Annotated in this window: 105 protein-coding genes and 1 tRNA gene (1 of these 106 cut by a window edge); 52 read left to right on the top strand and 54 right to left on the bottom strand. The window is 64.0% G+C overall.

What is annotated here, in order from left to right; genetic code table 11:
• Together KF719_RS08280 and KF719_RS08275 are read right to left on the bottom strand one after the other, a co-directional pair.
• Positions 1-106, bottom strand: partial view of a GNAT family N-acetyltransferase gene (locus KF719_RS08280; RefSeq protein ID WP_293510611.1) — the start only. 386 nt of this gene lie to the left of the window's left edge; only the first 106 of its 492 coding nucleotides appear in the window; the start codon lies at positions 104-106; its stop codon lies beyond the left edge, outside the window.
• A gap of 14 nt (positions 107-120) precedes the next feature.
• Positions 121-780, bottom strand: a complete 660-nt coding sequence (locus KF719_RS08275) for a TetR/AcrR family transcriptional regulator (RefSeq protein ID WP_293508244.1) — start codon at positions 778-780, stop codon at positions 121-123.
• A 106-nt stretch (positions 781-886) separates the two neighbouring features.
• Between KF719_RS08275 and KF719_RS08270 the strand changes: the two genes are divergently transcribed.
• The 3 genes from KF719_RS08270 (at position 887) to KF719_RS08260 (ending at position 2725) form a co-directional block, all read left to right on the top strand.
• Positions 887-1681: a Coq4 family protein gene (locus tag KF719_RS08270; protein ID WP_293508243.1), complete on the top strand. Its 795-nt coding sequence runs from the start codon at positions 887-889 to the stop codon at positions 1679-1681.
• A 94-nt stretch (positions 1682-1775) separates the two neighbouring features.
• Positions 1776-2144 (top strand): arsenate reductase, encoded by a 369-nt coding sequence (locus KF719_RS08265; RefSeq protein ID WP_293508242.1) that lies wholly within the window; start codon positions 1776-1778, stop codon positions 2142-2144.
• Positions 2141-2725 carry a GNAT family protein gene (locus tag KF719_RS08260; protein WP_293508241.1) on the top strand — a complete coding sequence of 195 codons (585 nt, stop codon included), beginning with the start codon at positions 2141-2143 and terminating at the stop codon, positions 2723-2725. Before KF719_RS08265 ends, KF719_RS08260 begins: the two co-directional genes overlap by 4 nt.
• On the opposite strand, the gene KF719_RS08255 is transcribed toward KF719_RS08260, so the two are convergent.
• Positions 2722-3021 (bottom strand): sulfurtransferase TusA family protein, encoded by a 300-nt coding sequence (locus KF719_RS08255; protein ID WP_293508240.1) that lies wholly within the window; start codon positions 3019-3021, stop codon positions 2722-2724. The genes KF719_RS08260 and KF719_RS08255 overlap by 4 nt on opposite strands.
• Positions 3022-3229: 208 nt before the next feature.
• Between KF719_RS08255 and KF719_RS08250 the strand changes: the two genes are divergently transcribed.
• Positions 3230-5032, top strand: a complete 1803-nt coding sequence (locus KF719_RS08250; protein WP_293508239.1) for a long-chain-acyl-CoA synthetase — start codon at positions 3230-3232, stop codon at positions 5030-5032.
• Positions 5033-5100: 68 nt separating this feature from the next.
• On the opposite strand, the gene KF719_RS08245 is transcribed toward KF719_RS08250, so the two are convergent.
• Both KF719_RS08245 and KF719_RS08240 read right to left on the bottom strand, forming a co-directional pair.
• Complete coding sequence (locus KF719_RS08245) at positions 5101-6318, bottom strand: LLM class flavin-dependent oxidoreductase (RefSeq protein ID WP_293508238.1); 1218 nt, start codon at positions 6316-6318, stop codon at positions 5101-5103.
• Positions 6319-6356: 38 nt separating this feature from the next.
• Positions 6357-6992 (bottom strand): TetR/AcrR family transcriptional regulator, encoded by a 636-nt coding sequence (locus tag KF719_RS08240; protein WP_293508237.1) that lies wholly within the window; start codon positions 6990-6992, stop codon positions 6357-6359.
• Positions 6993-7159: 167 nt separating this feature from the next.
• On the opposite strand from KF719_RS08240, the gene KF719_RS08235 reads away from it, so the two are divergent.
• A complete protein-coding gene (locus tag KF719_RS08235; RefSeq protein WP_293508236.1) occupies positions 7160-7969 on the top strand; it encodes a glucose 1-dehydrogenase in 810 nt (269 codons plus the stop codon).
• Between the two features lie 3 nt (positions 7970-7972).
• Here the strand turns inward: KF719_RS08235 and KF719_RS08230 are convergent, their stop codons facing one another.
• The 7 genes from KF719_RS08230 to KF719_RS08200 form a co-directional block, all read right to left on the bottom strand.
• On the bottom strand, positions 7973-9037 hold the full coding sequence (locus tag KF719_RS08230; RefSeq protein WP_293508235.1) for a beta-N-acetylglucosaminidase domain-containing protein: 1065 nt from the start codon (positions 9035-9037) through the stop codon (positions 7973-7975).
• A gap of 1 nt (position 9038) precedes the next feature.
• Complete coding sequence (locus tag KF719_RS08225) at positions 9039-9971, bottom strand: glutathione S-transferase family protein (RefSeq protein ID WP_293508234.1); 933 nt, start codon at positions 9969-9971, stop codon at positions 9039-9041.
• Between the two features lie 8 nt (positions 9972-9979).
• A complete protein-coding gene (locus KF719_RS08220) occupies positions 9980-10765 on the bottom strand; it encodes a glutathione S-transferase family protein (protein ID WP_293508233.1) in 786 nt (261 codons plus the stop codon).
• A gap of 110 nt (positions 10766-10875) precedes the next feature.
• Positions 10876-11856 (bottom strand): MBL fold metallo-hydrolase, encoded by a 981-nt coding sequence (locus KF719_RS08215; protein WP_293508232.1) that lies wholly within the window; start codon positions 11854-11856, stop codon positions 10876-10878.
• 11 nt (positions 11857-11867) lie between these two features.
• The gene (locus tag KF719_RS08210) at positions 11868-12704 is read right to left on the bottom strand and encodes an SDR family oxidoreductase (protein WP_293508231.1); all 837 of its coding nucleotides are present in this window, start codon (positions 12702-12704) and stop codon (positions 11868-11870) included.
• Complete coding sequence (locus KF719_RS08205; RefSeq protein WP_293508230.1) at positions 12697-13263, bottom strand: carboxymuconolactone decarboxylase family protein; 567 nt, start codon at positions 13261-13263, stop codon at positions 12697-12699. Before KF719_RS08205 ends, KF719_RS08210 begins: the two co-directional genes overlap by 8 nt.
• Before the next feature lie 2 nt (positions 13264-13265).
• Positions 13266-13817, bottom strand: a complete 552-nt coding sequence (locus KF719_RS08200; protein ID WP_293508229.1) for a carboxymuconolactone decarboxylase family protein — start codon at positions 13815-13817, stop codon at positions 13266-13268.
• A gap of 213 nt (positions 13818-14030) precedes the next feature.
• On the opposite strand from KF719_RS08200, the gene KF719_RS08195 reads away from it, so the two are divergent.
• From KF719_RS08195 to KF719_RS08165, 7 genes are all read left to right on the top strand, one after another.
• Positions 14031-15602 carry a fatty acid--CoA ligase gene (locus KF719_RS08195; RefSeq protein WP_293508228.1) on the top strand — a complete coding sequence of 524 codons (1572 nt, stop codon included), beginning with the start codon at positions 14031-14033 and terminating at the stop codon, positions 15600-15602.
• A gap of 47 nt (positions 15603-15649) precedes the next feature.
• Positions 15650-17503, top strand: a complete 1854-nt coding sequence (locus KF719_RS08190) for an AMP-binding protein (RefSeq protein WP_293508227.1) — start codon at positions 15650-15652, stop codon at positions 17501-17503.
• Positions 17503-18054, top strand: coding sequence for a DUF924 family protein (locus KF719_RS08185; RefSeq protein WP_293508226.1), 552 nt, complete (start codon positions 17503-17505; stop codon positions 18052-18054). Before KF719_RS08190 ends, KF719_RS08185 begins: the two co-directional genes overlap by 1 nt.
• Positions 18055-18222: 168 nt before the next feature.
• Entirely contained in the window at positions 18223-18429 is a 207-nt protein-coding gene (locus KF719_RS08180; RefSeq protein WP_293508225.1) for a hypothetical protein, read from the top strand.
• 75 nt (positions 18430-18504) lie between these two features.
• Positions 18505-19446, top strand: a complete 942-nt coding sequence (locus KF719_RS08175) for an alpha/beta hydrolase (protein ID WP_293508224.1) — start codon at positions 18505-18507, stop codon at positions 19444-19446.
• An 18-nt stretch (positions 19447-19464) separates the two neighbouring features.
• A complete protein-coding gene (locus KF719_RS08170; protein WP_293508223.1) occupies positions 19465-21054 on the top strand; it encodes an AMP-binding protein in 1590 nt (529 codons plus the stop codon).
• A gap of 55 nt (positions 21055-21109) precedes the next feature.
• The gene (locus tag KF719_RS08165) at positions 21110-22813 is read left to right on the top strand and encodes a SulP family inorganic anion transporter (protein WP_293508222.1); all 1704 of its coding nucleotides are present in this window, start codon (positions 21110-21112) and stop codon (positions 22811-22813) included.
• On the opposite strand, the gene KF719_RS08160 is transcribed toward KF719_RS08165, so the two are convergent.
• From KF719_RS08160 to KF719_RS08145, 4 genes are all read right to left on the bottom strand, one after another.
• Entirely contained in the window at positions 22810-24480 is a 1671-nt protein-coding gene (locus tag KF719_RS08160; protein ID WP_293508221.1) for an FAD-binding oxidoreductase, read from the bottom strand. The genes KF719_RS08165 and KF719_RS08160 overlap by 4 nt on opposite strands.
• A gap of 22 nt (positions 24481-24502) precedes the next feature.
• Positions 24503-25453 carry a diacylglycerol kinase family protein gene (locus tag KF719_RS08155; protein WP_293508220.1) on the bottom strand — a complete coding sequence of 317 codons (951 nt, stop codon included), beginning with the start codon at positions 25451-25453 and terminating at the stop codon, positions 24503-24505.
• Positions 25450-27147, bottom strand: a complete 1698-nt coding sequence (locus KF719_RS08150; protein ID WP_293508219.1) for a glycerol-3-phosphate dehydrogenase/oxidase — start codon at positions 27145-27147, stop codon at positions 25450-25452. The genes KF719_RS08155 and KF719_RS08150 overlap by 4 nt, the downstream gene beginning before the upstream one ends.
• A 94-nt stretch (positions 27148-27241) precedes the next feature.
• The gene (locus tag KF719_RS08145; protein ID WP_293508218.1) at positions 27242-27892 is read right to left on the bottom strand and encodes a DsbA family protein; all 651 of its coding nucleotides are present in this window, start codon (positions 27890-27892) and stop codon (positions 27242-27244) included.
• Between the two features lie 138 nt (positions 27893-28030).
• Between KF719_RS08145 and KF719_RS08140 the strand changes: the two genes are divergently transcribed.
• Together KF719_RS08140 and KF719_RS08135 are read left to right on the top strand one after the other, a co-directional pair.
• On the top strand, positions 28031-28942 hold the full coding sequence (locus KF719_RS08140) for an alpha/beta hydrolase (RefSeq protein ID WP_293508217.1): 912 nt from the start codon (positions 28031-28033) through the stop codon (positions 28940-28942).
• 4 nt (positions 28943-28946) lie between these two features.
• Complete coding sequence (locus KF719_RS08135) at positions 28947-29852, top strand: alpha/beta hydrolase (protein ID WP_293508216.1); 906 nt, start codon at positions 28947-28949, stop codon at positions 29850-29852.
• A 10-nt stretch (positions 29853-29862) separates the two neighbouring features.
• On the opposite strand, the gene KF719_RS08130 is transcribed toward KF719_RS08135, so the two are convergent.
• The 5 genes from KF719_RS08130 to KF719_RS08110 form a co-directional block, all read right to left on the bottom strand.
• The gene (locus KF719_RS08130; RefSeq protein WP_293508215.1) at positions 29863-30630 is read right to left on the bottom strand and encodes an SDR family oxidoreductase; all 768 of its coding nucleotides are present in this window, start codon (positions 30628-30630) and stop codon (positions 29863-29865) included.
• 70 nt (positions 30631-30700) lie between these two features.
• The gene (locus KF719_RS08125) at positions 30701-31159 is read right to left on the bottom strand and encodes a GNAT family N-acetyltransferase (protein ID WP_293508214.1); all 459 of its coding nucleotides are present in this window, start codon (positions 31157-31159) and stop codon (positions 30701-30703) included.
• Between the two features lie 463 nt (positions 31160-31622).
• A complete protein-coding gene (locus KF719_RS08120) occupies positions 31623-33473 on the bottom strand; it encodes an acyl-CoA dehydrogenase C-terminal domain-containing protein (protein WP_293508213.1) in 1851 nt (616 codons plus the stop codon).
• A 347-nt stretch (positions 33474-33820) separates the two neighbouring features.
• Positions 33821-35290, bottom strand: coding sequence for a serine/threonine-protein kinase (locus KF719_RS08115; RefSeq protein ID WP_293508212.1), 1470 nt, complete (start codon positions 35288-35290; stop codon positions 33821-33823).
• A gap of 334 nt (positions 35291-35624) precedes the next feature.
• Positions 35625-35999, bottom strand: a complete 375-nt coding sequence (locus KF719_RS08110; RefSeq protein WP_293508211.1) for a hypothetical protein — start codon at positions 35997-35999, stop codon at positions 35625-35627.
• A 373-nt stretch (positions 36000-36372) separates the two neighbouring features.
• On the opposite strand from KF719_RS08110, the gene KF719_RS08105 reads away from it, so the two are divergent.
• Together KF719_RS08105 and KF719_RS08100 are read left to right on the top strand one after the other, a co-directional pair.
• Positions 36373-36798 carry a PaaI family thioesterase gene (locus tag KF719_RS08105; protein WP_293508210.1) on the top strand — a complete coding sequence of 142 codons (426 nt, stop codon included), beginning with the start codon at positions 36373-36375 and terminating at the stop codon, positions 36796-36798.
• A gap of 248 nt (positions 36799-37046) precedes the next feature.
• Positions 37047-37607 carry a porin family protein gene (locus KF719_RS08100; protein WP_293508209.1) on the top strand — a complete coding sequence of 187 codons (561 nt, stop codon included), beginning with the start codon at positions 37047-37049 and terminating at the stop codon, positions 37605-37607.
• Between the two features lie 60 nt (positions 37608-37667).
• On the opposite strand, the gene KF719_RS08095 is transcribed toward KF719_RS08100, so the two are convergent.
• The 5 genes from KF719_RS08095 to KF719_RS08075 form a co-directional block, all read right to left on the bottom strand.
• Positions 37668-38495 carry an enoyl-CoA hydratase/isomerase family protein gene (locus tag KF719_RS08095; protein WP_293508208.1) on the bottom strand — a complete coding sequence of 276 codons (828 nt, stop codon included), beginning with the start codon at positions 38493-38495 and terminating at the stop codon, positions 37668-37670.
• Positions 38496-38589: 94 nt separating this feature from the next.
• Positions 38590-38931, bottom strand: a complete 342-nt coding sequence (locus KF719_RS08090; RefSeq protein WP_293508207.1) for a PilZ domain-containing protein — start codon at positions 38929-38931, stop codon at positions 38590-38592.
• 95 nt (positions 38932-39026) lie between these two features.
• The gene (locus KF719_RS08085) at positions 39027-39986 is read right to left on the bottom strand and encodes a glycosyltransferase family 9 protein (RefSeq protein ID WP_293508206.1); all 960 of its coding nucleotides are present in this window, start codon (positions 39984-39986) and stop codon (positions 39027-39029) included.
• A gap of 39 nt (positions 39987-40025) precedes the next feature.
• A complete protein-coding gene (locus KF719_RS08080) occupies positions 40026-40748 on the bottom strand; it encodes a S24 family peptidase (protein ID WP_293508205.1) in 723 nt (240 codons plus the stop codon).
• Positions 40749-40966: 218 nt separating this feature from the next.
• Positions 40967-41043: transfer RNA gene (locus KF719_RS08075), tRNA-Arg, on the bottom strand.
• A gap of 368 nt (positions 41044-41411) precedes the next feature.
• On the opposite strand from KF719_RS08075, the gene KF719_RS08070 reads away from it, so the two are divergent.
• Genes KF719_RS08070 through KF719_RS08060 form a run of 3 tightly spaced genes read left to right on the top strand, consistent with a single transcriptional unit; the run spans position 41412 to position 44418 of the window.
• On the top strand, positions 41412-42059 hold the full coding sequence (locus KF719_RS08070) for a response regulator transcription factor (RefSeq protein WP_293508204.1): 648 nt from the start codon (positions 41412-41414) through the stop codon (positions 42057-42059).
• A gap of 23 nt (positions 42060-42082) precedes the next feature.
• Entirely contained in the window at positions 42083-42937 is an 855-nt protein-coding gene (locus KF719_RS08065; RefSeq protein ID WP_293508203.1) for a thermonuclease family protein, read from the top strand.
• Between the two features lie 32 nt (positions 42938-42969).
• The gene (locus KF719_RS08060; protein ID WP_293508202.1) at positions 42970-44418 is read left to right on the top strand and encodes a M48 family metalloprotease; all 1449 of its coding nucleotides are present in this window, start codon (positions 42970-42972) and stop codon (positions 44416-44418) included.
• A gap of 8 nt (positions 44419-44426) precedes the next feature.
• Here KF719_RS08060 and KF719_RS08055 read toward each other — a convergent pair whose 3' ends face one another.
• Both KF719_RS08055 and KF719_RS08050 read right to left on the bottom strand, forming a co-directional pair.
• On the bottom strand, positions 44427-45323 hold the full coding sequence (locus tag KF719_RS08055; RefSeq protein ID WP_293508201.1) for an RNA polymerase factor sigma-32: 897 nt from the start codon (positions 45321-45323) through the stop codon (positions 44427-44429).
• Between the two features lie 230 nt (positions 45324-45553).
• Positions 45554-46267, bottom strand: a complete 714-nt coding sequence (locus KF719_RS08050) for a CarD family transcriptional regulator (protein ID WP_293508200.1) — start codon at positions 46265-46267, stop codon at positions 45554-45556.
• On the opposite strand from KF719_RS08050, the gene KF719_RS08045 reads away from it, so the two are divergent.
• A complete protein-coding gene (locus KF719_RS08045; protein WP_293508199.1) occupies positions 46230-46661 on the top strand; it encodes a hypothetical protein in 432 nt (143 codons plus the stop codon). The two genes, KF719_RS08050 and KF719_RS08045, sit on opposite strands and share 38 nt — an antisense overlap.
• A 587-nt stretch (positions 46662-47248) precedes the next feature.
• Here KF719_RS08045 and fdxA read toward each other — a convergent pair.
• Genes fdxA through KF719_RS08025 form a run of 4 tightly spaced genes read right to left on the bottom strand, consistent with a single transcriptional unit; the run spans position 47249 to position 51547 of the window.
• On the bottom strand, positions 47249-47587 hold the full coding sequence (gene fdxA, locus KF719_RS08040; RefSeq protein ID WP_293508198.1) for a ferredoxin FdxA: 339 nt from the start codon (positions 47585-47587) through the stop codon (positions 47249-47251).
• 50 nt (positions 47588-47637) lie between these two features.
• Positions 47638-48117, bottom strand: coding sequence for a TerB family tellurite resistance protein (locus KF719_RS08035; RefSeq protein WP_293508197.1), 480 nt, complete (start codon positions 48115-48117; stop codon positions 47638-47640).
• Positions 48118-48173: 56 nt separating this feature from the next.
• On the bottom strand, positions 48174-48569 hold the full coding sequence (locus KF719_RS08030; RefSeq protein ID WP_293508196.1) for an RNA-binding S4 domain-containing protein: 396 nt from the start codon (positions 48567-48569) through the stop codon (positions 48174-48176).
• Positions 48570-48577: 8 nt separating this feature from the next.
• Positions 48578-51547: a helicase-related protein gene (locus tag KF719_RS08025; RefSeq protein ID WP_293508195.1), complete on the bottom strand. Its 2970-nt coding sequence runs from the start codon at positions 51545-51547 to the stop codon at positions 48578-48580.
• Between the two features lie 347 nt (positions 51548-51894).
• Between KF719_RS08025 and KF719_RS08020 the strand changes: the two genes are divergently transcribed.
• On the top strand, positions 51895-53187 hold the full coding sequence (locus KF719_RS08020; protein ID WP_293508194.1) for an acyl-CoA dehydrogenase family protein: 1293 nt from the start codon (positions 51895-51897) through the stop codon (positions 53185-53187).
• 33 nt (positions 53188-53220) lie between these two features.
• Here KF719_RS08020 and KF719_RS08015 read toward each other — a convergent pair whose 3' ends face one another.
• Together KF719_RS08015 and KF719_RS08010 are read right to left on the bottom strand one after the other, a co-directional pair.
• Positions 53221-55524 (bottom strand): ATP-binding protein, encoded by a 2304-nt coding sequence (locus KF719_RS08015; protein ID WP_293508193.1) that lies wholly within the window; start codon positions 55522-55524, stop codon positions 53221-53223.
• A 297-nt stretch (positions 55525-55821) separates the two neighbouring features.
• Positions 55822-56391 carry a hypothetical protein gene (locus KF719_RS08010; RefSeq protein ID WP_293508192.1) on the bottom strand — a complete coding sequence of 190 codons (570 nt, stop codon included), beginning with the start codon at positions 56389-56391 and terminating at the stop codon, positions 55822-55824.
• 407 nt (positions 56392-56798) lie between these two features.
• Between KF719_RS08010 and scpA the strand changes: the two genes are divergently transcribed.
• On the top strand, positions 56799-58955 hold the full coding sequence (gene scpA / locus KF719_RS08005) for a methylmalonyl-CoA mutase (protein ID WP_293508191.1): 2157 nt from the start codon (positions 56799-56801) through the stop codon (positions 58953-58955).
• Between the two features lie 288 nt (positions 58956-59243).
• Positions 59244-59492: a hypothetical protein gene (locus KF719_RS08000; protein ID WP_293508190.1), complete on the top strand. Its 249-nt coding sequence runs from the start codon at positions 59244-59246 to the stop codon at positions 59490-59492.
• Between the two features lie 7 nt (positions 59493-59499).
• On the opposite strand, the gene KF719_RS07995 is transcribed toward KF719_RS08000, so the two are convergent.
• A complete protein-coding gene (locus KF719_RS07995) occupies positions 59500-60342 on the bottom strand; it encodes a DUF3108 domain-containing protein (protein ID WP_293508189.1) in 843 nt (280 codons plus the stop codon).
• 191 nt (positions 60343-60533) lie between these two features.
• On the opposite strand from KF719_RS07995, the gene meaB reads away from it, so the two are divergent.
• The 3 genes from meaB to KF719_RS07980 all read left to right on the top strand — a co-directional run bounded on the left by meaB (position 60534) and on the right by KF719_RS07980 (position 62808).
• The gene (gene meaB, locus KF719_RS07990; RefSeq protein WP_293508188.1) at positions 60534-61577 is read left to right on the top strand and encodes a methylmalonyl Co-A mutase-associated GTPase MeaB; all 1044 of its coding nucleotides are present in this window, start codon (positions 60534-60536) and stop codon (positions 61575-61577) included.
• Positions 61578-61677: 100 nt separating this feature from the next.
• Positions 61678-61968: a 50S ribosomal protein L28 gene (gene rpmB, locus KF719_RS07985; RefSeq protein ID WP_293508187.1), complete on the top strand. Its 291-nt coding sequence runs from the start codon at positions 61678-61680 to the stop codon at positions 61966-61968.
• A gap of 159 nt (positions 61969-62127) precedes the next feature.
• On the top strand, positions 62128-62808 hold the full coding sequence (locus tag KF719_RS07980) for a hypothetical protein (RefSeq protein ID WP_293508186.1): 681 nt from the start codon (positions 62128-62130) through the stop codon (positions 62806-62808).
• Here KF719_RS07980 and KF719_RS07975 read toward each other — a convergent pair.
• From KF719_RS07975 to KF719_RS07965, 3 genes are all read right to left on the bottom strand, one after another.
• A complete protein-coding gene (locus tag KF719_RS07975) occupies positions 62726-63868 on the bottom strand; it encodes an esterase-like activity of phytase family protein (RefSeq protein WP_293508185.1) in 1143 nt (380 codons plus the stop codon). The two genes, KF719_RS07980 and KF719_RS07975, sit on opposite strands and share 83 nt — an antisense overlap.
• Positions 63869-63960: 92 nt before the next feature.
• Positions 63961-65373, bottom strand: coding sequence for an MATE family efflux transporter (locus tag KF719_RS07970; RefSeq protein ID WP_293508184.1), 1413 nt, complete (start codon positions 65371-65373; stop codon positions 63961-63963).
• 71 nt (positions 65374-65444) lie between these two features.
• The gene (locus KF719_RS07965; RefSeq protein ID WP_293508183.1) at positions 65445-66617 is read right to left on the bottom strand and encodes an MFS transporter; all 1173 of its coding nucleotides are present in this window, start codon (positions 66615-66617) and stop codon (positions 65445-65447) included.
• Between the two features lie 150 nt (positions 66618-66767).
• On the opposite strand from KF719_RS07965, the gene KF719_RS07960 reads away from it, so the two are divergent.
• Entirely contained in the window at positions 66768-67391 is a 624-nt protein-coding gene (locus KF719_RS07960; RefSeq protein WP_293508182.1) for a transcriptional regulator, read from the top strand.
• A gap of 4 nt (positions 67392-67395) precedes the next feature.
• Here KF719_RS07960 and cobT read toward each other — a convergent pair whose 3' ends face one another.
• From cobT to KF719_RS07945, 3 genes are all read right to left on the bottom strand, one after another.
• Positions 67396-69315, bottom strand: a complete 1920-nt coding sequence (gene cobT / locus KF719_RS07955) for a cobaltochelatase subunit CobT (RefSeq protein ID WP_293508181.1) — start codon at positions 69313-69315, stop codon at positions 67396-67398.
• Between the two features lie 23 nt (positions 69316-69338).
• Positions 69339-70310, bottom strand: coding sequence for a cobaltochelatase subunit CobS (gene cobS / locus KF719_RS07950; RefSeq protein WP_293508180.1), 972 nt, complete (start codon positions 70308-70310; stop codon positions 69339-69341).
• A 111-nt stretch (positions 70311-70421) separates the two neighbouring features.
• Entirely contained in the window at positions 70422-71087 is a 666-nt protein-coding gene (locus tag KF719_RS07945) for a J domain-containing protein (protein ID WP_293508179.1), read from the bottom strand.
• Between the two features lie 120 nt (positions 71088-71207).
• Here KF719_RS07945 and KF719_RS07940 point away from each other — a divergent pair, with 120 nt between their 5' ends.
• Positions 71208-71486, top strand: coding sequence for a BolA family protein (locus KF719_RS07940; protein ID WP_293508178.1), 279 nt, complete (start codon positions 71208-71210; stop codon positions 71484-71486).
• Here KF719_RS07940 and KF719_RS07935 read toward each other — a convergent pair.
• From KF719_RS07935 to KF719_RS07925, 3 genes are read right to left on the bottom strand one after another with little or no spacing between them, the layout of a single operon-like run.
• Entirely contained in the window at positions 71483-72775 is a 1293-nt protein-coding gene (locus KF719_RS07935; RefSeq protein WP_293508177.1) for an HlyC/CorC family transporter, read from the bottom strand. The genes KF719_RS07940 and KF719_RS07935 overlap by 4 nt on opposite strands.
• Before the next feature lies 1 nt (position 72776).
• Positions 72777-73895 (bottom strand): 3-dehydroquinate synthase, encoded by a 1119-nt coding sequence (aroB, locus tag KF719_RS07930; protein ID WP_293508176.1) that lies wholly within the window; start codon positions 73893-73895, stop codon positions 72777-72779.
• On the bottom strand, positions 73888-74457 hold the full coding sequence (locus tag KF719_RS07925; protein ID WP_293508175.1) for a shikimate kinase: 570 nt from the start codon (positions 74455-74457) through the stop codon (positions 73888-73890). The genes aroB and KF719_RS07925 overlap by 8 nt, the downstream gene beginning before the upstream one ends.
• Positions 74458-74815: 358 nt before the next feature.
• Between KF719_RS07925 and KF719_RS07920 the strand changes: the two genes are divergently transcribed.
• The 3 genes from KF719_RS07920 to xerD are packed head-to-tail and all read left to right on the top strand — an operon-like array spanning position 74816 to position 77871.
• Positions 74816-74959 (top strand): hypothetical protein, encoded by a 144-nt coding sequence (locus KF719_RS07920; RefSeq protein ID WP_293508174.1) that lies wholly within the window; start codon positions 74816-74818, stop codon positions 74957-74959.
• The gene (locus KF719_RS07915) at positions 74940-76892 is read left to right on the top strand and encodes a hypothetical protein (protein WP_293508173.1); all 1953 of its coding nucleotides are present in this window, start codon (positions 74940-74942) and stop codon (positions 76890-76892) included. Before KF719_RS07920 ends, KF719_RS07915 begins: the two co-directional genes overlap by 20 nt.
• Before the next feature lie 19 nt (positions 76893-76911).
• Positions 76912-77871 (top strand): site-specific tyrosine recombinase XerD, encoded by a 960-nt coding sequence (xerD, locus tag KF719_RS07910; protein ID WP_293508172.1) that lies wholly within the window; start codon positions 76912-76914, stop codon positions 77869-77871.
• A gap of 9 nt (positions 77872-77880) precedes the next feature.
• On the opposite strand, the gene sigJ is transcribed toward xerD, so the two are convergent.
• From sigJ to KF719_RS07895, 3 genes are read right to left on the bottom strand one after another with little or no spacing between them, the layout of a single operon-like run.
• Positions 77881-78768: an RNA polymerase sigma factor SigJ gene (gene sigJ, locus KF719_RS07905; RefSeq protein ID WP_293508171.1), complete on the bottom strand. Its 888-nt coding sequence runs from the start codon at positions 78766-78768 to the stop codon at positions 77881-77883.
• Entirely contained in the window at positions 78765-79316 is a 552-nt protein-coding gene (locus tag KF719_RS07900; protein WP_293508170.1) for a hypothetical protein, read from the bottom strand. Before KF719_RS07900 ends, sigJ begins: the two co-directional genes overlap by 4 nt.
• Positions 79317-79338: 22 nt before the next feature.
• Positions 79339-79761, bottom strand: coding sequence for a hypothetical protein (locus KF719_RS07895; RefSeq protein ID WP_293508169.1), 423 nt, complete (start codon positions 79759-79761; stop codon positions 79339-79341).
• Positions 79762-80007: 246 nt separating this feature from the next.
• Here KF719_RS07895 and KF719_RS07890 point away from each other — a divergent pair, with 246 nt between their 5' ends.
• Positions 80008-80967: an acetyl-CoA carboxylase carboxyltransferase subunit alpha gene (locus tag KF719_RS07890; protein WP_293508168.1), complete on the top strand. Its 960-nt coding sequence runs from the start codon at positions 80008-80010 to the stop codon at positions 80965-80967.
• 106 nt (positions 80968-81073) lie between these two features.
• Complete coding sequence (locus KF719_RS07885) at positions 81074-81604, top strand: PAS domain-containing protein (RefSeq protein WP_293508167.1); 531 nt, start codon at positions 81074-81076, stop codon at positions 81602-81604.
• Here KF719_RS07885 and KF719_RS07880 read toward each other — a convergent pair whose 3' ends face one another.
• Complete coding sequence (locus KF719_RS07880) at positions 81605-82807, bottom strand: epoxide hydrolase family protein (protein ID WP_293508166.1); 1203 nt, start codon at positions 82805-82807, stop codon at positions 81605-81607.
• Between the two features lie 7 nt (positions 82808-82814).
• Positions 82815-83996 carry an epoxide hydrolase family protein gene (locus tag KF719_RS07875; RefSeq protein ID WP_293508165.1) on the bottom strand — a complete coding sequence of 394 codons (1182 nt, stop codon included), beginning with the start codon at positions 83994-83996 and terminating at the stop codon, positions 82815-82817.
• Between the two features lie 138 nt (positions 83997-84134).
• On the opposite strand from KF719_RS07875, the gene KF719_RS07870 reads away from it, so the two are divergent.
• The 3 genes from KF719_RS07870 (at position 84135) to KF719_RS07860 (ending at position 86980) form a co-directional block, all read left to right on the top strand.
• On the top strand, positions 84135-85496 hold the full coding sequence (locus KF719_RS07870) for an MFS transporter (protein ID WP_293508164.1): 1362 nt from the start codon (positions 84135-84137) through the stop codon (positions 85494-85496).
• A 660-nt stretch (positions 85497-86156) separates the two neighbouring features.
• Complete coding sequence (locus KF719_RS07865) at positions 86157-86540, top strand: hypothetical protein (RefSeq protein WP_293508163.1); 384 nt, start codon at positions 86157-86159, stop codon at positions 86538-86540.
• Positions 86537-86980, top strand: a complete 444-nt coding sequence (locus KF719_RS07860) for a hypothetical protein (RefSeq protein WP_293508162.1) — start codon at positions 86537-86539, stop codon at positions 86978-86980. The genes KF719_RS07865 and KF719_RS07860 overlap by 4 nt, the downstream gene beginning before the upstream one ends.
• A gap of 58 nt (positions 86981-87038) precedes the next feature.
• Here the strand turns inward: KF719_RS07860 and secA are convergent, their stop codons facing one another.
• On the bottom strand, positions 87039-89765 hold the full coding sequence (secA, locus tag KF719_RS07855; protein ID WP_293508161.1) for a preprotein translocase subunit SecA: 2727 nt from the start codon (positions 89763-89765) through the stop codon (positions 87039-87041).
• Between the two features lie 259 nt (positions 89766-90024).
• On the opposite strand from secA, the gene KF719_RS07850 reads away from it, so the two are divergent.
• From KF719_RS07850 to KF719_RS07835, 4 genes are all read left to right on the top strand, one after another.
• On the top strand, positions 90025-90906 hold the full coding sequence (locus KF719_RS07850; protein WP_293508160.1) for a peptidyl-prolyl cis-trans isomerase: 882 nt from the start codon (positions 90025-90027) through the stop codon (positions 90904-90906).
• Positions 90907-90943: 37 nt separating this feature from the next.
• On the top strand, positions 90944-92377 hold the full coding sequence (gene argJ, locus KF719_RS07845) for a bifunctional glutamate N-acetyltransferase/amino-acid acetyltransferase ArgJ (protein WP_293508159.1): 1434 nt from the start codon (positions 90944-90946) through the stop codon (positions 92375-92377).
• A 93-nt stretch (positions 92378-92470) separates the two neighbouring features.
• Positions 92471-92905 carry a (deoxy)nucleoside triphosphate pyrophosphohydrolase gene (locus KF719_RS07840; protein WP_293508158.1) on the top strand — a complete coding sequence of 145 codons (435 nt, stop codon included), beginning with the start codon at positions 92471-92473 and terminating at the stop codon, positions 92903-92905.
• A 48-nt stretch (positions 92906-92953) separates the two neighbouring features.
• Positions 92954-93133 (top strand): Flp family type IVb pilin, encoded by a 180-nt coding sequence (locus KF719_RS07835; protein WP_293508157.1) that lies wholly within the window; start codon positions 92954-92956, stop codon positions 93131-93133.
• A 19-nt stretch (positions 93134-93152) separates the two neighbouring features.
• Here the strand turns inward: KF719_RS07835 and KF719_RS07830 are convergent, their stop codons facing one another.
• Entirely contained in the window at positions 93153-94058 is a 906-nt protein-coding gene (locus KF719_RS07830) for a methyltransferase domain-containing protein (RefSeq protein WP_293510609.1), read from the bottom strand.
• Positions 94059-94174: 116 nt separating this feature from the next.
• Here KF719_RS07830 and KF719_RS07825 point away from each other — a divergent pair, with 116 nt between their 5' ends.
• The 4 genes from KF719_RS07825 to KF719_RS07810 are packed head-to-tail and all read left to right on the top strand — an operon-like array spanning position 94175 to position 96563.
• Entirely contained in the window at positions 94175-94951 is a 777-nt protein-coding gene (locus KF719_RS07825; protein ID WP_293508156.1) for a ComF family protein, read from the top strand.
• 55 nt (positions 94952-95006) lie between these two features.
• A complete protein-coding gene (gene grxC, locus KF719_RS07820) occupies positions 95007-95264 on the top strand; it encodes a glutaredoxin 3 (RefSeq protein ID WP_293508155.1) in 258 nt (85 codons plus the stop codon).
• 4 nt (positions 95265-95268) lie between these two features.
• Positions 95269-96129, top strand: a complete 861-nt coding sequence (locus KF719_RS07815) for a carbon-nitrogen hydrolase family protein (protein ID WP_293508154.1) — start codon at positions 95269-95271, stop codon at positions 96127-96129.
• The gene (locus KF719_RS07810; RefSeq protein WP_293508153.1) at positions 96126-96563 is read left to right on the top strand and encodes a DUF1178 family protein; all 438 of its coding nucleotides are present in this window, start codon (positions 96126-96128) and stop codon (positions 96561-96563) included. Before KF719_RS07815 ends, KF719_RS07810 begins: the two co-directional genes overlap by 4 nt.
• On the opposite strand, the gene ubiG is transcribed toward KF719_RS07810, so the two are convergent.
• The gene (ubiG, locus tag KF719_RS07805; protein WP_293508152.1) at positions 96560-97333 is read right to left on the bottom strand and encodes a bifunctional 2-polyprenyl-6-hydroxyphenol methylase/3-demethylubiquinol 3-O-methyltransferase UbiG; all 774 of its coding nucleotides are present in this window, start codon (positions 97331-97333) and stop codon (positions 96560-96562) included. The genes KF719_RS07810 and ubiG overlap by 4 nt on opposite strands.
• Positions 97334-97558: 225 nt before the next feature.
• On the opposite strand from ubiG, the gene KF719_RS07800 reads away from it, so the two are divergent.
• From KF719_RS07800 to KF719_RS07770, 7 genes are all read left to right on the top strand, one after another.
• A complete protein-coding gene (locus tag KF719_RS07800; protein ID WP_293508151.1) occupies positions 97559-98815 on the top strand; it encodes an aspartate kinase in 1257 nt (418 codons plus the stop codon).
• A gap of 58 nt (positions 98816-98873) precedes the next feature.
• A complete protein-coding gene (gene ptsP / locus KF719_RS07795; protein ID WP_293508150.1) occupies positions 98874-101144 on the top strand; it encodes a phosphoenolpyruvate--protein phosphotransferase in 2271 nt (756 codons plus the stop codon).
• 238 nt (positions 101145-101382) lie between these two features.
• Positions 101383-102552: a helix-turn-helix domain-containing protein gene (locus tag KF719_RS07790; RefSeq protein WP_293508149.1), complete on the top strand. Its 1170-nt coding sequence runs from the start codon at positions 101383-101385 to the stop codon at positions 102550-102552.
• 122 nt (positions 102553-102674) lie between these two features.
• Complete coding sequence (gene ispG, locus KF719_RS07785) at positions 102675-103823, top strand: flavodoxin-dependent (E)-4-hydroxy-3-methylbut-2-enyl-diphosphate synthase (protein ID WP_293508148.1); 1149 nt, start codon at positions 102675-102677, stop codon at positions 103821-103823.
• Positions 103824-103882: 59 nt separating this feature from the next.
• Positions 103883-104950, top strand: coding sequence for a peptide chain release factor 1 (prfA, locus tag KF719_RS07780; protein WP_293508147.1), 1068 nt, complete (start codon positions 103883-103885; stop codon positions 104948-104950).
• Positions 104947-105813 carry a peptide chain release factor N(5)-glutamine methyltransferase gene (gene prmC, locus KF719_RS07775; RefSeq protein WP_293508146.1) on the top strand — a complete coding sequence of 289 codons (867 nt, stop codon included), beginning with the start codon at positions 104947-104949 and terminating at the stop codon, positions 105811-105813. The genes prfA and prmC overlap by 4 nt, the downstream gene beginning before the upstream one ends.
• Before the next feature lie 468 nt (positions 105814-106281).
• Positions 106282-107013 carry a DUF4167 domain-containing protein gene (locus KF719_RS07770; protein ID WP_293508145.1) on the top strand — a complete coding sequence of 244 codons (732 nt, stop codon included), beginning with the start codon at positions 106282-106284 and terminating at the stop codon, positions 107011-107013.
• Positions 107014-107019: 6 nt separating this feature from the next.
• Here the strand turns inward: KF719_RS07770 and KF719_RS07765 are convergent, their stop codons facing one another.
• The gene (locus KF719_RS07765; RefSeq protein ID WP_293508144.1) at positions 107020-107787 is read right to left on the bottom strand and encodes an MOSC domain-containing protein; all 768 of its coding nucleotides are present in this window, start codon (positions 107785-107787) and stop codon (positions 107020-107022) included.
• A gap of 197 nt (positions 107788-107984) precedes the next feature.
• On the opposite strand from KF719_RS07765, the gene clpB reads away from it, so the two are divergent.
• A complete protein-coding gene (gene clpB, locus KF719_RS07760) occupies positions 107985-110612 on the top strand; it encodes an ATP-dependent chaperone ClpB (RefSeq protein ID WP_293508143.1) in 2628 nt (875 codons plus the stop codon).
• 312 nt (positions 110613-110924) lie between these two features.
• On the opposite strand, the gene KF719_RS07755 is transcribed toward clpB, so the two are convergent.
• The gene (locus KF719_RS07755) at positions 110925-112529 is read right to left on the bottom strand and encodes a M23 family metallopeptidase (RefSeq protein WP_293508142.1); all 1605 of its coding nucleotides are present in this window, start codon (positions 112527-112529) and stop codon (positions 110925-110927) included.
• Positions 112530-112643: the final 114 nt, after the last annotated feature.

Raw genomic sequence — 112643 nt, 5'->3', positions numbered from 1 at the left:
GCGTACTTTCGGTTTCGTTCCAGATCGCGGTGGTGTTGGTCACTGCGTCGTTGTAGATCGCCAGGATGCCGGGAAGATCGGCCTCCGTTGCCGCTCTCACCGCGATTTGCGGCACAGCGCTCAATTCCTGCCGTCCCAATGTTCGTTCAGGAGCTTCGCGAACCAGTTGCGGAAGCGCTTGATGCCGTCGGCGTCGAGGCCGACGGCTTCGGCGAGTTGTCGTCCGACGATCGCTTCGCCGAAGGCGGCGTTTGCGGTCAGCATCGCCATGAACAATGTGTCTTCCTTGTCGGGCGCCGGAAGACCTTTCTCCGCCGCATATTCCGCGCGGCGCGCCTGCAGCGCCTCGACAATCTCGCCCATGATGTTGTGGGTCGGCGAATTCTCGCTCGCGCGCCCGGTCAGCAACAGCCACGACAGGAGACGCGCCGTGCCGCGGTCGCTCAGCGCTTCGAAGACATGGCCGATATGGTCGGAGGCGTCCGCGCTCGTGTGGCCGCCGCCAAGTGCCGCCAGCATGGTGTCGCGGAGCTGGTTGTTCGCGCGCGCGATCAGTGCCCGCACCAGCCCTTCGCGGCTTTCGAAGTGATGCAGGATCGCGGGATGGGAAATACCGATGTCGCGGGCGATGTCCTGCAGCCGAAGGCCTTCGGGCCCCTGTTGCGCCAGGCGCTTCTCGGCGGCATCCAGAATGAGCCGCCTTGCCTCCTCGGCGGTGCGGCGGATGCGTTTTCCCGCCGGTTTGGCGGGGATTGCGGCGGTTTTGGCGGCGGTCGGCAAACCGGACTCCCTCAGACAAATTATATTGACAACAATGTCAGTACTTGATACACAAAGCAGCAAGGGGCGTAGATGTATACCTCATCCTAGCAACGGGATTAGAGCGATGACGACAGCCAGTCCAGCCGAATTCAACGGTTCCGCCCCTGCCAGGCGGACGCGCAAGCGTATCGAACCGCTGAAAGCCATTCGGGCAATTCGCGCCCTGATCGCCGACAAGGAAGATACGGGCCAGGTTTTCAAGATCATCGACGCCCTGTCCGGCAATGTCCGCGACCGCCAGTTCAAGCGCTTCATCGCCACCGAGATGGGGCAGCGGATCGTTGCCGAGAAACGCGACCTCATCGCGACGCTCAACGATCGTGAGCGTCTGTCGCGGCTGCCGGAAGGCACGCTGGGGCGCACCTATTACGAATTCATGGCCGAAGAAAACCTGACGGCCGACGGACTTGTCGAGGCGAGCCGCGAGGTGCCGCTGCGCGACGAGCGCACTGAAGCCGAGCGCATTTTCGGCGACCGCCTGCGCGACGCCCACGATCTCTGGCATGTCACGACCGGCTATGGCCGCGACGGGCTCGGCGAACTCGCCCTGCTCGCCTTCAGCTATGCGCAAACGCGCAATCGCGGCATCGGCTTCATCGTGCTGGTGGGCTGGCGCCTCAGCACCAAGCGCAATCCGGACCTCAAGCTTGGCCGGGTCATTCGCGAAGGTTTCCGGAACGGCAAGCGGGCCACGTGGCTGCCGACGGCGGACTGGGAAGCGCTGCTCGACAAGCCGCTCGAAGATGTGCGGGCACTGCTCAATGTTGCGCCGCCCGAGGCCTATCGCGCGGTCGAGCCGATCACGACCGAGCGGGAGCGCGCTTTCATCGCGCGTGAGGCGCTCAAGAAAGCGGCCTGATTCAGCCGATTTAATTCGTTTTCGAGGCAAGACCGCTTGGTCTTTGCCGCGTCCCGGCTATGCTTGTCACGATCAGGCTGGCGGGGAGGGAACGGTGCTGACCGTTTACGGGCTTAAGAACTGCGACACTTGCCGCAAGGCCTTGAGATGGCTCGACGATCACGGTATCGCCCATCGCTTCCATGACCTGCGCGCCGACGGCATCGCGCTTGCCGATATCCGGCGTTTTGCCAAAGCGGCGGGCTGGGAGACGCTCCTCAACAAGGCCGGGACGACATGGCGCGGATTGCCCAAAGGCAAGACCGCGCAAGTCGGTGAGGCCGAGGCGCTGAAACTGATGGCCGAGCATCCGGCGCTGATCAAGCGGCCGGTTTTCGAGCACGGGAAAGGCGATGTCGTGGTCGGCTTTCGCGATCCGCAAAAAGCGGCATTGCAAGCGCTGGCCGAAGCGGGGAGCCGGTGAGGCTCGGCGGCCGCAAGGCGGCAACGCCCGCGCTGTCGCTGCCGATCGGAACGCCGCGTCTCGTGCTGCGCGATTTCACCACCCGCGATCTCGACGAGGTTCATGCCTATGCCTCGCTTGAGGAGGTGACGCGGCACCTGATCTGGGGGCCGAACACGCTGACGCAGAGCCGGGAGACGGTCCGCGGCTTCCTCGACGACCAGAAGCAGAAGCCGCGCGTCAATTTCGATCTCGCCATCGTGCTGCGCGACGGCAAGAAGCCCCGCCTGATCGGCGGTGTGGGGCTCAAATTCGCCGATTGGGAGCGCCGTACCGGGGATCTCGGCTATGCGCTGCATCCGGACTACTGGGGGCAGGGCTATGCGGCCGAGGCGGCACAGGCGCTGATGGAGGCCGGCTTCCGCGAGCTCGGGCTGCAACGCATCTATGCGACCTGCGACCAGCGCAACAAGGCGTCGGCGCGTGTGATGGAGCGGCTCGGTATGCGGCGCGAGGGGGCGCTGCGCCGGAGCCGGTTCATTCAGGGGGAATGGCGCGACGAATATCTCTACGCGATCCTGGCGGACGAATTCTTCGCCTAGAGGCTTCGCACCGGCTTTGCCGCCAAATCCGCATCTTCTTCATGGATATTCGCGCCGCGGCGGATCAGGAATTCGATCCAGGTGCCGCGGTCGCGCATTTCGACGAGCTCGTGGCCGGCTTCGCTGCAGAAATGCGGCATGTCGATGCGCGCCACCGGATCGCTGGCGAAGACGCGCAGAAGAGCGCCGGGCGCCAGCCGTAACAGCCGTTTGCGGGCGCGCAGCACCGGCAGCGGGCATTGCTGACCGATCACATCGAGCAGGATTTCGCCTGCATCTTCGCGGCTTTCTTCCATTCCGGGTCCGTCTCCGAAGGGCTTTGACAGGCGGCCGGATGATGGCCGCGCGATGCCGTGCTGTCACCCCCGTTTCGAGCGGCCCGCCGGCACTAACGCCAATTTTACCGCTAAAACTCCGGCTTTTCTTGACGGTTGCGCGGGGCCACGGGCATAAAAGAGAAAACGAGAAGAACGCGGCTTTTATCAGCACCGGAGGGATACGGGGATGGGTCTGATCAAACAGATCGGCAACGAAATTACCTTTCTGCGCGCGGCGCTCCGCACGCTGAAAAAGGCAACCACAATTCGCGAGAACACGACGCATACCTTTGCCGACACGGCGGAGGAGCTGGCGCGGACGAAGCCAAACAATATCGCGATCTATTTCGAAGACCGGAAGATCACCTACCGCGAATACAACGAGGCGGCCAACCGCTATGCCCGCTGGGCCAAGGATCAAGGTCTGGGTCGCGGCGATGTGGTTGCGCTGATGATGGAGAACAGGCCGGAATATCTCGTCGCCTGGCTCGGCGTCATCAAGGCGGGCGCGACGGCGGCCTTGATCAACACCAACCTCACCAAGGGCCCGCTCGCCCACTGCCTCAACATCTCGAATGCCAATCATCTGATCCTCGGGGCCGAACTTGCCGAGAATTATTCGACGGCGAGCGATCAGCTCGAACGGCCGATGGCGGTCTGGGCGACGGGCGGCAATGTGCAGGGTGCCAACAATCTCGACGCGGCGCTGGAACAGCAGTCGGGCGATGCGCTGCCGGGCGATTTCCGCGCGGGTCTCACGACCGAAGACGATGCGCTTTACATCTACACCAGCGGCACGACGGGCAACCCGAAGGCGGCGCGCATCCCGCATGTGCGGTTGATGACGATGATGGCGGCCTTCGCGGCGGCGGCGAACACCAATGAGAAGGACCGCATGTATGTGGTTCTGCCGCTCTATCACTCGGCGGGAGGCGTTTGTGCGGTCGGCGCGACGTTGACCGTCGGCGGCTCCGTCATCATCCGGCAGAAGTTTTCGGCGACGAATTTCTGGGACGATACGCATAAATACGGCGCGACGTTGTTCCAGTATATCGGCGAGCTTTGCCGCTACCTGCTCAACACCGACAAGCACCCGAAGGAAACCAAGCACAAGCTGCGCATGGTGATCGGCAACGGGTTGCGCCCCGAAATCTGGCCGGCCTTCCAGAAGCGCTTCAAGATTCCGCACATTCTGGAATTCTACGGCGCGACCGAAGGCAATGTGGCGCTGATGAATTTCGACGGCACGCAGGGCGCCATCGGGCGTGTGCCGGGCTGGGCGAAGAAAAAGTTCAATGTCGAAATCGTCAAGTTCGACATCGAAAACGAGAAGCCAGTGCGTGGGCCGGACGGGTTCTGCATCGCGGCCGAGCCGGGCGAGGCCGGGGAGGCGCTGGGGCGGATCAGCAACGATCCCGACCAGCCGACCGGCCGGTTCGACGGTTACGCCAAGAAGGAAGAGACCGAAAAGAAAATCCTGCGCGACGTCTTCGAGAAGGGCGACGAGTGGTTCCGCACTGGCGACCTGCTGCGTCAGGACAAGCGGGGCTACTATTATTTCGTCGATCGTATCGGCGATACTTTCCGCTGGAAGGGTGAGAACGTTGCGACGTCGGAAGTGGCCGAAGCGATTTCGGTCTTTCCGGGCGTCAAGGAAGCCAATGTCTACGGCGTTCATGTTCCCGGCGCCGATGGCCGCGCCGGCATGGCCTCGATCGTTGCCGAGAACGGTTCGCTCGATCTCGACCGTTTCCGCGACCAGATGCAGAAGGAACTGCCGGATTATGCGGTGCCGGTTTTCGTGCGGCTGCAGCCTGAAATCGAGATCACCGGCACGTTCAAGCACCGCAAGGTCGAACTGGTGAAAGAAGGTTTCGATCCCTCGGTCGTGCCCGACCCGGTTTACTTCAATTGCCCGGTGCAAAAGAAATATGTCCCGGTCGATCAGGGGCTTTACGGACAGATCTGCGCCGGTGCAATGAGACTTTAGATTTCACCGCCGGAAACGAAAAAGGGCGGCTCTTTGCGAGCCGCCCTTTGCTTTTGCGTATGCTTCTTTTACTGCGCGGCGTCGGGCTTCTTGCCGAGGCCCATCGCTTCGAGGATTTCGGGGCGGATGTTTTCGGTGCCCTTTTTCTCGATGTGCTGGGCGACGCGGCTGCCGACCGCCATCATTGCCTGGCCCATGAAGGTCTCGCGGTTGGTGCGCGCCCAGTCGAGCGAGGCTTCGCGGTTGACGTTCGTCTCCTGGAATTTCGGGAAGACGTAACGCGCCATCAATTCGTAGGACTTCTTCGTGTTGTCGAAGTCGGCCCAGTTGTGGGCAAGCTGCATGAAGCAACCGAAGCCGCCCGACTGCTGCTTGAGGCGTTCTATCTGCGCGATCGCATCGTCCGGCGTGCCGATGACGGCCATGCCGGAATTGATCAGTGCGTCGACAGGATCGGACCCGTCGGTCGGCGCAAGCGGCAGGGCGGCCACTTCGCGGAAATAGTAGAGCCACTTTTCGAGGCCGAAGCGGACATTCTCGCGCGCCTTTTCGCGTGTTTCCGCGATGTGGACGGGGCCGACGAGACGCCAGGCATTGCGGTCGACCGTCTTGCCGTTGTCTTTCGCCGTGTCTTCGCAGATCGCCCAGTTGGTGGCGAGTGCGTTGAAGCCGCCGGCGGATGTCGCGCCGATCGAAAGCAAACCAACGCCGTGCTTGCCGGCGGCCGTGGCGCCCGTCGGCGAAACCTGGCTTGCGACCGCGATCTCGACGCCGGGGCGCGAGTAGGGCGTCATCTGCAGGCGTGCGTTGTTGAGTTCGAACCAGCTCGTCTTCGCCGTCACGGTTTCACCGCGCAACAGCGGCACCAGAACGTCGAGCGCCTCGTCCATCATGTCGCGTTGCTTCGCGACCTCGATGCCCATCATGAAAGCGTCAGAGGGAAGCGCGCCCGGCCCGACGCCGAACATCACGCGTCCGCGCGTGATGTGGTCGAGCTGGTTGATGCGGTCGGCCAGCATCAGCGGATGGTGATAGGGGAGCGAGGAGACGCCGGTGCCGAGACGGATGTGCTTTGTGCGTTCGGCAAGCGTTGCGATGAAGAGCTCCGGGCTCGCAATCAGCTCGTAGCCGGCCGAATGATGTTCGCCGATCCAGGCTTCGTCGTAGCCGAGCTTGTCCATCCACTGGACGAGTTCGATATCGCGTTCGAGCGCGAGGGTCGGATTTTCGTCGAGCGGGTGAAAGGGGGCGATGAAGGCGCCGAAGCGCATTTTTGTGCCGGCCATTGGATTTCCTTTTCCTGAAGTTTCCCTGTTGTCGATTTCTATGTCTTTGCGGTCGCCTTGACCTTGAAGCCGTTCAGCGCGATGTCGAGAAATTCGCGATTGAAGGCCGAGGTGTCGGCTTCCGGATGGGCGCTCCACCAGGCTGTCAGCGCGCTCCATGTCGCGACGATGGCCGCGGCGCCGACTTCCGGCGTGAAGTTCCGGCGGAATTCGCCGCGCGCTTGCCCGCGCCGCAAGACCGCGGCCACAAGGTCGATGACGCTTTCGTTCAATTGCGACGTCACGAGATGCGCTGCCGGCTGGTCGAGATATTCGTTCAGCATCTTGCGCATGACGACGGCGTTGTTCTGCCAGGCTTCCTCGAAGACGGACGAAAGGAAGTTGAGCTGTTCTTCGGCCGTGCCGTCCAGCGTCGCCAGCTTTTCGGACAGAGAGGCAGTGATTTCGTCGTTGAAGGCATGGATCAGCGCGGCCTTGCTGGCGAAATGCAGAAAGAACGTCGCCTTGGCGATGCCGGCGCCGCCGCAAATGTCCTCGATGGTGACGCCGTCATAGCCATGCTCGCCGAAAAGGCGCATGGCTGTCCGGTAGATTTCCTGCCGCGTCCGCTCCTTCTTGCCGGCGCGGCGGGGCGGCGCTTCCGTTTCGATCTCGGCGGATTTCAACGGTTTCATCCTCCAGCTTTCTACATCGCGCTGTCCGGCAGAAAATAGACCACAGTACATTTTTCTGCAAGCAGGGGGTGGGGTGGGCCGTTGCGGCGCTAGGGGGGATACCCTAGAACATTGATCCAAACGCTGAAAGAGTATCGGCCAAAACAGGCAAAACCGGGAGACGAAACATGGGACGGGTAAGCGGCAAGGTGGCGCTGGTAACGGGCGCGGCGAGCGGTATCGGCCGGGGCGCGGCGCTGGCGCTGGCGGCGGAGGGCGCGAAACTCGTCGTCACCGATGTCGACGAGGCGGGCTTGAAGGAGACGGCGGCGCTGATCGGCAAGGCCGGCGGCACGGCCTCGGCCCACAAGCACGATGTCACCAGCGAAGCGCGCTGGGCGGAAATCGTGGCCGCCGTCAAAGCCGAATTCGGCGGGCTTCACATCCTCGTCAACAATGCCGGCATCGCCATCGGCGCCTCGATCTTCGAAATGTCCTACGAGGAATGGACGCGCCAGCAGTCGATCAATGTCGATGGCGTGTTCTTCGGCGTCAAACACGCCATCCCGCTGATCGCGGCGTCGGGCGGCGGCTCGGTCATCAACATTTCGTCGGTCGCCGGGCTTCAGGGCGCGCCGGGGCTTGCGGGCTATTGCGCGACCAAGGGCGCCGTCCGGCTCTTCACCAAGGCGGTGGCGCTCGAATGCGCGCAAGGACAGATGAATGTCCGCGTCAATTCAGTGCATCCGGGCATTATCGAAACGGCAATCTGGCAGAAGATGACGCCGGGCGGCACCGATGCGATCGCGTCCAGCGTGCTGCCGATCGCCGAGGGCGCCAACGCAATCGATCCCAATGCAATTGCCGCCACCACGCCGCTCGGCTATGCCGGTGTGCCGGCCGACATTGCCGCCGGTATCGTGTATCTGGCGTCCGACGAGTCGCGCTACATGACGGGTTCGGAACTGGTCATCGACGGGGGCATGACGGCCCGCTGACCGTCACTGGGTCTGGACGATTTCGTCGGTGATGCGCCAGTGGCCCTCGAGCCAGAGGGCGATTTCGCGGGCGCAAGGATGATCGAAGGCGGCGTAGCGGGAACGCAGCGCCGCCTTTTCCTTGTCCGTCATTTCATTCAGGCCGCGATCCTGAAAGGCCGCGAGGTCTTCGCCGATCATCTGCGCGAGCGCCGGTCCGCAGATTTCCTCGGCGGCGGCGCGGAAAGCATTGACGGGATCATAGGCGGCATCCCGGTAGAGCATTTCGAGCGTCAGCATCGGAATGCGGCTCAGCATTGCTTGCGACGCCGGATTGACGCCATGCGCCGCGATCTTGTCACCGATCTCGCGCACGCGGCCGGTGAAGGCGCGCAGGTGCAGGAAGGGCGACATGCGCTGGCCGTCGTTCACCGGATAGTTGTCCCAAATGAAGGGCTTGCGGCGCAGCGTGTCGGCGGTGCGCGCCAGATGATCCACGGGAAGTTCCTTCGAGCAGACGCGCGGGCCTGTCCAGAAAACTTCAATGGCCGGATCGAGCCGCGCACCCAAGGCTTCGAGATAGCCGGGCGGACGGGCGCCGAAGACGCGATCGAGGATCGGGTCGTCGGTGTAGTAGCTCGGGCATGTGATGAGGCGGCTTGCGCCGGTGCGCGCGGCAATCCAGTCGACAATTTCGATCTGCTTGTCGGCAAGACCCTCGATGTCGCCGCGCATGTCGTCGAACAGGATTGCGAGGTCGACGCATCCGATCGCATCGAGGAAAGCGAGCTTTTCAGCCAGCGCCTCGCGGGCGGCGGCGTCGAAATTCAGATAAAGCTCATAGGGGCTCAATCCGACGCCGAAGCGGACGCCCGCGTCGCGGCATTGCGCGGCAAGGCGCGCGAGATCGTCGGCCATTTCCTTCGGGTGCGGCTCGGCCCAGCGGCGGCGCAGGAAAGTGTCGGCTTTCGGCGCGTAGAGGTAAAACCCGTATCCGTGCTCCGCGAGAAAGGCAATGTTCGCGGCCCGCTCTTCAGCCGTCCATGGCCGCCCGTAGAAACCTTCGATCGTTCCGAGTTCCGGTGTCATGTCAGCTGCGCATGACGAGGAAGCCCGCGCGCGGGAAATGCACCACCACGTCGCCGACGCGCGGATCGCTGCGCTTCAAGGCGATATGCTGCGCCGAGGACGAAACAAGCTCGCCCGCAATCGGGTCGCGGCCGTAATCGTCGGCCATGACGGTCACCTTGTCGCCGGGCTTCAGACCATTGGGTTCGCCCGGATCGGCCTTCACGACTTCGATGGAGGTAGCGGACTTCGCGATATCGAGCGCGGCGTCGCGCGAAATTTCCTGCCGGTTTCCATGGCCGATTGCGGTCACACGTTTCTCCCAGGCGGCGAGATGCGGCATCGCCTCGGCACTCTTCATCGCGGCCGGCACGATCCAGCGGATGAAGGCCAGATTGTAATAGGCATTGGCATCGGCGATGCCCGGTGCCTCGCCCATCAGGAATTTTCGGCCATCCGCCAGTTGCTCCTCAAGCCAGCCGAAATTGGCGCGCAATTGTTCGGCCATCAGCGGTGCGCCCGCTTTCATCGCTTCCGTGTCGAAGGGGCGTCCCATCAGCTTGGTGCGGTCGGCCTTGAAATCCTCGCCCATCGCGTCCGGCGCATTGCCGAAAATGACGGCGACAGCCGCCATGAAAAAGCTGCGGTCGGTCCACAGCCCCATGCCCCAGCCGAGGCCCTTGTCGCCACCGGTGAAGATCGACGGCTTCGGGAAGCGGCGTTCGAGCTCGCGTATGATGATCTGCGTGTCGCAATAAATGTCGGCGCCGATCTGCATGACCGGAATTTTCCGGTAGCCGCCGGTCAGCGCCACGAGTTCGGGCTTCGGCATGATGACGGGCTCGTCGCAGGCAAACCAGTCGAGGCCCTTGATGCCGAAGACCACGCGCACCTTCTCCGAGAAGGGCGAGATGTCGTACTGATGCAGAATGATGGAAGATGCGTCGGCGGACATGGGCGTTCCTATTCGAAGTCGTGACTGAAGCGGATGTTGTCTTTCTTCAGGCCGTCGAGAACGATTTCGACGCCGCCGGTCTTCATCATCCATTCAAGACGGTGGTCGCGATATTCGCGCTTGAAGAGGCCTTGTTCCAGCACATTCGCGACCTGTGCCATGGCGGCGATGCTGTCGCGGGCTTCCTTCGCCGTCTGCGCGACGCTTGGCCTCGCATTGACGCGGGTGAGCCAGCGACCGAGGGCCGAGCCTTCGTCGGGTGCGTTGCCGAAACCGGCCGAGCCGTTAACATAGGGCACGACCGCGAGGTCGCCCCAGCCGAAGCTGTCGCCATTGAGCCAGTCGGCTTGCCCGAGCTGGCGCGTCAGCCAGGTGTGGATGCGCGCCGTCTGTTCGGCGGCGCGGGCCTGAATCTCGGCGGCCTTCGCGCCTGACGCGCGGCGAAAGTAGGCAATTTCGCCGAGGCCCCAATTGATCGCCTCGTAATGCGTGTCGCAAACATCTTCGATCATGCGGACCTTGGCGCGCGCGGCCGGCGCGGCCGGCAGCATTGGCGGTGCCGGGTACTTGTCCTCGAGATATTCGAGGATGATCGTCGAATCGAAAACCCGCACGTCGCCGTCAATCAGCGCCGGCACCTCGGCGCGCGGATTGGCGGCAACGAACTCGCCTTGTGAGGTTCCTGCACCAATGCCGTCCGGTGTCTTCAGCGTCAGCTCGACGCCCTTCTCGCGCGCCGAGATTTTCACTTTCTGCGCATAGGGCGAAAGCGGATGTTCGTAGAGTGTCGGCATGGCGGGTCCCCCGTTCCGTTTGCGCGATCATCGGCGCGCCGTCGGGTGCTGTCCACGGGCGGAAGATCACGCCTGCGTGACGTGACGCAACGTCAAAGCGACGTATCCGGTCAGCTTCTCAGGATGCCTTTCTTCTTCGCGACTTCGGTCATCTGGCCGAACAGCGTCACCGCGTCGTTGGGCGTTTGGTCGCCGTTGAATTCCTTGTAGAGCGTCGCGACGTTGACGACGATGCGTTCGCCGTCGCCCCAGCTGTCGTAATCGGTCATGTCGATGTCGAGTGCCGCCTCCAGCGTCGTCATTCCGGCGTCGTGACGTTTCTTCGCCTCGTCGCGCACATAGACCAGATAGTCGCGCACCGCCTTGACGCCGTTCTTGCCGGTGATCGGCCCGTGGCCCGGTACGACGGTTTCCACATCCATTGCCAGAATTTTGTCGCAGGCCGCGATCCAGTTCGAGACCGGGCCTTCCCACATGATCGGGTGGCCTTCGATGAAGAGAATATCGCCGGTGAAAACCGTTCTGTCGGCCGGCACATAGACCAGCGCATCGCCCGGCGTGTGCGCGGGGCCGACATGCATGATGCGGATTTCCTTCGAGCCGACATGGCGCGTCAACTCGGTTTCGAAGGTCGTTGTCGGCAAGGTCTGCGTCACGCCCTTGAAGTCGAAGGCGCCGAAACATTGCGTCACGTATTTTCCGAGGTCGCCGAGGCCGGGTGCCATGTCGAGGAAACCGGCCAGCAGCGCCGGCGGCTCGTGGCGCATGGCTTCGACGGCGAGCTTGTGGGCGATGATCTCGGCGCCGGCGCAGCATTCATTGCCGTTGCAGTGGTCGCCATTGTGATGGGTGTTGACGACGGTGTTTATCTTCGCTGCTGCCTTCGGCTCGGCCTTGCGCATCGCGGCGAGCATGTCGCGCGTCAGCGGCACGTCGAACAGCGTGTCGACCAGAAAGCTCTCGCCGCTATCGACGATCAAACCGGCATTCGACCAGCCCCAGCCGCCATCCGGCTGCAGCCATGCGTAGCCGCCATTGCCGAGATCGTGCAGGCCCCTGGTGTATTGAAAGCGGCTCAGTCCGAGACCCATGTTCCTGCTCCCTAAGAAATGCCGGTGAGGCCGCTGTCGACGGCGAGCGTCTGCGCGGTGATGTAGACGCTTTCGTCGGAGACGAGGAAGAGCGCCGCGTTGGCGATTTCCCAGCCGGTCGCCTGCCGTCCGAAGGGCACGGGCGTCCGGCCGCGCGATGGGCGGCCCTGCATTGCCAGCCTTCCAAGCGGTGTGTCGACCAGACCCGGCGCGACAATGTTGGCCCTGATGCCGCGCCGCGAACCTTCAAGCGCGACATGACGCATCAGCCCGCCAAGTGCTGCCTTCGAGGCGTCATAGGCCGGCAGGCGCGATCCGGCGATGAGCCCCGCGATCGACGAAATGAAAACGACCGGCGAGCCGTCGGCCAGCCGCGGCAACGCCGCCTTGCAACAGAGCATCGGCCCGCGCAGGTTGACGCCCAGCACCTTGTCCCAGTCTTCCGGCGTTGCGCCTTCGAGGCCGAGGCCGCCGACGCCGATGCCGACATTGAGCACGAGGCCGTCAAGACCTCCCAACGCCTTTTCGGCTTCCGCGATCATGCGCGGAATGTCGTCCGGCTTTGAAATATCGGCCACGATGGCGCTTGCCTTGCCGCCCTCCGCCGCGATCTTTGCCGCCGTTTCGTCGGCGGACGCCTTGTTCATATCGGCAACCGCAACGCTGGCGCCTTCGCGGGCAAAGAGGATCGACATGGCGCGGCCGTTGCCGACGGGGTCGGTCGCCGCGTCGAGCACGCGCTGGCCGCCGCCGACGACCAGAATGCGCCGGCCCTTCAGCCGCCCTCGGCCCGGCGCCTCGCCGGTCGATTCGGGCGGCAGCGCCTGTACGAATCCACCGTCAGCCATTGTTCTTCATGCTCCGCCTGATTTCATCGAGGCCGCTCGTCTCGATGTCCTTTTCCTCAAGTTCGATCTCGAAGGTTTCGAGGTAGCGGCAGACGAGAAGATAGATGCCGATGATGATGACGAGTTCCTGCATCGCGGCGTCGCCGAGCGCCGCATGCGCGGCGGCGAAGAGCTTCGCGTCGGCCTTGACGTTCGCCACCTGGTCGTCGGTGAAGGCGAGCACGGCATTTTCCGTGTCGTTCAGATGCGGCGAGGGCAGCGCGCCCGCCGCCGCGTCGATGCGCGCCTCCGACATGCCGATCATGCGCGAGACGCGGCGGTGCTGGTGCTGTTCATAGGCCGAGCCGCAGAGATGGCCGACCCGCAGGATCACCAGTTCGCGCAGTTCGGTATCGAGCAGCCCGTCATTGAGATAGGCGTTGACCAGCGCCATGAAGGGCAGGAACGAGGGGCCGCTGCCGGAAATCATTTTGAAAATGTTGAGTTGCGGCAGGCTTTCGCGCAGGGCGCGCGCCTCGGGCGCGAGCGTCGCCGGATCGGGATAGGGAATGCGGGCCATGGTCAGTCCTGCATGCCCGGCAGCTTGACGCCCGATTTATGCCCCGCATCCTCGATATCGACATCGAAGGTCTCGAGGAAGTTCGAGACAAGCGTGTAGAAGCCGATGGTCACGACCAGCTCCTGCAATTGCTTGTGGCCGAGTTTTTCGGCCAGCGGATTGAAGGTTGCGTCGGAAGCGCGGGTGTTCTTCACCACATCGTCGGTGAAGCGCATCACCTGGCGTTGCGTCTCGTCGAAGACCCGTGCCTCCGGCCCTTCGTGGATCGCCTTGATGAGTTCCTCGGACATGCCAAGCTTCCGCGAGATCGCCTCGTGCTGATAGACCTCGTATTTCGAGCCGCGCAGAACGCCGGTGCGCACAATGGCGATTTCCCGCAAGACCGGATCGAGTTCGCTGTGGATCAGGATTGCATTTCCGAGCTTGATGAAGCCGTCGATCATGTCGCCCGAATGGCCGAGCATGCGGAAAATGTTGAGGTTGGGCAGCTTCTCGTAGACCGCCTTGGCGCGGCCTTCGGCCTTGGCCGGATCGAAATAGGGGATGCGGGCCATCGTCTGTCGTTCCTCCCGGAAAATTGATGTTCTTGTTGCGGTCAGTCTAACCGGCGGCGCCCCTGCGTCCAGCGGCAAGAGGACTTCCGGCCGCATGAAAGGGCGTGCCGGCTTTGCTTGCCCCGTCCGGCGGGGTAGGTAAACTCGCGCCCAACAAGTGCCGGCGGGCGAAGAGCTGACGCCAGGCCAGGGATCAAGGGGAGGAGTTTCAGCATGGCGAACACGGCACAGGTGCGTTCGGTCGCGGACATTACCCGCGTCTGGGCTGCGGCGGCGCCCGACAGCATCGCGCAGGTCTTCGAAGGCCGGGAGACCGGCTATGGCGAGCTCGACCGCCGCGCCAGCCAGGTCGCACAGGCGCTGATCGCAGATGGCTGCAAGCCCGATGCGCGCATCGGCTTCATGGGCAAGGGGTCGGACCGCTATTTCGAAATGCTCTACGGCGCCTTCAAGGCCAAGGCCGTCGTGGTCGGCGTCAACTGGCGGCTGGCCGCGCCCGAGGTTGTCTATGTGCTGAACGACAGCCGCACCGAGATCCTTTTCGTCGGCGCGGAATTCTACGACATGGTCGAGAAGGTGCTGCCGGAATGTCCGACCGTGCGCAAGGTCGTGGCGCTCGATGGCGGCCGCAACGACTGGACCTCGTTCGACGACTGGCGCAACGCGGCCAGCGATGCCGATCCGATGCTGCCGGCTGACGCCGACGACGATGTGATCCAGCTCTATACCAGCGGCACGACCGGGCACCCGAAGGGTGTGCAGCTGACCAATGCCAATTATCTCTCGATTTTCGATCAGGGCGAGAAGGCCGGCTGGGCCAATTGGGGCCAGGGCGAAGTGGCGCTGGTCTGCATGCCGCTGTTCCACGTCGCCGGCGTCAATATCGGCCTGATCGGCAATATCCACGGCTGCAAGAACATCATTCTCAAGGATGTCGATCCGCAGGCGATCCTGAAGCTGATCGAAAGCGAGAAAATCAACATCGCCTTCATGGTGCCGGCGGTGATCCTGTTCCTGCTCCAGCAGCCGAACATGGGCACGACCGATGTGTCGTCGGTCCGCCAGATCATCTATGGCGCTTCGCCGATTGCCGAGGACGTGCTTCGGCGGGCGCAGGAAACCTTCAAGGGCGCCGATTTCGTGCAGGTCTACGGCCTCACCGAAACGGCGGGCGGCGCGACCAACCTGCCGCCGGAAGCGCATGATCCGGCGCGCGGCAAGCTGCGCTCCTGCGGCGTGCCGAATCCGGGCATGGATGTGCGCGTTGTCGACGACAAGGGCGAAAGCGTGCCCGTCGGCGATGTCGGCGAGATCGTCATTCGCGGCGCCTCGATCATGAAGGGCTACTGGAACCGGCCCGACGCCACGAAAGACGCCATCCGCGACGGATGGTTCTATACGGGCGATGCCGGCTTTTTCGACACGGAGGGTTATCTCTTCATCCATGACCGGGTGAAGGACATGATCGTTTCGGGCGGCGAGAACATCTATCCGGCCGAGGTCGAGAATGCGCTGTTCGGCCATGAGGCGATCGCGGACGCCGCCGTCATCGGCGTGCCGGACGAGAAATGGGGCGAGGCGGTCAAGGCCATCGTGGTGCTGAAGCCCGGCCAGAAGGCGTCGGCCGAAGATGTCATTGCCTTCGCCAAGACGCGTATCGCCAGCTACAAGGTGCCGAAATCGGTCGACTTCATCGAGGCGCTGCCGCGCAACCCGTCGGGCAAGATCCTGCGGCGCGAGCTGCGCGCGCCTTACTGGGAAGGTCGCACGCGCATGGTCAACTGACCGGCGCGGGCACCGGCACGATATTCATATTCGACGGGAGAGCGACCATGAGCCTTGCCGAACAAGACGCGCCGGCGCCGTTCAAGCCGCTGAAGCAGAAGCCGCCGAAAATCTCCGTCCGCCGCGAGAGCGACGGCACTTTCTATATTTCGTCCGACTATCCGCTCGGCGAAATGAAGCGCAGCGTCGTCCACATTCTCGAGGAACGCGCCGCGATGCATCCGCAGCGCCGTTTCATTGGCGAGCGCGGACCGGATGGCGCCTGGCGTTTCATCGGCTATGGCGAGGCCAATGTGAAGGCCAATGCGGTGGCAAGTGCGCTGCTGGCGCGCGGCATGAATGCCGACACGCCGCTGATGGTGCTTTCGAGCAATTCGATCGCCCATGCGGTGATGGCGCTCGGCGCCATGAAGGCGGGCGTGCCGGTCGCGCCGGTCAGCGTTCCCTATTCGCTGATGAGTTCGGATTTCTCGAAGCTGCGCCATGTCGTTGGGCTGACGAAGCCGAAGATGATCTTTGCCGATCACGGCGATCTCTATGGCAAGGCCATCGCGGCGGTCGGCGAAGGCGCCGAGATCGTCACCTGCACCGGCAGCGTCGCGGGCGCCACATCCTTCGACGATCTCGTCGCGATGCCGGTCAGCAATGCCGTTGCCGCATCGATGGAAAAGATCGGCCACGACACGGTGGCGAAATATCTCTTCACCTCCGGTTCGACCGGCATGCCGAAAGGCGTCATCCAGACGCATCGCATGATGATGGCGCAGATCGCCGCCGGCGAGGCATTGCGCAGCGAAGCGCCGGACCCGGACGAAGTTCCGCAAAGCCTCGAATGGATGCCGTGGAATCACATCTCGGCCGGCAATATCGGCTTCAACGGCAACATGAATGCCGGCGGCACGGTCTATCTCGATGCCGGCAAGCCGATCCCCGGCATGTTCGACCAGACCATCGCCAATCTGCGCGACGTGTCGCCCCGCGTCTTCGGCTCGGCACCGGTCGCTTTCGCGATGCTTGCCGACGCGATGGAGCGCGACCCGACTTTGCGCGCCAATTTCTTCCGCAATCTCGAATATATGGGCTATGGCGGTGCGACGCTGTCGAGCGACATCTACGACCGGATGCAGGCGCTCGCTGTCGCCGAGACCGGGTTCCGCATTCCGCTGACCACGATGTACGGCGCGACCGAGACGCAAGGCATCACCGTCGTTCACTGGGTGACGGAGCGCGTCGGCCTTGTTGGCCTGCCGGTGCCGGGCATCACGCTGAAGCTGGTGCCGAACGGCGCCAAGCTCGAAGTGCGCGTCAAGGGCCCGACGGTGACGCCGGGCTATCTCAACGATCCGAAAAAGACCGCGGAAGTTTTCGACGAAGAAGGTTTCTACAGCCTCGGCGATGCGGCGAAATTCCTCGACGAGAGCAAGCCCGAGCTCGGCCTCGTGTTCGACGGCCGCGTGACGGAGGATTTCAAGCTTTCCTCCGGCACCTGGGTCTCGACCGGCACGCTCCGCGCCGACGCGGTCGCCGCCTGTACGCCGCTCATACAGGACGCGGTCGTCTGCGGCCTCGACAAACCTTACATTGCGCTGCTCGCCTGGCCGAACGTCGCGGCGGCGCGCAAGATTGCGGGGCTCGCCGACGACGCCGCGCCGGAAGAAGCGATCGCGCATCCGAAGGTTGCCGCGCATCTGCGCGAGGCGCTGGCGCGCCACAACAAGGCGGGCGGCGGTTCCTCGACGCGCATCGCGCGCATTCACCTGATGCTGGAGCCGCCCTCAATCGACGGTCACGAAATCACCGACAAGGGCTATGTCAATCAGGCGGCCACGGCATCGCGCCGCGCGCCTCTCGTCGAGCGGCTCTATGCCGAGCCCGCGCCCGAAGACGTGATCGTCGTCTGATGGCGGAGAACGTCCGCCCGCGCGATGTGCTCGATTTCTGGTTCGCCGCCGGGCCGGAAAAATGGTTCACGAAGAGCGATGCCTTCGATGCCGATATCCGCCGTTCGTTCGGTGCGCTGCATGGCGAGGCGGTTGCCGGCAGGCATGACGGCTGGGCGGACGAGCCGCGCGGCGCGCTGGCGCTGATCCTGGTGCTCGACCAGTTCTCGCGCAATCTCTGGCGTAACGACCACCGCGCCTTCGCGCAGGACGCAAAAGCGCTGGCGCTGGCCGACGAGTGCGTGCGCCGCCGCTTCGACGTCGAGACGCCGCAGACGGCGCGCAAATGGTTCTACATGCCCTACATGCATTCGGAAGACCTCGCGGCGCAGGAGCGCGGCCTCGTCTATTTCGCCGAACGTCTCGACGATCCCGACACCATGCGCCACGCCGTCGAACATGCCGACATCATCCGCCGCTTCGGCCGCTTCCCGCATCGCAATGCCGTGCTCGGCCGCCGCACCACGCCGGAGGAGCAGAGCTTCCTCGACGAAGGCGGTTTTTCGGGCTGAACCGGCAGAATCCTCCCGATTCCTTAACCGGCGCGGCAAGCCCTGCCGGGGCGCGCGCGGCGTCCCACCGCTAACACCTTGAAATGAAAGGAAATCCGGGCCGGCTTCGGCTGGCCCGCGGGTTGCAATCCGTTTGGCAATCGCTTCAAGCCCAACCGGAGTTCCCCGATGATTACCGACCACGAAATCAACCTGCTCGCCGCCTATATGGTCGACACGCATGGCCGCAAGGCGCTTGCCTATGCCGACACGGCGGTCGAGGAACTCGAGGAAATCGGCGAGAAGATGCGGGCGGACGCGTGGCGGACGCTGCGTCGGGTCGTCGAGGACATGGTCGAGGGCCGGATGAGCCGCGAGGGCCATATCCTGCACTGACAAACTTGCCGCTTGGCGCGCGGACGCCGCGCCGGTTAAAACGGGCCTCTTGAATTCAACAGGGGGCCCGTTCTCATGTCACTCGATCCACAGGCGAAAGCGATCCTCGATGCGCTGGCCGCCGATCCGGATGCGCCGCGCCTGATCGACCTGCCGCCCGCGCAGGGCCGCGAAATGTATCGCGCGATGGCGCAGGCGATGGACCTGCAGGGCGTCGCCATCGGCAAGGTCGAAGACCGCGCGATCCCCGGACCTGAAGGCGACATTCCCGTCCGCATCTACACGCCTGTTGCGGCCGGCGGCACGGTGCCGGCGCTGGTTTACTTCCATGGCGGCGGCTGGGTGATCGGCGATCTCGACACGCATGACGCGCTGTGCCGTACACTTGCCAACGAGGCGGGTTGCAAGGTGATCGCGGTCGATTACCGCCTTGCGCCGGAACATCCCTTTCCCGCCGCCTTCGACGATTGCCTGGCCGCCGTGAAATGGGTGGAGAAGAACGCCTCCGAAATCGGCATCGATCCCAACCGTATCGCGGTCGCGGGCGACAGCGCCGGCGGCAATCTCGCCGCCGCCATCGCGTTGCAGGCGAAAGCCGACAAGGGCCCGCACATTGCCTTCCAGCTTCTGATCTATCCAGTGACCGACGCACCGCGCGGCACGAAATCCTACAAGGATTTCGCGGAAGGATATTTTCTCGAAGCCGAGGGCATGGACTGGTTCTGGAACCACTACGTCACAAGCGCCGGCGCGGAGGCGGAGGATGCGCGTCATTCGCCGTTGCGCGCCGCCTCGCTTGCCGGGTTGCCGCCGGCCTATGTCGTCACCGCCGGCTTCGACGTGCTGCGCGACGAGGGCAAGGCCTATGCCGAGGCGCTGAAGAAGGCGGGCGTCGCCGTCGAATATGTCAACTACGAAGGCATGATCCACGGCTTCTTCAACCTGCAGGGCGCGCTCGACGTCGCGCGCGACGCGGTGAAGGCGGCGGCCAAGGCGTTGAAGGAAGCGCTGGCCTGACGCGGGGGGGAGACGATCATGCCGGCATTGCGCGCGCCACTCATTCATCCGTTCTCGAATTTCGACGTGCCGCATCTGCTTGCGGTGCATGTCGCGGCGCGGGGCGCGCATCCCTTCCTGATCTGGGAGCCCTTCGAGGGCGAGGCCAAGACCTGGAGCTATCGCGCCTTTGCGCATGAGGTGCAGGCAGTGGCCGCCGGGCTCAAGGCGCGCGGCGTCAAAGCCGGCGAGCGTGTGCTGATCCATCTCGACAATTGTCCCGAAAGCCTGATCGCCTGGTATGCCTGCGCCCATCTCGGCGCGGTCGCCGTCACTACCAATGCGCGCTCGGTCGCCGACGATCTGATTTATTTCAGCGAGCACGCGGCCGTTGTCGGCGCGATCACGCAGCCGGGTTTCGCTTCGCTTGTGGCGTCGTCCTGCAAGAACATCAAATGGCTTGCCGTCACCGTGACCGATAATGGCGCGGCGCCGAAGGATGCGAACCGTCCGCCGAAGTCCGAAAGCTTCGCCGCGCTTTACGGCGATCCCGCCGATGCACCGCTTCGCGCGCCCGATCCGATGCTGCCGGTCGGCGTTCAGTACACGTCGGGCACGACCTCGCGGCCCAAGGGCGTTGTCTGGACGCATGCCAATGCGCTCTGGGGCGCCAAGCTCTGTGCGATGCATGAAGACCTCCGTCCGTCCGACGTGCATCTCACCTATCTGCCGCTCTTCCACACCAATGCGCAGTCCTATTCGGTGCTGGCTGCGCTCTGGGTCGGCGCGACGGTGGTGTTGCAGCCGCGCTTTTCGGCGTCGCGTTTCTGGCGCGTTTCGGCGAAACATGGCTGTACATGGACCTCGATGGTGCCGTTCTGCGTGCGCGCGCTGATGGGACAGGAAAAGCCGAAGTCGCACAGCTACCGGATTTGGGGCAACGGCATTTCGGCGCCACCGACCGATGTGCATTTCGGCGTCAAGACGATCGGCTGGTGGGGCATGACCGAAACGATCACCCACGGCATTGTCGGCGACGTGCATCTGCCCAATCGTCCAATGTCGATCGGCAAGCCGGCGACTTCCTACGAAATCGCGATCCTGCGCGAGGACGGAACGCCGGTCGACCCCGGCGAAACCGGCGAGCTGCTGGTGCGCGGCGTGCCGGGCCTGTCGCTCTTCGCCGAATATCTGAACAACCCGGAAGCGACCGCGAAGAGTTTCGACGAACAAGGCTATTTCATCACCGGCGACCGCGTGACGCTGGGCGAGGACGGTTTCATCTCCTTCGCCGACCGCGACAAGGACATGCTGAAGGTCGGCGGCGAGAACGTCGCGGCCTCCGAGATCGAACGTGTGGTGATGACGGTGCCGGGCATCCAGGAATGCGCCGTCGTCGCCAAACGCGATCCGATGCTCGATGAAGTGCCGGTTGCCTTCCTGCTGGTGCCGGGCGGCGAGGCGGCGGCGCCCCGCGACCTTCAGGCGCAGGTCATGGCGGCCTGCGAGAAGGGCCTTGCGGATTTCAAGCGCCCGCGCGAAATTCGGATTGTCGACTCGTTCCCGCGCTCCACGCTCGAGAAAATAGCCAAGGCCGAACTCCGCCGTCTCGTCGACGGCGCCGCCTGAGGCCGACGCGCATCGGGGCCTTCCGCCGCCCGGCCGAAGACCCGGAGACATCGTCATGTCGCAGCGGGCGCCCGCGCCGCCGCCATCCTCGTCGCTTCTCGTCCCGAAGCTCGTCACCGTGCTTCGCGAGGGCTACGGCTTTGCGGCCTTCCGCGCCGATTTCATCGCCGGTCTGACGGTCGCCATCGTCGCGCTGCCGCTCGCCATGGCGCTTGCCATCGCCAGCGGCACGACGCCCGACAAGGGCCTCATCACCGCGGTCGTCGCCGGCTTCCTGATTTCGGCGCTTGGCGGCAGCCGCTACCAGATCGGCGGGCCGACCGGCGCCTTCGTCGTCGTCGTCTTCAACGTCATCGCGATCCACGGCTATGACGGCCTTGTCATCGCGACCGCGATGGCCGGAATCATGCTGGTCGGCGCGGGGCTGCTGCGCGTCGGCGCCTTCATCAAATATGTGCCGCAGCCGGTCGTCACCGGCTTCACCGCCGGCATCGCGGTCATCATCGCGGTGAGCCAGGTGAAGGATTTCCTGGGGCTGTCGCTCGACCACGAGCCGGCCGAGTTTTTCGAGAAGGTCATGGCGCTCGGCGCGGCGCTGCCGGGCGTCGCGGCGCCGACGCTTGCGGTGGCGCTCGGTGCGCTCGCCATCATTCTGCTGGTGCGGCGCTATCGTCCCGAATGGCCGGCCTTCCTGATCGCGGTTGTGGTCGCCGCCGCCGCCGTCGCGTCGCTCGGTATCGAGACCGACACGATCGGATCGCGGTTTGCCGGGCTCGAACCCAGCTTCGCGCTGCCCGATTTCCCGCATGTGACGATGGAGCGGATCGTCACGCTATTCCCGAGCGCCTTCACCATCGCCTTTCTGGCCGGTGTCGAGTCGCTCCTGTCGGCCATGGTCGCCGACAGCATGACCGGGCGGCGTCACCGCTCCAATTGCGAGCTCATCGCGCAGGGCATCGCCAATTGCGCCTCGGCCGGCATCGGCGGTCTGCCGGCGACCGGCGCCATCGCGCGCACCGCCACCAACATCCGCGCCGGCGCGCGCGGGCCCGTTGCCGGCATGTTGCATGCGGTTTTCATTCTGGCCTTCATGCTTTTCCTCTGGCCGCTCACCGGTTTCGTCCCGCTGGCGGCGCTCGCCGCCGTGCTGCTGGTGGTCGCCTGGAACATGAGCGAAATCGACAAGTTCCGCCATTTGATGAAGGCGCCGGCCGGCGACCGCGCCGTGTTGCTCATCACTTTCGCGCTCACCGTTGCGGTCGATCTGACGGTTGCGATCCAGGTCGGCGTCGTGCTTGCGGCCGTTCTTTTCATGCACCGCATGTCCGAGGCGGTCGAGGTGCAGGCCGATCTCAAGGTCATCGACGAGGATGTTGCCGACGACGCGCCGCATCTCCAGCGCCCGGTCGAGGAACATGAGCTGCCGCCGGGCGTCGTCTCCAGCGTCATCCGGGGGCCGTTCTTTTTCGGTGTCGCGATGCGGCTCGGCGAAACGCTCGACCGCATCGGCGCGCCGCCGCGCGTGCTGATCCTCCGGATGCGCGCCGTGCCGATGATCGATGCCTCGGGCGCGTCCGCCATCGATACGCTGATCGCGCGTTGCCGCCGTCACGGCACGGCCGTGCTGATTACCGGCCTCCAGAAGCAGCCGCGTCTCATCCTGCGCAAGATGGGCGTCACCGCCGATCCGCTGGTCAGGCTCGTCCCCGGCATCGACGAGGCGCTGGTTCTGGCGCGCGAGATTGTGGCGGGAGACTAGGCGAACAGCTTTCCCGGATTCATCACGCCTTTCGGGTCCATCTCGCGCTTCGTCGCTTTCAGCAGCGACATACCGATCTCGCCTTTTTCCTCCGCCAGCCACGGCACATGGTCGGTGCCGACGCCGTGATGATGGCTGATCGTGCCGCCGTTCATCAGGATCGCGTCGGAGGCGGCGCGCTTGATCGCCTGCCATTGCGCGATTTCGCGGTCGAGCTGGCGCGGGAAGATGAAGGTGAAATAGAGGCTCGATCCGTCGGGATAGGAATGGCTGACATGCGCCATCACAATGCCGCGCGCATGTTGCTCGGGCATGTTGGCGCTCATCGCGCCGTCGATGGCGGCCACGACCTTCTCGTGCAGATTGGCAATGTTCGACCAGCGCGTCGAGGTTTCGAGCGTGTCGACGCCGATGCCGCGATCCATCATCGGGTCGCGGATCGCCGGACCGTTGAAGCGGCCGTGAAACCAGCGCTTGCCGGGCCCGGTGCCCAGCGCCAGCGCGCCGAGCCGTTTGCAGATCGCTTCGGTCTGCTCCTGCGCCCAGATCACCGTGTCCTTCTCGCCTTCATGGCCGATCAGCATCAGGCAGGGTGCGTCGTCGAAGCCCTTCATTTTCAGATAGGCGCGTTGCAGCTTGGCCTTCAGTCCGCCCGAGCCCGTCGCGGAAAAAGTCTGGAAGAAATAGGTTTCGGGCGCGTCCGACAGGCGCACCATTGCGACCGGAATTTCGGCGTGGTTGATGCGCCGCGCCGCCTCGACACCGGCGGCGAAATTCTTGAACAGATAGCCGCGATAATCCTTGCGCTCCGGCAGGTCATGGATTTTCACCGTCGCCTCGCAGATGACGCCGAGCGTGCCTTCCGAACCCGCGACCAGCTGGTTGAGGTTCGGGCCGGCGGCGGAGGCGGGCGTCGCCTCGGTCGTCCAGAAACCTTTCGGCGTCGCGAGCTTCGCCGAGACCAGCCATTTCTCGGCCTTGCCGTAGCGGTTGGATTGCTGCCCCGCGCCGCGCGCCGCGATCCAGCCGCCCAGCGTCGAATATTCGAAGCTCTGCGGATAATGGCCGAGCGTCACGCCATGCGCCTGCAACTGTTCCTCAAGCGCCGGCCCGTAGATACCGGCCTCGATGCGCGCCGTCATCGACACCTTGTCGATCTGCACGATGCGCGTCATCAGCGTCGTGTCGAGCGTCAGCACGGCGCCGCCGAGCGTTTTCGAGACCGCATTGATGCCGCCCACCACCGACGAGCCGCCGCCATAGGGGATCAGTGCGATGCCTTCCTCGGCGCAGAGCTTGACGATGGCGAGCGTTTCCTCGGCCCCGCGCGGATAGATGACGGCGTCGGGCGCCATGTCGAGCTTGCCCGCGCGTACATAAAGCAGGTCGTGATAGGACTTGCCGCGCGCGTGAAAGGCGCGTTCGTATTCGTCGGTGCGGAACTGGTTGTCGCCGACAATGCCGCGCAGCTTTTCCTGCGTCGCGTTGGAAATGCGGCAATGCGGCAGGCGGATGTCGGCCAGCGGCATCGCCGGCGTCAGCGGCAGCCGGCTCATGCCGAGCGTTTCCTCGATCCAGCTCCATTGGGCGGCGTCGGCGGGCAGCGGGTTCGGCTGCTTCACCGGGCCCCAGCCGTTCCAGCGCAGCGTCTGTCGGTCGATGGTCATGTTTCTTCCCGTCTTTTCTTTTTCAGCAGCGCAGCGTCAGCGCCTGCGGCATGATTTCGAAACGCGCCGGCAGGCGGCCCGGCCCTTCGCCGTCGACATCGAGCAGCACCGGCTCGGCGCCCATCGGTGTCGCCATCACCCATTTGGCGCGCGTGTGCGAGACTTTCTCGCCCCCGATATGCGTGCCCTCCTTCATCGACCCCGTGCCGGTCAAAAGGTCCATGAAGGTGAGGTCGCGCATCACGACGAGATCGAACAACCCGTCATCGGGTTCGGCGTCAGGCGCCATTTTCAGCCCACTGCCGAAATAGCGTCCGTTGGCGACGGCGCCGAGGCCGATATTCAGCGTCGCGTCGAAGCCCGTATCGGTGGTGATGCGCACCGGCCGCGTGTTGTGGCGCATCGCGGTCGTCAGCGTCGCCCAGAAGAAGGCGAAGTTGCCGCCCAGCATTTTCGGCCAGGTGGCGCGGTTGACGGCGCGCACCGTTTCGCCCGACAGGCCGAAGCTCGCGATATTGTCGAAATAGCGCGTCGCCTCGCTTCCGTCTTCCGAAACGAAAGTCAGCTTGCCGATGTCGATCTTGCGCGCCGTGCCGGCGGCGATGCGCGCGACGCAGCCCTCGGCGTCCTGCGGCAGGTCGAAGGTGCGGCGGAAGTCGCCGCCCGTGCCGGCATTCAGAATGGCGAAATGCGCTTCCGGGTTGACCGGCAATCCGTTTTCGAAAAAGCCGTTGACCGCTTCGTTGATGGTGCCGTCGCCGCCGACCGCGACGACAAGTTGCGCGCCGTCCTTCAGCGCGCGGCGCGTCAGCTCGGCGGCGGGCAGGAAATGCGGCGTCGAGGGACCGCCGGTGAAATGCGCACGCACCGGCCCCAGTTCCTTTTCGAGCGCGGCGGCGATCACGCGCCAGGCGCGGCCCGTGCGGCCGCCCCCTGAACGCGGATTGACGATGGCGGCGATATGCGGCATCATGCGGCGGCCTTGCTGGCGGATTGCGTGTCGAAGGCGCGGGTCGTTTCGGCGATTTCGCGCGCCGTCACGGTTTCGTCCCAGCCAAGTTCGCGACGCATCAGTTCGGCGGCGTGCGCGATGACATCGGGGCCGGGATGGCCGAGTGTGCCGAGGCCGGTGCGGCGGAAGACGACATCGGCCAGATGCCGCGCCATTTCGTGGCGCACCGCATGCACCACCTGTGCGCCGATCTCGGCGACGTTGGGCCCGAGCCGGCGCAGCAATTCCTCGCTCTCGCCCTGGCGTTCCGTCGCGGTTGTCAGCACCTCGTCGATGCGGCTGCCATAGAAGGCGACAAGGTTTTCCACCACATCGCCCGGCAGATGCGCGTGACGCAGTTTCGCGCGCGCGATGAAGCTTTTCAGGCGGCCGATTTCGCCGCCATAGACCGGCGTGCAATGCGTTTCGCATTTCGCCGTCTTGCCGAGCTTCTTCAGCGCGAGGTCCACCACCTGTTCGGCGAGGTGGCGCGATGTCGTCCACTTGCCGCCGATGGCCGACACCAGCCCCTCGATCGCCTCTTCCGGCGCGTGATCGTAAACCTCTGCGGCGCGGCTCGCGTTGTAGGAGTCCTTTTTGCCGTCTTCGCCCGCCACTTGCGGCGTCGTATCGACCAGCGGGCGCAGGCCGACATAAAAATGCAGCACATCCGCGCGCTTCAGGTTCAGCCCCGGCAGCCCGTCATTCACGACGCGCAGGAAATCGGCGATGTCTTTTTCGGTCACGCCGGCCTTGTCGGGTTCCTCCTCGAACACGGTGTCGGTCGTGCCGATGATGGTGTGGCCGCGCCATGGGATGACGAAGAAGTGCCCGCCGATCTTTGACTTGATTGCCAGCGCGTTTTCGCCGGTCAGCGCGCGGGTGATGATGTGGATGCCCTTCGAGCGGATCAGGCGGCGGGCCGGCGTGTCGTCGGCAAAGCCCATCAGCTTGTCGGCCCAGGGCCCGGCGGCGTTGACCACCACCTTGCCGCGCACGCGATGCGTCTCGCCGGTCAGCCGGTCGCTGACGGTGATGCCCTTGATGCGCACACCGTTTCCCATCGCCGCCTCGCTGTCGAAGCCGGTCACCTCGGCATAGTTCGCGGCGTCGGCGCCATATTCGACGGCGCCTTCGATACATTCGAGGCAGAGCCGTTCGGGCGCGAACATCTGGCAATCGTAGTAGAGCATCGCGCCGGTCAGCCCCTCGCGCGGCAGCGACGGAACGAGGTCGAGCGCCTTGCCTTTCGACAGGCGCTTGAAGCCCGGCAGCTTCTTGTCGTCGTCGGAAAGCCAGTTGCGGTCGAAGGAGAGCAGATCGTAGAGCGCCAGCCCGATCGACATCACGATCGGCCCCGACATGCCCCAGCCATAGGTCGGCAGCACGAAGGGCAGCGGATGCACCATATGCGGCGCGTTGTTCTCCCAGCGGCGGCGCTCGCGCAGGCTTTCGCGCACCAGCTTCAATTCGCCGTTGACCAGATAGCGAAGCCCGCCATGCACCAGCTTCGACGATCCCGCCGTCGTTGCATGGGCGAAGTCGTCCTTTTCGAGCAGCGCCACTTTCAGGCCCCTGAGCGCCGCGTCCCAGGCGACGCTGGCGCCGGTGATGCCGCCGCCCACCACCACGAGGTCGTATTCGGTCGCACTCATGGCGTGGAGATCGCGCTGCATCTTGTCCTTGTCCGCTGATTGGCCCCGAGGATCGCGAGGCTAGCCGGACGGGGCGTGAGGGTCCAGCCCGCCGGACGTTGCGGCATTTCGGGCCTCAGCCCCGCTTCTTCAGCCCTGCCTGCCGCATCCGCCATTTCAGGTGCTCGAAGCGGTCCTGGCCGAAAAAGGGTTCGCCCTCGAAGACCATCAGCGGCACGCCCCAATGGCCGGCGGCCTTCTGCGCCGCCTCGTTGCCGGCGATGACGGCCTCCAGCCGGTCTTTCTCCTTCTCGGCCGCCGCGTCCAGTTCGTCCATGTCGAGGCCGGCCCGCGCCGCGGCGCCGCGCAGATGGTTGCCCTCATGCCAGTTTCTGGTGCCGCCGAAAATCACCGCCGAGACTTCGCTGACGAAGGCGAGGCCCTTGCCGCGCTCCGCCGCCAGCGCGCCCGCCCGCGTCAGCCGGCCGATATAGGGCTGCTCCTTCGGCACCGTGCCCGATTTCATGTCCATCACGATCGGGTCGGGCGAGGGCCAGGCATAGGGCAGGCCCTCCATTTCGGCGACGCGGGTCGTGTCTTTCAGCAGGTAGGGCGGCCACATCGGATTGACCTGCTTGAAGAAACCCTCGATGCGGACCGCGATCGGATAGACGGGGCGCAGATTGGCCTTCACGTCGTAGTCGCGCTCGAAGGCCGCCAGCCGCGGCGTCACCAGATAGGAATAAGGCGAGCGGAACGACCAGAAAACATCGTAGGTCAGCGTCATGGCGGGGCTTCCTCTCTTGCCTGCCTCTGCGGACAGGTTTTTAATGAAATTCATTAGTATCGTTTGGGATGCGCCCGGCGCAAGGCCGCTGTTAGAGTTGGGCCAACAAGCAAAAGAACCACAGGGAGGACCCACACCATGCCGCAAATCAAGGCGAACGGCATCGACATCGAATATGAAAGCTTCGGCCCGGAAGACCGCGAAACCGTGCTCCTCATCATGGGTTTCAGCGGTCAGCTGACGCTCTGGCCGGTCGAGCTTTGCGACGCGCTCGTCAGCCGCGGCTACCGCGCCATCCGTTTCGACAATCGCGATGTCGGTCTTTCTTCGAAGATCGAGGAAGCGGGCGTACCCGACATGGAAAAGGTCGTCGGGGCGCTGCTCGGCGGCGCGCCTTACGTGCCGGCCTATTCGCTCGACGACATGGCGGCGGACGCCGCCGGTCTTCTCGACGCGCTCGGTATTGAGCGCGCGCATATCGTCGGCGCCTCGATGGGCGGCATGATCGCGCAGCTCGTCGCCGCCAACCATCCCGACAAGACGCTGTCGCTCACCTCCATCATGTCGAACACCGGCAACCCCGATCTGCCGCAGGGCAAGCCCGAAGCGATGGGCGCGCTGCTCGCGCCGGCGCCGGCGCCCGACGACATCGAGGCGATCGTCCAGCGCGGCATCAACACCTGGCGGACGATCGGCAGCCCCGGCTATCCGACCGACGATGCGACGATCCGCGAATGGGTGCTGCGCGACACGAAGCGCAGCTATTATCCCGTCGGCACCGCGCGCCAGCTCGCCGCGATTGTCGGCAATGGCGACCGGCGCGAGAAGCTGAAGCGGGTCAAGGCGCCGACCGTCGTGCTGCATGGCGCCGACGATCCGCTGGTGCCGGTCGAGGGCGGCAAGGACACGGCGGCCAGCATCGCCGGCGCCGAGCTCCGCATCGTCCCCGGCATGGGCCACGATTTCCCGGTCTCGCTGGTGCCGACATTCGCCGATGCCATCGAAGCTGCGGCGAAGCGCGCCTCCGGCGTTTCGCGCGCGGCGGATTGAGCCCATGACGCAGAAAATCGTCGAGGCCAACGGCATCTCGATCAATTGCGAGGACCGGGGGCCGGAAGACGGCACCCCGATCCTTTTCGTCAACGGCTACACCTCGACCATGATGAGCTGGCCCGAGGAGCTGATGGAGGGCTTGCGGGCCGAAGGCTTCCTCGTCATCCGCTACGACAACCGCGATGTCGGCAAGTCGGAGAAGTTTTCCGGCCTGCCGAAAGCCGCCGATGTCGTGGCGGCGGTGCGCGAGGGCAAGAAACCCGACATGCCCTACACGCTTGCCGACATGGCCGCGGACGGCATCGGCGTGCTCGACGCACTCGGCATCGACCGTGCGCATATCATGGGCATTTCGATGGGCGGCATGATCGTGCAGCGCATGGCGATCCATCATCCCGAACGGCTGATCTCCGTCACCTCCATCATGTCGTCGACCGGCAATCCCGATCTGCCGCAGGCGAGCGAGGCGGCGATGAAGGCCTTGCAGGAACAGCCGGCATCGGAAGATCGCGAAACGGTCATCCGCCACCGCATGAAGGGCCGCCGCGTCTATCAGAGCCCGGCCTATCCGAAAACGGAAGAAGACCTCTACGCCTTCGTCGCGCGGGAATACGACCACATGTATTACCCGGAAGGCGGAGTGCGCCAGTATGCGGCGATCATGGGCGACGGCAGCCGCGTCGCGGCGCTCAACAAAGTCCGCCTGCCCTTCCTCGTCATTCACGGCGATGCCGACCCGCTGGTGCGGCCGGAAGGCGGCGCCGACACCGCGAAGTCGGTGCCCGGCGCCAAACACGTGGTCATCGAAGGCATGGGCCACGACCTGCCCGCCGAGCTCTGCCCGCGTTACGTCGAACTGATCGCCACCCACGCCCGCGCGGCGGAACGGAAAGCGGCGGCGGAGTAGGGAAGGTCCCTCAAACTTCCGCCGAGCCGCCGTCCACGGGAATAGTCGCACCCGTCGTATAGGCCGAAGCGCGCGAGGCGAGGAAGATCGCGACGCCGGCCGCGTCCTCGGGCGTGCCGATGCGACCTAGAGGGTTGCCGGCCTTGATCGCGTCGCCGAAGCTTTCCAGCGTCGCCTTCATCATCTGGCTCGGGAAGGGGCCGGGCGCGATCGCATTGACGAGGATGTGTTCGCGCGCGAGCCGCTTGGCGAGATGCCGCGTCAGCATGATGCAGCCGGCCTTCGACGACGAATAGGCATAGGTCTCGAGTTCCGGCGGCTCGATGCCGTTGACGGATGCGGTGTTGATGACGCGGGCCGGGTTGTCGGCGCTCGCCGAAGCGCGCAGCAGCGGCAGCATCGCCTGGGTCAGGAAGAAGACGCCCTTCAGGTTGATGTTCATCACCTTGTCCCAGCCGCTCTCCGAATAGTCGTCGATCGGCTCGCCCCAGGCCGCGCCCGCATTGTTGATCAGCACGTCGAGTTTCTTTTCGCGTTTCGAAAGTTCGGCCGCGATGCCCTTGATGCCTTCGCTCGTGCCGAGGTCGAAGGGCAGCGAGATGCAGGTGCCCTTCTTCGACAGTTCTTCGGCCAGCTCGTTGCAGGCCTGCGCCTTGCGCGCCGTGATGTAGACCTTCGCGCCGTTTTCGACGAAGCCGGTCGCGATCATTTCGCCGATGCCGCGCGAGCCGCCGGTGATGAGGACCGTCTTGCCCTCGACGCTGAACAGATTTTTCATGTGAGTTTCCCCGGTTGAGATTTCGATGGCGCGAAAGCTAGCGGACGCAGGGGAAAGGCGCAATCCGCGGTCAGTCGGCCAGCCGCTTCGACATCAGCGTGCGGCCGGAATCTTCGTAGCCGCGGCTGTCATAGAGGCGCCGCGCGCGGGCATTGTGCAACTCGACTTCGAGATGCAGGTAGCGGATGCCGGCCTCCTTCGCCGCGCGCTCGGCCACATCCATCACCGCGCGCCCGAGCCCCCGGCCGCGCCAGGCTTCCACCAGATGCAATTCGTCGATGAAGCCGTCGGTGCCGCCATATTCGACCGAGAAGCCGAGCGAGAGGATCAGATAGCCGGCGGCCTCGCCTCCGTCGCGGATGATGAAGGCGCGCGCATTCGGCTCGCCCGCACAGATGCGGTCGAGCGCCGGGCCCTGCTCGGCCGCGTCATATTCATGGCCGTCGAAGGCGTAGTAGTCGCGCACCAGCTCTTCCAGCAGCGCGCGGTCGGCGGCGGTCACGGGGTCGAATGTCAGGGCGTCGCTCATGGCCGGAGTTTATCCGCCTGGCGATCCTCCGTGGTCAAATGAAAAATACGTGAAAGAAGAATTTTGCACGCGAAGGCGCGAAGACGCGAAGAAGGAGGAAAGAAAGGTTTTGCACACAGAGGCGCAGAGACGCAGAGACGCAGAGGTGCTGGATGCGTGGCCCCGGCCGTGCCTTCATCGCTGTAATGATGGCGCCTGCGGCGCGAAGAATCTTCCGGCGCGGAGCGCCAGAAAACCTTCTAATTCTTCGCTGCCGTTCGGCCGATGGATCCCGGCTTCCGCCGGGATAACACATCCGGGTTGGGGAGCGCAGTGCCTTGCCGCAGGCACGGCACCTCTGCGTCTCTGCGCCTCTGCGTGAACCCCTTCTTCTTCGCGTCTTCGCGCCTTCGCGTGCCAGACCTTCCTTCAAACAAAAAGGGCGCCCCGCGAGGGACGCCCTTTCTTCATTCAAAACGAAGCGTCAGAAATTCGCCGCGTCGAGCGCCATGTAGCCGTCGGCGCCTTGCTTGGCGCGTTCGAGCCAGCTTGCCGTCATCGGGATTTCGCGCTCCATCCAGTAGCGGGCGAGCACCAGCTTGCGCTCATAGAACTCCTTGTTGCCTTCGCCGGCCTTCAGTTTCGTGAGCGCGATCTTCGCCATCTGCGCCCACATCCACCCCAAGGCCACGGTGCCGAAAATGTTCAGCATGTCGTAAGAGGCCGCGCCCGCATTGTCGTAATTCTTCGGCGCGTTCTCCATCAGCCAGCCGGCCGCTTCGCCGAGGCGCTTGTAGCCCGCCTGCAAGGGTTCGATGTAGGGCTTCATTTCGGCGTCGCCTTCGTTCGCCTTGATGAATTCCTCGACCTTCGCAAAGAAGGTCATCGTCGCGCGGCCGCCCTTCGCCGTCATCTTGCGGCCGACGAGATCGAGCGCCTGGATGCCGTTCGCGCCTTCATAGACCTGGTTGATGCGCGCATCGCGCACGAACTGCTCCATGCCGTGGTCGCGCACATAGCCGTGCCCGCCGAAGACCTGCATCGAATCGTTCGCGGCCTGAAAGCCCCGGTCGGTGAAGAAGGCCTTGATGATCGGCGTCATCAGCTGCGCGAGGTCGGCCGCCTCCTCGCGTTCCTTCTCGTCCTTGCCGAAGACCTGCAGCGTGAACAGCATCGACACATACATCGCAAGCGCGCGTGCGCCCTCGACGAAACTGCGCGACGAAATCAGCAGGCGCCGCACATCCGGGAACACCATGATGGGGTCGGCCGGCCCGTCCGGGTTTTTGGCGCCGGTCAGCGCGCGGCCCGCGAGACGCTCATTCGCGTAAGCCACGCCGTTCTGATAGGCGACTTCGCCGATCGCGATGCCCTGAATGCCGACGCCCATGCGCGCGCCGTTCATCATGCCGAACATGCCGGCCATGCCGGCCGATTTCGACTTCTTCACTTCGCCGGTTTCGGTTTTCTTTTCCGGCGGGCGGCCGCCGAGGCGGTAGGCCACCGCGTCGTCGAAATTCAGCACCGCGGTCGCGTTGCCCTTGATGCCCATTTTCTTTTCGATCGAGCCGCAGCTCACGCCGTTGCGGCCCTTGATCGCGCCGGTCTCCTTGTCGACCAGCATTTTCGGCACCATGAAGAAATTGACCGTCGACAGATCGTTGGCGAGCTTGCCGTCCTCGCCCGGAATTTTCGCGATCACCATATGGATGATGTTGTCGGTCATGTCGTGGTCGCCACCGGAAATGAAAATCTTGGTGCCGGTGATGCGATAGGTGCCGTCTTCCTGTTCCACGGCCTTGGTCTTCATCAGCTTCAGGTCGGTGCCGCAATGCGGCTCCGTCAGGCACATCGTGCCCGTCCATTCGCCGGAGATCATTTTCTTCGCCACATGCTCGCGCATCCAGGGCTCGCCCGTCGCCCAGAGCGCGGAATAGGCCGCCGTCGTCAGGCCCGGATACATCGCGAAGGCCTGATTGGCCGACATGCCCATTTCGGTGATGGCGAAAGTCACGACCGAAGGCAGCGCCGCGCCGCCCGCTTCTTCCGGCGCGCCGAGGCGGTTCCAGCCGTCGGCGCAGAATTTCTCGAAGGCCTCTTTAAAACCGGGCGGCGTGCGCACGACGCCGTTTTCGAGCACGCATCCGTGTTCGTCGCCCACCTGGTTCAGCGGCTGCAGAACCTCCTCGCAAAACTTCGCCCCGCCTTCGAGGATCGCGCCCGTCATGTCGGGCGTCAGGTCGCCGAAGCCCGGCACATCGGTCCGCTTGTCGATGCCAAGCAGCTCGTGAAACAGAAACAGGAAATCTTCCACAGGGGCCTTGTAACTCGGCATCGGGGGCTCCTCGCTTTCAGGATTGTCAGTAGACGCGGCGGAATATGGCCGAGCCTAGTGCATTTGTCGAGCATGACGCGAGGGGAAGCGGCATGCATGCACACGCATCTTCATACGCGGCGAAAACACGCGCGGATTTGCTGAGGTGGGGCGCGGAGTGCGACTCCGCAAGCTGCGGTGTCACACGGCGCAAAACACACCTAAAGATGTCACTCCGGCGAAAGCCGGAGTCCATGGGCCTCACGGCGCATGCGGGCGCCAATGAAGAATTCACGCGAAGGCAGGCCATCTACTTCTTGGCGACAAGGGCAGCAGGTAGCGCTGCAGGACGGGGGATGTCGAGGCGGTCACTTCGGCCAGCTCCGGATTGGCATGGAACTCGGACGCCTAAGTTCTCCAACAATTGCCTTGGCTACCAACGTTTGCCACCGCTCGAAGAATTTTTCTTCATCTTCACCATCAATGGGCATGGGGCCATATGCAACAGATACAGCGGAAATCGCGTTGCTGAGCGCATCATGTAAATCCTTATTGCAATCAGGTATGGCAAACGGTTCATCGCGATTCTCTGACATTAGCTGCCAAAATGAAATCTCGTACCATCGGTAGCTCCCTGCGCCATCTGGATCAGCGTAGACAAGCGAAGCAGACCAAACATAATGGGGACCGCTTTTGGAACAGCTTACTCGGACGGTCGAGATGGCCACTATGTCCCACTTGTGTTTACCTGGCGCTTTTCCCTTGTCCTCTGACACACTCGTCACAAGTCCGCCGAACTCGACATTGGCTGCCCCTGCCGAAAGACGATGTTGAACGATTCCAGCGTTGTCCACCTCATCTTGTATTGTTTTGAAGAACCGGTTTCGTATCGCCAGAAGGGCACCTTTAGCACCATTGAAAAGCTCGCCTCGCTCGCGATACCGAGTTTCTTGACTTTGTCTTATGGCTTCTAGCTCTGCTTCTTCCTTTGCAAGCTGTCGACCCGCAGTTTGCAACGCGGTGACGGCACCTGAGACATTCTTTGTTTGGAGCGGAATGTCACCAAAGACTTGCTTGCAGCGCGACAAGGTAGGACGAGCCGCTGCTTGTTTGCGCAGCATCTGCGTCACGAATGCAGCTATGCGAGCAGGGAGTACAGCAATTTCGGGAGGCGCAGTATGTAAGTGCATGTCGCGAACGTCGGTTACCGATCCAAGAAACGGTGGATTTCCTGTCGCTAGCGCAGTTGCGATGCAACCTAATGCATATATGTCTGTCGCAGAACTGACCTTTCGTCCCTCCCATTGTTCCGGTGCCGCATATGCTGGGGTGAGAGCTTCCTTAAGCGTCTCTATCGACGTTGAGTCCTCGACGAACTTCGCAATTCCGAAATCTGCGATCTTCCATGTACCGTCGTGAAGAAGCACGTTCGAAGGTTTGAGGTCGCGATGGGTGATATCTGAAACTTCTTCGAGCCCACCTAGGATTGCGCGAATTGAGGTCTGAAACAGGTCGACATCAAATGTGCCGTCCAGTTCATCAATTTTCTCCTGCAAGCTACAATCACAGACGGGCATAATCAGGAAATACCGGTCTGACTCAGCGTCCTGCCCTGCGTCCAGTACGGGGACAACGTAGTGCAATTCGCGCGACATCAACTTCCGGCCGATTGAAAGTTCGCGATGGGCTGCCTTTGCGGCTCGAATTAGAAGCCTCTTTACAGCCACAGGTCCGTCTGGACCTGAGCCAAGAAACACCTGTCCGAAGCCGCCTGGAGGTCCCAGCGGCTTCGACTCGTCGAAAGTCCATTCGCCACCGAGCAACTTAATAGTTTGCATGCTGTTGCACCTATAGATCAGATACGTTGATAACAAGCGATCCGGAAAAATTGAGTTTCTTAAATTTAAAGCGATCTAAGCAGACGCAGATCCCTGTTCCTTGAATATCTCACGGCCTCTCCTGATGCATTGCCCGCAGCCCGTGCGGGCGGTTGTTGCTGTTGTAACCCGGACTGTCACCACAGTTGAGGTTGATGTCGCGCAGCAATGCGGCATCGCAGATGGACCCCGGCTTTCGCCGGGGTGACAGTTGAGGGAGGGCTGTGCCGGTATAGGCTTTTCTCCTCCGCGTCTCCGCGCCTCCGCGCGCAAAACCTTTCTACCCCCTGACCCCTCACCGCGGCAGCGGCGCGCGCGTAAACGCCGCCGTCTCGCCCTTTGCCCGGAGCGACCATGCCGTCCACAGGTCCTGCAATGGGTCCTCGATGGCGCCGGCGCGGGCGATCACGTCGCGGGCGCGGGCGCGTTCGGGCGACACGAAGCCGTTTTTCGGGTTGCCGCGCGCGCCGATGCGGTCGCGCTGCGCGGCGGCGGTCATCAGCCTGCGGAGCATGTCGAGGCGCTGGCCGAGGTCGTCCCGCCGCGCCGCTGCTTCCCTTCGGGCCGCCTCGCGCGGCGCCTCCGCCCCGAGTGTCGCTTCGGCGTCCGTCATCGCCGCCCTGGTGCCGTCGATGAAGGCCAGCGCCTCGCGGTATTCGCCCGCGCTCATCACGCGGTCCGAGGCGGCGGCGGGCTTTATCCCCGGTCCGGCGAAATCCGGGGCGGGGACAAGAAAAAGCGCCGTCAGAAGGCAAAAAAGATATCCCCGCCGCATTTTTCTTCTCCCCGGTTTCGCGTCCCTCCGCCGAATCGCCGTGCCGCGCCCGGGGATAACTCGACTTATCCCGCAGCTTATCCCCGCCCGAAACACCCCCCAAATCCGTTTGTGACAGTTTTTTGACAGTACGGTGACAGAGGGGGCCTCGCGGTTCACAGGTGAACAGGGTCCGGCCCGTTCACGAACCGAAATTGGTCCTCGCCGGCGGGTCCGCGTCGCCTAAGATGCGCGCATTCGCCATCCCCAATTCCCGGAGTTTTGCCCCATGTCCGACCTCCCGCCCGCGCCCGCGATCGACGAAGCGGCCGACGGCCTCAACGCCGCGCTCGGCATCGTCCGTACACTGTATATGGATGCCGAAAAGGGCCGCGCCGCGCTCGAATGCAAGGCCGAGATGCGCATGTGCCATTCGGGCGGCGTGGTGCAGGGCGGTTTCGTCACCGGCTGGATCGACGCGGCGATGGCGCGCGCCGTGATGGCGGCCACCGGTTTCGCGGTGCTGCCGATGTCGCTTGAAATCAAGATCAGCTTCTTCCGGCCCGCCGCGCCGGGCCTTCACATCGCCGAAGCCTGGATCGAGCGGCGCGGCCGCTCCACCGCCTTCGCCGAAGGCGAGTTGCGCGATGCGGCGGGCGAAGTGCTCGCCAAGGGCACCTCGACGATCCGCCTGCTGCCGCGTCCCGCATCCTGATTGCGATTCGGATTTTGTTTCATGTGCGGCAAGGAAATAATTCCTCCGCGCCGTGATTGTCTGCCCACGTCGTTTCCATAAGACGGACGTCCTTTCCATAAAATCCGGAAATTGTTGTGTGTGAGTCACAGTCGATGAAAACCGGTCACACCCGCGACCGGTTTTTATTGTCTCGCGAATCGCATGCCGGAATATTCGGTCTCGTGGCTGGGGAGTCACGGTTTGCAAATCAAAAGCGAGGGACACCGATGAAACCCATAACACGAACACTTTGCGCCGCGCTTGTCTGCGCGGGCGCTGCCGGCGTTGCCTCGGGCGCGCAGGCGGCGGGCACCGGCTTCTATGTCGGCGGCGGTCTGGGCGTCGGCTTCACCGGCAAGACCGTCACGAGTTCGATCGGCGGCACGCCGGTCAACACGTCCATCGACGACGAGGATCTGACCTGGAAACTCTTCGCCGGTGCAAATCTCAACGAGTATATCGGCTTCGAGCTGCATTACGCCGATCTCGGCAGTCACAAGACGCGCGGTGCGCCCAATTCCAAGGTCTCGATCGATTCCTGGGGCGGTTCGGCGATCCTTTCCATGCCGCTCGGCAACGAGTTTTCGGTCTTCGCCAAGGGCGGCATCCATCGCGCCTCGGTCAACCTCAAGGCCGGCGGCACAGAGCGCAACACCGACTGGCTCGGCGGTCTCGGCGGCAAGTACAGCCTGACCGACAATGTCGCGCTGCGCGGCGAGTGGACGCATTACGCGACAAAGCGTGTCGATGTCGACGATTTCTCGCTGTCGGTCGTTTTCGGTTTCTGACGCCGAAAGTTACGGGGGAGAAGGGCCGTTCCGTTCCGGCGGGGCGGCCTTTCTTTGCCTTCAACTGTCGGTGTATTCCGGTCGCCGCTTGCCGAGAAAGGCGCCGATGCCTTCGCGGAAATCGTTGGTCTGTGCGCAGAGGATCTGGTTGCGGTCCTCCATCGCGACCGCGGCTTCCAGGCTGCCGGCATCGACCGACATGTTGAGGCATTCCTTGGTGAGGCGCAGCCCCAGCGGCGATGTCGTCAGCATTTCCTCGATATAGGGCGCGGCGGCGTCGGCGAGCTTCTCGTCCGGCACCACTTCCGAAACGAGGCCGACGCGTTCGGCGCGCGCCGCATCGATGAAGCGGCCGGTCATCATCAGTTCCGACGCCACCGACACGCCGACAAGGCGCGGCAGGAAATAGCTCACGCCGATGTCGCAGGCCGACAGGCCGATGCGGATGAAGGCGGCGTTCATGCGCGCGCTCTCGCCGGCGATGCGGATGTCGGAAGCAAGCGCCAGCGCGAAGCCGCCGCCGCAGGCGGGCCCATGCACCAGCGAGACGATCGGCTGCGGACAGCGGCGCATGCGCATCACGATTTCGCTGATGCGGCGCTGCGCGACGAGGCCGGCTTGCGGGCTGGCACCGGTGGCGGCGTCTTCCGGGCGGTTCGCGCGTTCCTTGAGGTCGAGCCCGGCGCAGAAGGCGCGGCCGGCGCCCCGGAGCACAACCACGCGCACCGAATGATCCGTGTAAAGACGCCCGAAATAATCCTGCAGCTCGTCGACCAGCGCGCGGTTCATCGCGTTCAGCGCGTCGGGCCGGTTCATCGTCACCCAGTCGACGCCGCCTCGCTTCTCGACGATCAGGGTTTTGTAGGCCGTCGCATTTTTTTCGGTCATGGGCGCCTCCTCGCACGGGTTTCGTTTCCGAAAGCCTATACGGGCGGCTGCCTCGCGCAACTGACGCAAGGGCGCGCAACCGGTTTTGCCGCGTTCAGCCGAGCAGCGCTTCCATTTCCTGCTGCAGCGCCAGCGGCAGGTCGAGCCAGCGCAGCGCCAGCGCGCCGCCCGGCTCGATGCGCATCGTCTCGGCGGTGAAGGCAAGCCGGCGCTCGTCGCCCGCCCAATGCAGATACCCGCTCAGCATGGCGCCGACATCCGTCTCGCCCGCAAAGTCCTCGATGCAGGCGCCGCCCGCCGACCAGTCGCGCGTCTTGTGCGCGTAGCCGCCGATCTCGACAATCAGCAGCGGCGCGTTCATGCGCGCGGCAAGGCGCAGCTCCGGCCCGTCGGAGCCGCCGCGCAAATGATCGAGCAATCGTGAGAATAGGGACATTGAGGGTCGTCCGCAGCCGGTTCAACGTTATTCTGGGCGCGTGTGGCCTCGTTGGCAACCCGGGCGGCGGGATCGTCCGCAGCCATGGAAGAAGCCTACACCGCTTCGAGGCGGCGCTTCACTTCGGCAAGCACACGCTCGACGGTGAGCGCAGAAAGATCCTCGACTTCGATGACGCCGAAGTTTTCGCGCGCGATGCCGGTGCGCTCGGCCGGTGAATAGGATCCGAAGAGTGCGAGGCCGGGCGTCCCGATATGCGAGGCGAGATGGCTCGGCCCCGTGTCGTTGCCGACGACGAATTCCGCGTTCTTGAAAACGCCCGCGAGTTCATACCAGCTCAGCAGCCCGTGTGTGTCGGTCAGCTTGATGCCGGGGATTGTCTTTGCAAGCTCCATTTCATCCGGGCCCGGCGCCAATACGACTTCGTGCCCGTCCGCAATCAATGCCGCGGCGAGCCTGTCGTAGTGTGGCCAGCGTTTTTGCGGATGGCGCGTCGAACACCCTGGAACCAGCACGATGTAGGGTTTGCGCGCGCCGGCCTTGTCGAGCAGCGCCGAGACATCGTCGGCGAGCCATGAAATGTCGGGCTCCAACGTGTGCCGGATTTCAAGTCCCGCATCGGCGAGTTGTCCGGCAAGGCGGTCGAGGGTGCGAATTTTTTTCGGCTGCGCCGCGCGGTGCGGATGGCTGCATCCTTTCGCAGTGCCCGACCAGCGGATGCCGTTCAGCATCCAGCGGAAATAAAAGGCGGTGCGCGACGAATTCTGCAGATCGTAGATCATGTCGAAACGGCCGGCGCGAAGCATCTTGCGCAGGCGCCACATCGCGTCAAGCCGCCAGCGCGGCGCACGCGCGTCCACAATCACCTCGTCGATGAAGGGCGCGCGCGCGATCAGGCCGCGATAAGCCGGCGCGGTCAACACCGCGATATGGGCGTACGCGTGATTGGCGCGGATGTCGCGCAGCGCGCCCTCCGCCTGGATCACGTCGCCAAAGGCGCCATGCTTGATGACAAGCACGCGTTTTGCGTCGGCGGGGAAGGTGGCGGTTTGCATCGATCTCTCGGTCTTTGCCTGTTGAAATTCCGGCGGCGGTCAGAGCCTGCCGGCGCGCCAGACGACGCGGCCGACGATCTTTACCCGCTCGAGCGCCGCCTGCTCAATATCTTCCGGCGGATAAAGCGCGGCATTGTCGCTTGAGACGGTCAGGCCGCCGTCGAGCCGCGCCTGCAGGCGCCGCACGGCCAGCGCGCCGCCGAGGTTGAACGCATAGAGCCCGCCGCCGCGCATGCGCGGCGCGCTGGTGTCGACGAGCAGCAGGTCGCCGGGAACGAGCGTCGGCAGCATCGCATCGCCCGTCATCTCGACGACGATGAGGTCGGCGGGCCTGGCGCCCAGTTCGCGTTCGATCCAGTCGCGGCGAAAGGCCAGCGCCTCGTTCAGCGACACGTCCTCCATCGTCGTTGCCGCGGCGCCGCCCTCGCGCGGCAGGGCGCGCAATGCATAGCGCGGGATCAGCACATAATTGCCGCCGGCCAGTTTCTCGCGGCCGATCTCGCGCGGGGGCAGCTCGGCGAAGCCCGCGACCGATTTCGTTTCCAGCGCGCCGTCCTTGCGCATCTCGCCGGCGCCGGTCAGCACCCAGTTGATGTCGAAACCCTCGTCCGACAGCCGCGCCAGCACATGAGCGTTCGGCGCGGCGTTGTCGAGTTCGTAGTTCTGCCAGGTCGTGCCCGACACGGCGACGCGCCGCCCCATGTCCTTTTGCGAGAGGCCAAGATATTTGCGTATCCGACTCAGGCGTTCGGCGACACTCATTGCACGGAACGCCAATGAAATTTGGCGTGCGTGCAGCCGCCCAGGCCGCTTGCAGTCAGGGGTGACCGGATGTACCAAGTTTTCTTGTTGACAATCACAAATATATCTTTGTATTTTGGTTCTATGGACACCAACAAAGTTATATCAGCGATAAGAAAGTTGCGCCACCGGCCCTTATGGCCGTGGGCGGAGGATCCGCTCCGTAACGACATGAAAAATGGTGACCCCGGCGCGATTCGAACGCACGACCCTCAGATTAGGAATCTGATGCTCTATCCAGCTGAGCTACGGGGCCACATCGAAAGCGATGCGCGCGAGAGCGCGGCTTCGCGTCGCGCAACCTACGTCAGCGGCGGCGGAGCCGCAATCTCCGCTGCGGCGGAGAACATGGCGCGGCAGCGGCGTCACGCGGCGCGACGCCGTCTTGTTGCGGAATGCGGTTGCAGCACGGATCGCGGCAGTGACGCGCAGCAGAATGCCGATGAAAACAGCGGTTCATCCCCTTTACGTCTATGCCGGTTTGCGCCTAAACATTTAGCTGTACGCTCAAAGGTTGATGTTAGTTGTGTGCTCCACCATGAAGCGCGCGGAGGTTGTGGGACCTCCGTGCCGCCGGATCGGGCTTCCGGTGTATCGGGTGGATTGGGGAAGGTGGGCATCTTGATGCGTGTTCTGATCGTCGGCGAGCAGCCGGTCTTCTGCGAGGGCTTGTCCGCAATCGTTTCGCGGCTTCATCCGGGTGCGGAACTGACAGTCCGTTCGGGCGCCGAAGCCGATCGGCCGGCAGAGCCGATTGTGGGCGACGCGGCATTGCTGCTGGTCGAGGTTGCCGGCGCGGATGGGCGCGAAGCGGTTCGCCGTATCGCCGCCGCGACGTCGGCGAAGATCGTCGTGTTCAGCGATCGCAGTTCGCCGGGCTTCATTCGCGAGATCATGGATATGGGCGTCGCGGGCTTCATCCCGAAAAATCTGGGGGTCAATCTGGTCGAGAATGCGCTGCGGCTTGTCGACATGGGCGGCCGCTACGTGCCCGACGCATTGCTGGCGGCGCAACCGGAAGGCTTTGCCGAAGCGCCGGACGGTTTCATCGCCGCGGGCCAGGAGAAGCTGACGCCGCGCCAGCGCGAAGTGCTGCAGGAACTCGGCAAGGGCCGTTCCAACCAGGAAATCGCGCGCGTGCTCGGCATATCGGTGGCGACCGTCAAATTGCATGTCAACGCGATCCTTCAATCGCTCGGCGTCAGAAACCGCACAGAGGCCGCCATCATCGCCTTGCGCGCCGCTGTGCCTCCGGCGGAGCGCCCGGCCTGACCGCCCGCTCGGCATTCGCGGTCTTGCGTGCCGCGCGTCGCGCGCTGTTCCTTCCGTCGGCATTCCTCCTTGTGCTGTTTGTCGCCGCGCCAGCGGCGGCGGACGCGCCATGCGCGCCGGATGAGGGCGGCGTTTTGGAGGCCGTCGAGATTGTCGATGGCGATACGCTGGTGCTCGGCGACGGACGGCAGGTGAGGTTCACCGGCATCCAGGCGCCGAAGCTGCCGCTGGGGCGCGCCAATTTCGAAGCATGGCCGCTTGCCGATGAGGCGCGGGCGGCGCTTGCGTCGCTGGCGCTCGGCAAGCCGGTTACGCTTCGTCATGGGGGCCGCCGCGAAGACAGGCATGGCCGCGTGCTCGCGCATGTTTTCGTGGCCGGTACGGACGGAAAGCCGGTGTGGCTTCAACATGAAATGCTGCGTCGCGGACTGGCGCGGGTCTACACGTTCCGCGACAATCGCGCCTGCGCCGCCCCACTGCTGGCGGCGGAGCGCGAGGCGCGCGAGGCGCGGCGCGGCATCTGGGCCGACGCCTTTTATGCCGTTCGCGATGCGGCCGATGTGGCGGCGCTTGAGCGGCTCCACGGCCGCTTCGAACTCGTCGAAGGCGACATCGTTTCGGCAGCGGTCGTGCGCGGGCGTATCTATCTCAATTTCGGTGAAGACTGGCGCAGCGACTTCACGGTGACAGTCGCGCCGCGGGACGCTAGGCTTTTTCTCGATGACCCCATTTGGGGGGCTTACTTCGGCGAGGCGGCCGATCAATCGGCGCTGGCCGGCCGCCGTGTGCGGGTGCGCGGGTGGCTCGGCCGCTACAACGGGCCGGAGATCACGCTCACGCATACCGAGCAGATCGAATTGCTGGACGACATATCATGACGGGTGAAGCGGCAAGGCGTGGAGGACGGGCGGTGCGCGCAGCATTCCTTGTGCCGCTGCTGGCGGTGCTGTTTCTTTCGGCGGCCTGCACGACCAATCCCGCCACCGGCAAGCGGCAGGTGGCGCCGCTGGTGTCGGTCGAGCAGGAGGCCCGGATCGGCGCCGAGGCGCATCCGAAAATTCTCGAAGCCTATGGCGGCGCCTATCCCGATGCGAATCTCGGCAGCTATGTGGCGGGCATCGCGACGCGGGTGGCGCGCGCCACCAGCGCGCCCGAAGCACAGTATCGCGTCACGGTTCTCGACAGTCCGGTCGTCAACGCCTTCGCGCTGCCCGGCGGCTATGTCTATGTGACCCGGGGACTGATGGCGCTCGCCAATGACGAGGCGGAACTCGCAGGCGTTATCGGCCATGAAATGGGCCATGTCGTTGCGCGTCATTCCGCGCAACGGCAGACGGCGGCGATGGGCACGACGCTGCTCGGCGCGGTACTGGGCGCGGTCATCGGCAATCAGGCGGCGAGCCAGGCGATCGGGCTCGGCGGGCAGGGGATCCTTGCCGGCTATTCGCGCGATCAGGAATTCGAGTCCGACATGCTCGGTGTCCGCTATCTCGCGGCGGCGGGATACGATCCGTTCGGCGTGGCCGACTTTCTGAAAACCATGGGCGCGCAGGCCGCGTTTGAAGCAAGACTTCGCAACGTTCCCCACGATGCGACGCGCAACGACTGGCTCGCAAGTCATCCGGCGACGGCGGCCCGCGTCGACGCCGCGAACGCCCATGCGCGCGATGCCGGCGCGACGCCGGGGCAGGGCGCGCGCAACCGCGACGCTTATCTGAGGGCGATGGACGGGATGCTTTATGGCGACCGGCCCGAAGACGGGATCGCGCGCGGAAGGGATTTCGTACATCCAAAGCTCGGCTTTGCCTTCAAGGCACCGGCCGGATTTTCGATCGCCAATTCACCGGCGGCGGTGCTTCTCCAGGGCCCCGACAAGACGGTGGTGAAATTCGACAGCGGAAAAAAGGATGCCAGTGTCGAGATCGGCAGCTATCTGGCCAATCAATGGGCCAAAGGAACACAGATTTCCGGTCTGCAGCGGTTCAAGGTCAACGGCATGAACGCCGCCACCGCGACCACGCGGATCGGAGAATACAACGCGCGGCTGGTGACGATCGAGTACGCGCCCGACCGGGTCTATCGCTTTCTGATGGGGACGCTGCCGCAAGCTGGCGCACGGCACGATGCGGCGCTGCAGGGACTGGTGATGAGCTTCCGCAAGATATCGCCGGCGGAGGCGGCGGCCGTGAAGCCGCTGCGGCTGCGGATCGTCGCGGTCAAACCAGGCGACACGGTCGCGTCGCTTGGCAGGCGCATGGCCTATCCCGACTATCGCGAGGAGCGCTTTCGCGTTCTGAACGGGCTCGCCCCCGGGGACGGGCTGCAGCCGGGCAGGCTCGTCAAGATCATTGCCGAGTAGGATGCCGGTCAGCCGAGGAGGCCGGCACCCTGCGGGTCCGGCACCTTGTCGAGCAGCGCGGCCTTCATCTTCTTCAAAGCCAGATGCTCGATCTGGCGGACGCGCTCCTTGGAGATGCCGAGCCGCGCGCCGAGGGCTTCGAGCGTCAGCGCCTCGTCGCGCAGACGCCGCTCGCGGATGATCAGCAGTTCACGCTCGTTGAGTTCCTCAAGTGCTCCGGCAATCCAGCGCGACCGGTATTCGCCGTCGTGTTTCTCCATTATTTCTTCGTCGGGCTGGGAGCGTTCGCAAGGCAGCATGTCCTGCCATTCGGCGGCATTGTCGTCCGATGTGCCGTCGGAGAGTGTCGCGTTGAGCGAGCGGTCGCCCGCCGTCAGCCGCGCATCCATGATCTCGACGTCACCGACGCCGACGCCAAGCCGCTGTGCGATGAATATCCGGTCCTCCTGCCGCAATGTTTGCCGGGTGCCGCTGTCGATCAGCGAGCGCAGGCGGCGCAGGTTGAAGAAGAGGGATTTGTGAGCGGCGGTCGTGCCGGTGCGCACGATCGACCAGTTGCGCAGGATGTAGTCCTGGATCGCCGCGCGAATCCACCAGCTCGCATAGGTCGAGAAGCGCACACCGCGCTCGGGCTCGAAACGGGCGGCCGCCTGCATCAGGCCCACATTGCCTTCCTGCACAAGGTCGCCATAGGGCAGACCATAATTGCGGAAGCGCGTCGCGAGAGAAATGACGAGGCGCATATAGGCGCGCGTCAGGCGATGCAGCGCTTGTTCGTCGCCGTCTTCCCGCCAGCGCCGCGCGAGTTCGAATTCGGTTTCCTTGTCGAGCAGCGGCACCGTCATCGCATGCCGCATGAACCGGCGGTTGGCGCGCTGCGTTTCGGGCGTGTCGGTGTGAGGCATCTCAGGTACTCCTCCGTTGCGCGGCGCGCTTTCGCGCGTCCGTCGTTTCGGTCGGCAACCTTGCGTACGGCTCGTGTATCGCTCCGGATCAATGTCCGGCACCGAAGACCTGTTTCTTTTAGCCAGATTTCATGGCCAGAAAGGGGCGGCGGCGGGAAACGGCTGAAAATAAAAGCCCGGCTCGCGGCCGGGCTTTTCCGATATTTGTTTTTGTGACCCTTACATGACGGTCAGGCGGCGGCTTCGCTCGCCTCGCCATCGTCCTTGGGTGTCTTGTCGCCGCCGCGCGGCGTGCCCTGCAGGGCCTGTTCGACGCGTTCGATCGCCGCGTCCTCGCCGATGCGTTCGACTGCCGCCACTTCGCGCGCCATCCGGTCGAGCGCGGCTTCGTAAAGCTGACGCTCGGAATAGGATTGCTCGGGCTGGCGTTCGGAGCGATAGAGGTCGCGGACGACTTCGGCGATCGAGATCAGGTCGCCGGAGTTGATCTTTGCCTCGTATTCCTGTGCGCGGCGGCTCCACATCGTGCGTTTGATGCGCGCGCGGCCGCGAAGCGTTTCGAGCGCGGAGTCGACGACGCCGGTGTCGGACAATTTGCGCATGCCGACAGCGCCTGCCTTGTTGGTCGGGACGCGCAGCGTCATTTTTTCCTTGTCGAAGTTGATGACGAAGAGTTCGAGCCGGTGACCGGCAACTTCCTTCTCCTCGATCTCGAGGATCTGTCCGACGCCATGCGCCGGATAGACGACATATTCCTTGGCCTTGAAATTGGCGCGCGGCGCCGCCGGCTTCGCCGGTTCCTTCGGCGCTTCGGCCTTTGCGGGCTTGGCGGCTTCCGCCTTGGCGCGCTTTGCCGCGGCTTCGCGTTCGGTCGCTTCGGCCTTGCGCGCTTTTTCGGCACGGCCCTTGGCGGCTTCCATCAGCTTGCTGGCGGCGTTTGCCATTTTGGGCGGCGACTTTTTCGGCGGCGGCGCCTTTGCCGGCTCGGGCTTGGGCTTGGCCGCCTTCGCCGGCGCCTTGGGCGCGGCCTTCTTCACCGGCGCCTTGGCGGGCGCGGGCTTTGCTTTTGCCTTGGCGGGTTTGGCCGCTGGCGCGCTTTTCGGCTTTGCCTTGGCAGCGGGCTTCGCGGTCTTTGCCGCGGACTTCTTTGCAACGGCCGGCTTTGCCTTGGCGGGTTTTTCTTTCGCCGCCGGTTTGGCCTTGGCCTTCGCCTTGGTCGCCGCTGTTTTGGCGCTCGCGGCCTTCGCCGTGACTTTGGCTGCCGGTTTCGACTTCGTGGACTTGGGGGATTTCGTCACTTTGCTCGCCATGGCCTTTCCTATACCCAGCCTTTCATAACCGGGACCGGACGGGCGACCCGATGTCGTCCCTGCCGGCCTTGAATATCGATGCGCAACGGACAACCGCACTCATTCGGGCCTCTGCCGCACCTCCATTGAGAGGCCGCAGACATTTCAGGCCGAAAGTCGCTTTCAGCCCGAACCTCGACCGCCGGATGCGGAGGCCGACCCCCTGTGAATGACACCTGTTTCTCGCCGACGGGCGCTCCGCAGCCGAAACGCAGACCGGCGGAAACTTGCCTGACTCCTTCCAGCCGGAAGAGCTGGAAAGCGGCGCGAGGTGACGATTTACAATCAACAACCTTTGCGTCTTCAACGTAGGGTTGCGCCGCCAGGTTATTTCTCGCGTCCGTAGTCGCGGCTTTTCATTGTGAGGCATATATAACACAAAAACCCCCCTCTTGGAAGGCGGGCGCGGCAAAAGGACAGTTAACACATGGAGATAGCGCCCCAATCCGGCTGATTGGTGCATGTTTCCGCCCTAAACTGCGGCGACCGCACGGATTATGGCCGATGTCGTGAACGGCAGTCCGCCGCCATTTGTCTCAAAATGGAACAGAATTAGCGACGCGCTGCCAGTTGGGGTCAGTCGCCTTCGCCCGGCTCGGGGCTGAAATGCTCCTCGAACTTGCCCGCGACGCCCTGCCATTCCTCGGCGTCGGCCGGCGGCTCCCGCTTGATCGTGATATTCGGCCATTTCGAAGCGTATTCGGTATTGAGCTCGAGCCATTTCTCGAGGCCCGGCTCGGTGTCCGGCTTGATCGCCTCGGCCGGGCATTCGGGTTCGCAAACGCCGCAATCGATGCACTCGTCCGGATGGATGACCAGCATGTTTTCGCCCTCGTAGAAACAGTCCACCGGGCAGACCTCAACGCAATCCATGAATTTGCAGCGGATGCAGGCGTCGGTCACAATATAGGTCATAACTGTCTCCAGTCGCGCGGGTTTTGCGCGGTCCGTTCGGGTGTCCGGTCTCAGCTTTCCGGGGGTCGTTCGGGTCGGGCGGCCAATCCGAGCCTTACGAGCACACGTTGCCGCGCCGCGCCGGATTCGCGATCGGGAACGTATATCAGGCCTGCGACGCGCCGCAACAGATTGGCTTCGTAGTCGTCCAGGACGCCGTCGGCATAGACGATTTCCCACATCTTCTCGATCAGGCGCACGCGCTCGGCTTCGTCGTAACCCTGTTTGATCGCTTGCGCCCAGCGGTGCAGGTCAAGCGTGCGCGCCTCTTCGCTCTCGGCCGCTTCCACCAACGCGTCCACCTCCGTCGGCGAAAGCCCGAAGCTGTCGGCGGCGAGGCGGCGGATGACGCGCCGTTCGTCGTCGCAGAAATCGGCGTCCGTCGTTGCCGCGCGCACGAGCAGCGCGACAACCGCGATCTGGAGGTCATCGAATCCAGGCGCAGGTTCTTTTGACGGACCCAGGAGGAACGCTTTGACGGCGGAAAGCATGATATTTCACTTACATGACGCGGAAGATATATTCAACTACATGAAATTTTGTAATTTCAGCGGCTTTCTTTCAGGGCGTCTGTCTGGCGCCGTTCGCGCTTGGTCGGGCGGCCGGTGCCGGTTGTGCGGCCGGCCGCGGCTTCGCCGGTCGCCTCCGGTTTGCCCGATGGCGCCGGCGGTTCGAGGTCCCGGTAGAGGGTCTGTGCTTCAGACGCCGGGCCGCGCCGCAACCCGAGCGACACAACCTCAATGACCCTGATATGGGGTCCGAGAGGGAAAGTGAGAACATCTCCCGGGTGCAGGTTGCGGCTTGCCTTCGATATGCGGGCGCCGTTGACGCGCATCCGCCCGCTCTGCACGAGCGCCACGGCGAGAGAACGGCTTTTTGAAAACCGGGCGCACCAGAGCCAACGGTCGATACGTTGACCCGGCCGGCCTGCCGCGTCTTCCATCGACGGCGTCAGTTGCCGCGGACGCGCTCTTTGAGCACGGCCAGTGCGGCAAAGGGTGAATCCGGATCGGGCTCGCGGTCGCGGGGTTTGCGCGGTTCGCGGTGGCTGTTGTCGGGGCGCGTATTCTTGGCCGGCCGCTCGCCGCGCTCATCGGACTTGCGCTTCGGCTTCCGGTGGCGCTCGCCGCGTGCTTCGGCCGGCTTCTCGCCGGGCTCCGTCTTTGCCTTGTTTTGCGGCCGGCGGCGCGCGGGTCGGCCTTCCTGCTTGCGGCGCACCGGGCGCCAGATTTCAAGTTCGACCGCGGCTGCGGTTTCCGCCGGTTCGCCGGGCGCGGTTGCCGCCGGTGCAACAGCTGCAACCTCGGCCTGCGGTTCGGGCGCGGTTTCCGGCGTTTCACCGGCGATCGGCGCTGCGATCGCGTCGACGATTTCGGCGAGTGCCGCCTCCGCGCTCGTTCGCGGCGCGGCGCCCGCTTCGGTCGCGCCAGCATCCGGCGTCGATGCATCGGCCAGGCGCGGGACGATCGTTTCGCGTTGCGAGCGATAGCCGAGACCCTGCAGCAAGCTCGCGAATTCCTCGCCGGAGCAACCGACAAGCGACATCATGTCGGGCGTCACGACAAAGCCGCCATTGTAGATGCGGGCGGCAATCACCGGACGGATCAGGTCGGCAATACGTTCGAGCATATCGAGGCGGACGGCGCGCGTGCCGCAGAGGCGAAAGCCCAACGCCTCGTAGAAACCTTGCGGCGCGGATGGATCGGCGGGGATGGAGGTCAGGCCGGGCGCCGGCGGCTGTGGCAGGCCGGCAAAAGGCTCATCGACGTCCTTGCGCGCGAGCGCCCAGAGCATCATCAACAGGCGCGCCGGCGCCGGCTTCAGCAGAGCCGGCATGAAAATCGAGTGCGCGCCGAACCTGACGCCGTGCTTGCGCAATTGCCCGCGCGCGGCCTGGTCGAGCGTGCGAATGTCCTCGGCCACCCATTCGCGCTTCATCGAGCCGAGATTTTCGATCAGGCGAAAAGCGACGCCGCGCGCAAGGCCGTCGATGTCCGAGGCATCGCGCAGCGCGACCAGCGGCGCCAGTACGTTTGCGACATGCATGGCGAGCCAGCCGTCGAGCCGGGCCTGCACCGCCTCGCGCGCCGCGCCGTCCAGTTCCTCGCCCGCAATCAGTTCGGCGCGGGGTTTCAGCGGTTCGGCAGCGGCTTTCAGATCGGCGACGGGGTGGCCGGTCCAGATGATCCTTCCGTGATCGGACAGGGAAATGTCGGCATCCGGCGCCGTGGCCAGCCGTTGGGCACGCGCCGCTATTTCGCCCGCGAGCGCCTGGTCGGCTGCCGCGCGCAGAACGCGACCCTGCTCGCCATCGGCTCTTGGGTCGGGAACAAAGACAAATCCCTGAAGGCGGCCGACATATTCGCCCTCCACCAAAACTTCGCCGTCACCGTTAACAGCCGCCATTAGATCCTCGTTCTGGCGCAGACGCTTCATCAGTACACTGGTGCGGCGGTCGACGAACCGCTGCGTCAAACGCTCGTGCAACGCGTCCGACAGCTTATCCTCTATCTTACGCGCGCGCTCCTGCCAATGAGAAGGATCGCGAAGCCAATCTGGACGGTTTGCCACATAAGTCCATGTGCGGATATGGGCGATGCGCGCGGCGAGCGTGTCGATCTCGCCATCCGTCCGGTCGAGGCGATCGACCTGGCGCGCAAGCCAGTCGTCGGGAATATGTGCGGGCCCGCCACGGGCAGGTTCCATAAGAAAGAGATAGAGCCTCGTCAGCAGGTCGGCATGCTCGCTTGCGAGCGTCTTGCGGAAATCGGGAAGCTGGGCCACTTCCCAAAGCCGCTCAACGGCCGGCGACGACCTGGCGGACGTCTGGACATCGGGATTGCGGGCCATGCGTGTCAGCGCCTCAAGGTCGTCGGCGACCGGCGCGCGGGTGAGGCCGGCGCGTTCGGGCGGCCGTTCGAGGCTTTGCATCAGCGCCGAGAGGCTCGAAAACTCAAGATGCGGATTGCGCCATTGCAGCAGGCGCAGCGGTTCGAAGCGGTGGTTTTCGATCCGCGACACGGCTTCTTCGTCCAGCGGCGGCGTGTCGCCGGTGACGCCGAAGGTGCCGTCGTTCATATGCCGGCCGGCGCGCCCGGCGATCTGCGCCAGCTCGGCCACATGAAGCGGCCGGTGCTGATACCCATCGAATTTCTGCGTCGAGGCGAAGGCGACATGGTCGACATCCATGTTAAGACCCATGCCAATTGCATCGGTTGCGACCAGGAAGTCGACATCACCCGACTGGTAGAGCGCTACCTGAGCGTTGCGCGTACGCGGCGAAAGCGCACCCATGACGACCGCCGCGCCGCCGCGCTGACGGCGGATCAGCTCGGCGATCGCGTAGACCCGGTCGGCGGAGAAGGCCACCACGGCTGAGCGGCGCGGCAGGCGCGTCAGCTTTTTCGAGCCTGTCCATGTCAGTTCCGAAAATCGCGGCCGGACGATGAAATGCGTCTCCGGCAGCAATTTCTGGATCAGGCCGCGAACCGTTTCCGAGCCGAGCATCATGGTTTCAGAGAGACCGCGGGCGCGCAGCAGGCGGTCGGTGAAGGTATGTCCGCGCTCGCGGTCGGCGGCGAGCTGGATTTCGTCGACGGCCAGAAACTCGACCGGCCGGTCGAGCGGCATCGCTTCGACCGTGCAGACGAAATAGCGGGCGTCGCGCGGAAGTATTTTCTCTTCGCCGGTGATCAGGGCGACATGCCGTTCGCCCTTTGCCTTTGTCACCCGGTCATAGACCTCACGGGCCAGCAGGCGGAGCGGCAGGCCGATCATACCGGTCTCGTGGCCCATCATCCGTTCGATGGCCAGATGGGTCTTGCCGGTGTTGGTGGGCCCGAGCACCGCGGTGACGCGGCGGCGTTCGGCGAGGCCATCGCGGGCGTGGCGGGCGGACGTAGACGGGGATGGGGTACTCATGATTCCGAGGCGCACCTTCGGGGCAAACCGGACAGGAAGCAAGCGCGCGAGGCCATTAACCGAGCTTGCGTTAAGTACTGGAATATTGGGCGAACGAACCGGGTCCGAATCGCTGACCGGCTCGTCTTCCGTCTTCGTTCACGGCTAAATCTTGTGGTCAGACAATAGTTTAGGCAGACAAATCGTTAACGAAGAAATTTTGCGGCACCTTCCGCAGCGTTGGGGCGGCAGCGCGCACGGGCCGCACGCGCCGGCCCTTTCCGATACTGGACTGCGGTCTATAGTGACGGTCATCGACATTTGCCATCAGGCCCGTCAGAGGCCGGCGACACCCCCGGGAGGACGCTATGGATTTCAGGATCCCCAAGGACGTTTCCGACTATCTTCATGTGCTCGACGATTTCATCGAGAAGGAAATCAAGCCGCTGCAGGCGCGCGACGACAATGAACGGTTTTTCGATCATCGCCGCGAGCATGCCCGCACCGACTGGGACAATCAGGGTCTGCCGCGCCACGATTGGGAAGTATTGCTTGGCGAAATGCGCAAACTTGCCGACAAGGCGGGCCACCTGCGCTACGCGCTTCCGAAAGAATATGGCGGCAAGGACGGCACCAATCTCGCGATGGCGGTGATCCGCGATCACCTGGCCGCCAAGGGTCTCGGTCTTCACAACGATCTTCAGAACGAGACATCGGTTGTCGGCAATTTTCCGACGGTCCTGATGTTTCGCGACTTCGGGACGGATGAGCAGAAGAAGAAGTTCATCCCCGGCTCGCTCGACGGCTCTGTTCGGGTCGCATTCGGTCTCACCGAACCCGATCACGGCTCGGACGCGACATGGATGGAGACGACCGCCAAGCGCGAAAAGCGGGACGGCGTCGACGGCTGGCTGATAAACGGCAGCAAAATGTGGAACACGGGCATGCATGTCGCGACGCATGATTTCGTGTTCGCGCGGACCAGCGGCAAGGGTGGCGATGCGCTCGGCATCACCTGCTTCATCGTTCCCGTCGAAACGCCCGGCGTGAAGATCGAGGAATATCTCTGGACGTTCAACATGCCGACCGACCATCCGCGTGTGTCGTTCACGAATGTCTGGGTGCCGGAAGGTTCATATCTCGGCGACCCCGAGCGCGGCCTCGAGCTCGCGCAGCATTTTGTGCATGAAAACCGTATTCGCCAGGCGGCCTCGGGCGTCGGCGCGGCGCAATATTGCATCGACGAAAGCGTTGCCTATGCAAAGAAGCGCAAGCCCTTCGGAAAGCCGCTGGCATCCAATCAGGCGATCCAGTTTCCGTTGATCGAAGCGCATACCGAATGCGAGATGATCCGCAACTTCATCTACAAGACGGCGTGGGAGATGGATCAGATGTCCAAGCCCGACGTTGCCAGATATCTCTCCGACAAGGTTTCGATGTGCAACTACCGCGCGAACCGGCTGGTTTGCCAAGCCGCGGATCTCGCGATTCAGGTACATGGTGCGATCGGCTATTCGCGCCACAAGCCTTTCGAGCACATCTACCGCCATCACCGCCGCTACCGGATTACCGAGGGTTCGGAGGAAATCCAGATGCGCAAGGTCGGCGGGCACTTGTTTGGATATATCGGTGCGAACCGGCCGGCGAAAGCGGCCGAATAACGGACAGTTGACGCCGTCGAGGCCGCCTTGCGTTTAACGCGCAGCGGTCTCGCTCTGCTTCGTCCAGATCAGGCGCGCGGCCGGCAGCGTCATCGTCGCCGTGGTGCCGACGTCGATCGTGCTTTCGAGGCGGAAGACGCCGCTATGCATTTCGATCAGTGACTTCGTGATCGGCAGGCCGAGGCCCGTGCCGCCGTGCTGGCGGGCATTTGTATCGTCAACCTGCCCGAACGGCTCCAGCACCTCGTCGAGCTTGTCGGCCGGGATACCAATCCCTGTGTCGCGCACGGCGACACAAAGCTCGCCCGTATCCGTCAGGCTGACCGCGACGTCGATTCTGCCGTCGACGGGCGTGAACTTTGCGGCATTCGACAACAGATTCAACATGATCTGGCGCATGGCCCGCTGGTCGGCGCGAACATGCGGCATATCGTCGAGCAGGCGCAGCGATACCTTCTGGCGCTTGTCCATCGTCCGGGCCCGCATCATTTCGGCCGACCAGTGCAGGACGTCGGCGAGGTCGATTTCCTGTTCCTCGATTGCGTAGCGACCGGCCTCAATCTTCGAAATGTCGAGAATGTCGTCGATAACATTGAGCAGGTGCCGTCCGCTGTCGTGAATGTCGACGGCATATGCCCGATAGCGTTCGTTGCCAAGCGGGCCGAACATGCCGTCGCGCATGATTTCGGAGAAGCCAATGATCGCGTTCAACGGCGTGCGCAGCTCGTGGCTCATGTTGGCCAGAAATTTTGTCTTGGCGCGGTTGGCGAGTTCAGCGCTCTCCGTCGCCTGTTTGAGGCCCTGTTCGGCGCGGCGGCGCTCGATGGCGATGCCCGCCAGATGCGCGGCGCCAAGCAGGTAGGCATCTTCCCATCTGCCGGGTTCGCGTGCGTCCGGAAAATACATCGCGAAGGCGCCGGTGACGCGGTCGTTGCGCGACATGATGGGGCGGAACCATACGGTCTGGATGCCGGCCTTGCGCATATAGGGCGCGACATTGCCGTGCCGTTCGTCCTGCAGGTCGGTGGTGATGATCTTCAGTCCGGCGCGCGCCATATCGCCGAAGCCGTTTGTCCTCTGCTCTCGCCAGAAGCCGGCGACCCATTCGGGAAAGTCCGCCGGGAGGTTCGGCGCGGCGCAGGTGACAAGATTCTCCTCTCCGTCGAGCAGAAAGACGGCGGCGTGTGCGCCGGGGTTCGCTTCTTCGGCGCCGAGCGCCAGCAGCGACATGACTTCGTCGAGCGCCATGCCGGTGGCAAGCGCCTGAAGAACGCGAAACTGACTCCGCTGCTCGGTCTCCGCGCGTTTTCGCTGCGTGATGTCGCGAAGATTGACGACGAAGCCGCGAACATTCTCGTCCTTGAGCAGGTTTGTGATCGTCGCCTCGACCCAGATGCTTCGGTTGTTTTCGTATCGCGGGATCATGAGTTCATAGGTGCGTGCCGGCGTCGGCTTGTCGCTGTCGGCGTCGATGGTATCCTGGCGCAACGTTTCCTGTTGTTCCGGCGACAGGAGGTCGATGCCGTTGAGGCCGACCAACGCCTCGGGCGGCAGGCCGATTTTCCCGGCGGCGGGCGACGCATACTGTATGATCCCCTGTTCGTCGGTGACCAGCACCACGTCGAAAGCGTTCTCTACAAGTGCGCGGAAATGATGTTCGCGGCGCAGCAATTGCGCGTTCGCTTCTTCCGCATGATGCCGCGCGCGCTCCGACATGTCGCGTGCGCGTTCGAGATCGTGGATCAAGCTGGCATTGCGGAAGCGCAGTTCGAGCGTCTCTGTCGCGCCGCGCCGCTGCTGCTGGGCGATGCGCGACAAGTAGAGGTAAGTTGGAACGCAAGCGAGGCCGATGGCCACGAATACGGGTTGCAAGGTCGAAATGCTGACCGCGACGACGGCGGTCATGATGGGCAACGTGGCCGCGACAAACAGCGCCGCGACGGAAAATGCCGTCTGCGTCGACAGAATGACGTGGAGCACGAAGATCATCAGGATGGCAAGGTTCTGGATATTGTTGTCCGCCTGCCAGAAAAGCGGGATGAGCCCGGCCCAGAAGATGTTCATGATCCAGTAGCGGATAGCGGTGGCCCTGATCCAAGGTTCGGGGTCTATGCGGCTTTCGTCGGCCGTGAAGAAGCGCTTCTGGAAGATCGCGTATTCGATGTGCAGCGCTGCGACGACGAGCCACCACACAATGACGACGGGTGTTGGGGCGACCGCGTCGAAGGCGAGGGCAACGGCGCCGACAATGGCCGGAAAATAGATGGGTAGTGTACGGAAGGTCAGCATCAGCGAGCGATAGAGCTCGAGGCGCACGGCGCGTGCGTGATCGGTCACTTCCGGTCCGTATTCATATCCGGAAGTGTTGTCGCGCACTGACTGAGCGGAGCCTGCCTCAGGCCCCGCGGATGGCTTCATGTCCATTGGCGTGCCGGGCATCTGAACGGGGCTCCTCCCCCAGGTTAGAACCCCACGTCAAGCAAGGTTTAGGGGAGGGAGGTAAAGTTTCCCTGAACGTAGCGTCTCGCAGGGAAAACAGCCGGTATCAAGAGGTTTTCGGCAACACACACAGGCCCATGCGCGGCCGCACCCGGGGCGCAAATCCGATGATCGACGGCCGGCTTTCGGCAGTCGTCAGTAGATGTCCGGTACCGTTATCAGGGGAACGTCAGGGCGCGCGGGCCTTGGCCGGCGGCCTTCAACCTCGCAGCTGCGTTGAACGGTCTGGTCGACCTGTGTCGTTGGTCTCCAATATTGCGGCGTCCAGGCGGCCACGCGGCTGTCGGCCTCGCTATTTTGTGCCGCCGTGACCTCGCCCTGAAAGGCGAGAGCGATATCGCGGTCGGGCTGTACGCCAAGCGAGAGAAGCGCCGGATTGCGGCTATAGAGCTTTCCCCATTTGAGTGCCTCGACTGTGTCGCGTGTCGTGACATCGCTGGTGAGCAGCGTTCGGGCGAGGAGCTTTTGTGCGTCCGGCCAGCCGGCGTTCGCCGCGCGGCGGACCCATTCGATCCCTTCGGCATGTTCGCCGCCGGCGATCATGCATTGGCCGAGCGCCGTTTGTGCGCCTTCATAGCCGTGGCCGCGATAGGAAAAGCAGGTCAGCACGTCGAGCGTCCGTTCGTCGCACTCGCCGCGGGCTGCGTCGCTGATCGACTTTGCATAGAGCGTCCCCACCGGGTCCTGCTCCGCCAGGGTGGGCAACACACGTCCGTCGGAATCGCGTTTGCGGGCGGCGCCGCCGCCGGAGCAGGCCGTAATTGCAAAAGCCGCCAGGCAAATTGCGATGATTGCGGTTGCCGACGCGCTCGGACGAACTCGGATCACGGACATTCTTCCCCTCAAATTCTCTTGCCGCATATGAAGATTGCGGCACTCGCTTGGTCCCTGTGGGCCTACCGTAAGGCATGTGTCGAATGGCGGCCAGAGCGCGGCAGCGATTTGGCCAGCGATCTGACGCAGCGGAACGGTGGTCTTGTCCCCCTGCTTCCGGGCGGTTTGACCATGCCGGAAGGTTCCCCGATACTCCGGCCGCATTTTTGGGACCGGCGTCGCTATGTTACAGTAGCGACAGAGAAATATCCGGGATTTTCGAGCGGGTTGACGACGAAATGGCCGACAAGAAGACGCTTCAGGACTGGGAAGCCGCGGTTGCAAAGCAGACCAAAGGCGCGGGTTCGACCTCGCTGGTCTGGAAGACGCCGGAAGGCATCGACGTCAAGCCACTCTACACGGCCGACGATCTGGAGCGGCTGGCGGCGGATGAGTATGACGCCGACACGCTGCCGGGCTTTACGCCGTACACGCGCGGTCCGCAGGCAACAATGTATGCCGGACGGCCATGGACGATCCGGCAATATGCCGGGTTTTCGACGGCAGAGGAATCGAACGCCTTTTACCGGCGCAATCTCGCTGGCGGCCAGAAAGGCCTGTCGGTCGCTTTCGATCTTGCAACGCATCGTGGCTATGACAGCGATCATCCCCGCGTCGTTGGTGATGTCGGCAAGGCGGGCGTTGCGATCGACTCGGTCGAAGACATGAAAATCCTTTTCGACCAGATTCCGCTCGATGAAATGTCCGTCTCGATGACGATGAACGGCGCCGTCATTCCCATTCTCGCCAACTACATCGTGGCGGCCGAAGAGCAGGGTGTGAAGCCCGAGCAACTCGAGGGAACCATTCAGAACGATATTCTGAAAGAGTTCATGGTGCGCAACACCTATATCTATCCGCCCGAACCTTCGATGCGAATCGTCGCCGACATTATCGGCTTCTGTTCGAAGAACATGCCGAAGTTCAATACGATCTCGATTTCCGGCTATCACATGCAGGAAGCGGGCGCGACGCAGGTCCAGGAGCTTGCCTTCACGCTGGCGGATGGCCGCGAGTATGTGCGCGCGGCGCTGGCCGCCGGTCTCGATGTCGACGATTTTGCGCCCCGTCTTTCTTTCTTCTTCGCCATCGGCATGAATTTCTTCATGGAGATCGCCAAGCTTCGCGCGGCGCGGTTCCTGTGGTCGAAGATCATGGCCGAATTCAAGCCGAAAGACCTGAAGTCGTCGATGCTGCGGACGCATTGCCAGACATCCGGCGTCTCGCTTACCGAGCAGGATCCTTACAACAACGTCATTCGCACGACGATCGAGGCGATGGCGGCGGTGCTTGGCGGAACGCAGTCGCTTCACACCAACGCGCTCGACGAGGCGATTGCCTTGCCGACGGATTTCTCGGCGCGCATCGCGCGCAACACGCAGCTTGTCATCCAGCACGAAACGGGCATCCCCAAGGTCATCGACCCGATGGGCGGTTCCTACTACATGGAAAGCCTGACCCATGCGCTGGCCAGCGAAGCGTGGAAGCTGATCGAGGAAGTCGAAGAGCTAGGCGGCATGACGAAGGCGGTCGCCACCGGTATGCCGAAGCTGAAGATCGAGGAAGCTGCGGCGCGCAAGCAGGCGCGCATCGATCGGGGCGAGGAAGTTATTGTCGGGGTCAACAAGTACCGGCTGACCAAGGAAGATCCGCTCGACATTCTCGACATCGACAACGCCAAGGTGCGCGAAGCGCAGGTGGCGCGGCTGAAGAAGGTGCGGTCGACACGCGACGAGGCGAAATGCAGGGCAGCGCTCGCCGCGCTCACCGAGGGCGCGCGCGGTAATGGCAATCTGCTGGCGCTTGCCGTCGACGCGGCGCGGGCGCGCGCGACGGTCGGCGAGATTTCGGATGCGATGGAAGAGGTGTTCGGCCGCCATCGCGCCGAGATCAAATCGATTTCGGGCATCTATGCGCAAGCATACGAAGGGGATGAGGGCTTCATGAAGATTTCAAAGGAAATCGAAGCGTTCGCCGAGGCGGAAGGCCGTCGCCCGCGCATGCTTGTTGTCAAGATGGGGCAGGACGGACACGACCGGGGCGCCAAGGTGATTGCCACCGCCTTTGCCGATCTCGGCTTCGATGTCGATGTCGGGCCGCTTTTCCAGACGCCGGAAGAAGCGGCGCGCGATGCGATCGAGAACGATGTTCACGTCATCGGCATTTCAAGTCTTGCCGCCGGCCACAAGACGCTGGTGCCCGCGCTTGCCAAAGCGCTTAAGGACGAGGGCGCCGATGACATCCTGATCATCTGCGGTGGTGTCATTCCGGCACAGGATTACGATTTCCTGAAAAAGGCCGGCGCATCGGCGATTTTCGGTCCGGGTACGAACATTCCGTCCGCGGCCCTTGAAATTTTGACGCTTATCCGTGAGAAACGCCGCCGCGCGGCATAATTGCCTGTAAAACCAGCACTTTTCCCGTCTGCCTATGAGTGAGGCGCTGTGTGCGTCAAAAGAGCACGATGCTCTTTTCGATGTTGCAACTGCTCACACGCATCGCTATTTCGATCCCAGACGCCCGGGCAAAGATTCGGGCGGGTGATGGCACGCGTGCCGCTCGAACGATCTCTGAGCCGCCGCCAATGGGCCATACCAGGCAAGCTATGCCCTTCCGGGTTGGGAAACCCCGGGAAAACATAGCTGCCGCGACAGGTTCCAAATATGAGAGATCCCGGAGGTGTGATGAGCACCGGCGAAGGTTTTGCGCGCCCGAAGCGGCGCCGTCTTGTCGATATGACTGCGCCCGGTCAGAAAAACCCGGACGAGCAGCAACGTGCCTATTACGACATGCTGTCGGCGCGGCTCGAAGGATTACTGGAAGAAATCGAGCAAGCCGGAACGTCGCCCGACGACGATCTGGTGAAGCGCCTTCGCGCGCTTTATTCCGAGGTCAGCAAACCGGTCGTCCGCGAGAAGGCACGCGAAGACTGAACGTTGCCTACTTGGCGGCCGCGGTTTTCGCGGCTGTTTCGGTCGCAGCGTACTGACGAAGTTTCACGACATCCATTACAGCGCCGCCGATCGGCGTCCTGACCTGAATGCGGACAGGAATGTAGATGCTTCCGCCGTTTACGGGCGCGAGCCATATATGCGCATTGTCGCGCTGTTGCAGCATCCGGATGAAGCTCGTCTGGCGCATGCCGCTGCGCGGTGCCATCTGAACCGAGCAACGAATCGCCTCGCCGCTATAGCCCTTGTCGCGCGTCGTCACCGTGCCTTCCCGGTCGAATGCAAGCCGGATGTCGTAACGCCTCTTGCCGTCGAAGACCGCGAGCGTGCGATCGCAAGGATTGTTGCCTGCGACAACGGGAACGAGCAGGGCGCTGATCGGATCGAGCGTGTTCTGCCGCTCATGTGGCAAGACGTGAATCTTTTCATTCGGCCTCAAGGGCGGCTCGAATGTCATTTCCGGGCGGCCTGCAGCGTCGTATGTCATTTCGCGGTATTTGATTTCGCCGTTCTGGTCAGAGTGGAAGGCGAAACGTCCCGGGTGCGGCCGGGCGTCGTCAAAACGTCCCTCGCTTTCCATCGTCCATTTGGCGTCGAGGAAATTCTTGGGAACGCCCGCAACGCCGAGAAAGCTGTGCAGGTCGTATGCATCGTCGTGCAGCGTCGCGCTGACCGTGCCTTCCGCTGCCTTGAAACCCCCGATATAGACCGTGTAGTCGGCGCTGACGGACGAGGCGCCGCTTTCCGATTCGGCCGGAACGACGGCGGCAGTTGCCCCGAGCGGCGCTACCGCGAGCGCGAGCATGCCGGCGGCGAAGAACGGTCCCGCCATCGCCATCCATCCCGCGCCAATTCTCGCTAGTGCCATTTTCGTCACCATGTTCCAGCCCGCCCGGAGTTTCCGGGGTGCGGGCGTCGAAAGGGCCTTATGGTCGCCAAGCCTATGTGAACCGGCGATGAACAGCGGACATAGCCTTGCGGCAGGACTGGACGAGGCCGGTGCTGACCAAGTATGCAACTAAAATGGCAACTGGACCCGATCAAAAGCATCAGAAACGGCAGGCCCTGAACCAGGCACTGCCCGATCCGGTGGAACTGGCGGCAAATATCCGGGCTGGTAGCCGCAGCGCGCTGGCGCGCGGCATCACGCTTGTCGAATCCTCCCGCGCGGACCATCAGGAAATTGCGCAGGCGCTGCTGGCCGACCTGCTGCCCCATACGGGCAAGGCCATCCGGCTCGGCATGTCCGGGGCGCCTGGCGTCGGAAAATCCACGTTTATTGAGGCATTCGGCCAGCTCCTGACCGGAAAGGGGCTCCGGATTGCCGTTCTGGCGATCGATCCCTCCTCGACGCGAACCGGCGGTTCGATCCTGGGCGACAAGACGCGCATGGAGCTGCTGGCGCGCGATCCGAACGCTTTCATCCGGCCCTCGCCGTCGGGCGGAACGCTTGGCGGGGTGGCGCGGCGGACGCGCGAGGCCATGCTGCTTGTCGAGGCCGCAGGCTACGACGTTGTCCTTGTCGAGACCGTCGGCGTCGGCCAGTCCGAGACCTCCGTTGCCGACATGGTCGATATGTTCCTGCTTCTGCTGGCGCCCGGCGGCGGCGACGAGTTGCAGGGCATCAAGCGGGGCATCATGGAGCTTGCGGATCTGATCGTGGTTAACAAGGCCGATGGCGATCTCGTGCCAGCGGCACGGCGGGCGCAAGTGGAGTATCAGGCGGCCTTACATCTGATGCGGCCCAAAAATGCCGGCTGGACGCCGCATGTCCTGCTTGCATCGGCGCTCAAGGGCGAGGGACTCGGCAAGGTCTGGGAGGCCGCCGAAGCGCACCGCAAGGTCCTGGCGGAAACCGGCGATCTCAGCCGGTTGCGGGCAGCCCAGGCGAAAGCCTGGTTCTGGACCGAGCTCCGGGAAGGTCTCTTTTCGGCGCTCAAGAGCGATCGGCAGGCGGCGGCGCTGGTGCCGGAACTGGAGCGCGAGGTGGCCGAAGGCCAAACGACCCCGACGGCGGCCGCGCGGCGGCTTCTGGGCCTTGTGCTCGGCCGCTCGAACGGGGCCTGAACGGGCCTTGACGGGCTCTCCCGGGCCTTTTATACGTGCCCGCCTGCATGGGCTGCGCGGGAAACTGCGGCAGCCCGATGAATTTACAAAGGAAGTCCCCATGTCCCGCCGCTGCGAACTGTCCGGCAAGGCCGTGATGTCCGGCAACAATGTCAGCCATGCCAACCGCAAGACGCGGCGCAAGTTCCTGCCGAATCTCTGCCAGGTGACGTTGATCAGCGACGCGCTGGGCCGGCAGGTCAGCCTGCGCGTCTCGGCGCATGCGCTGCGTTCGGTCGAGCACAATGGCGGGCTGGACCCGTTCCTGCTCAAGGCCGCCGATGCGCAGCTTTCCTCCCGCGCGCTCAAGCTGAAGCGGGCGGTCGAGAAGGCGCAGACAGCGGCTGCCTGACCCGCGTCCGGCGCGGGGCGCAATTGAAAGAAGGGCGGCCCAAGGGCCGCCCTTTTCTTTTTCCGCAAATTTTACCCAGTTTATCGAAAATCGTGCCGCGGTCTTTCAGGCCGTGGCCCGCGCCGCTAGACTTCGCCCCGTTGTTTTGGGGGTGTGCGAATGCTGGATAGCGGGGTTGATCGCATACCGGTCAGCCGGCCGGGCTTTTTCTCGCGGCTTGCGACGGCGCTTGCACGGCTGGTCGTGCCGGTCGTCGCGTTATGCCTTGTGCTTGGCGTCGCGTTTCTTTTGCGCGATGTGCCGATGCAGGAGGCCCGCCATCTCATCGTCATCGATCCGCGGCTCGACACCGGAGACTGGCTAACCTGGGGTCTCATTGTTCTGCCCGCGGTTTTTTTCGTTCTCAATCTGACGAGCCGGCGCTATGGCGCGGCATTGACGCTGACCGCTGCCTTCATTTCGTGGTTGCTGATCGGCGGCGCCGTCGGCTGGGCCGTCCATGAAGGGATTGTCGCCGACTTCGCCACGGAGATTGCGCCTTACCCGGAGGCGGCGGCTATCGTCGGTGCGCTGGCGACCGCACAACTCGTCAACATCCTGACCTTCGACTGGATGCGCGGCATTCCGTGGTGGAAGGCGCCTTTTCTGGCGGCGCTGATCGGCGGCTTTGCGTTTTCCGCCGCCTTCAACATGCGGCCGACCGCGCCGTGGGATGACGGCTTGGCGGCGCGTCTGATTGTCGAGAGCGGTCTTTATCTCAGTTGGGCGTTGTTGCAGCTTCTTCCGACCGGGATGATGCGCCGGACGATCCGTCCGCTGCCGGGTTTCGGGGGAGCCTGACGGGCTCGGCCATCGCGGCCGAGGGTTCGCTTTTCAGGCGAAACATCAGCAGCAGCGTTCGTTGCAACACGTTGAAGTTGTCGTCCGAGATCATGTAGATCATCAGGTCGCCATTCTCGTCCTCGCGAACAGCCAACCCCTCCATATTGTCGATCGAGTAGCGCTGTCCGACATCGATCAATACTTCGCCATCGACCACTTCTCCGGCGGCAATGTCGTCGCGGCGGACCAAGCGCATCTGCATGCCGACTCCGGCAAGCATCGAAAAGCGACGTTCCAGAAGCAGCAGATCGCCGCTCGGCAACAGCGCCATGTCGGTCGGCTTGTAGGGATTGCGCGGCCGCACCGCGAACCATGAGATGTCGTGGCCGTCGGCGATGAATGCCTTGACGTTGCCGCGCGGATCCAGCGTGTCTTCCGTGATCGCGAGAATGCGCGGTTCGCCGCCGGCTTCGGTTGGCGGCAGGAGCTCGATCGACTCGATGCCGCCATTGGCGTTGAGGCGTCCGAAATGGCGCTGCGTCAGGAGCTGTTCGGGACGCGCCGAAAATCCGTCGGCGCCGAGATCGTACCGCCAAATGCGATGCGCCCGCTCGAAGCTGACATAGGCCTTGCCCGCAAGCGTCGCATCGGCCGTGTCGACCACGAGGCCTTCCGCATCGCCAAGCGTCTTTCCGGCAATCGGTTGACCGTCCAGCCCGAGCATGGGAGCCATGCGGCCCTCGGCCAGCCCCGACAAGCGCCCGCGCTCGTCATAGAGCATCATTGCGCTGAACCATTGTCCCTCGTCGGAAACGGCGAGCAACATGGTGCCGTCCGGATTGACGGCGAGGCCGGACCAACCGCCGAACTCCGGCTTCGGCGATCTGATCTCGATGCCGCCGGCCCATTCCAGCCTGCCGGTGCGCGTTTCGCCGCGGTCTTCCGGGTTCCAGACCAGCGTGTTGGTCTTGAGTTCGATGCGTTCGGCATCGGCATGGGCGGGGGAATGGACGGGTGCGGTTGTCGCAACAAGCGCGAAGAAAACCAGCACACCGGCAATCGTGGTCGGGCGATGCAATTTACTATTCCCTCTACCTCGTACCGCCGGAAACTCAGACGACGGTGCGACCGGGAGGCATCATATCGGTGCCCGGTCGCGAGACAAGAGATTCAGGTGCGCCGCGCCCACGGTGCTTCGTCGAGCCGCAGCGCGCCGCGCCGCAGCCAGCGGTAGAGCATCAGCGACGAAGCGGCGGCGAGACCTGTTGCTAGGCCAAGCCAGATACCGAGACCTTCCATTTCCAGCGGAAACGCCAGTACCACACCCGATGTCAGGCCGATCAGCCAATAGCTGATACCGGCATAGATCATGGGCACGCGCGTGTCGTGGAGACCGCGCAACATGCCGACGCCGATGGATTGCGCGCCGTCGAAAACCTGAAAGAGTGCGGCGATGGTCAGGAAAGTGACCGCAAGCTCGATCACAGCGGCATTCTCGGGCGCGGTCCGGTCGAGAAAGGCACCGATCAATGGATAGGGGAAGAGGATCATCGCCAGCGCCATAAATCCCATAAAAACGCCGCCCATGACGAACGGCGTCCAGCCTGCGCGACGGATCGCTTCGCGGTCACCCGCGCCGTAAGCGCGCCCGACGCGCACCGTGACGGCCTGCGAGAAGCCGAGCGGCACCATGAAGGAGATAGCCGCAATCTGCAGGGCGATTGCATGCGCGGCGAGCGACGCGGCACCGAAAAGTCCGATCAGGAAGACAGCGGCATTGAAGACCGACACTTCAAGGCCAAGCGTCACGGCGATTGGCAGACCGAGCCGCCAGATTTCCCGGTAGCGCGACCAGTCGGCTCGCCAGAACCGTCCGAACAAATAATAGCGGCGGAACTGCCGGTCGTAGAGCACGACGAGGCCCAGGGCGGCGAACATGAAACTGCAGGACAGCACGCTGCCGATGCCCGCGCCGACGAGGCCCAGCGCCGGAAATCCGAAATGTCCGAACATCAGGCAATAGTTGGCGAAGGCGTTGAACGGAACGGCGATGCCGCTGATGACGAACGCCCAGCGTGGCCGCTCAAGTGCTGCGATGAAGGAACGCAGCACGATGTAGAACAGCATCGGCAGCAACGACCATTGCATGGCGCGCACATAGGATGCGCCTTCCTTCGCCAGCGCCGGCTCCTGACCGAGTACGAGGAGTATCCACTCGGCGTTCCAGAGCAGCACCCAGAACGGAATGACGATTGTAAGTCCTGCCCAGAATGCCTGGCGCACGGTGCGGCGTACATCGCGTACGGAATGTTTACGGCGGCCGAGCTCGGCCGCGATCATCGGCGAGGCAGCGGTCATCAGGCCGATACCGAAGATGAAGACGAGGAAATACAGGTTGGAGCCGAGTGTGCCGGCAGCCAGAGTATCCGGACCGAGCCAGCCCATCATCAGCACGTCGGTGGCGTTGATCGCGACCTGAGCGAGATTGGTGAAAATCAGCGGCCAGGACAAGGCAAGCGTCGCCTTCGCCTCGTCGATCCAGAGACGATGATCCGAGCGGAATGTAGCGAGCGCGGCGCGCATGGCGTCAAAAGCCCCGAACGGAGAAAAGCCGCGCAGATTATCCGTATCCGGCAGAAGCTCAAGCGCCGAATTCAGGCGGTGGAGGGTTTTTTCGTTCGGAGCCAGGCGATGACCGGGAACGGCAGATAGGCGGCGAAGATCAGCACGACCGTCAGTACGAGGCCGTGCGGGTCCCAGAGCTGCATTGCGAAGCCCGAAAGCGGCGTGCCGATCAGGGCACCCGTGCCCCACATGGCGGTTGTGAAGGCACTGGCGCCCGCAAGCTCGGCGCCGCGGAAGCGCTCGCCGACCAGTACCATGCCGAGCGTGAAAATGCCGTTGGCAAGGCCGACAACGAGAAAGAGGACGATGCCGGTCGCGATCAGCGTCGGCACCGCGAAGGGAAGCAGCGCATAGCCGGCCATCGTCGCCAGCACAAGACCGATCAGGAGACCGAGCCGGTTTACCCGGTCTGCCGCCAGGCCGACGATCGGTTGCATGACGATGGCGCCGATTGCGGCGACCGTCAGCAGCGCCAGGCTGCCGCTTTCGGCCATACCGGAGCGGATGGCATAGAGCGGAAAAAACGTGACCAGCGATTCCTCGGCGGCGGCGTAGAACACATTGACCAGCAGCGCTGCCGGCGCGACGAAGACCAGACGCCACATGGGCGACGATTTTTCGGTTTTTTCGAAGTGATTGCGGCTCTTGTCGGCCGTGGTGACCAGAATGGCGGCGGCAATCATCAATGCCCCTCCCAGATAGAAGGGCTCGACGCCCGTTCCGAGTACGACCAGCGTTGCCGGTCCGAGCGCAAAGCCGGCGGCCGCCGAGGCGCCGTAGATGCCGATGATCTTGCCGCGCTTGGCGTCTTCGGCAAGCGCGTTGATCCAGGCTTCGCTCGTCGCCCAGAGCAGCGTGCCTGCGACGCCAAGCAGGAAGCGGAGCGGGAACCAGGCATAGAAATTGGCGTAGTAGCCGATCAGCAGGAATGAGGTGCCAGCCAGCAACAAGCCGCCGATCATCACATTGGCAGGGCCGAAGCGGCGCATGATCCAGGGCGCGATCGGCGAGATCAGAAAGACCGGCGCGGCCTGTGCGGCGGCCGAAAGCCCGATCAGGCCGGGCTCCGCGCCCTGACGGGCCATGATCAGCGCCGCAAGCGGGAAAGCGATACCCATCGAAAGATTGACCATCCCCATCGAGACGATGGCGGCAGCGAGGCTGCGCTTGCGGCGGGGCTGTGTGGGGATGAAGCTTGACATGAACGGCGCTCCGAGGGGTTCTTTTAAATAAACAATATTGTTTTTAAAATAAAGTGATTTCTTTAAGATCAGATCAAGGCGTTGAATTTAATCACTTATTTTATAATCGAAGGACTTGAAAAATAGACCGCATCGCGGCATGATCCAGCCATGCATTCGACCCCCGAACGTATCCTGCACCTCCTCAAGAAGAACGGCCCGCAAACCGCCGAGATGCTTGGCGACGCTTTGTCGATGACGTCGATGGGCGCGCGGCGGCATCTGCATGCGCTCGGCAAGGCCGGTCAGATCGAATCTTTCGACAAGTCCGAAGGTGTCGGACGCCCAAGACAGTTCTGGCGTCTGACCCCTGAGGGACATGTGCGCTTTGGCGACGCCCATGCCGAACTGACGACAAAAATGATCGGTGACGTGCGTCGTCTCTTCGGCGAGGAAGGGCTCTCAAAGCTTGTTGCCGAGCGCGAGCGCGACATGCGCCTGACCTATGAAAAGGCGCTGCAGGGCAAGGCGCATCTTTCCGAGCGCGTCGAGGCGCTGGCGGCAATCCGCGCGGCCGAGGGCTACATGGCGCGGGTCGAACGCGACGGTGAGGATTTCATTCTGATCGAGGATCACTGCCCGATCTGCGCGGCGGCGGCGGCGTGTCAGGGGTTCTGCCGGTCGGAACTCGCGCTCTTCCGGATGATGCTGGGCGATGGCGCGCGTGTCGCGCGCGAGGAATATCTGCTCGACGGTGGGCGTCGCTGCACTTACCGGATCGGAAAGACCGAATGATCCTCTAGCGCACCGCGCGCGCGGCGCGGGCGGATACGCCGCCGCGCTTCTTCGGCGCGTCCTGGCCACGGGCTTTCAACTGACCGCGCCGCAGCGTCGTCTCGTCGTCGAACAGCTCGGCGAGCTTTTCGGTCATCGCACCGCCCAGTTGTTCGGCATCGACGATGGTGACGGCGCGGCGGTAGTAGCGCGTGACGTCGTGGCCAATGCCGATGGCGATCAGTTCGACCGGCGAGCGGGTCTCGATCTGTTCGATGACCGAGCGCAGGTGCTTTTCGAGATAGTTGCCGGCGTTGACCGAGAGCGTTGAATCGTCGACCGGCGCGCCGTCCGAAATCACCATCATGATGCGGCGCTGCTCGGGCCGCGCCAGCAGGCGGTTGTAAGCCCAGATAAGCGCTTCGCCGTCGATGTTTTCCTTCAGCAGGCCTTCGCGCATCATCAGGCCGAGGTTGCGGCGTGCGCGGCGCCACGGGCTGTCGGCCGATTTGTAGACGATGTGGCGCAGATCGTTGAGGCGTCCGGGCTGTGCGGGCTTGCCTTCCGCGAGCCAGCGCTCGCGCGATTGCCCGCCCTTCCAGGCGCGGGTCGTGAAGCCGAGAATCTCGACCTTGACGCCGCAGCGTTCCAGCGTGCGCGCCAGAATGTCGGCGCACATTGCGGCGACGGTGATCGGCCGGCCGCGCATCGACCCTGAATTGTCGAGCAGCAGCGTCACCACCGTGTCGCGGAAATTCATGTCGTGCTCGACCTTGAAGGCGAGCGGTTGCATCGGATCGACGACGGCGCGGGTCAGGCGCGCCGCATCGAGAATGCCTTCCTCGAGATCGAATTCCCAGGTGCGGTTTTGCTGCGCCAGCAAGCGGCGCTGCAGGCGGTTGGCGAGGCGCGAGACGACGCCCTGCATCTGTTGCAGCTGCTGATCGAGATACTGGCGCAGGCGCGACAGTTCCTCGAGATCGCACAGGTCTTCGGCGGCAATCACTTCGTCATATTGCGGCGTGAAGACCTTGTAGGCGGCGCGATTTTTGTCGTCGCCTTGCTGGTTCGGGCGCCAGGGCTGGTTGCCTTCGCTGGTTTCGTCGGTGTCACCATCGGACGGCACGTCGTCGGCATCGACCTCGACCGTTTGCTCGTCGCCTTCCTCGCCTTCGCCCTCCGAGTATTCAACCTGATCGGCCGACGAACCTTCAGGCTGTTCAGCCTCGCCCGACTGGCTTTGTTCGGAACTGTCCTGGCTGTCGCCTTCCTGATCGTCGGCATCGTCGGATGCCTGGTCGGGGGCTTCGCCCAGTTCGTCGCCCATGTCGAGATCGACCAGAATGTCGCGAGTCGCGCGCGCGAAGGCCTTCTGGTCCCCGATCACCTCGCCGAGCCGGTCGAGATCGCTGCCGGCTTTTTCCTCGATCCATGCGCGCCATTGATCGACCAGCTTGCGGGCCGAAGGCGGCGGCGCTTCGCCGGTCAGCTTTTCGCGCACCATCATCGCCACTGCCTCGGCAAGCGGCGCCTCATCGCGCGAGGATATGCGGTCGTAGCCACGCGACGCGCAACGCTGTTCGAGCGCCGCGGTCAGGTTTTGCGACATGCCGGCCATCTGATTGGCGCCGATTGCCTCGACGCGCGCCTGCTCCACAGCGTCGAAAACGGCCAGTGCGTTGCCGCCTTCCGGCTGCAACGACGCATTGATTTTTTCATCGTGATGGGCGATGCGCAGCGCATAGGCGTCGGAGACGCCGCGCACCTGCGCGACCTCCGCCGGCGGCAGTGTGCGGCTCGGCAGGGGCAGCCGGGCGCGCAGGCCGCGCAGGCCCGGCGCTTCCGTTCCAAAGGTGACATTGAGCTCCGGTTCGGCCGCGATCGTGCGCATGGTTTGCGCCAGCGCACGCTTGAACGGTTCGACGGGGCCTTCTTTCGATGTCATTGGCCGTGTCGCTTTTCGGGTTTTCAGGCGACCTTGATGTTGGCCGCCGAATCCGGGAGATCCTCGCCGAAGGAGCGCTGGTAGAACTCGGCCACCGTTGCCCGCTCAAGTTCGTCGCATTTGTTGAGGAAGGTGACGCGGAAGGCAAAGCCGATGTCGCCGCCGAAGATCTTGGCGTTTTCTGCCCAGGTCAGCACGGTGCGCGGGCTCATCACGGTCGAGATGTCGCCATTGATGAATGCCGAGCGCGTGAGATCGGCAACGCGAACCATCGCCGCGATCTGCTTGCGGCCTTCTTCCGTTTCATAGCTCTTCAGTTTGGAGAGCATGATGTTCACTTCTTCGGCATGCGGCAGGTAGTTCAGCGTCGTCACGATGTTCCAGCGGTCCATCTGACCCTGGTTGATCTGTTGTGTGCCGTGATAGAGGCCGGAGGTGTCGCCCAGGCCGACAGTGTTGGCCGTCGCGAAGAGGCGGAAGGCCGGATGCGGGCGGATGACGCGGTTCTGGTCGAGCAGCGTCAGCTTGCCCGATGCTTCGAGAATACGCTGGATCACGAACATCACGTCGGGGCGGCCGGCATCGTATTCGTCGAAGACCAGCGCCACCGGGTGCTGCAGCGCCCAAGGCAGAATCCCCTCGCGGAATTCGGTCACCTGCTTGCCGTCCTTCAGGACGATCGCGTCCTTGCCGACGAGGTCGATGCGGCTGATATGGCTGTCGAGATTGATGCGGACGCAGGGCCAGTTGAGGCGCGCGGCCACCTGTTCGATATGGGTCGATTTGCCGGTGCCGTGATAACCCTGCACGATGACGCGGCGGTTGAACGCGAAGCCGGCGAGCAACGCGATGGTCGTATCGCGGTCGAACAGGTAATCCGGATCGAAATCGGGCACATATTCGTTGGGTTCCGAGAAAGCCGGAACCTCCATGTCGACGTCGATCTTGAACGTCTCGCGGACGGAAACCTTCTTGTCCGGGAGATTCTCGGTCATGCCGTTTCTTGCTTCGAAGCTCATTCCTGCCCTACTTCCGTACGTGTCTCTCAAATCCGCGCCGGGACAATGCCCCGGCGGGGCATTTCCAGGCCCGTGCCGCGCCGCCGGTCAGCGGTAGCCGCTCTTGCGGAGGTAATCGTAGGCCTGAATGACCTTGCGGAGACGCTCCTCGGCCGACCTGTCGCCGCCATTGGCGTCGGGATGGTGTCTTTTGACCAGTTCCTTATACCGTGCCTTGATCTCATTCAAGGAGGCGGTCCCGTCGAGGTCCAGCGTATCGAGCGCCTGTTGCTGCAGCGCACGGGGCTTGCGCTTTGTTTCCGGTTCCTCGGGGCCGGTTGACCTTGCGGTATCCTCAAAAAAGCCAAAGGCATCGCGAAAAGGCGAAGCCCGGCCCGTCCGGGCCCCAAACCGGGGCCCGAAAGCGGCATTGGCGGCGTTGACGCCCAGATTCCAGGTTGGCCGGTGGCCCGTCAGCGCCTCGCGCTGGAAGGCGGCGATATCGGCATCGCTCATGCCCTTGAAGAAGTCGTAGCTGCTGTTGAACTCGCGGATATGGGTGTCGCAGAACCACGCATACTGCGCGTCGGCGGCGACATCGAAGCCAGTGGTGGCGTTGGCGCGCGGCGCACGATGCGGGCCGGGCTCGCGGCAGCCGGCCCATTCGCAGCGCCGCGGGGCGGCTGCGGCCTGGACATGCGACGACCGCTCCAGGCCGCGCAACTTGCGCGGTGCGATCCGGATCGAATCGAAATATTTCGAGTTCAGTTTCACAGTTCAAATTATGTGTTGGCGCCGGTCTTAAAACAAGGAAGCATGACGTGCATCGCCTCGTGTCGGTCGTTCGAACCCTAACAAGGCGCGCATTAACGAACAGCTTAACCGGAATCCGTCATGTCCGTCGCCGAGACCATGCGCCGCAAGCTTGAAGCGGCGCTCGCACCGACAAAACTGGAGATTGAGGACCAGTCGCATCTCCACAAGGGCCATGCCGGACATCGGCCAGGCGGGGAGAGCCATTTTCGCGTCGTCGTCGTCGCGCCCGGCTTTGCCGGCAAGTCGCGGGTGGAACGGCAGCGCATGGTGACGACGGCGTTGAAGGATGAGATGGGCCACCCGATCCACGCGCTCGGTATCAAGGCCATGACGCCCGAGGAAGCGGAGGCCGGCTAGTCGCCGGTGGCCGCCTTGAGGGAACGGGCCGGGGCGATGCGGAGCTGCGCGATCTGGTTGCGCTGGCGGCGCAGTATCTCGAATCGGAAGCCGTGAAACGTGAAGGTCTGCCCGACCTCGGGAATGGTTCGCGCCTCATGGATGACGAGACCTGCGATCGTCGTTGCCTCCTCGTCGGGCAGCGACCACTCGAAGGCGCGGTTCAGGTCGCGGATCGGGACGGTGCCGTTTACGACTACCGACCCGTCGGGCTGCATGCGGACGCCCGCCACTTCGATGTCGTGCTCGTCGCGAATGTCGCCGACGATCTCCTCCAGAATGTCTTCCAGCGTGATGAGACCCATCAACGCGCCGTACTCATCGACGACGAGAGCAAAATGCGTCTTGCGGCGCAGGAAGGCGTTGAGCTGGTCCTGCAGCGTCGTTGTGTCGGGAACGAACCACGGTTTCGTCGCCACGGCCTCGATGTCGACGGCATCGGGGTTCCAGTTGGCATCGGCCAGCGCGCGCAGAACGTCCTTTACATGCAAGGACCCGACGATGTTTTCCGGATCGTCGCGCCAGAGCGGTTGGCGTGTGTGAGGGCTTGAGAGCATCTGACCGATAATTTCGCGCTTGGGAAGCGACGCATCGATCATCACGATGTTCTTGCGATGGATCATGACGTCGCTGACTTCGAGGTCGTGCAGGTCGAGAATGCCGCCCAGCATGTCGCGGTCGATCTTGACCACGCTGCCTTCGTGATGATGCAGGTTGATGGCGCCGCGCAGTTCTTCATGCGCGGAGAGAACATGCTGGTTTTCGCCGACATCGAGGCCGAAGGGACGCAGCGCATAGCGAACGATGAGTTGCACGGCCGCCGTGACCGGCCCGAAAACGAAGGTTACGATGCGCAGGATCGGCGCGACCGCGAGCGCCACGCGATCGGTATTGGTGATGGCGACCGTCTTGGGTGCAACCTCGGCGAAGACGAGCACAACCGCCGTCATCACCAGCGTCGCGTAGACGACACCTGCTTCGCCGAACAATGCGAGGAAAAGGCTTGTCGCCAGCGCCGAAGCCAGAATATTGACGAGATTGTTGCCGAGCAGAACGGCGCCGATCAGGCGTTCCCGGTCTTCGGTCAATGCCAGCACGGTGCGGGCGCGCTTGTTGCCGTCTTCGGCGAGGCGGTGCATGCGCGCTCGCGACGCGGCCGTCAGCGCCGTCTCCGAACCGGAAAAGAACGCCGAAAACAGCAGCAACAGCAAAATGGCGCCGAGAACGACGCTGAGGCCGAGGGATAGCATGTCAGGCGGGCTCCCGTTCCCGCAGCAGGGTGCGCAAGGCGCCGGGATCGACGTCGCGCGTGATGAAGGCCTCGCCGATGGTGCGGGCGAGAATGAAGGTCAGCTTGCCGTCCTGCACTTTCTTGTCCTGCCCCATCAGCGCGATCAGTGCGTCGGCGTCGGGCAGTTTGCCGGGCACGTCGGCGAGGCGTGCCGGCAGGCCGGCCCGCGTGAGATGCTGGCGGACGCGCACGGCGTCCTGCCCGGCGCAGAACCCCAGACGCGCCGACAGTTCGAAAGCGAGCGCCATGCCGACGGCAACACCTTCGCCATGAACGAGGCGCTGCGAGAAGCCTGTCGCTGCTTCCAGGGCGTGGCCGAAGGTGTGGCCGAGATTGAGGAGCGCGCGGACGCCGCTTTCGCGTTCGTCGGCGGCGACGGTGGCGGCCTTGGCCTCGCAGCTCATGACGATGGCGTGGATGCGCGCCTCGCGGTCGCCCTCCTTCAGGCGGTCGAGATTTTCCTCAAGCCAATCGAAAAAAGCGCGATCGCCGATCAAGCCGTATTTGACGACTTCCGCATAACCGGCCAGGAACTCGCGCATCGGCAGGGTTTCGAGCGCGGCGACGTCGGCGAGCACAAGGCGCGGCTGATGGAAGGCGCCGGCGAGATTTTTTCCCTGGCGGGTATTGATGCCGGTCTTGCCGCCGACGGAACTGTCGACCTGCGAGAGCAGCGTCGTTGGAATTTGCGCGAAGTCGACGCCGCGGCGCAGGATCGCAGCGGCAAAGCCGGTCAGATCGCCGATCACGCCGCCGCCCAGCGCGACGACGAGGTCGCCGCGTTCGATGCCGGTTTCGAGCAGCCATTCGGTCAGCTTTTCAAGTTGTGCGAACGACTTGGTGCTTTCGCCCGCCGGCAGGACGATCGTGTCGTGGTGTATGCCCGCCGCATCGAGGCTCTTTTGCAAGATTTGCAGATGAATATGCGCCACCGTTTCGTCGGTGACGATTGCAAGACGTGCGCGGCGCAGCAGCGGCTTCAGATGTTTTCCCGCATCCGCGATCAGCCCGGCACCGACCAGAATGTCGTAACCGCGATCGCCGAGATCGACGGCGACTTTTCGAATGGCGTCACTCATTGCCGTCTCCGCCGCTCCGCGCCCGGAATTCGTTCAGCTTGCCGATGATGGTTTCGACAACCGCCTCATGCGGGCCTTCGATGCTGTCGATGGCGATGTCGGCTTCCGCATAGACCGGGTAGCGCTCGTCGATCAGGCGTTTCATCGTGCTGCGCGGGTCGCCGTTCTGCAGCAGCGGACGGTCCCCGCGCTTGGCGACGCGCTTCATCAGCACGTCGAGATCGGCTTTCAGCCAGATCGAAATGCCGCGCGCCGCGATGTTGGCGCGGGTCACAGGGTCCATGAAGGCGCCGCCGCCGGTCGCCAGCACATGCGGCGGTCCGGCCAGCAGCCGGGAGATGACGCGGCGTTCGCCGGCACGGAAGGCGGCCTCGCCGTGGCGGGCGAAAATCTCGGGTACGGTTTCGCCGGCCGCCTGTTCGATTTCGGCGTCGGCGTCGACGAAATCGAGGTCGAGACGGCGGGCGAGGCGGCGGCCGACGGTCGTCTTGCCGGCCCCCATCAACCCGACCAGCACGATTGACCGCTCATCGGACGGTACCGGCGCAAGGACCTCGTCCATGCCCGTTTCCGCCGTTCTGCGTTGTTCGTTCCCAGCCATTTTCCTGTCCGACAGGCGACCGCGCCCGATAGGGGGATCGCATTCAATATGGGCACGCCCCGCCTGCCCGATATAGCCGCCTTAACCTTGCTGTTCTATTGTCCGGCCCGTTCTCCGCCCGAACCGGGCATCCACGAAGCGGCGAAAGCCGCCATCCTAGCGGATTGTTAGCACGGTTCCAGCAAGGGCGGGGCAGTAGATAAGGCATGGCGGAGCCTCGCCGCGCCCCATTTTCGCCGCAAGCGGGGCCTAAGGCTTTTCCCCGTTATGGCGGCATGAAACCGAAGGCCGCCCGCGGCCCCCGGAGAAGGAAGAAGAGATGAGCCGTGTGACCGGCCTCCTTGTCGCCATTGCCCTCGTCGCGGCGGTTTTCGCCGGCGGGCCCCTTTATCTCGATCGGGCGGTTGCGCCCGAGGTTCAGACTGTGGAGAAGGTTCTCCCCGATGGTCGGTTTCCGCGCTAGGCGCGGGCGCCGCGCCGCCTGCCTCGCGCTCCTTGTCTCCGTCGGTATGCCGGCGGTGCCCGGCTTCGCCCAGGAAATGAACGTCCTGCAGGCGCCAGCCGGCATGGAACCCGTTCATGCGCCGGCATTGCCCGCGGGGAGCGGCCAGGCGGATGGACCGCGGAGCATCGTGCCGCCGGGCTATGGGGCCACCACGCCGGCTTCCGGTCTGTCGTCGCCGGATATGCAGGCCGTTTCGCCCGCCGTGCCTTCGCAGCTATTTCCAACCGGCCGTCAATCCAGCGAGCCCGCTGTCCGCGTGCTGAGCGCCGTTCCGGGCGGCGAACGTTCGGATATCGAGATCGGTACGCTGTCTGGCGTCGATACGTCCAGCGTCGGGCTTGTCGGCCTGCGGGATGGCGGCTTCGGTCCCACCATGTGGCAGGGCGCTTCGCGCGCCGACATCGAAACCTATCTTGTCCGGATGCCGGTCGCGACCGGCTCACCGGTCATGAACGATCTCGCGCAGCGTTTGTTGCTGACCGGCGCCCGGCCGCCGGAAGGGGCCGGCCGTGGCGTTCCATTGCTGGCTGCGCGCCTCAACAGGCTGCTGGCGGCGGGCCGTGCCGATGAAGCGCTGCAACTGGCAATGGCGGGCGGCGCTGCCCGCGCGCCGCAGGTTGCGGTCGAACTGGCGCGTGCCGCGCTGGCGGCGGGCGACGACAACCGCGCTTGCGCAGCACTTGCCGATATTCCGCCTGGCAACGATCCGGAGCGAAACGACATGGCGGCTTTCGCCGTCAAGCTCAGTGCCTATTGCCAGATCGTTGCGGGCAATCCCGAGATCGCCAATCTGACGCTCGATCTTGCGCGCGAGGAAGGGCTCAACGATGCCCTGTTCTTCTCGCTGGCCGGTCAGGCTGCCGCGGGCATCACGCTGCGCGCGCCGGAGCCGAACACGCTCAGCATTATCGATGCTGCTTTCTACCGGCTTGCCGGGCGCGACCTGCCCGACAATGTCGCCGAGATCGCCGAGCCCGCATTGCTGCCGGGCCTTCTGCGCGACGGCGAATTGAAGGACGAGGTGCGGCTGGCAGTGGCCGAGCGCGCAGCGCGTTACGACCTGATCGATGGCCGCGAGCTTGCGACCTACTACAAGATGCCGCGCTTTACCGACGAGCAGATGGCGGGCCTGCTGACATCCGACATTCCCGAAGCTTCGCCGATGCGGCGCGCCATGATCCATCAGGCGATCGGTGCGGCGGTCGCCGCCGACGACCGCATCAGGCTCTTCAAACTTGCTTTTGCGACGGGCGAGACGGCCGGGCTCTATTATCCGACGGTCGAGGCGCTGTATGATGAGCTTGCTGGCATGACGCCGTCCGACGCATTGCGCCCGATGGCGCCGGCCGCGACGCGCGCCTTTCTTGCGATCGGCGAACGCAGCAAGGCGGCGGAGTGGTTGTCGGTGATGAACGCGGCGCCGGGGCTCGGGCGTGACGGCCGCGAGCTTGCGGCGTTGATGCGGATTTCGGGCGGCGCATTGGCAGCGTTCGACAGCGAGGGCGTGTCGGCCGAGATCATTGCCGATCTTCGCTCGGGCGAGCGCAGGGCGCAGATCTTCGCGGCCTGCGAGGCGATGCTGCTCGATGCGCTCGGTCTCTCGCCGACGCCCGCCGTGTGGGAAGCACTGCTCGACGCACGCAATGCGCTGCCGGGTGACGCACCTTCCGAGGCGCTGCTCGGTCAATTGCAGATGGCGGGCCACAAGAAGGCCATCGGCGAAACGGTTTTGCTGACGCTCGACGTACTGGGTCTGGGTGGGCCCGGTGCGGCACATCCCCGAGCGGCGGCGCAGGCGACGGCCAGCCTCAAGGCGGTCGATCTCGAAAGCGAGGCCCGGCGACTCGCTCTCGAAGCGCTTCTGGCGCGCAGCTTTGCCGGACGTGGTTGAGTAACATCGGGTGATTGGAATGTCGAAAGTATCCGTGGAGCGCGGGCTTCATCTCGAAGCCTTTCTCGAAATGCTGAGTGCCGAGCGCGGCGCTGCGCGCAATACGCTCGACGCTTACGAACGAGATCTGAGGGATTTTTCAGCCTTCCTCGCGACACGTGGAAAATCGCAGATCGAGGCGACGGCCAGGGATATCCGCGACTATCTGGAATACATTGCCGCGCAAGGTCTGTCGGCGTCGACGGCAGCGCGGCGGCTTTCCGCGATTCGCCAGTTTCACGGATTTCTCTTTGCCGACGGTGTGCGCAAGGACGATCCCTGCGGTTCGATCGAAGGACCGCGGCGTGCGCGGCCCTTGCCCAAAACACTCACCGTCGAGGAAGTGGACGGGCTGCTGGCCGCGTCACGGCTGGCGGCGGACGGACGGACGCAGGAAGAGGCGGTGCTCGCCTACAAGCGCGCGCGCCTCGTTTGCCTGATGGAAGTTCTCTACGCCACAGGTCTGCGTGTGTCGGAGCTCGTCGGGTTGCCGCTCTCGGCGGTTCGCGGCGACGAGCGGTTTCTGTCGGTCAGCGGCAAGGGTGGACGCGAGCGGCTGGTGCCGCTGTCGGAAACCGCGCGACTCGCCATCGACACCTATTTGCCGTTGCGCACGCAGCGGCTCGGCGACAAGACTTCGCCCTGGCTTTTTCCCTCGCGCGGGCGGCAGGGACATCTCACTCGGCACCGATTCGCACAATTGCTGAAAGACCTTTCGATTGCCGCCGGGCTCGATCCATCGCGCGTCTCGCCGCATACGCTGCGTCATGCCTTCGCCAGCCACCTGCTCGCGAACGGAGCCGATCTGCGCGCCGTGCAGCAAATGCTCGGCCATGCCGATATTTCGACAACGCAGATCTATACGCATGTGCTGGATGAGCGGTTGAAAGACCTGGTGGAAACGCATCATCCGCTGGCGAAGAAGGGCAAGTTGTCCTGACGTTTCGCGCTAGAGCCTGACCCGCGTCAGCTTGTCCGGGTTGCGCATTGCATAGATTGCCGCGATACGGCCATCGGCGACGGCGAAGGCCAGGACCGTTTCCAGCTTTTCGTCTTTCACAAGCAGCAATCCCGGCCGGCCGTTGACCGTGACCGGGCGGGGTTCAAATACGCCCTGCGCCTTTTTCGCGATTCCGGAGAAAAACCGGCCGACATTGTCTGCACCATAGATCGGATTGAGCGCCGCGATCGCCTTGCCGCCGCCATCCGAATAGAAGACGACATCCTTGCTCAGACATTCGATCAATGCCTGCGGATTGGCGGTGGCGATGGCATTGCCGAAAGCGGCGGCGAGGCGCGCATGTTCGCGCGCGCTGGTGTCGAAGCGCGCATGCTCGTCATGGACGCGGCGGCGGGCGCGGCTGACCGTCTGACGGCACGCCGCTTCCGACTTGCCGAGCAGCGCTGCCAGTTCGCCATAGTCGTAGTCGAACGCGTCATGCAGCAGGAAGGCGGCACGCTCCTCCGGCGCAAGACGCTCCAGCACATGCAGAAGCGCCATCGACACGTCGTCGGCTAGCGCAAGACGGTCTTCCGGCGTCGGTTCGGCATCGGCTTCGACCATCGGCTCCGGCAGCCAGGGCCCGACATAGGTCTCGCGGCGCGCGCGGGCGGCGCGCAGGGTATCGATGCCAAGCCGCGCCGTGGTCGTCACGAGCCATGCTTCGGGATTTCGGATCGTCGCGGGGTCGATGCGGCGCCAGCGCAGCCAGGCTTCCTGCACCACATCCTCGGCGTCGCTGACCGAGCCGACAATGCGGTAAGCGACCGAGAAGGCGCGGGCGCGGTGCCGTTCAAATATCGCGTCGTTTTCGGCTGGTTTCGCCGTAGCCGTCATGCCGCTGCCTCCTTCGGCCGCGCATCGGCGACCTCGCCCTCGATGACGACGCGCTGGCAGGACTGACCATAGCCCAAAGCACGCTTCATTGCCGGATAGTTCCGCACACTTGCAATCTCCAGCGCCAGTTCGGCAAGACCGGCCTTGCCCCAGTTTCTTTCGATCATGGGACGCAGCTCTTCGGCGCGAAAGGCGCGTGTCGCGACCGCATGGGCAAATTCAAAGGCCAGCCGGTTTTCTTCGCTGAGCGACGCGGTATCGCCCGTTGCTGCGGCGCGCACGACGGCAGGTGAGATACCTTGCGCAAGTGCGAGATTGACGCCGATCTGGACGCAAGGCCCGCAATCCTCGGCGCGCAGGGCGCCGAAGCCCGCGACGCAGTAAACCTCCGGCGGCAATGTCTTCACATAGCGGGACGCCATCATCGCAATCGTGAAGCGCCAGAAGGCGGCGGGCGAGCCGGCATGGAGGTCGCGCGCATAGTCCGCGCTCGAACCGGTGAACCGCTCCTGCGTGTCGATGAGGCGGCGTGCAAGAAATCCGAACATGATTGTCTCCTTTGCGCGAGGGTCAGTTGCGATGCGGCGCGCACCACCAGGTGAGGAACGCGCCAACGAATGCGGGGAGGAAGACGCCCGGCATGTCCATCAGGACGTGCTCGGCGGGCAGGCGGCCGGCCGCGATGTCCCAGATGTGCAGCAGGGCATGCAGCCCGAGGAAGAGCGTGCCTGCGCCAAGAAGCGGCACGGCATGGCCGGGCCAGCGGATCGCTGCAAAGGCGAGCAGCGCCAGCGTCAGATAGGCCATGCCGATGTCGCGGACGAAATGCGGGTTGTAGGAGCCGGTGTTCGCGACGCCGTCGATGCCGGCATACCAGCCGGCAGGGTCGGCCAGCATCCAGAACGCATTGCCGAGCCATAGCCCGCCCCAGAGGATAAGGGCGGCCGGTTTCAGCAGGCGCATCATCGAACTTCGATCCGCAAGGGTGGTCATGGTCGGGCTCCCTTCAAAACATACCTTCCCCCTCAAGACGAAGCGGCGGGCGGTGTTGTGACAGCCATGTGTGCCTCGGCCGCGAGAGCCGCAGGATTCCGCCGTTTACCCTGGAGACAGGGGCCGGTTGACAAGGGCGCGGGGGCGGGTCAGTGTGCCGCGCACTTGCAAAAAAGTGGGCCCGCGCCCGGGTCCGCCGCGGTGCCTTTGGCGGGTTGGCGGACGGGCGGGAGTTGCCGGAGCGCGATGCACACCTACCTCGATTTCGAGAAACCGATTGCCGAACTGGAAGGCAAGGTGCAGGAGCTGAAGCTCCTCGCGCAGGACGATCCGTCCGTCAGCATTTCCGACGAAGTGACGAAGCTCGAACAGAAAGCCGCGCAGCTTCTGCAGGACATCTACACGTCGCTGACGCCCTGGCAAAAGGTGCAGGTGGCGCGGCATCCGGCGCGACCGCATTTTCTCGATTACATCGAACGTCTCGTCGAAGACTTCACGCCGCTTGCCGGCGACAGGCTTTATGGCGAGGACGCGGCCATCGTCGGCGGCATGGGGCGCTTTCGCGGGCGCACCGTCATGTTCATCGGCCACGAAAAAGGTTCCGATACGCAAGGGCGGATCAAGCACAATTTCGGCATGGCGCGGCCGGAAGGCTATCGCAAGGCGATCCGGCTGATGACGCTTGCCGAGCGCTTCGGCATTCCGGTCGTGACGCTTGCCGACACGTCGGGCGCCTATCCGGGCATGGAGAGCGAGGAGCGCAGCGTTGCCGAGGCGATCGCGCGTTCGACCGACCGGTGCCTGTCGCTCGGTGTGCCCTTGATCTCGGTCATCATCGGCGAAGGCATGTCGGGTGGCGCCATCGGCATCGCCTGCGGCAACCGCGTGCTGATGCTCGAGCACTCGGTTTACAGCGTCATATCGCCCGAAGGCGCCTCGTCGATCCTGTGGCGTAGCTCCGACAAGGCGAAGGAGGCGGCGACCGCGATGAAGATCACGGCGCAGAACCTTCACGAGCTTGGCGTTATTGACCGGGTGCTTCCGGAGCCGGTGGGTGGCGCGCATCGCGAACGCAACCAGATGATCCGCGAGACCGGCGACGCCATTGCCGAGGAACTGCGCGGCCTCGAAAAGCTCGATGCCGATTCGATCCGGCGTGTCAGGCGGGAAAAATTTCTCGCAATGGGACGGTTAGGGCTTTCTTAACTTTCACATCCCACCTTCATTCGATCTTTCCGGGTTGCTGGCTCTACTGCACCCGTATGGGCAGGCGACGGCCGTGGGGGCCGTCTCGCCGGATGGAGGCGCGCCGATGCTGGCATTTCCCGAATTTCTGCGCACTGCCGGCGCGCGGCGGTTTTTTTCCTATTGGGACAACCTGCCCAAGGCCGGATTTGCGCCGGACCGGAAGGATTTCAGTCCGGCGGCCATCGCACCGCTGATGCCGGCCGTCACCATTCTCGAGATCGTGTCGGACGAACTCATTGTGCAGCGGCTGGCGGGCACCGCCGTTTGCCGTGCCATGGGGTTCGACCCGACCGGCGGCAATGCGCTCGACCTCGTGGCGCCGGAAACGCGGCCGCATTACCTTTCGCTCCTTCACGCCCAAACATCGACACCCTGCGGCAGGTGGAACATGTTGCGCGTCCGCCGCGAGAATCTCGTCGAGCGCGCGGAAGCGCTGACGCTGCCGATGTACCACAGCCTTTCCGGACACTGGATGATCCTCAGCTATTTCGGTTCGATCGAGACGGTTTCCTACGAGCACGGGCCCTACGAAATCCTCGCTTACGAAGATACGCAGTGGATCGATCTCGGCGCGGGCGTTCCCGACCTCGCCTGATCAGAGACCCATTTCCGCGAACGCCGCACGCACATCGTCGGCGAAGAGCTCCGGCTCTTCCATCGCCGCGAAGTGACCGCTCTTTTTCATGATCCTCCAGCGAACGATATTGTAGGAGCGCTCGGCCCAGGAGCGCGGCGTGTCCGGCAAGACGTCGATCGGATATTCGGAATAGGCGGTCGGCACTGTCACCTTTTCACCCGGTTTCAGCAGTGCCGATCCCTCGGCGGGTCCGGCTTTGTAGAGCGTGTTGGCCGAATTGATCGTGCCGGTGAACCAGTAGATCGAAAACTGGGTCAGAATGTCGTCGAAGGGGAAGCGCGCGATCATGCCGTCCATCGTCGTTCGCTTGTCGGTGTCGCCGAGGCGGTAATATTTGTCGGCGAGCCAGCCGGCCAGACCGGCCGGGCTGTCGGTCAGGGCGAAGGCCAGCGCCATCGGCTTTGTCGACTGGATCGAGCGATAGCCTTCCTCGCGCCGCCACCATTTCTGCATGCCGGCAATCCAGTGACCTTCTTCCTCGCTCACCGGCGGCTGGCTTTCGTGTTTCAGCGACGGGCGGAGCGGCAGCATGGTGAGATGTATGCCGAGCAAGGCGTCGGCGTGCTGGAGCGCAAGGCGCGAGGTGACGAAACTGCCCCAGTCGCCGGCCTGCGCCGCATAGCGGTCGTATCCGAGTACCTCGGTCATCAGCCGGTGCCAGAGATCGGCGATGGCGGCGGGTCCGATCGGCTTTCTCGGCAGCGAGGAGAAGCCGTAACCAATCAGCGACGGCACGATGACGTCGAAAGACGGACCTTTGCGGCCGTATTTTTCAGGATGGGCGAGGGGGCCGACCACATCCAGAAATTCGCGGAAGGTCGAAGGCCAGCCATGCGTCAGGATCAGCGGGATCGCGTTGTCGCCGGAGCCGCGTTCGTAGAGAAAGTGGATCGTGTGATCCTCGTCGTCGGCGTCGGTGAGCGTCGCCAGGAACTGCGGGAAGCGGTTGAGGTTCTCCTCCGCCTTGCGCCAGTCGAAATCGTCCCGCCAGTATTCGATGAGGCGCTCCATGTAAGCGAGGTTCGTTCCGTATTCCCAGCTTTCGTTGCCGAGCGGTTCGTTCGGAAAGCGCGTGGCGCGCAGGCGGCGTTTCAGATCCTGCACCTCCGCTTCCGGAATTCGGATCGTGAAAGGGTCGGCCGGGACGATGCGATGTGTCATGGCGTTCTCAGTCCCTGACCCGCTGCACGAAAGCGCGAACCTCGTCGACGAAGACCGTACCGGTCTCGAGTGCCGCGAAATGTCCGCCATGCTCGAAGTCGGTCCAGTGGACCACGTTGTAGCCCTTCTCGACCATGCTGCGCGGCGGAAACTTCAGGAACTCCTTCGGGAAGTTGGCGATGCCGGTCGGCACTTCGATTTTCGTTCCCGGCGCCATGTTGTTGCCGCCTTCCTCGAAGAGACCGCGATAGAACCAGGTGGCGGTGTTGAAGGTGCCGGTGACGAGATAGATCATGATGTTGGTGAGCATCTGGTCCTTCGAGAAGGCGTTCTCGATGTGCTCGCGGCCGTCCGGCCCGCGCCTGTCCGACCATGAATGGAGTTTTTCGACGATCCATGCGGCGGCTCCGACGGGGCTGTCCATCATGGCGTAGGAAAGCGTTTGAGGTTTCGTCATCTGCAGGCGCAGATAGGCGCCTTCAAGCTCGAAGACCATCGCCGCGCCCTGCGCCCACTGCTTTTCCTCGTCGGTTTCGGGAAGGGCAGCCGGCCGCAGGCCGAACATATTGAGATGCACAGCCTTGCAACCGCCCTTCGGCACACCGTGATTGTAGGCGAGCCAGCCGGAGACGACCGCGCCCCAGTCGCCGCCCTGGGCGATGTAGCGCTCATAGCCCAACACATCGCGCATCAGCTTGTCCCACAGTGCGGCGGTGCCGCGCGGGCCGATGGGTGTTTTCGGTTTACCGCCGAAGCCGTAGCCGGGCAGCGACGGGATCACCAGATTGACGCCGTCTTCAGGTTTTCCACCGAATTTTTCCGGATGTGCCAGCGGTTCGATCACATCGAAGAACTCGAAAACCGAGCCCGGCCAGCCATGCGTCAGCAGCAGCGTCTCGGGGTTGGCGCCGGAGCCCTTCACGTGAATGAAGTGGACGTCGTGACCGTCGACGGTGGCGCGGAATTGCGGAAATCGGTTGAGAATTTTCTCGGCGTTGCGCCAGTCGAACTTCGCCACCCAGTAGTCGCAAAGCTCCTTCATGTATTCCATGTCCGTGCCATATGCCCAGCGGTCGCCGCCGGCGGCAATTTCGGGCATCTCATGCCATTCGTAGGCGCGGACTTTCTTGAGGATCGCGTCAATCTTCCCTTGCGGAATATCGACGGTGAAAGGCGTGGGCGATGACATGGGGCGTGGCCTCCTCGGCGTGGCGTTCTTGTTGGGGGCGATTATGGCAGGGGCGCGCCCGCCCGCAAGCGATTGCCCGAAGCAGCGGACGCCCGTAATGTGACTGACACAAAAGAACGGCAATGGGGGATACGGGGGATGGCCGAAGCAGCAACGGCGAAGGAGACGGCGCCTGCCGCACTGTCGCCCGCCTACCGGCGTTACGCGCTCTTCGTTCTGGTGCTTGGCTATACGTCGAGCCATGTCGACCGCAACATTGTCGGCATTCTGGTCGAACCGATAAAACGCGACCTGCTTCTGTCCGACACGCAGATCGGCTTCCTGTCGGGGCTCGCCTTCGCGGTCTTCTATGCGACACTCGGCATTCCAATCGCGCTCTGGGCCGACCGCGGCAACCGGCGCAACATCATTGCCTATGCGATTGCGATCTGGAGCGGCATGACCGCGCTATGCGGGCTGGCGCAGAATTTCTGGCAGATGGCGGCGGCGCGTATCGGCGTCGGCATCGGCGAGGCGGGTTCGACGCCGCCTTCCCATTCGATGATCGCCGACATGTATCCGCCCGAAGAGCGCGCCAGCGCCATGGCGGTCTATTCGCTCGGCGTCTATTTCGGCGTGATGATCGGTTTCCTGGTCGGTGGCTGGGTCGCCGAGTGGTATGGGTGGCGCGCGGCCTTCTTCGTCGTCGGACTGCCGGGCCTGCTGCTGGCTCTGATCGTGCGCTACACGCTGGTCGAACCGCCGCGCGGACATGCCGACGGCATGGCGCCGGCGAAGGTCGAGATCGCCGATTTCAGGGCTGCCGTCGCCGTCGTCAAGGACGGTTTCGCGCATCTCTGGCGCACCGCGCCGACGCGGCACGTGGTCGCCGGCGTCACGCTGACATCCTTTGTCGGCTATGGCGGCGTCATCTGGGGCCCGGCGTTTCTCATTCGCACGCACGGTATGTCGATCGTCGAAGTGTCGACTTTTCTCTCGGTGCTTGTCGGCGTTGTCGGCGGGCTCGGCGCCTATGCCGGCGGAAGGCTGACGGACCGCCTCGCCAAAAAGGATGTGCGCTGGAACAGCTGGGTCGTCGCCTGGGCGAAAGTCGCCGTGGTGCCGTTCATTATCATCTTCTACCTGATGGACAACTGGCCGGCGTTTTACGCCTTCGGCTTTCCGGTTTCGATCCTCTGGGTCGTTTATGTGCCGGTGATCTTTCTCGGCTCCTTCTATCTCGGGCCGAGTTTCGCGATGATCCAGACGCTGACACCGCCGGCCAAGCGCGCGCTCGCCTCCGCCGTGATGCTTTTCATCATCAACATCATCGGCCTCGGCTTCGGCCCGCAATTTGTCGGCATTCTGTCGGATGTGCTGCGCGTCAGTTTCGATTTCGGCAATGAGTCGCTGCGCTGGGCGCTATTCGGCACGGCGATGCTCAATCTCTGGGCGGCGGTGCATTATTTCCTGGCCGGCCATCATCTGAAGAAGGCGGCGGGGGCGGGCATCAGGGCCTAAAGTGCTACCACGCCCTGCCAAAACCAGAGAGCCGCGCGCCGAAAGGGGTGCGGCCCCTCGGTTTTCTCAAGTCCAGAGTCGGCGGCGGCTCGTCCAATACTTCTAAAAGAACGCGGGCTTTCCGAATCCGATTGCCAAAGTCTCCAGAATGTACTTATCGTTGTCAGGTGGCCCGGACAGGAGGATGCCCGTGCAACACAGGCTCCTCCGGATCGGCCTGACCTGCCTACTCGCCGGAGGTGCGGCGGCATGCAGCCAAGGTGTTTACGGCACCGTTCTTTGCCGCCAGACCGAGACCGCAGCTGCGACGGTTCTCGATGCCCAGGGACTTGGCGTTACCGTCGCCGATCTTGCGTATGACCGTGGTCTGACCTTGGGCTGGATCAGGCGGACCTATCTCTACCCGGCGGGTTCGGCAGCGGCCGGGGGTGGTTCCTGGGGTGCCTGCCGAGGCCTTGCCGGCGCCGATCCCGTAGTTGCCGATCGTCGTAGTGTCGGTGTCGAGTTCAGTTTGTCCGCGTCCGCGACCGGGATGTCGGTCGGATATTCCAGTTCATTCGTGCGTATGCCGATCGAAGAAGGCCGCAGTGTGCGGCTTTCCTACACCTATGTCCGGGGCCACCCGGAACTTGCGAGGGCTGAACTATGCGAAGGGGATCGATGTGGGTCGTTGTCGCCGCCTGTGCAGGCGCCATCGCGCTGAGCGGGTGTACAGATTCGGTCTACTATTATGCTCGTACGACCGTTGGCATTGATGTGTCGAGTTCGACAGCAGAGCAAAATGCCGACGTCACCGTTGGTTTCAAACGTCGCTTTGTTTCTCTCGTACCGCCGGGGCCCAGAAGTTCCGATGGGGCAGGAAACGACGCGCTCTCAGTACTCAGCTGTACGAGGCTGACGAAAGAAGCGTTCTTCGAATTCAATATTGACGAGGCCATGGCGACCGGCGACGCGGCTACAAACTGGGCCGGCGACGAGGCTGTGACTGGCTCGGCAGCGTTCAGAGACTGCTTCGTTGATAAAGGTGAGGGGGACCAGAAATGACTGGGTTGTTGTCGATCTATATTCGGTTGGCTTTGGTGCTTGTTGTTGCATCTGCTCTGGGCGGCTGTGGAACCAAGTGGATAGCTTTTCATGAGCGTTCACAATTAGCTCTTTCATCTGAAGTATCCAATCCAACTAGCACGCCGCAACCACTTGAGCTAAGCGTGGCGTACAAACGTGTCGTCTATGCCATCGTGCCAAATAAAGGACCGTCTGGTGACGCCAAGAATCTTGTTTCAAGAATGGCAACTGGCTATGACTCGAAGGGAAATCTTGTGCTGAAGAATGGATTTGCTTCAGGTCCTGCGGCCGTGGCGCTATCGAAGAGTACGAGGGCGTCTGCCGCTCTGCTCGGATCAACTAGCGATGTGCAAGAAACATCGCCAGATTTAGATGTTGAGATTGAGAATGGGGCGGAAGACGTGGCGCCTATCGAATAGCCATAGTTGACTGCCTGCAATCGTTACGGCCGAGAGCGCTGTCAGGCGACCAACCGGTTCAGATCGCGCCGTGGCAGTGCTTGTACTTCTTGCCCGAGCCGCAGGGGCAGGGCGCATTGCGCGGGGTCTTGCCCCAGGTCGCCGGATCGTTCGGGTTGAGCGCGACGCCCGGATCGTTGCGCACCGGGCGCTGCAATGTCGCCGTGTCGCCGCCGCCCATTTCATCCTCGCCCGTCGCCGGGTCGGCATGGTGGGCATGCATTTCCGGCAGCGGCGCATCCTCGATGCGCGGCGCCTGCGCTTCGGTCACGAATTGCGCCACGGCCAGTTGCCGCGTCACGTCCTCGCGCAGGCGGCGCAGAAGGCTTTCGAACAGCTCGAAGGCTTCCGACTTGTACTCGTTCAGCGGATCGCGCTGGCCGTAGCCGCGCAGGCCCACCGCCTGACGCAGATGATCGAGCATCATCAGGTGTTCGCGCCAGTGCATGTCGAGCGTTTGCAGCAGCACGGCCTTTTCGACCTGACGCATCAGGTCGGAGCCGACCTGCGCCGCTTTCGAGGCCATGTGGCGGTCGGTCGCGGCATAGAGACGTTCGCGGATTTCTTCCTCGGCGATGCCCTCTTCCTCGGCCCAGCTTTCGACCGGAAGGTCGAGGCCCAGTGTCTTTTCGACTTCGGCCTTCAGGCCCGCCATGTCCCATTGCTCGGCATAGGCTTTTTCCGGCACATGCAGCGCCACCATGTCGTCGATCACCTGACGGCGCATGTCGCTGACGGTTTCGGAAACGTCCTCGGCCTTCATCAGTTCGATGCGCTGCTCGAAAATCGCGCGGCGCTGGTCGTTCATCACATTGTCGAACTTCAGCAGGTTCTTGCGGATGTCGAAGTTGCGCGCCTCGACCTTCTGCTGGGCCTTTTCCAGCGCCTTGTTGATCCAGGGATGGACGATCGCCTCGCCCTCTTCGAGCCCGAGCTTCTGCAGCATGCCGTCCATGCGGTCGGTGCCGAAAATGCGCATCAGGTCGTCTTCGAGCGAGAGATAGAACTTCGAATGGCCGGGATCGCCCTGACGGCCGGAACGCCCGCGCAACTGGTTGTCGATGCGGCGGCTCTCGTGGCGTTCGGTGCCGATGACATAAAGGCCGCCGGCTTCGAGCGCGCGCTTCTTCTTGACGGCGACGTCGGCTTTCACTTCGTCGATCTTGCGTTGGCGGGCGCCTTCATCCTCGATGCCGGCCGTTTCGTCGGCAATGCGCATGTCGAGATTGCCGCCGAGCTGGATGTCTGTGCCGCGGCCGGCCATGTTGGTGGCGATGGTGACGCCGCCGGGAACGCCGGCCTGCGCGATGATATGCGCTTCCTGCTCGTGATAGCGTGCATTGAGGACGTTGTGCTTGACCTTCTTTTGCTTCAGAAGTTCGGCAAGCTTTTCCGATTTCTCGATCGACGTCGTGCCGACCAGCACGGGCTGTCCGCGTTTGGCGCAGTCTTCGATCTGCAGGATGATCGCGTCGTATTTCTCGCGCGCGGTGCGGTAGACCTCGTCGTCTTCGTCGACACGGGCGACGGGCATGTTGGTCGGGATCTCGAGCACTTCGAGGCCGTAAATGTCGCCGAACTCGGACGCTTCCGTCAGCGCCGTACCTGTCATGCCGGCGAGCTTCTTGTACATGCGGAAGTAGTTCTGGAAGGTAATCGACGCCAGCGTCTGGTTTTCCGGCTGAATCTGCACGCGCTCTTTTGCTTCCAGCGCCTGGTGCAATCCGTCGGAATACCGGCGGCCTTCCATCATGCGGCCGGTGAACTCGTCGATGATGACGACCTTGCCGGCCTTGACGATGTAGTCCTTGTCCTTCTGGAACAGCTTGTGCGCGCGCAACGCGTTGTTCACATGATGGACGATGGTGATGTTCTCGATGTCGTAGAGGTTGCCCTCGGTCAGGATGTTGCGATTGCGCAGCAACTCCTCGATATGTTCATTGCCGTCGTCGGTCAGATTGACGGTGCGCGCCTTCTCGTCCAGCTCGTAGTCGGCGTCGGCGATTTCTGGAATGACTTCGTCGATGGAAAGGTAGAGGTCGGACTTGTCGTCGAGCGGCCCCGAGATGATCAGCGGCGTGCGCGCCTCGTCGATCAGGATCGAGTCCACTTCGTCGACGATCGCGTAGTGATGTCCGCGCTGCACCATCGAGGCGAGCTGGTATTTCATGTTGTCGCGCAGGTAGTCGAAGCCATACTCGTTGTTGGTGCCGTAGGTAATGTCGGCGCCATAGGCTTCGCGGCGCTGGTTGTCGTCGAGGCCGTGCAGGATGACGCCGACGCTCATGCCGAGGAAGCGATAGATCTCGCCCATCCACTCGCTGTCGCGCTTGGCCAGATAGTCGTTGACGGTGACGAGGTGGACGCCCTTGCCGGGCAATGCGTTCAGGTAGGCCGCCAGCGTGGAGACCAGCGTCTTGCCTTCGCCGGTCTTCATTTCGGAAATATTGCCCTCGTGGAGGACCATGCCGCCGATCATCTGGACGTCATAATGGCGCTGGCCGAGCGTGCGCTTGGCGGCCTCGCGCACCGTCGCGAAGGCCTCGGGCAGCAGGTCGTCCAGCGCTTCGCCGGCGTCGAGGCGGGCGCGGAATTCGGCCGTCTTGCCACGCAGGGCGTCGTCGTCCAGGGCGGCCATTGCCGGTTCGAGGGCGTTGATCGCCTCGACGCGGGCCGAATAAGCCTTGATCCTTCGGTCGTTGGAAGAGCCGAAAAGACGCTTGGCGAGCGCGCCAAAGCTTGCCATCAGGTCAAAATCCTCTTGCGGTGCGCTCCCGATGTAAGGGGCGGCCGATGCCTTGTCAATGAAACCGGGTGTCCGCGCGGGCGGCTTTCGAGGGCGGAAAGCGGGCGGTTTTCTTTAAATTCCTGTAATGGCGGGGTCCTTGTGCGGGTTTGGCGCGGAGGTCATGATGGCGCGCCAAATTTCCGCCTCGAACGGGCGGCTTAAGTTACCTGGCGGCAGCCCGCTGCCACCGGCCATAATTTACAGGAAGGTTTCCCCGATGTTTCTCCCGCGCCGTCCGGCCGCGCTTGCGCTGGCCCTCTCGCTTGCCGTTCCGCTGATCGCGGGTGGTTCGGCGACGCCCGCTTTCGCCCAGGCGGAGGGGCAGGATGCCACCATCGTCGAGGTCAACGGTACGCCGATCCGCTATTCCGACGTGGCGCTGGCGGACGAGGAAATGGGCGTGGCGCTGGCGCGCCTCGAGCCCGAGCAGCGCTTCCAGTATCTGCTGGGCATGCTGATCGACCGGCGCATCGTGGCCGAGGCGGCGCGCAAGGCCAAGGTCGAGGACCATCCGGAGGTCATAAGCCGCCAGAAATACTTCTCCGAGAAGGCGCTGCGCGACTTCTACTGGACGCAATTGATGCAGGACAAGGTCACGGATGCCGCCATCGCGGCGCGCTACGAGACCGAAATCGTCAAGGCGCCGCCGGAACAGGAGGCGAATGCCCGGCATATTCTGGTGCAGACGCGCGCCGAGGCCGACAAGATCGCCGCCGAAATCGCCGGCGGCCTCAGCTTCGACGATGCGGTGGTGCAATATGGCGGCGGCGCAGGTACGCCCCAGGACAGCGATCTCGGCTGGTTTCACCGCGAGGAAATGGTGCCGGCCTTTGGCGATGCGGTGTTTGCGCTCAAGCCCGGCGAAGTGTCCGGGCCTGTCCAGACCGATTTCGGCTGGCATCTGATCCAGCTTGTCGATCTGCGCGACGTGCCGAAGCCGACGCTGGAAGAGGCGCGCGAGGATATTGCGCGTGCGATCGTGCGCGAAGAAGGACAAAAGCTGATGGAAAAACTGCGCGCCGATGCGAAGATCGATGTCGTCGGGGCGGGCGAGGCGACATCTGGCGGACGGCCGCAGATCGTGCCGCAGGCGCAATAAGAGCGGACCGGATTTTCAGTTTCGAGGCAGGCGGGTTATGGCGGTCAGGAAAAAAGCGCGCGCGGGCGTCCGGTCTTCGGCGAAGCCGAAGCGCAAGGTGAGCGTCAAGTCAAAGAGCAAGGCGAAAGCCAAGGCGGGGCCGCACAGCAAGGCAAAGCAACCGCGCGCTCAACGCAAATCGGCACGGCCCAAAAAGCCGGCAAAGCCCGGCGTCCGGGCAAAGAAGAAATCCGCGCCGAAGGTTTCGCCGCTGGCGCCGCGCAGCTATCCCGAACTGCCGCCGGTCGGCGGCGTTACGCTCGGTGTCGCGGCGGCCGGCATCAAATACAAGGGCCGCACCGACCTTCTTGTCGCAAAGATGATCGAGGGCACACAGGCCGCCGGCATTTTCACAACCTCGAAAACGGCATCCGCGCCCGTCGAATGGTGTCGCGCCAATCTTGCCGATGGCGGCGAGGGGCGGATGCTGATCGTCAATTCGGGCAATTCCAATGCTTTCACCGGCAAGGCCGGCGTTGCGACCGTCAAGGCGACGGCCGCGGCCGCAGCCGCTGCCGGCAATTGCCGCCAGCGCGATGTTTTCATCGCCTCGACCGGCGTCATCGGCCAGCCGATGGATGCGGGCCCCGTCGTCGCCGGCATCGAGACGGCCATGAGCAAGGCCGCGTCCGATCTGTGGGACGAGGCTGCCCGCGCCATCATGACGACCGACACCTATCCGAAAGTCGCGACACGGCGCGTCCGCGTCGGCGGCGCGGAAGTGACGATCAACGGCATTGCCAAGGGCTCGGGCATGATCGCGCCCGATCTCGCGACGATGCTGGTCTTCATTTTCACCGATGCGGCGATCCCGGCGAAGATCCTGCAGACGCTGCTGATGCTCGGCGCGCGCGAGAGTTTCAACGCGATCACGGTCGACAGCGACACCTCGACCAGCGACACGGTGATGGTTTTTGCGACCGGTGCGGCGATGACCGGCGAAGCGCCGGTCACCCGCGCCGGCGACCCGCGATTGCGCGACTTTCGCGCGGCGTTCGATGAATTGATGCTCGATCTTGCGCATCAGGTCGTCAAGGATGGCGAGGGTGCGACCAAGTTCGTGCGGATCGCGGTCGGCGGTGCGCAAAGCCATCAGGCAGCGCGGCGCATTGCCATGACGGTCGCCAATTCGCCGCTGGTCAAGACCGCGATCGCCGGCGAGGACGCCAATTGGGGCCGCATCGTCATGGCGGTCGGCAAGTCCGGCGAAGCGGCGGACAGGGACAAGCTTGCCATCCGCATCGGCGGCGTCGATGTGGCGAAGAACGGCATGGCGGTCGCCGGCTATGACGAGACGCCGGTCGCGCGCCATATGAAGGGTTCGGATATCGACATCGAAGTCGATGTCGGCGTCGGCAAGTCGTCCGCCGTCGTCTGGACCTGCGACCTCACCTACGACTACATCCGCATCAACGCCGACTACCGGAGTTGAGCGTCAGGCCGTTACGCGATTTTAACTAAAATTCGCGCTATCGACTGTCCGGGACGTTCGGCCCTATAAAACGTTAACCCTCACAGGCTCAACATGGTGGAAGAGCGCGAAAGCGGGACGAGTGGGCCAAAGCGGCTTGTGCTTGTCGTGGCGTGCGCGCTTGTCGATGCCGACGGGCGGGCGCTGATCGCCCGCCGTCCCGAGGGCAAACCGCTCGCGGGGCTTTGGGAATTTCCGGGCGGCAAGGTGGAGCCGGGCGAGTTGCCCGAGGACACGCTGATCCGGGAGCTTCGCGAAGAGCTCGGTATCGACGTCACGAAGGCCTGTCTCGCGCCACTCACTTTTGCGAGCCATGCCTATGAGGATTTTCACCTCCTGATGCCGCTCTATGTGTGCCGGCGCTGGGAGGGGCAGGCCCGCCCGATCGAGGGGCAGGCGCTTGAATGGGTCAGGCCCGCGCGGTTGCGGGACTACCCGATGCCGCCGGCGGACGAGCCGCTGGTGGCCGCGCTACGCGATCTGCTTTGAGAGGGACGCCGGCGTTCCTCTCGCAACCGGTGGGGAAGGACGAAGGCAATGATCGGCAAGTTGACGGGTGTGGCAAAGTTGTTTGCGGTGGACGAGAGCGGCGCGACCGCCATTGAATACGGCATCATCGCCGGCGGCATTTCCATCGCCATTGCAGGCGCCATCGCGCTGATGAGCGATACGCTGAGGGACGATCTGTTCGGCGCCGTGGCGGCGGCCTTCGTCTGACGGGCTTCGTTCTCTTCGTTCAGCCTCCGGCTTTTTCACCGGCCTTGCGTTCGTTCGTTCCCAGCGCTTCCGCGAGCCGCGCCTCGGCGCTGCCGGGACGGAGCGGCTTTTGCTGGCTTTCATGCGGCGCCCAGCCCGTTGCCGTCACGATCTCGAAAGTGGCGGGCACACGCCCATCCGGCAATCCGAATTTTTCACGATAGATCTGCGCGGCGCGCATCAGCGTCGACCGGCGCATCGGCGTGTGGCGGCGCTCCGCCAGGGCATTGGTCTCGCCCATGCCGCGCAGTTCGGCCATCAGCCGCATCGGGTCGGCATAGCGAACGGTCACGCGGTCGGCATCGACGACCGGCAGCGCGAAGCCCGCGCGCTGCATCAGGCTTCCCATGTCGCGAATATCGGCAAAGGGCGAGACGCGCGGACTGAGGCCGCCCTCGCATTCGATTTCCGCTTCGGCAAGCGATTGCCGCAATTCAGTCAGCGTGTCGCCGCCAAAGAGTGCGGCCATGAACAGGCCGTCCGGCTTCAATGCCCGGCGCAACTGGATCAGGGCGCCGGGCAGGTCGTTCACCCAGTGCAGCGAGAGGATGCTGATCGCAAGATCGAGGCTGGCGTCGCGGAAGGGCAGCGCCTCCTCGTCGGCGGCGACGCGCGGGCCTCGTGCGTGGGCGAGCATGGCCGGCGCGAGGTCGGCCGAGACAAGCATCTCCACTTTGGCCGCCGCATTGGCGTCGTCCGTCAGGGCTGCCGCCAACGCCCCCCGGTGGCAGCCGAGATCGAGCGCCAGCGGAAAATCGCGATTGATGCCGCCGACGCGCTCGGCGATGTCGGCGGCGGCGCGGCGCACCAGAAAGTCATGTCCGGCGAAACCGGCGGCGGCGCGGGCGCGGTGGCGCGCATGCGCCGTCCGGTCGAAAACACGCATCGGGCCCGAGGGCGGCGTTGGCGGAGCGGGGGTCGGCATGGCCGGCATCATGGTCGGCGGGGCCCTCGCCCGCAAGGGGCGCGCGCGTGATATGCTGGCGCCGGCACGGGGGCATCATGGGAACCGAAGCGCGTATTGCGGATCGCTGGTTGGCGGGTTGGCGGCGTGTCTTGCGGTTTGCCGACATTGCCCTGCCGCCGCTATGTCTCGGCTGCGGGCGCGGCGTCGATGCGCATGGGGCGCTTTGCGCGCGCTGCTGGAGCGAAATCGAGTTTATCGAGCGGCCGTTCTGCGCCGTCACGGGATTGCCGTTTTCCTTCGACACGGGCCCCGAGACGGTGAGCGCGGTGGCGCTTGCCCAGCCGCCGGCCTATGCGCGGGCGCGCGCGGCAATGCGCTACAACGACCGTGCGGCGATGCTGCTGCACCGGTTCAAATATGGCGACCGGATGGAGGCGGGTCCGGCCTTCGCGCGCTGGCTGGTGCGCAGCGGGGCGGAGCTTCTGGCCGACGCGGACATTCTGGCGCCGGTGCCGCTTCACAAGCGGCGGCTCTTTTCACGGCGCTTCAATCAGTCGGCGGAGCTTTCGCGGCGCGTCGCCGCATCGACCGGCATCGTGCATATGCCCGAACTTCTGCAACGCGTCCGGGCGACGCGGCCGCAAGTCGGTCTCTCGGGCGACGCCCGGCGGCGCAACGTCGCGGGCGCCTTCCGGCTTGCCGACGGCGCCGATGCGCTTGTTCGCGGCCGGAAGGTGGTGCTGGTCGACGATGTAATGACGACGGGGGCGACGGCGGAGGCCTGCGCGCGGGCGCTCCGGCGCGGCGGGGCGGCCGAGGTGGCGGTGCTCTGCGTCGCCCGGGTTGTACCCGGCGGGGGCATATCTATATGATATATTGTTGTTTTTCGGGCCCGAACCGTGTGCGGGCCCCTACCGGAGTTCCGCGATGGCGGATGTGACGATCTACACGACCCTGATGTGTCCTTATTGCTACCGGGCGAAAGAGCTGCTCGGCCGGAAGGGCGTTGCCTTCACCGAAATCGATGTCGGCATGGATGTCGACAAGCGCCGTGAAATGATGGCGCGCGCCAATGGCCGCCACACGGTGCCGCAAATTTTCATCGGCGGTTCGCATGTCGGCGGCTGCGACGATCTCTGTGCGCTCGAAGACGCCGGCAAACTCGACGCCATGCTGGCCGCCTGACGTAATGGATACCGCCCGGACATTCACCGCCGCCCTCGTGCAGATGCGCGCCGGGCGCGACGTCGCTGTCAATATCGCCGATGTGTCGGGGCTGGTGTCGGAAGCGGCGGCGCAAGGCGCCGACTTCGTGATGACGCCGGAAATGACCTCGCTGCTCGAAACGAAAAGCGAAAGACTGTTCGCCAATACGTTCGAGGAAAAAGATGATCCGGCGCTTGCGGCGCTTCGCGCGCTGGCGGCGGCGAAGAAAATCTGGCTGCTGATCGGTTCGCTGCCGGTGAAAATCTCGCCACAGAAGCTCGCCAACCGCTCGTTCCTGATCGCGCCGGATGGCGGCGTCGCGGCGCGCTACGACAAGATCCATATGTTCGACGTCGATCTCGAAGGCGGCGAGAGCTACCGCGAGAGCAAGAATTTCGAGCCGGGCCGCGCGGCCGTCATTGCCGATCTTCCCTGGGGCCGTCTCGGCATGACGGTCTGTTACGATCTGCGTTTCCCGCAGCTCTACCGGGCGCTGGCGCAGGCAGGCGCCGGTTTCCTGACCGTGCCCGCCGCTTTCACGCGGCAGACCGGCGAGGCCCATTGGCATACGTTGCTGAAGGCGCGCGCCATCGAGACCGGCTGCTATGTGTTTGCGCCCGCGCAAGGCGGCAAACATGAATGCGGCCGCGAGACTTTCGGCCACAGCCTCGTCATTGCGCCCTGGGGCGAGATCGTCGCCGAGGCCGCGCATGACGCGCCTTGCGTCGTGCTCGCCGAAATCGATACCGCGCGGATCGCCGAAGCGCGGGGCCGCGTCCCGAGCCTCGGTCACGACCGCGATTTCGCGCTGCCGGTCGTCAAGGCCGAAAGGCGGGCATCATGATCCGCTACGCCCTTCTTTGCGCGCAGGAGCATGAGTTCGACGGCTGGTTTCCATCCTCCGCCGGGTTCGAGGCGCAGGCCGCTTCCGGCGAAGTCAGCTGTCCGGTTTGCGGCAGCGCCGAGGTGCGCAAGGCGTTGATGGCGCCGGGGCTTGGACGGGGCACGAAGAAGGGTGCGAAGAGCAACGAAATTCCGGTCTCGCCGGAGCCCGCGCAAAAGCTCAACATGATGATGCTGGCGCTCAGGAAGCACGTCGAGGAAAATTGCGACTATGTCGGCGACAAGTTTGCCGAGGAAGCGCGCCGCATCCATTACGGCGAAGCGGATCGGCGCGAGATCTACGGCGAAGCGACGCTCGACGAAGCGCGCGATCTGATCGACGAAGGCGTCGAAGTTGCGCCGCTGCCGATCGTGCCGCCGGTGCGCGCCAACTAGCGCGTCTTCTTTCCCGCCAGCGCCATGTAATTGACGTCGGTGTCGCGCGACAGCGACCAGCTGCCGAAAAGCGGATTGTAGGAAACGCCCGAGATTTCCATCACCTCGAGCCCGGCGGCGGCGAGCCCGTGCTCCATTTCCTCGACGGTGACGAACTTCTTCCAGTCATGCGTCCCGCGCGGCAGCCAGCCGAGCACATATTCGGCGCCGACAATGGCCAGTGCATGCGCCTTCAGCGTGCGGTTGAGCGTCGCCACGAACATCAGCCCGCCGGGCTTCACCATCCGGGCGCAATCCTTCAGGAACATGTCGCGGTCGGCCACATGCTCGATCACTTCCATGTTGAGAACGACATCGAATGTCTCGCCGGCGGCGGCAAGCGCCTCCGCGGTCGTGCAGCGATAGTCGATGGCGAGGCCTTGCTCGGCGGCGTGGACGGACGCCGTCTTGATGTTCTTTTCGGAAGCGTCGGCGGCAACCACCTCGGCGCCGAGCCGCGCCATCGGTTCGGAGAGGAGACCCCCGCCGCAGCCGATGTCGAGAAAACGCAGGCCCTCGAAAGGCCGCATCGCCCGCCCGTCGAGCCCGAAACGGGCGGTCACATGGTCGCGGATATAGGAAAGGCGCACCGGGTTGAACTTGTGCAGCGGGCGGAACTTGCCCGCCGGGTCCCACCATTCGGCGGCCATGGCCGAAAAACGGGCGATCTCCGCCGGATCGACGCTGCTCGGCGCCTCCCTCGGGGCTTCGTTTCCGGCTGGCCTGCTCATCGGGGTCGTTCCCTTGCGTTTCGGCTGCTTTCGGTGCGTTTCCGCCGGTTGCGGGCTTCAAGCGGGGCTTGTATGTATGGCCGCGCCCGGCGGGCGCGGGGCCAAGCCTCTCATCTCGATATGATATAGGGCGTTCCGGCCGGATCGGTCCAGTGGACCCTTGGGGCCGGCGAACAATGCAAGCCGCCGGACCGGCTTCGGCGGCGCGGAATTATGGAAGCGAAAATGGCCAGACTGGTCATGAAATTCGGCGGCACGTCGGTTGCGGACATCGAACGCATCCGGAATGTCGCGCAGCACGTCAAGCGCGAGACCGATGCCGGCCACGAGGTCGCCGTCGTCGTCTCGGCAATGGCGGGCACGACCAATCAACTCGTTTCGTGGGCGCGCGAGACGGCGCCGCTGCATGACGCGCGCGAATATGACGCCATCGTTGCAACCGGCGAACAGGTGACGGTCGGATTGCTGGCGATCGAGCTGCAGCGCATCGGCGTTTCGGCGCGCTCATGGCTCGGCTGGCAGATCCCGATACGCACCAACAATGCGCATGGCGCGGCGCGCATCCAGGAAATCGACGGCACGATGCTGATCGAGCGCCTTGCGCGCGGAGAAGTCGCGGTTGTCGCCGGATTTCAGGGGCTCGCGCCCGATAACAGAATCACGACGCTCGGCCGCGGCGGTTCCGACACCAGCGCGGTCGCCATTGCGGCTGCCATCGGCGCCGACCGTTGCGACATCTACACCGATGTCGATGGTGTTTATACGACGGACCCCCGCATCGTTGCGAAGGCCCGAAAGCTTGATAAGATCAGCTACGAGGAAATGCTGGAGATGGCGTCGCTCGGCGCCAAGGTCCTCCAGACCCGCTCCGTCGAACTCGCCATGGTCCATCGCGTGCGCCTTCAGGTCCGCTCGAGCTTCGATGCGCCCGATGCACCGCAAGGCAATGGGCCCGAGGCCAGCGGACCGGGAACTCTAGTTTGCGACGAGGATGAAATCTTGGAACAGCAGGTCGTAAGCGGCATCGCCTATTCGAAAGACGAAGCCAAGGTGACGCTCGTCAAGGTCGAGGACAAGCCGGGCGTCGCCGCAGGCGTGTTCGGACCGCTCGCCGACGCGGCGATCAATGTCGACATGATCATCCAGAACGTTTCGGATGACGGCAAGAGCACCGACATCACCTTCACGGTGCCGCAGGCCGAGCTGACGCGTGCCGAGGATGTGATCCGCAAGCTGCAGGCCGGCATCGGCTGCAAGGAAGTCAAGACCGACATCAATGTCGTCAAGGTGTCGATCATCGGCATCGGCATGCGCAGCCATGCCGGCGTCGCCAAGACGATGTTCCAGACGCTGGCCGAAAAGGGGATCAACATCCTCGCGATCACCACGTCGGAGATCAAGGTCAGCGTGCTGATCTCGTCGGAATATACCGAGCTTGCCGTGCGCGCCCTGCACACGGCCTACGAACTCGACGCCGGATAACGGAGGCAAGGCCGTTGACGCTCTTCCGCCATATCCGCAGCGAACGGGACCCGGATTGATGCCGGGCTCGGTCGGCGGTCCGCGCATACTGCTCCGCCGGCTGCGCGAAGTCATGGCGGAGCCCGAAAGCGCGCAGAAGCGGCTCGACAAGATCGTCGTGCTGATCGCGTCCAACATGGTCGCCGAAGTGTGCTCGGTCTATCTGGTCAACCGGCAGAGCGAGCTCGAACTGTCGGCGACCGAAGGTCTGAAGCCCACCGCCGTTCACAACACGCGGCTGAAAATCGGCGAAGGCCTTGTCGGCGACATCGCCGAGCATGCGCGGCCGCTCAATCTCGCCGATGCGCAGTCGCATCCGGGCTTTGCCTACCGGCCGGAAACGGGCGAAGAAATCTACAAGTCGCTGATGGGCGTGCCGATCCTCCGGAGCGGCAAGGTCGTCGGCGTGCTTGCCGTGCAGAACCGCACCAAGCGGCACTACACCGAAGAGGAAGTCGAGGCGCTGCAGACGGTTGCGATGGTGCTCGCGGAAGTCGTGGCGGCGGCCGAGCTTGTCGACCCGCAAGCCTATGCGACGCCGGATCTTGCGCGGCAGGTGCCGCACTACATCCAGGCGACGGCCTTTTGCGAAGGCATCGCGCTCGGTCATGCGGTGCTGCACGAACCGCGCGTTCACGTCACCAAGCTGATTGCCGAGGATACCGAGGTCGAACTGAAGCGCCTCGAACAGTCGGTCTATGCGCTCAGGGGTTCGATCGACGACATGCTGGAGACGGCCGATCTCAGCCATGCGGGCGAACATCGCGAAGTGCTGCAGGCCTACCGCATGTTCGCCAACGACCGGGGCTGGCTGAAGCGGATGCTCGAAGCGGTTCGCACCGGTCTCACGGCGGAGGCCGCTGTCGAGCGCGTACAGAACGACACGCGGGCGCGGCTGCAGCGCGCGGCCGATCCTTATATCCGCGACCGGCTGCACGATTTCGACGATCTGGCGAACCGGCTGTTGCGCCAGCTCACCGGCGTCACGCTTGCCTCGCTCTCGGCCAACCTGCCCAACGATGCCATTGTCATCGCGCGCAACATGGGTCCGGCCGAACTCCTCGACTACGACAAGACGCGGCTTCGCGGCCTCGTGCTCGAGGAGGGCGCCGCCAATGCGCATGTGTCCATCGTCGCGCGCGCTTTCGGCATCGCCACGGTCGGCCGCGCCAAGGACATTCTCGATCATGTCGAGCCGGGCGATGCGATCATCGTCGATGGCGATACGGGCGAGGTCTATCTGCGGCCCTCGCAGGAGGTGATCGCCTCCTATTCGGAAAAGGCGCGCTTCCGCGCGCGCAAGCAGGAACAGTACAAGGCGATCCGCGACGAGCCGGCGATCACCTGCGACGGCCAGCGCGTGTCGCTCTACGTCAATGCGGGGTTGCAGGTCGATCTGCCGCATCTGGAAGAATCGGGCGCGGAGGGGATCGGCCTGTTCCGCACCGAGCTTCAGTTCATGATCGCCTCGACGCTGCCGTCGCTGCGCGACCAGATCGAACTTTACAGCGCCGTGCTCGATGTGGCCGGCGACAGCCCGGTTGTCTTTCGCACGCTCGACATCGGTGGCGACAAGATGCTGCCTTACATGAATTTCGCGGCGTTGAAGGAAGAAAACCCGGCGCTTGGCTGGCGCGCCATCCGTATCAGCCTCGACCGGCCGGGATTGCTGCGCCATCAGATCAGGGCGCTGCTGACGGCGGCGGCCGGGCGCTCGCTCCGGGTCATGTTTCCGATGGTTGCCGAGGTGGCCGAGTTCCAGCGCGCCCGGGCGCTTGTCGACAAGGAGCTCGCCCGGCTCGACCAGTTCGGCAAGGAAAAGCCCGCGCATCTCGAAATCGGCACCATGCTCGAGGTGCCCTCGCTCGCCTGGCAGCTCGACACGCTGCTGCCGCTGGTCGACTTCGTGTCGGTCGGTTCGAACGACCTGCTGCAGTTCCTGTTTGCCTCCGACCGGGGCAATGCGCGCGTCGCCGGCCGCTACGATTTCCTCAGCCCGGCTGTCTTGAGCTTCCTGAAGCACATCGTCGTCAAATGTAGCCGGCACGAGACGCCGCTGACGCTGTGCGGTGAGATGTCGGGCAAGCCGCTCGAGGCGATGGCCCTGCTGGGCCTTGGTTTCCGCCGTATTTCGATGTCTCCGGCGGCCGTCGGCCCCGTCAAGATGATGGTTCGCTCGCTCGATACCGGCAAGCTCGAGGCCTTCATGGACGGGCTTCTCGACCTGCCTGACCGCTCCCTCCGGGAGCGCCTTGCCGGCTTTGCCGAGGCGCATGGCGTGACCGTCTGAGCGTCCCGGCCTGACGGCGTCCCGGCCTGTCCGAACTGGACCGGAAACTCGAAAATCGAAGGCCGGAAAGGGGGTTGGGTCAATCCATGGTTGCAGTTTGTCAACAGTTTTGTTCTATTCTACGCAATCAGACGCATTGGGTGGGATGTTGTCGGGCCGGCTCGGGGGCCGGTTGTGTATCGTTTTGAAGCGCCGACGACCGTCGTATTGCCCACTGTCGAAAGAATAGCGGTTCGGAATGGCTCAGCTCGGGGAAGAAGAGCCCACACAGATGAACAAGGTCACGATGCTGCCCACCGAAGACCGGTCGGACGCACGGCGCAGGTTGCACCTGCGCGACATCACCAATGAATTGCCGGAGGCGGCCGACACGGTCGGCGCCGAGCTGCGCAACGCCCGGTTGCGCCGGGGTGAGGATTTGCGCTCGATCGCGCAATGCCTTCGCATCAGCCGCAGCCAGCTTGAGGCGATCGAGGAAGGCCGTCACGCCGATCTCCCGGCGCGCGCCTATGCGATCGGCTTCGTTCGTTCCTATGCGGAGTATCTCGGTCTCGACAGCCGCCATGTCGTCGAGCGCTACAAGGCCGAGATCGACAACGAGGAAGCGGCGGCCGCCGATCTGAATTTTCCGGAAGCCGGCGAAGAAGAGCGCCGCTTGCCGAAGGGCACGTTCCTGATTGTGCTTCTCGTTGTGGCGGCCGGTGCCTATGGCGGTTGGCTGCTTTCGAAATCGACCGATGAAATGATGGCGGCGCGCGGGCCCGCGACGCTTGAGCCGCCGGCCGAAGCCGTTGCAGCGGCCATCTCTTCCGGTGCCGTTTCTTCTTCGTCGCGCGGCGACAGCGCTTCGGCGTCGACGCCGGCTGCCGGCGACGTGCCTGCCGTTCGCATTTCGGGCGTCGCTCCGGCGCCTTCGGCCGATGCCGTGCTCGCGCCGCAAAGCGTCTACGAACCGGCGCCGGTCAGCGAGGCGGAAGCCGAGGAAGCGGCGGCGGAAGTGGCGGCCGAGGAAATGGTGCTTGCCGCGCTCTCCGAAGAAGTCTCGACCGATTTGCCGCCCCTGCCGGACGGCACGCCTTACGGCGCGGAAAATGTCGATGGACGCGTCGTCGTGCGCGCGCGGCGCAACGGCGCCTGGATTCGCGTCGAGGACGTGGCCGGCAAGGTGCTGATCGAACGGGTCATGCAGGCCGGCGACAGCTACCGCGCGCCGAGCCAGCCCGGTGTCATTCTGGTGGCGCGCGACGCCAGCGCCTTCGAGCTGATGGTCGACGGCCAGTCGCTTGGCCTTGCCGGTCCGGCGACGCTGGTGCTGACCGGCAAGTCGCTTTACGCGGCCGATCTGCTGGCGGCGATGCCGAAACCGGCGGTCGCGGACACCGCGACCGGCGATACGGCGGTCGAATAGACGGCTTTCACGGAAACGCCGCAATTCTGATATTCTGATATGAAGACAAGCAAGGCGGCGTCATGCGCGGCGCCTTGCAGGTTTTCGGCATGGCGTCCAGCGAACGGACGGATTTTGAGCCTATGAGCAGCATCAGACCCTGGCGCGACATTGCGCGCCGCCCCAGCCGGCAGATCCATGTGGGATCGGTGCCGGTCGGCGGCGATGCGCCGATTTCCGTCCAGACCATGACCAACACGCTGACCTCGGATGCGAAGGCGACGATCGAGCAGATCCGCCGCATCGAGGAAGCGGGCTGCGACATCGTGCGCGTCTCCTGTCCCGACGAAGCCTCGACCGCGGCGCTCGGCGAGATCGTCCGCGCCGCCAAAATCCCGATCGTTGCCGATATCCATTTTCACTATCGCCGCGCCATCGAGGCGGCGAAGGCGGGCGCCGCCTGCCTGCGCATCAATCCCGGCAATATCGGTTCCGAAGCGCGGGTCCGCGAAGTGATTCAGGCGGCCAAGGATCACGGCTGCTCGATGCGCATCGGCGTCAATGCCGGTTCGCTCGAACGCGACCTGCTGGAAAAATACGGCGAGCCTTGCCCGGCGGCGATGGTCGAGAGCGCGCTCGATCATGCACGCATCCTGCAGGACCACGATTTCCACGAATTCAAGATCAGCGTCAAGGCCTCCGACCCGTTCCTCACCGTCGCCGCCTATCAGCAGCTCGCCGACGCCATCGATTGCCCGCTCCATATCGGTGTCACCGAAGCAGGCGGGTTGATGACCGGCACGGTCAAATCGTCGGTCGGTCTCGGCATGCTGCTCTGGGGCGGCATCGGCGACACGATCCGCGTTTCGCTGTCGGCCGATCCGGTGGAAGAAGTGAAAGTCGGCTTCGACATCCTGAAGTCGCTCGGGCTTCGCCATCGCGGCGTCACCATTATTTCCTGTCCCTCCTGCGCGCGACAGGGCTTCGACGTCATCGGCACGGTGCGTGTGCTCGAAGAACGCCTCGCCCATATCGCGACGCCGATGACGCTGTCGGTGATCGGCTGTGTGGTCAACGGTCCGGGCGAAGCCGAACAGACCGATATCGGGTTCACCGGCGGCGGCGCGGGCTCGGGCATGGTCTATCTCGCCGGCCTCACCGATCACAAGATCAGGAATGACGAGATCGTCGAACATCTCGTCGAGCTCGTCGAAGCCAAGGCGAAGGAAATCGACGCCGCGCGTGAAGCGGCGGAAAAGGCGGCGGAACCGCGCGCGCTGGCGGGCGATTAGCGAGGCCGGATTTTTCTTTCCGCCGCCCGCCTTTCCATTCGCCAGGTTCGAAATTCGCCATGATTCCCGAAGAGAAACTCCAGAGCGTCATCGCCCGCTTCGAGGCGGTGCAGTCCGAAATGAATTCCGAAGTGCCGCGCGACCGCTTCGTCGCGTTGTCGCGGGAGTTTTCGGAGCTTGCGCCGATCGCCGCCGCCATCGGCAAGCTCAATGCCGCACAGCGCGAATACGAGGATGCCGAGGCGCTTTTGCGCGTTCGCGACATGGCCGAGATGGCGCGCGAGGAAATCGACCGTCTCAACGAGGAATTGCCGCGGCTCGAACACGAATTGCAGCTGATGCTGCTGCCGAAGGATGCGGCGGACGAGCGCAACGTCATTCTCGAAGTCAGGGCCGGCACCGGCGGCGACGAGGCGGCGCTTTTCGCCGGCGATCTCTTCCGCATGTATGAGCGCTATGCGGCAAGTCAGGGCTGGTCGGTCGAATTGATCTCGGCGTCGGAAGGCGAAATGGGTGGTTACAAGGAAATCATCGCCGGCATTTCGGGGCGCGGCGTCTATGCCAAGCTGAAATTCGAGTCCGGCGTTCATCGCGTGCAGCGCGTGCCGGTGACGGAAGGCGGCGGGCGCATCCACACCTCGGCGGCAACCGTCGCGGTGCTGCCGGAACCGGAAGAAGTCGATGTCGAGATCGACGAAAAGGATTTGCGCATCGACGTTTTTCGCGCGTCCGGCGCCGGCGGCCAGCATGTCAACAAGACCGAAAGCGCGGTGCGCATCACGCATATCCCGACCGGCATCGTCGTCTCGCAGCAGGACGAGAAGTCGCAACACAAGAACAAGGCGCGGGCGATGCAGCTGATGCGCGCCAAACTCTACGACGCGGAGCGCGAACGCATCGACCGTGCGCGTTCGGCCGAGCGCAAGGGCCAGGTCGGATCGGGCGACCGTTCGGAACGCATCCGCACCTACAATTTTCCGCAAAGCCGCGTTACCGATCACCGCATCAACTTGACGCTGCACAAGCTCGACCAGATCATCGCCGGCGAGGCGCTGGGCGAGTTGATCGATGCGCTGGTCGCCGAGGATCAGGCGGCGCGTCTGGCGGCGCTCGGTGACGAGGCGTGAACACGCGCGATCATGCGGCGCGGATGCTGGGCTGGCGGCTGAAACAGGCCGGCCTTCCGGCGCCCGAGCTCGATGCGCGGCTCATGGTGCGCGGCGCGACCGGGGCGAGCGAGATCGAGATGATCCGCGAGCCCGGCGCCTTCATCTCGCCTGAGGAAGAGGCGCGGCTTGCCGGTTATGAGAAGCGCCGTCTCGCGGGCGAACCGGTGTCGCGCATTCTCGGCCGCCGCGAATTCTGGGGTCTCGACTTCGCGGTGACGCCGGCCGTGCTCGATCCGCGCGCCGACAGCGAAACGCTGGTCGCCGCCGCGCTCGATCTTTTGCGCGGCGTCGCGGGCCCCCGCATCCTCGATCTCGGCACCGGCACCGGCTGCCTGTTGCTGGCGGTCCTTTCCGAACGGCCGGATGCGCAGGGGCTCGGCGTCGATATTTCCGGTGCGGCGCTCGATGTCGCGCGCGCCAATGCCGCCGCGCTCGGTCTTGCGGCACGGGCCGGTTTCGTCATGGCCGACTGGACGGCGGGCATCGACGGCGTCTTCGATCTCGTATTGTCCAATCCGCCCTATATCGTCAGCACCGAGATCGCGGCGCTCGATGCCGGCGTGCGCGACCACGATCCGCGTCTTGCGCTCGATGGCGGCGCCGACGGCCTCGACGCCTACCGGGCGCTGGCGCGCGCGCTGCCGCCGGTTCTCGCGCCGCACGGGCATGCGGTTGTCGAGCTCGGGTTCGGCCAGGCGGATGCGGTTACGGCGCTTTTCGAGGCGGCGGGGCTTTGCGTCGTCCATGTTGTTTCCGACCTGGGCGGTGTGCCGCGTGCCCTTGTCGCAGGGCTCGCGCCTCAAAACCGGCGCGAAGGCTGAATTTTTCCCCGTTTCGGCGGAAAAAAATCGTTTGGAATCCGGCCGCCCAGAGGCTAGGTTTCATGCAGGGAAAACGAGCCGGGTGGAAAAACGCCTCGCTCCTCGAACCCCTCCTCCGACATGAAGACTGTCTTCCGAGAAGAGGGATGTCGTCCAGCACGGGAGAGCCGTTGCCGGGCCGGGTTCGAAGGCGCTTGAGGCGGCCCGGACAAGACATGTGCCCGCAAGTATCCATCGATGTCCCAGGGGCTGGGCGCGGATACCGGGCCAGAACTTCTTAGCATCCGAATGGGCTCATGCCGCTTAGGCTGAGCATCTTGTGTGTGCTGGGGAAGTCCGCTCGCGCGGCGACAGTCCGGAAACGGATCGTCAGGGCGCCGGCGGCGGCAAGGGGCTTTGGCCAAAAGGCTTTGACCAGAAGTTTCGAACGGGATTCCGGCGTAAACAGTTAGCGAGAAACAAGAGCATATGAGGCAAGGGCAAAACAATCCCAAGCGCTCGCGCGGACGTGGCGGGCGCAATAATGGCAGACCGCAGCACTCGGCCAACCGGGCTTACGACAGCAACGGGCCGGACGTCAAAATCCGCGGCACCGCCACGCATGTCTGCGAAAAGTACCAGCAGCTCGCTCGCGACGCGATTTCGGCCGGCGACCGGGTGATGGCGGAAAACTACTTTCAGCACGCGGAGCATTATTACCGGCTTCTGATGGCCGCCCAGACCGGTCAGGAAGGTCAGGCCCGGCCGCAGAGCAATCTCGCCTATCGTCCGCCGGAAGACGAAGAGGAAGAGACGGATTTCACGGCCGACAACCAGCCTCAGCCGCGTCATCCGGGCCAGCCTTGGCACCAGCAGAACGGCAACGGGCAGGGCGGCGGCCAGAATGCGGGCCCGAACGGTGGACAAGGCGGTCAGGTGAATGGCGGCCAGCACCGGCAGGACGATGGCGGCGACGATGGCGAGGATGACGACCGTCAGCCCGACCAGCAGGCCGTGCATCAGCAGGGCGGCGAGGGCGAGGGCCAGCCGCGCCGCCGTCAGGGCCGCCGGCGCCGTCCGCGCGGCGAGGGCCAAATGAACCAGGGCGGTGGCGAGCAGCGCCGTGCCGAAGGTGGCCATGAGGGTGGCGAGGCTGGCGGCGACGCGCCCCGCGCCGAAGCGCCTTCCGCGCCGGCGCCGGAAGTCGCACCCGGCGACTAAGGCCGCCTAATCTTCGAGAACGAGTGTGTCGCCGGGCTTTATCGAGCCCGGCGAACTCACATGGGCATAGAGGCCGAGATCGGCGTCGCCCCGCTCGCGCATCAACATGGCCGGAATTTCCATGTCGCGGGCGCCCGTCGCCGGATCGACATTGGTGGCCGCGCAACGCACCGTGCGATGCACGCCCTTGAAGCCCGCATTGCCCATCCGGAAGCGCCGGCCGACCCATTCATGGTCCTCGAAGGGTTCGAGCCCCTCCACATAGACATTGCCGCGAAAGCGCAGCGGATCGACCTTGCGGCCGATCTTTTCCTCCAGCGCCCGCACACTCGCCATGTTGATGATCGAGACGAGCTTTGCCGGCGCGTCCGAATGCGAAAAGCCCGGCGCGAAGACAAGCCGCGGGGCCCCCCGCAATTCGTCCTTCATGTAATCGGCCATGAAGCCTTCCAGTGCCGCGCGGCCCTCCGCCGTTGTCAGGTTGGCGGCCAGGCGCTCGCGGCCCTCCAGCGCCACATGCAGCGTCGTCGTCGCATCGTCGAAGCGGGTCTTCAGCTTGGCCAGCCGCTCGTCCCGCATCAGCATCAGGAACTTGATCTTCGGGAAGTGCTTCGGGGCGGCGGGGTCGAAATCGGCCGAGCCGTTTTCGATGGCGAAAGCGCGGTCGAAGGGGAAGGTTTCGCCCTTTTCGAGGGTCACCCGGTCGAGCGGCTCTGGCGAAAGGCCTTTGACGGGGTAGCGGTAGAGGTTCACGATTGTCGCACGCTCTCCCATGGCCTCACCGCGCTCCGGTTTCGCTGCCGATCTTCACGAATTCGGCAGGTTTCTGCGACAAACTGGCAGGAGATTGCCTCTTGTGTGACCGTTAAGCAACACCAATATCCGTCAAGGACCGGCGCCTCTGAAGGGCCGGTCCGGAATTCGGATAAGGCGCCCGGGCGATCCCCGCGCGTGCTTGAAAGGGAAGACACATGGATCTCGAAAAATACACGGACCGGAGCCGCGGCTTCATCCAGTCCGCGCAGGGGCTTGCGCTGCGCTCGGGCCATCAGCGTTTCACGCCTGAACATGTGCTGAAAGTTCTGCTCGACGACGAGGAAGGCCTCGCCGCCGGTCTCATCCGCGCGGCAGGCGGACGGCCCGATCAGGCGCTTACCGGCGTCGAGACGGCGCTGTCGAAAATGCCGAAGGTCGAGGGCACAGGCGCCGGCCAGCTCTATCTCGCGCCCGAGACGGCGCGTCTCTTCGAGCAGGCCGAGCAGCTTGCGAAGAAATCCGGCGACAGTTTCGTCACCGCCGAGCGCCTCTTGCTGGCGATCGCGCTGACGCCCGGTTCCGAAGCCGAAAAAATTCTCAAGACCGCCGGCGTCACGGCGCAGGCGCTCAACGGCGCCATCGAAGCCGTGCGCAAGGGCCGCACCGCCGACAGCGCCAGCGCGGAAGACGCCTATGACGCCTTGAAGAAATATGCGCGCGACCTCACCGCCGAAGCGCGGGGCGGCAAGCTCGACCCGGTGATTGGCCGCGACGAGGAAATCCGGCGCACCATCCAGGTGCTGTCGCGCCGCACCAAGAACAATCCGGTGCTGATCGGCGAGCCGGGCGTCGGCAAGACGGCGATTGCCGAGGGTCTCGCGCTCCGCATCGTCAATGGCGACGTGCCCGAAAGTCTGAAGAGCAAGCAGTTGATGGCGCTCGATCTCGGTGCGCTGATCGCCGGCGCCAAATATCGCGGCGAATTCGAGGAGCGGTTGAAGGCCGTGCTCGGCGAGATCAGCGCGTCGGACGGCGGCATCATCCTTTTCATCGACGAGATGCACCAGCTTGTCGGCGCCGGCAAGACCGACGGCGCGATGGATGCCTCGAACCTGTTGAAACCGGCGCTGGCGCGCGGCGACCTTCACTGCGTCGGCGCGACGACGCTCGACGAATACCGGAAATATGTCGAGAAGGACGCGGCGCTGGCGCGGCGCTTCCAGCCGATCTTCGTGGATGAGCCCAATGTCGAGGACACGATCTCGATCCTGCGCGGCCTGAAGGAAAAATACGAACTGCATCACGGCGTTCGCATTTCCGATGCGGCGCTCGTCGCATCGGCGACGCTTTCCGACCGCTACATTTCCGACCGCTTCCTGCCCGACAAGGCGATCGACCTGATGGACGAGGCGTCGTCGCGCCTGCGGATGCAGGTCGATTCGAAACCCGAAGAACTCGACGAGATCGACCGCCGCGTCATCCAGCTCAAGATCGAGCGCGAGGCGCTGAAAAAGGAAAAGGACCAGGCGTCGAAGGACCGGCTCGAGAAGATCGAAACCGAGCTTGCCGACCTCGAACAGAAGTCGGCCGACCTCGCAGCCTCATGGCAAGCCGAGAAGTCGAAGCTCGCCAGCGCGCAGAAGATCAAGGAAGAGCTTGAAACGGCGCGCAACGAACTGGCGCAGGCGCAGCGCGCCAGCAAGCTCGAGCGCGCCTCGGAGCTTGCCTATGGCGTCATCCCCGAGCTTGAAAAGAAGCTCGTCGAAACCGAAAAACAGGCGCAGGGCGCGATGCTGGAAGAAGCGGTGACGGAGGCGCATATCGCGCAGGTCGTTTCGCGCTGGACCGGCATCCCCGTCGACAAGATGCTCGAAGGCGAGCGCGAAAAGCTCCTGCACATGGAAGATGCGCTGCGGGCCCGTGTCATCGGTCAGGAGGAGGCGGTTTCGGCCGTCTCGCGCGCGGTGCGCCGGGCGCGCGCCGGGTTGCAGGATCCGAACCGGCCCATCGGCTCGTTCCTGTTCCTCGGGCCGACCGGCGTCGGCAAGACCGAACTCACGAAAGCGCTTGCCGGCTTCCTTTTCGACGACGATCAGGCGATCTGCCGCCTCGATATGTCGGAATACATGGAGAAGCATTCGGTGGCGCGGCTCATCGGTGCGCCACCCGGCTATGTCGGCTACGAGGAAGGCGGTGCGCTGACCGAAGCGATCCGCCGCCGGCCCTATCAGGTCGTGCTGTTCGACGAGATCGAAAAGGCGCATCCCGACGTCTTCAACGTGTTGTTGCAGGTGCTCGATGACGGGCGCCTCACCGACGGGCAGGGCCGCACGGTCGATTTCAAGAATGTGATGATCGTGATGACCTCCAATCTCGGCGCCGAATATCTGGCCGAAGGCGGCGATGTCGAGGAGGTGCGCGAGCAGGTGATGGATGTCGTGCGCTCGCGCTTCCGGCCCGAGTTCCTCAACCGGCTCGACGAGATCCTGCTCTTCCACCGCCTGACGCGCGAACAGATGGACGCGATCGTCGACATCCAGCTCGAACGCCTGCAGGCGCTGCTTGCCGGCCGGCAGATCGCGGTCGAGCTCGACCCGGCGGCGCGCACCTGGCTCGCCGATGCTGGCTACGACCCGGTCTACGGCGCCCGGCCCCTGAAGCGCGTCATCCAGCGCAACGTGCAGGATCCGCTCGCGGAACTGATCCTGCAAGGCCGCGTCGCCGATGGCGAAACGGTGAAAGTCTCGGCCGGCGCCGAAGGCCTCATCATCGCCGGCCACGAGGTTGCCCGCGACGGCAGTTTGCGCGACGAAGGCGAGCCGGGCTTGCGCATCGTGCATTGAGGCTTGCGCTGAGGGAGAATGCGGAGGCGGCGAGGGTGACGAAACGCGTACGGTTTTCGTCTCCTTCGGCGTCTCCGAAATCGTCTCCGTTGACGTCCCTCTGAATGTCACCGTGAATCGCTCCGGGATCGTCGCAGAATTCGGTGCTGACGGGGATAAGTGAGACTTGTTCACGGGGTCCGGGCGGGGATAAATGCGCCGTGGAACCGTGCGTGACAGGTTTTGACAGATCGATGACAGAGGGCCGGTTTATCCCCGGAAAACGGGGATAATGGGCTTGCGAAAAACGATCCGTCTACGGATATAAGCCTGTCAGTTGGCGCTGTTCGTTTCTGCATCGGCGCGGGCGACACGGGTCGCCAGCGGCGCTTCGGCCATGCGGTTCGCGAGCATTTCGCGTTCGGCCTTGAAGGCGGCAAGTTGCGGGCCTTCGAGCTTGCGCCCGGTCGGTACCTTCAGCGCCAGCGGATTCATCTTCTTGCCGTTCAGATGCACTTCGTAATGAAGGTGCGGGCCGGTCGAGGCGCCCGTCGTGCCGACATAGCCGATCACCTGGCCCTGGCGCACACGCGTTCCGGCGCGGATGCCGCGGGCGAAACCGTTGAGATGCGCGTAAGCGGTCTCGTAGCCGTTGGCGTGACGGATCGAAACGTAGTTGCCATATCCGCCGAAGCGGTTGGCGCGCGTCACGGTGCCGTCGCCGGCCGCATAGATCGGTGTGCCGGTTGGCGCGGCGAAGTCGACGCCGGCGTGAAGCCGCGAATAGCCGAGGATCGGATGCTTGCGCATGCCGAAGCCGGACGACAGACGCGCGCCGTCGACGGGCGTCTTCATCAGGAACTTCTTCATGCTCTGGCCGTTCTCGTCGAAATAGTCCCAGACGCCGTCGCCCGGATCGTGACGCCAGAGCTTGTGCGTCTTGCCGCCGACCGAAAGCGAGGCGAAAAGCACGTCGCCTTCTTTTACGGCAACGTTGTTTTCGTCGAACTTGCGGCTGAAATAGACTTCGAACTTGTCGCCCGGCTGGATTTCGCGCTGGAAGTCGACGCTGTAGGAATACATGCGGATCATCTCGACGATGATCTGCGGCGGCAGGCCGGCGCGTTCGCCGTCGAGGAAAAGCGAGTTGTCGATGGTGCCCGCGGCGCGCACGAAGCCTTCGCTGAATTCGCGCATTGTCTCGCGGCCGCTGAAGCTGCCGTCGGCATCGCGCGTGACTTCGATGGCGCGTTCGATGTCGGGCTGGAGCGAAAGCGCGGTCAGGTATTTCGGCGGCATGGCGCTGTCTTCCGCGCTCTCCGCGCCTTCCGGCATCTCCATGAAGTTCAGCGAGATTTCCTGGCCGGCGCGCAGTTTGCGCGGGCTGTAATGGGCGCTCAACGCGGCGACCGCGTGATAGGCGTCGATGCGGTCGGCGCCGGCTTTCGCCAGCACTTCCATCAGCGTTTCACCGCTGGCGAGCGCAACGGTGACTTCGACTTCGCGCGGCTCGGCGGGGTGAATTTCGGCTACGGCTTCCTCTGCCATTTCGCCCGTGAACAGGCCCGGATCGGCGAGCGAGGCCGTGTACAATTCGTCCGTGGGCTGAATGGCGACGACGGCGCGCGGGCCGTCAACGTCCTTCGGTGTCAGGTCGAGGGCAACGACGCGTGGCGCCCGGTCCGCCGTCAGCGAGGCGACCGCGACCCCTTGATAAGGGGTCACCAAGGTCGCCATGCCGATGCCAACGAGGCCCAGCGACAGCGCGCCGAGCGCGCCCGAGGCTGCTATCCAGCGCGACTCACCCAGCGCCAGACGGCTGGCGGAGGCATAAAACTTTAATGAAATCCGTGCGTTGCGACGCGTGCGGTGCCAAAAGCGTTGCGTGGCGGGCGCCGTCTGAGTGTCGGCGCCACCGCAATTCTCGTCTTCTGTCACCTGGGTCCCCGTGTCGTACAAACTTGCTGTCCCCCCGGTGCGATTCCCGATACTTAGCGCCTATGTCTAAGGTTCGATCTTCGCTGACTTGCTTAACTGGTGGCTGCCCAACCA

The organism is Parvibaculum sp., from assembly GCF_019635935.1.
Lineage (GTDB): Bacteria > Pseudomonadota > Alphaproteobacteria > Parvibaculales > Parvibaculaceae > Parvibaculum.
The sequence above is the reverse complement of the archived record's forward strand: the minus strand, read 5'-3'. Positions and strand labels throughout refer to the sequence as shown.

Bases quoted from the DNA above. Each gene is read 5' to 3' on its own strand.
- KF719_RS08270 (WP_293508243.1), top strand. From the start codon at position 887: ATGACGACAGCCAGTCCAGCCGAATTCAACGGTTCCGCCCCTGCCAGG.
- KF719_RS08255 (WP_293508240.1), bottom strand. From the start codon at position 3,021: ATGGAAGAAAGCCGCGAAGATGCAGGCGAAATCCTGCTCGATGTGATC.
- KF719_RS08250 (WP_293508239.1), top strand. From the start codon at position 3,230: ATGGGTCTGATCAAACAGATCGGCAACGAAATTACCTTTCTGCGCGCG.
- KF719_RS08245 (WP_293508238.1), bottom strand. From the start codon at position 6,318: ATGGCCGGCACAAAAATGCGCTTCGGCGCCTTCATCGCCCCCTTTCAC.
- KF719_RS08240 (WP_293508237.1), bottom strand. From the start codon at position 6,992: ATGAAACCGTTGAAATCCGCCGAGATCGAAACGGAAGCGCCGCCCCGC.
- KF719_RS08235 (WP_293508236.1), top strand. From the start codon at position 7,160: ATGGGACGGGTAAGCGGCAAGGTGGCGCTGGTAACGGGCGCGGCGAGC.
- KF719_RS08230 (WP_293508235.1), bottom strand. From the start codon at position 9,037: ATGACACCGGAACTCGGAACGATCGAAGGTTTCTACGGGCGGCCATGG.
- KF719_RS08225 (WP_293508234.1), bottom strand. From the start codon at position 9,971: ATGTCCGCCGACGCATCTTCCATCATTCTGCATCAGTACGACATCTCG.
- KF719_RS08220 (WP_293508233.1), bottom strand. From the start codon at position 10,765: ATGCCGACACTCTACGAACATCCGCTTTCGCCCTATGCGCAGAAAGTG.
- KF719_RS08215 (WP_293508232.1), bottom strand. From the start codon at position 11,856: ATGGGTCTCGGACTGAGCCGCTTTCAATACACCAGGGGCCTGCACGAT.
- KF719_RS08210 (WP_293508231.1), bottom strand. From the start codon at position 12,704: ATGGCTGACGGTGGATTCGTACAGGCGCTGCCGCCCGAATCGACCGGC.
- KF719_RS08205 (WP_293508230.1), bottom strand. From the start codon at position 13,263: ATGGCCCGCATTCCCTATCCCGATCCGGCGACGCTCGCGCCCGAGGCG.
- KF719_RS08200 (WP_293508229.1), bottom strand. From the start codon at position 13,817: ATGGCCCGCATCCCCTATTTCGATCCGGCCAAGGCCGAAGGCCGCGCC.
- KF719_RS08195 (WP_293508228.1), top strand. From the start codon at position 14,031: ATGGCGAACACGGCACAGGTGCGTTCGGTCGCGGACATTACCCGCGTC.
- KF719_RS08190 (WP_293508227.1), top strand. From the start codon at position 15,650: ATGAGCCTTGCCGAACAAGACGCGCCGGCGCCGTTCAAGCCGCTGAAG.
- KF719_RS08185 (WP_293508226.1), top strand. From the start codon at position 17,503: ATGGCGGAGAACGTCCGCCCGCGCGATGTGCTCGATTTCTGGTTCGCC.
- KF719_RS08180 (WP_293508225.1), top strand. From the start codon at position 18,223: ATGATTACCGACCACGAAATCAACCTGCTCGCCGCCTATATGGTCGAC.
- KF719_RS08175 (WP_293508224.1), top strand. From the start codon at position 18,505: ATGTCACTCGATCCACAGGCGAAAGCGATCCTCGATGCGCTGGCCGCC.
- KF719_RS08170 (WP_293508223.1), top strand. From the start codon at position 19,465: ATGCCGGCATTGCGCGCGCCACTCATTCATCCGTTCTCGAATTTCGAC.
- KF719_RS08165 (WP_293508222.1), top strand. From the start codon at position 21,110: ATGTCGCAGCGGGCGCCCGCGCCGCCGCCATCCTCGTCGCTTCTCGTC.
- KF719_RS08160 (WP_293508221.1), bottom strand. From the start codon at position 24,480: ATGACCATCGACCGACAGACGCTGCGCTGGAACGGCTGGGGCCCGGTG.
- KF719_RS08155 (WP_293508220.1), bottom strand. From the start codon at position 25,453: ATGATGCCGCATATCGCCGCCATCGTCAATCCGCGTTCAGGGGGCGGC.
- KF719_RS08150 (WP_293508219.1), bottom strand. From the start codon at position 27,147: ATGCAGCGCGATCTCCACGCCATGAGTGCGACCGAATACGACCTCGTG.
- KF719_RS08145 (WP_293508218.1), bottom strand. From the start codon at position 27,892: ATGACGCTGACCTACGATGTTTTCTGGTCGTTCCGCTCGCCTTATTCC.
- KF719_RS08140 (WP_293508217.1), top strand. From the start codon at position 28,031: ATGCCGCAAATCAAGGCGAACGGCATCGACATCGAATATGAAAGCTTC.
- KF719_RS08135 (WP_293508216.1), top strand. From the start codon at position 28,947: ATGACGCAGAAAATCGTCGAGGCCAACGGCATCTCGATCAATTGCGAG.
- KF719_RS08130 (WP_293508215.1), bottom strand. From the start codon at position 30,630: ATGAAAAATCTGTTCAGCGTCGAGGGCAAGACGGTCCTCATCACCGGC.
- KF719_RS08125 (WP_293508214.1), bottom strand. From the start codon at position 31,159: ATGAGCGACGCCCTGACATTCGACCCCGTGACCGCCGCCGACCGCGCG.
- KF719_RS08120 (WP_293508213.1), bottom strand. From the start codon at position 33,473: ATGCCGAGTTACAAGGCCCCTGTGGAAGATTTCCTGTTTCTGTTTCAC.
- KF719_RS08115 (WP_293508212.1), bottom strand. From the start codon at position 35,290: ATGCAAACTATTAAGTTGCTCGGTGGCGAATGGACTTTCGACGAGTCG.
- KF719_RS08110 (WP_293508211.1), bottom strand. From the start codon at position 35,999: ATGAGCGCGGGCGAATACCGCGAGGCGCTGGCCTTCATCGACGGCACC.
- KF719_RS08105 (WP_293508210.1), top strand. From the start codon at position 36,373: ATGTCCGACCTCCCGCCCGCGCCCGCGATCGACGAAGCGGCCGACGGC.
- KF719_RS08100 (WP_293508209.1), top strand. From the start codon at position 37,047: ATGAAACCCATAACACGAACACTTTGCGCCGCGCTTGTCTGCGCGGGC.
- KF719_RS08095 (WP_293508208.1), bottom strand. From the start codon at position 38,495: ATGACCGAAAAAAATGCGACGGCCTACAAAACCCTGATCGTCGAGAAG.
- KF719_RS08090 (WP_293508207.1), bottom strand. From the start codon at position 38,931: ATGTCCCTATTCTCACGATTGCTCGATCATTTGCGCGGCGGCTCCGAC.
- KF719_RS08085 (WP_293508206.1), bottom strand. From the start codon at position 39,986: ATGCAAACCGCCACCTTCCCCGCCGACGCAAAACGCGTGCTTGTCATC.
- KF719_RS08080 (WP_293508205.1), bottom strand. From the start codon at position 40,748: ATGAGTGTCGCCGAACGCCTGAGTCGGATACGCAAATATCTTGGCCTC.
- KF719_RS08070 (WP_293508204.1), top strand. From the start codon at position 41,412: ATGCGTGTTCTGATCGTCGGCGAGCAGCCGGTCTTCTGCGAGGGCTTG.
- KF719_RS08055 (WP_293508201.1), bottom strand. From the start codon at position 45,323: ATGCCTCACACCGACACGCCCGAAACGCAGCGCGCCAACCGCCGGTTC.
- KF719_RS08050 (WP_293508200.1), bottom strand. From the start codon at position 46,267: ATGGCAAACGCCGCCAGCAAGCTGATGGAAGCCGCCAAGGGCCGTGCC.
- fdxA (WP_293508198.1), bottom strand. From the start codon at position 47,587: ATGACCTATATTGTGACCGACGCCTGCATCCGCTGCAAATTCATGGAT.
- KF719_RS08035 (WP_293508197.1), bottom strand. From the start codon at position 48,117: ATGCTTTCCGCCGTCAAAGCGTTCCTCCTGGGTCCGTCAAAAGAACCT.
- KF719_RS08030 (WP_293508196.1), bottom strand. From the start codon at position 48,569: ATGGAAGACGCGGCAGGCCGGCCGGGTCAACGTATCGACCGTTGGCTC.
- KF719_RS08025 (WP_293508195.1), bottom strand. From the start codon at position 51,547: ATGAGTACCCCATCCCCGTCTACGTCCGCCCGCCACGCCCGCGATGGC.
- KF719_RS08020 (WP_293508194.1), top strand. From the start codon at position 51,895: ATGGATTTCAGGATCCCCAAGGACGTTTCCGACTATCTTCATGTGCTC.
- scpA (WP_293508191.1), top strand. From the start codon at position 56,799: ATGGCCGACAAGAAGACGCTTCAGGACTGGGAAGCCGCGGTTGCAAAG.
- KF719_RS08000 (WP_293508190.1), top strand. From the start codon at position 59,244: ATGAGCACCGGCGAAGGTTTTGCGCGCCCGAAGCGGCGCCGTCTTGTC.
- KF719_RS07995 (WP_293508189.1), bottom strand. From the start codon at position 60,342: ATGGCGGGACCGTTCTTCGCCGCCGGCATGCTCGCGCTCGCGGTAGCG.
- meaB (WP_293508188.1), top strand. From the start codon at position 60,534: ATGGCAACTGGACCCGATCAAAAGCATCAGAAACGGCAGGCCCTGAAC.
- rpmB (WP_293508187.1), top strand. From the start codon at position 61,678: ATGTCCCGCCGCTGCGAACTGTCCGGCAAGGCCGTGATGTCCGGCAAC.
- KF719_RS07980 (WP_293508186.1), top strand. From the start codon at position 62,128: ATGCTGGATAGCGGGGTTGATCGCATACCGGTCAGCCGGCCGGGCTTT.
- KF719_RS07970 (WP_293508184.1), bottom strand. From the start codon at position 65,373: ATGCGCGCCGCGCTCGCTACATTCCGCTCGGATCATCGTCTCTGGATC.
- KF719_RS07965 (WP_293508183.1), bottom strand. From the start codon at position 66,617: ATGTCAAGCTTCATCCCCACACAGCCCCGCCGCAAGCGCAGCCTCGCT.
- KF719_RS07960 (WP_293508182.1), top strand. From the start codon at position 66,768: ATGCATTCGACCCCCGAACGTATCCTGCACCTCCTCAAGAAGAACGGC.
- cobT (WP_293508181.1), bottom strand. From the start codon at position 69,315: ATGACATCGAAAGAAGGCCCCGTCGAACCGTTCAAGCGTGCGCTGGCG.
- cobS (WP_293508180.1), bottom strand. From the start codon at position 70,310: ATGACCGAGAATCTCCCGGACAAGAAGGTTTCCGTCCGCGAGACGTTC.
- KF719_RS07940 (WP_293508178.1), top strand. From the start codon at position 71,208: ATGTCCGTCGCCGAGACCATGCGCCGCAAGCTTGAAGCGGCGCTCGCA.
- KF719_RS07935 (WP_293508177.1), bottom strand. From the start codon at position 72,775: ATGCTATCCCTCGGCCTCAGCGTCGTTCTCGGCGCCATTTTGCTGTTG.
- aroB (WP_293508176.1), bottom strand. From the start codon at position 73,895: ATGAGTGACGCCATTCGAAAAGTCGCCGTCGATCTCGGCGATCGCGGT.
- KF719_RS07925 (WP_293508175.1), bottom strand. From the start codon at position 74,457: ATGGACGAGGTCCTTGCGCCGGTACCGTCCGATGAGCGGTCAATCGTG.
- KF719_RS07920 (WP_293508174.1), top strand. From the start codon at position 74,816: ATGAGCCGTGTGACCGGCCTCCTTGTCGCCATTGCCCTCGTCGCGGCG.
- KF719_RS07915 (WP_293508173.1), top strand. From the start codon at position 74,940: ATGGTCGGTTTCCGCGCTAGGCGCGGGCGCCGCGCCGCCTGCCTCGCG.
- xerD (WP_293508172.1), top strand. From the start codon at position 76,912: ATGTCGAAAGTATCCGTGGAGCGCGGGCTTCATCTCGAAGCCTTTCTC.
- sigJ (WP_293508171.1), bottom strand. From the start codon at position 78,768: ATGACGGCTACGGCGAAACCAGCCGAAAACGACGCGATATTTGAACGG.
- KF719_RS07900 (WP_293508170.1), bottom strand. From the start codon at position 79,316: ATGTTCGGATTTCTTGCACGCCGCCTCATCGACACGCAGGAGCGGTTC.
- KF719_RS07895 (WP_293508169.1), bottom strand. From the start codon at position 79,761: ATGACCACCCTTGCGGATCGAAGTTCGATGATGCGCCTGCTGAAACCG.
- KF719_RS07890 (WP_293508168.1), top strand. From the start codon at position 80,008: ATGCACACCTACCTCGATTTCGAGAAACCGATTGCCGAACTGGAAGGC.
- KF719_RS07885 (WP_293508167.1), top strand. From the start codon at position 81,074: ATGCTGGCATTTCCCGAATTTCTGCGCACTGCCGGCGCGCGGCGGTTT.
- KF719_RS07880 (WP_293508166.1), bottom strand. From the start codon at position 82,807: ATGACACATCGCATCGTCCCGGCCGACCCTTTCACGATCCGAATTCCG.
- KF719_RS07875 (WP_293508165.1), bottom strand. From the start codon at position 83,996: ATGTCATCGCCCACGCCTTTCACCGTCGATATTCCGCAAGGGAAGATT.
- KF719_RS07870 (WP_293508164.1), top strand. From the start codon at position 84,135: ATGGCCGAAGCAGCAACGGCGAAGGAGACGGCGCCTGCCGCACTGTCG.
- KF719_RS07865 (WP_293508163.1), top strand. From the start codon at position 86,157: ATGTGGGTCGTTGTCGCCGCCTGTGCAGGCGCCATCGCGCTGAGCGGG.
- KF719_RS07860 (WP_293508162.1), top strand. From the start codon at position 86,537: ATGACTGGGTTGTTGTCGATCTATATTCGGTTGGCTTTGGTGCTTGTT.
- secA (WP_293508161.1), bottom strand. From the start codon at position 89,765: ATGGCAAGCTTTGGCGCGCTCGCCAAGCGTCTTTTCGGCTCTTCCAAC.
- KF719_RS07850 (WP_293508160.1), top strand. From the start codon at position 90,025: ATGTTTCTCCCGCGCCGTCCGGCCGCGCTTGCGCTGGCCCTCTCGCTT.
- argJ (WP_293508159.1), top strand. From the start codon at position 90,944: ATGGCGGTCAGGAAAAAAGCGCGCGCGGGCGTCCGGTCTTCGGCGAAG.
- KF719_RS07840 (WP_293508158.1), top strand. From the start codon at position 92,471: ATGGTGGAAGAGCGCGAAAGCGGGACGAGTGGGCCAAAGCGGCTTGTG.
- KF719_RS07835 (WP_293508157.1), top strand. From the start codon at position 92,954: ATGATCGGCAAGTTGACGGGTGTGGCAAAGTTGTTTGCGGTGGACGAG.
- KF719_RS07830 (WP_293510609.1), bottom strand. From the start codon at position 94,058: ATGCGTGTTTTCGACCGGACGGCGCATGCGCGCCACCGCGCCCGCGCC.
- KF719_RS07825 (WP_293508156.1), top strand. From the start codon at position 94,175: ATGGGAACCGAAGCGCGTATTGCGGATCGCTGGTTGGCGGGTTGGCGG.
- grxC (WP_293508155.1), top strand. From the start codon at position 95,007: ATGGCGGATGTGACGATCTACACGACCCTGATGTGTCCTTATTGCTAC.
- KF719_RS07815 (WP_293508154.1), top strand. From the start codon at position 95,269: ATGGATACCGCCCGGACATTCACCGCCGCCCTCGTGCAGATGCGCGCC.
- KF719_RS07810 (WP_293508153.1), top strand. From the start codon at position 96,126: ATGATCCGCTACGCCCTTCTTTGCGCGCAGGAGCATGAGTTCGACGGC.
- ubiG (WP_293508152.1), bottom strand. From the start codon at position 97,333: ATGAGCAGGCCAGCCGGAAACGAAGCCCCGAGGGAGGCGCCGAGCAGC.
- KF719_RS07800 (WP_293508151.1), top strand. From the start codon at position 97,559: ATGGCCAGACTGGTCATGAAATTCGGCGGCACGTCGGTTGCGGACATC.
- ptsP (WP_293508150.1), top strand. From the start codon at position 98,874: ATGCCGGGCTCGGTCGGCGGTCCGCGCATACTGCTCCGCCGGCTGCGC.
- KF719_RS07790 (WP_293508149.1), top strand. From the start codon at position 101,383: ATGGCTCAGCTCGGGGAAGAAGAGCCCACACAGATGAACAAGGTCACG.
- ispG (WP_293508148.1), top strand. From the start codon at position 102,675: ATGAGCAGCATCAGACCCTGGCGCGACATTGCGCGCCGCCCCAGCCGG.
- prfA (WP_293508147.1), top strand. From the start codon at position 103,883: ATGATTCCCGAAGAGAAACTCCAGAGCGTCATCGCCCGCTTCGAGGCG.
- KF719_RS07770 (WP_293508145.1), top strand. From the start codon at position 106,282: ATGAGGCAAGGGCAAAACAATCCCAAGCGCTCGCGCGGACGTGGCGGG.
- KF719_RS07765 (WP_293508144.1), bottom strand. From the start codon at position 107,787: ATGGGAGAGCGTGCGACAATCGTGAACCTCTACCGCTACCCCGTCAAA.
- clpB (WP_293508143.1), top strand. From the start codon at position 107,985: ATGGATCTCGAAAAATACACGGACCGGAGCCGCGGCTTCATCCAGTCC.